Annotated in this window: 106 protein-coding genes, 3 tRNA genes, 1 pseudogene and 1 riboswitch; of the genes and pseudogenes, 65 read left to right on the top strand and 45 right to left on the bottom strand. The window is 71.3% G+C overall.

Features of this window, described 5'->3' with window-relative positions; genetic code table 11:
* Positions 1-259: 259 nt before the first annotated feature.
* The 3 genes from ABD331_RS51650 to map all read left to right on the top strand — a co-directional run bounded on the left by ABD331_RS51650 (position 260) and on the right by map (position 2,517).
* Positions 260-1,228: an NAD(P)-dependent alcohol dehydrogenase gene (locus ABD331_RS51650; protein WP_344493303.1), complete on the top strand. Its 969-nt coding sequence runs from the start codon at positions 260-262 to the stop codon at positions 1,226-1,228.
* 18 nt (positions 1,229-1,246) lie between these two features.
* Entirely contained in the window at positions 1,247-1,540 is a 294-nt protein-coding gene (locus tag ABD331_RS51645; protein WP_344493307.1) for an HIT family protein, read from the top strand.
* 209 nt (positions 1,541-1,749) lie between these two features.
* Positions 1,750-2,517: a type I methionyl aminopeptidase gene (map, locus tag ABD331_RS51640; protein WP_148436895.1), complete on the top strand. Its 768-nt coding sequence runs from the start codon at positions 1,750-1,752 to the stop codon at positions 2,515-2,517.
* Here the strand turns inward: map and ABD331_RS51635 are convergent.
* The gene (locus tag ABD331_RS51635; protein WP_344493300.1) at positions 2,480-3,718 is read right to left on the bottom strand and encodes an acyltransferase family protein; all 1,239 of its coding nucleotides are present in this window, start codon (positions 3,716-3,718) and stop codon (positions 2,480-2,482) included. The two genes, map and ABD331_RS51635, sit on opposite strands and share 38 nt — an antisense overlap.
* 262 nt (positions 3,719-3,980) lie before the next feature.
* Here ABD331_RS51635 and ABD331_RS51630 point away from each other — a divergent pair, with 262 nt between their 5' ends.
* Complete coding sequence (locus ABD331_RS51630) at positions 3,981-4,220, top strand: hypothetical protein (protein ID WP_148436893.1); 240 nt, start codon at positions 3,981-3,983, stop codon at positions 4,218-4,220.
* 52 nt (positions 4,221-4,272) lie between these two features.
* Here the strand turns inward: ABD331_RS51630 and ABD331_RS51625 are convergent, their stop codons facing one another.
* On the bottom strand, positions 4,273-5,202 hold the full coding sequence (locus ABD331_RS51625; RefSeq protein WP_344493298.1) for an adenosine deaminase: 930 nt from the start codon (positions 5,200-5,202) through the stop codon (positions 4,273-4,275).
* 87 nt (positions 5,203-5,289) lie between these two features.
* On the opposite strand from ABD331_RS51625, the gene ABD331_RS51620 reads away from it, so the two are divergent.
* Positions 5,290-6,435, top strand: coding sequence for a PucR family transcriptional regulator (locus ABD331_RS51620; protein WP_344493296.1), 1,146 nt, complete (start codon positions 5,290-5,292; stop codon positions 6,433-6,435).
* On the opposite strand, the gene ABD331_RS51615 is transcribed toward ABD331_RS51620, so the two are convergent.
* Positions 6,400-7,584 carry an amidohydrolase family protein gene (locus ABD331_RS51615; RefSeq protein ID WP_344493294.1) on the bottom strand — a complete coding sequence of 395 codons (1,185 nt, stop codon included), beginning with the start codon at positions 7,582-7,584 and terminating at the stop codon, positions 6,400-6,402. The genes ABD331_RS51620 and ABD331_RS51615 overlap by 36 nt on opposite strands.
* A 219-nt stretch (positions 7,585-7,803) precedes the next feature.
* Between ABD331_RS51615 and ABD331_RS51610 the strand changes: the two genes are divergently transcribed.
* Genes ABD331_RS51610 through ABD331_RS51595 form a run of 4 tightly spaced genes read left to right on the top strand, consistent with a single transcriptional unit; the run spans position 7,804 to position 11,133 of the window.
* Positions 7,804-8,859 (top strand): ABC transporter substrate-binding protein, encoded by a 1,056-nt coding sequence (locus ABD331_RS51610; protein ID WP_344493292.1) that lies wholly within the window; start codon positions 7,804-7,806, stop codon positions 8,857-8,859.
* The gene (locus ABD331_RS51605; protein WP_344493290.1) at positions 8,856-9,608 is read left to right on the top strand and encodes an ABC transporter ATP-binding protein; all 753 of its coding nucleotides are present in this window, start codon (positions 8,856-8,858) and stop codon (positions 9,606-9,608) included. Before ABD331_RS51610 ends, ABD331_RS51605 begins: the two co-directional genes overlap by 4 nt.
* Entirely contained in the window at positions 9,605-10,357 is a 753-nt protein-coding gene (locus ABD331_RS51600; RefSeq protein WP_344493288.1) for an ABC transporter permease, read from the top strand. Before ABD331_RS51605 ends, ABD331_RS51600 begins: the two co-directional genes overlap by 4 nt.
* Positions 10,354-11,133: an ABC transporter permease gene (locus tag ABD331_RS51595; protein WP_344493286.1), complete on the top strand. Its 780-nt coding sequence runs from the start codon at positions 10,354-10,356 to the stop codon at positions 11,131-11,133. Before ABD331_RS51600 ends, ABD331_RS51595 begins: the two co-directional genes overlap by 4 nt.
* A 196-nt stretch (positions 11,134-11,329) precedes the next feature.
* On the opposite strand, the gene ABD331_RS51590 is transcribed toward ABD331_RS51595, so the two are convergent.
* The 3 genes from ABD331_RS51590 to ABD331_RS51580 form a co-directional block, all read right to left on the bottom strand.
* Positions 11,330-12,193, bottom strand: a complete 864-nt coding sequence (locus ABD331_RS51590; RefSeq protein ID WP_344493284.1) for a CAP domain-containing protein — start codon at positions 12,191-12,193, stop codon at positions 11,330-11,332.
* A gap of 186 nt (positions 12,194-12,379) precedes the next feature.
* Positions 12,380-13,924 (bottom strand): D-alanyl-D-alanine carboxypeptidase/D-alanyl-D-alanine endopeptidase, encoded by a 1,545-nt coding sequence (gene dacB, locus ABD331_RS51585; RefSeq protein ID WP_344493282.1) that lies wholly within the window; start codon positions 13,922-13,924, stop codon positions 12,380-12,382.
* A gap of 134 nt (positions 13,925-14,058) precedes the next feature.
* Positions 14,059-14,607: an FHA domain-containing protein gene (locus ABD331_RS51580; RefSeq protein ID WP_344493280.1), complete on the bottom strand. Its 549-nt coding sequence runs from the start codon at positions 14,605-14,607 to the stop codon at positions 14,059-14,061.
* An 89-nt stretch (positions 14,608-14,696) separates the two neighbouring features.
* Here ABD331_RS51580 and ABD331_RS51575 point away from each other — a divergent pair, with 89 nt between their 5' ends.
* From ABD331_RS51575 to ABD331_RS51565, 3 genes are read left to right on the top strand one after another with little or no spacing between them, the layout of a single operon-like run.
* Positions 14,697-15,206: a PadR family transcriptional regulator gene (locus tag ABD331_RS51575; RefSeq protein ID WP_148436882.1), complete on the top strand. Its 510-nt coding sequence runs from the start codon at positions 14,697-14,699 to the stop codon at positions 15,204-15,206.
* Complete coding sequence (locus tag ABD331_RS51570; protein ID WP_344493277.1) at positions 15,203-15,883, top strand: ABC transporter ATP-binding protein; 681 nt, start codon at positions 15,203-15,205, stop codon at positions 15,881-15,883. Before ABD331_RS51575 ends, ABD331_RS51570 begins: the two co-directional genes overlap by 4 nt.
* Positions 15,880-18,513 (top strand): FtsX-like permease family protein, encoded by a 2,634-nt coding sequence (locus ABD331_RS51565; RefSeq protein ID WP_344493275.1) that lies wholly within the window; start codon positions 15,880-15,882, stop codon positions 18,511-18,513. The genes ABD331_RS51570 and ABD331_RS51565 overlap by 4 nt, the downstream gene beginning before the upstream one ends.
* On the opposite strand, the gene ABD331_RS51560 is transcribed toward ABD331_RS51565, so the two are convergent.
* A complete protein-coding gene (locus ABD331_RS51560) occupies positions 18,473-19,834 on the bottom strand; it encodes an MFS transporter (protein WP_344493273.1) in 1,362 nt (453 codons plus the stop codon). The two genes, ABD331_RS51565 and ABD331_RS51560, sit on opposite strands and share 41 nt — an antisense overlap.
* Before the next feature lie 72 nt (positions 19,835-19,906).
* Entirely contained in the window at positions 19,907-20,668 is a 762-nt protein-coding gene (locus tag ABD331_RS51555) for a hypothetical protein (RefSeq protein ID WP_344493271.1), read from the bottom strand.
* A 330-nt stretch (positions 20,669-20,998) separates the two neighbouring features.
* Here ABD331_RS51555 and serA point away from each other — a divergent pair, with 330 nt between their 5' ends.
* Entirely contained in the window at positions 20,999-22,588 is a 1,590-nt protein-coding gene (gene serA / locus ABD331_RS51550) for a phosphoglycerate dehydrogenase (RefSeq protein WP_344493269.1), read from the top strand.
* A gap of 661 nt (positions 22,589-23,249) precedes the next feature.
* Here serA and ABD331_RS51545 read toward each other — a convergent pair.
* Entirely contained in the window at positions 23,250-23,654 is a 405-nt protein-coding gene (locus tag ABD331_RS51545) for a C40 family peptidase (RefSeq protein ID WP_344493267.1), read from the bottom strand.
* 207 nt (positions 23,655-23,861) lie between these two features.
* Positions 23,862-24,007: riboswitch (cyclic di-AMP (ydaO/yuaA leader) on the bottom strand.
* A gap of 98 nt (positions 24,008-24,105) precedes the next feature.
* Here ABD331_RS51545 and ABD331_RS51540 point away from each other — a divergent pair.
* On the top strand, positions 24,106-25,143 hold the full coding sequence (locus ABD331_RS51540; protein ID WP_344493265.1) for a 3-isopropylmalate dehydrogenase: 1,038 nt from the start codon (positions 24,106-24,108) through the stop codon (positions 25,141-25,143).
* Positions 25,144-25,370: 227 nt separating this feature from the next.
* Positions 25,371-26,468, top strand: coding sequence for a branched-chain amino acid aminotransferase (locus ABD331_RS51535; RefSeq protein ID WP_344493263.1), 1,098 nt, complete (start codon positions 25,371-25,373; stop codon positions 26,466-26,468).
* 31 nt (positions 26,469-26,499) lie between these two features.
* Here ABD331_RS51535 and ABD331_RS51530 read toward each other — a convergent pair whose 3' ends face one another.
* The 3 genes from ABD331_RS51530 to ABD331_RS51520 form a co-directional block, all read right to left on the bottom strand.
* The gene (locus tag ABD331_RS51530; protein ID WP_344493261.1) at positions 26,500-27,039 is read right to left on the bottom strand and encodes a Uma2 family endonuclease; all 540 of its coding nucleotides are present in this window, start codon (positions 27,037-27,039) and stop codon (positions 26,500-26,502) included.
* 80 nt (positions 27,040-27,119) lie between these two features.
* Complete coding sequence (locus tag ABD331_RS51525; RefSeq protein WP_344493259.1) at positions 27,120-28,103, bottom strand: aldo/keto reductase; 984 nt, start codon at positions 28,101-28,103, stop codon at positions 27,120-27,122.
* Positions 28,104-28,110: 7 nt separating this feature from the next.
* A complete protein-coding gene (locus tag ABD331_RS51520) occupies positions 28,111-28,755 on the bottom strand; it encodes an O-methyltransferase (protein ID WP_344493257.1) in 645 nt (214 codons plus the stop codon).
* Between the two features lie 59 nt (positions 28,756-28,814).
* On the opposite strand from ABD331_RS51520, the gene ABD331_RS51515 reads away from it, so the two are divergent.
* Positions 28,815-29,462 carry a DsbA family protein gene (locus ABD331_RS51515; protein ID WP_344493255.1) on the top strand — a complete coding sequence of 216 codons (648 nt, stop codon included), beginning with the start codon at positions 28,815-28,817 and terminating at the stop codon, positions 29,460-29,462.
* Between the two features lie 212 nt (positions 29,463-29,674).
* Entirely contained in the window at positions 29,675-31,252 is a 1,578-nt protein-coding gene (gene cimA / locus ABD331_RS51510; RefSeq protein WP_344493253.1) for a citramalate synthase, read from the top strand.
* A gap of 44 nt (positions 31,253-31,296) precedes the next feature.
* Here the strand turns inward: cimA and ABD331_RS51505 are convergent, their stop codons facing one another.
* Positions 31,297-32,898, bottom strand: a complete 1,602-nt coding sequence (locus tag ABD331_RS51505; protein ID WP_344493251.1) for a heparinase II/III family protein — start codon at positions 32,896-32,898, stop codon at positions 31,297-31,299.
* A 144-nt stretch (positions 32,899-33,042) separates the two neighbouring features.
* On the opposite strand from ABD331_RS51505, the gene ABD331_RS51500 reads away from it, so the two are divergent.
* Positions 33,043-33,639 (top strand): HD domain-containing protein, encoded by a 597-nt coding sequence (locus tag ABD331_RS51500; RefSeq protein ID WP_148436863.1) that lies wholly within the window; start codon positions 33,043-33,045, stop codon positions 33,637-33,639.
* A 7-nt stretch (positions 33,640-33,646) separates the two neighbouring features.
* On the opposite strand, the gene ABD331_RS51495 is transcribed toward ABD331_RS51500, so the two are convergent.
* Genes ABD331_RS51495 through ABD331_RS51465 form a run of 7 tightly spaced genes read right to left on the bottom strand, consistent with a single transcriptional unit; the run spans position 33,647 to position 36,723 of the window.
* Entirely contained in the window at positions 33,647-34,000 is a 354-nt protein-coding gene (locus ABD331_RS51495; protein ID WP_344493248.1) for an antibiotic biosynthesis monooxygenase family protein, read from the bottom strand.
* Between the two features lie 17 nt (positions 34,001-34,017).
* Positions 34,018-34,599: an alkaline shock response membrane anchor protein AmaP gene (locus tag ABD331_RS51490; RefSeq protein ID WP_344493246.1), complete on the bottom strand. Its 582-nt coding sequence runs from the start codon at positions 34,597-34,599 to the stop codon at positions 34,018-34,020.
* A gap of 31 nt (positions 34,600-34,630) precedes the next feature.
* Entirely contained in the window at positions 34,631-35,329 is a 699-nt protein-coding gene (locus tag ABD331_RS51485) for a DUF6286 domain-containing protein (protein WP_344493244.1), read from the bottom strand.
* The gene (locus tag ABD331_RS51480; protein ID WP_344493242.1) at positions 35,326-35,679 is read right to left on the bottom strand and encodes an Asp23/Gls24 family envelope stress response protein; all 354 of its coding nucleotides are present in this window, start codon (positions 35,677-35,679) and stop codon (positions 35,326-35,328) included. Before ABD331_RS51480 ends, ABD331_RS51485 begins: the two co-directional genes overlap by 4 nt.
* On the bottom strand, positions 35,676-35,864 hold the full coding sequence (locus tag ABD331_RS51475; protein WP_148436858.1) for a hypothetical protein: 189 nt from the start codon (positions 35,862-35,864) through the stop codon (positions 35,676-35,678). The genes ABD331_RS51480 and ABD331_RS51475 overlap by 4 nt, the downstream gene beginning before the upstream one ends.
* Positions 35,861-36,184 (bottom strand): hypothetical protein, encoded by a 324-nt coding sequence (locus ABD331_RS51470; RefSeq protein WP_344493239.1) that lies wholly within the window; start codon positions 36,182-36,184, stop codon positions 35,861-35,863. Before ABD331_RS51470 ends, ABD331_RS51475 begins: the two co-directional genes overlap by 4 nt.
* A 41-nt stretch (positions 36,185-36,225) precedes the next feature.
* Positions 36,226-36,723 carry an Asp23/Gls24 family envelope stress response protein gene (locus tag ABD331_RS51465; RefSeq protein WP_425566258.1) on the bottom strand — a complete coding sequence of 166 codons (498 nt, stop codon included), beginning with the start codon at positions 36,721-36,723 and terminating at the stop codon, positions 36,226-36,228.
* Positions 36,724-36,905: 182 nt separating this feature from the next.
* Here ABD331_RS51465 and ABD331_RS51460 point away from each other — a divergent pair, with 182 nt between their 5' ends.
* On the top strand, positions 36,906-37,682 hold the full coding sequence (locus ABD331_RS51460; RefSeq protein ID WP_344493235.1) for a fumarylacetoacetate hydrolase family protein: 777 nt from the start codon (positions 36,906-36,908) through the stop codon (positions 37,680-37,682).
* Positions 37,675-39,048 carry a glutamate--tRNA ligase gene (gltX, locus tag ABD331_RS51455; protein WP_344493233.1) on the top strand — a complete coding sequence of 458 codons (1,374 nt, stop codon included), beginning with the start codon at positions 37,675-37,677 and terminating at the stop codon, positions 39,046-39,048. Before ABD331_RS51460 ends, gltX begins: the two co-directional genes overlap by 8 nt.
* Positions 39,049-39,092: 44 nt before the next feature.
* Here the strand turns inward: gltX and ABD331_RS51450 are convergent, their stop codons facing one another.
* On the bottom strand, positions 39,093-40,490 hold the full coding sequence (locus tag ABD331_RS51450) for an MFS transporter (RefSeq protein WP_344493231.1): 1,398 nt from the start codon (positions 40,488-40,490) through the stop codon (positions 39,093-39,095).
* A gap of 66 nt (positions 40,491-40,556) precedes the next feature.
* Here ABD331_RS51450 and ABD331_RS51445 point away from each other — a divergent pair, with 66 nt between their 5' ends.
* Complete coding sequence (locus ABD331_RS51445; protein ID WP_344493229.1) at positions 40,557-41,588, top strand: helix-turn-helix transcriptional regulator; 1,032 nt, start codon at positions 40,557-40,559, stop codon at positions 41,586-41,588.
* Here ABD331_RS51445 and ABD331_RS51440 read toward each other — a convergent pair.
* Positions 41,500-42,687, bottom strand: coding sequence for an MATE family efflux transporter (locus ABD331_RS51440; RefSeq protein WP_344493227.1), 1,188 nt, complete (start codon positions 42,685-42,687; stop codon positions 41,500-41,502). The genes ABD331_RS51445 and ABD331_RS51440 overlap by 89 nt on opposite strands.
* A 58-nt stretch (positions 42,688-42,745) precedes the next feature.
* On the opposite strand from ABD331_RS51440, the gene ABD331_RS51435 reads away from it, so the two are divergent.
* Both ABD331_RS51435 and ABD331_RS51430 read left to right on the top strand, forming a co-directional pair.
* Positions 42,746-43,291 (top strand): PadR family transcriptional regulator, encoded by a 546-nt coding sequence (locus ABD331_RS51435; RefSeq protein WP_344493225.1) that lies wholly within the window; start codon positions 42,746-42,748, stop codon positions 43,289-43,291.
* A 17-nt stretch (positions 43,292-43,308) separates the two neighbouring features.
* Positions 43,309-44,142: an NAD(P)H-binding protein gene (locus ABD331_RS51430; RefSeq protein WP_344493223.1), complete on the top strand. Its 834-nt coding sequence runs from the start codon at positions 43,309-43,311 to the stop codon at positions 44,140-44,142.
* Here the strand turns inward: ABD331_RS51430 and ABD331_RS51425 are convergent.
* Positions 44,120-46,090 (bottom strand): M3 family metallopeptidase, encoded by a 1,971-nt coding sequence (locus tag ABD331_RS51425; RefSeq protein ID WP_344493221.1) that lies wholly within the window; start codon positions 46,088-46,090, stop codon positions 44,120-44,122. The genes ABD331_RS51430 and ABD331_RS51425 overlap by 23 nt on opposite strands.
* A 164-nt stretch (positions 46,091-46,254) precedes the next feature.
* Here ABD331_RS51425 and ABD331_RS51420 point away from each other — a divergent pair.
* A tRNA-Gln gene (locus ABD331_RS51420) sits at positions 46,255-46,329 on the top strand.
* A 36-nt stretch (positions 46,330-46,365) separates the two neighbouring features.
* On the opposite strand, the gene ABD331_RS51415 is transcribed toward ABD331_RS51420, so the two are convergent.
* Positions 46,366-47,289: an alpha/beta fold hydrolase gene (locus tag ABD331_RS51415; RefSeq protein WP_344493219.1), complete on the bottom strand. Its 924-nt coding sequence runs from the start codon at positions 47,287-47,289 to the stop codon at positions 46,366-46,368.
* Positions 47,290-47,399: 110 nt separating this feature from the next.
* Between ABD331_RS51415 and ABD331_RS51410 the strand changes: the two genes are divergently transcribed.
* The 4 genes from ABD331_RS51410 to ABD331_RS51395 all read left to right on the top strand — a co-directional run bounded on the left by ABD331_RS51410 (position 47,400) and on the right by ABD331_RS51395 (position 49,623).
* Entirely contained in the window at positions 47,400-48,704 is a 1,305-nt protein-coding gene (locus ABD331_RS51410) for a sensor histidine kinase (RefSeq protein ID WP_344493217.1), read from the top strand.
* A gap of 46 nt (positions 48,705-48,750) precedes the next feature.
* A complete protein-coding gene (locus ABD331_RS51405) occupies positions 48,751-49,362 on the top strand; it encodes a response regulator (RefSeq protein ID WP_344493215.1) in 612 nt (203 codons plus the stop codon).
* Between the two features lie 94 nt (positions 49,363-49,456).
* Positions 49,457-49,532: transfer RNA gene (locus tag ABD331_RS51400), tRNA-Glu, on the top strand.
* Between the two features lie 18 nt (positions 49,533-49,550).
* A tRNA-Glu gene (locus ABD331_RS51395) sits at positions 49,551-49,623 on the top strand.
* Positions 49,624-49,859: 236 nt separating this feature from the next.
* Here the strand turns inward: ABD331_RS51395 and ABD331_RS51390 are convergent.
* The gene (locus ABD331_RS51390) at positions 49,860-51,569 is read right to left on the bottom strand and encodes a hypothetical protein (RefSeq protein WP_344493213.1); all 1,710 of its coding nucleotides are present in this window, start codon (positions 51,567-51,569) and stop codon (positions 49,860-49,862) included.
* A 58-nt stretch (positions 51,570-51,627) separates the two neighbouring features.
* A complete protein-coding gene (locus ABD331_RS51385) occupies positions 51,628-52,344 on the bottom strand; it encodes an IclR family transcriptional regulator (RefSeq protein ID WP_043618626.1) in 717 nt (238 codons plus the stop codon).
* Positions 52,345-52,406: 62 nt separating this feature from the next.
* On the opposite strand from ABD331_RS51385, the gene leuC reads away from it, so the two are divergent.
* The 4 genes from leuC to ABD331_RS51365 all read left to right on the top strand — a co-directional run bounded on the left by leuC (position 52,407) and on the right by ABD331_RS51365 (position 55,024).
* On the top strand, positions 52,407-53,792 hold the full coding sequence (leuC, locus tag ABD331_RS51380; RefSeq protein ID WP_344493209.1) for a 3-isopropylmalate dehydratase large subunit: 1,386 nt from the start codon (positions 52,407-52,409) through the stop codon (positions 53,790-53,792).
* A gap of 15 nt (positions 53,793-53,807) precedes the next feature.
* A complete protein-coding gene (gene leuD, locus ABD331_RS51375) occupies positions 53,808-54,395 on the top strand; it encodes a 3-isopropylmalate dehydratase small subunit (protein ID WP_344493207.1) in 588 nt (195 codons plus the stop codon).
* On the top strand, positions 54,374-54,625 hold the full coding sequence (locus ABD331_RS51370) for an SCO5555 family protein (RefSeq protein WP_344493205.1): 252 nt from the start codon (positions 54,374-54,376) through the stop codon (positions 54,623-54,625). The genes leuD and ABD331_RS51370 overlap by 22 nt, the downstream gene beginning before the upstream one ends.
* A gap of 99 nt (positions 54,626-54,724) precedes the next feature.
* Entirely contained in the window at positions 54,725-55,024 is a 300-nt protein-coding gene (locus ABD331_RS51365; RefSeq protein WP_344493203.1) for an HU family DNA-binding protein, read from the top strand.
* A gap of 92 nt (positions 55,025-55,116) precedes the next feature.
* On the opposite strand, the gene ABD331_RS51360 is transcribed toward ABD331_RS51365, so the two are convergent.
* Together ABD331_RS51360 and cofC are read right to left on the bottom strand one after the other, a co-directional pair.
* Complete coding sequence (locus ABD331_RS51360; protein WP_344493201.1) at positions 55,117-55,323, bottom strand: hypothetical protein; 207 nt, start codon at positions 55,321-55,323, stop codon at positions 55,117-55,119.
* A 52-nt stretch (positions 55,324-55,375) separates the two neighbouring features.
* The gene (gene cofC, locus ABD331_RS51355; protein ID WP_344493199.1) at positions 55,376-56,026 is read right to left on the bottom strand and encodes a 2-phospho-L-lactate guanylyltransferase; all 651 of its coding nucleotides are present in this window, start codon (positions 56,024-56,026) and stop codon (positions 55,376-55,378) included.
* 79 nt (positions 56,027-56,105) lie between these two features.
* Here cofC and ABD331_RS51350 point away from each other — a divergent pair, with 79 nt between their 5' ends.
* The 3 genes from ABD331_RS51350 (at position 56,106) to ABD331_RS51340 (ending at position 58,990) form a co-directional block, all read left to right on the top strand.
* Complete coding sequence (locus tag ABD331_RS51350) at positions 56,106-56,816, top strand: lysophospholipid acyltransferase family protein (protein ID WP_344493197.1); 711 nt, start codon at positions 56,106-56,108, stop codon at positions 56,814-56,816.
* Between the two features lie 4 nt (positions 56,817-56,820).
* The gene (locus ABD331_RS51345) at positions 56,821-57,831 is read left to right on the top strand and encodes an NAD(P)H-dependent glycerol-3-phosphate dehydrogenase (protein ID WP_344493195.1); all 1,011 of its coding nucleotides are present in this window, start codon (positions 56,821-56,823) and stop codon (positions 57,829-57,831) included.
* Between the two features lie 64 nt (positions 57,832-57,895).
* Entirely contained in the window at positions 57,896-58,990 is a 1,095-nt protein-coding gene (locus ABD331_RS51340; RefSeq protein ID WP_344493193.1) for a D-alanine--D-alanine ligase family protein, read from the top strand.
* A 28-nt stretch (positions 58,991-59,018) separates the two neighbouring features.
* Here ABD331_RS51340 and ABD331_RS51335 read toward each other — a convergent pair whose 3' ends face one another.
* Both ABD331_RS51335 and ABD331_RS51330 read right to left on the bottom strand, forming a co-directional pair.
* A complete protein-coding gene (locus ABD331_RS51335; protein ID WP_344493191.1) occupies positions 59,019-59,450 on the bottom strand; it encodes a DUF3515 family protein in 432 nt (143 codons plus the stop codon).
* A 13-nt stretch (positions 59,451-59,463) separates the two neighbouring features.
* A complete protein-coding gene (locus ABD331_RS51330) occupies positions 59,464-59,697 on the bottom strand; it encodes an Lrp/AsnC family transcriptional regulator (protein ID WP_148436826.1) in 234 nt (77 codons plus the stop codon).
* A gap of 68 nt (positions 59,698-59,765) precedes the next feature.
* Between ABD331_RS51330 and ABD331_RS51325 the strand changes: the two genes are divergently transcribed.
* Together ABD331_RS51325 and ABD331_RS51320 are read left to right on the top strand one after the other, a co-directional pair.
* Positions 59,766-60,713 (top strand): thiamine-phosphate kinase, encoded by a 948-nt coding sequence (locus ABD331_RS51325; protein ID WP_425566257.1) that lies wholly within the window; start codon positions 59,766-59,768, stop codon positions 60,711-60,713.
* A gap of 266 nt (positions 60,714-60,979) precedes the next feature.
* Positions 60,980-62,725 (top strand): hypothetical protein, encoded by a 1,746-nt coding sequence (locus ABD331_RS51320; RefSeq protein ID WP_344493185.1) that lies wholly within the window; start codon positions 60,980-60,982, stop codon positions 62,723-62,725.
* Positions 62,726-63,078: 353 nt separating this feature from the next.
* On the opposite strand, the gene rpmB is transcribed toward ABD331_RS51320, so the two are convergent.
* Complete coding sequence (rpmB, locus tag ABD331_RS51315; RefSeq protein WP_043618345.1) at positions 63,079-63,264, bottom strand: 50S ribosomal protein L28; 186 nt, start codon at positions 63,262-63,264, stop codon at positions 63,079-63,081.
* A 199-nt stretch (positions 63,265-63,463) separates the two neighbouring features.
* On the opposite strand from rpmB, the gene ABD331_RS51310 reads away from it, so the two are divergent.
* The 8 genes from ABD331_RS51310 to mutM all read left to right on the top strand — a co-directional run bounded on the left by ABD331_RS51310 (position 63,464) and on the right by mutM (position 71,329).
* The gene (locus ABD331_RS51310; protein WP_344493182.1) at positions 63,464-65,008 is read left to right on the top strand and encodes a DAK2 domain-containing protein; all 1,545 of its coding nucleotides are present in this window, start codon (positions 63,464-63,466) and stop codon (positions 65,006-65,008) included.
* A 46-nt stretch (positions 65,009-65,054) separates the two neighbouring features.
* Positions 65,055-67,232: an ATP-dependent DNA helicase RecG gene (recG, locus tag ABD331_RS51305; protein ID WP_344493180.1), complete on the top strand. Its 2,178-nt coding sequence runs from the start codon at positions 65,055-65,057 to the stop codon at positions 67,230-67,232.
* A gap of 258 nt (positions 67,233-67,490) precedes the next feature.
* Positions 67,491-68,057 (top strand): 16S rRNA (guanine(966)-N(2))-methyltransferase RsmD, encoded by a 567-nt coding sequence (rsmD, locus tag ABD331_RS51300; RefSeq protein WP_344493178.1) that lies wholly within the window; start codon positions 67,491-67,493, stop codon positions 68,055-68,057.
* 14 nt (positions 68,058-68,071) lie between these two features.
* On the top strand, positions 68,072-68,548 hold the full coding sequence (gene coaD / locus ABD331_RS51295; protein WP_344493176.1) for a pantetheine-phosphate adenylyltransferase: 477 nt from the start codon (positions 68,072-68,074) through the stop codon (positions 68,546-68,548).
* 54 nt (positions 68,549-68,602) lie between these two features.
* Positions 68,603-69,172, top strand: coding sequence for a YceD family protein (locus ABD331_RS51290; protein ID WP_425566256.1), 570 nt, complete (start codon positions 68,603-68,605; stop codon positions 69,170-69,172).
* Position 69,173: 1 nt separating this feature from the next.
* Positions 69,174-69,353 carry a 50S ribosomal protein L32 gene (gene rpmF, locus ABD331_RS51285; RefSeq protein ID WP_033409409.1) on the top strand — a complete coding sequence of 60 codons (180 nt, stop codon included), beginning with the start codon at positions 69,174-69,176 and terminating at the stop codon, positions 69,351-69,353.
* Between the two features lie 216 nt (positions 69,354-69,569).
* Entirely contained in the window at positions 69,570-70,289 is a 720-nt protein-coding gene (gene rnc / locus ABD331_RS51280) for a ribonuclease III (protein ID WP_185111701.1), read from the top strand.
* A gap of 194 nt (positions 70,290-70,483) precedes the next feature.
* Positions 70,484-71,329 carry a bifunctional DNA-formamidopyrimidine glycosylase/DNA-(apurinic or apyrimidinic site) lyase gene (gene mutM, locus ABD331_RS51275; protein WP_344493171.1) on the top strand — a complete coding sequence of 282 codons (846 nt, stop codon included), beginning with the start codon at positions 70,484-70,486 and terminating at the stop codon, positions 71,327-71,329.
* A 168-nt stretch (positions 71,330-71,497) separates the two neighbouring features.
* On the opposite strand, the gene ABD331_RS51270 is transcribed toward mutM, so the two are convergent.
* The gene (locus ABD331_RS51270) at positions 71,498-72,799 is read right to left on the bottom strand and encodes an MFS transporter (RefSeq protein ID WP_344493169.1); all 1,302 of its coding nucleotides are present in this window, start codon (positions 72,797-72,799) and stop codon (positions 71,498-71,500) included.
* Between the two features lie 95 nt (positions 72,800-72,894).
* Between ABD331_RS51270 and ABD331_RS51265 the strand changes: the two genes are divergently transcribed.
* From ABD331_RS51265 to ABD331_RS51240, 6 genes are all read left to right on the top strand, one after another.
* Positions 72,895-73,791 carry a LysR family transcriptional regulator gene (locus ABD331_RS51265; RefSeq protein WP_344493167.1) on the top strand — a complete coding sequence of 299 codons (897 nt, stop codon included), beginning with the start codon at positions 72,895-72,897 and terminating at the stop codon, positions 73,789-73,791.
* Positions 73,792-73,874: 83 nt separating this feature from the next.
* Positions 73,875-74,165 (top strand): acylphosphatase, encoded by a 291-nt coding sequence (locus ABD331_RS51260; RefSeq protein ID WP_344493165.1) that lies wholly within the window; start codon positions 73,875-73,877, stop codon positions 74,163-74,165.
* 190 nt (positions 74,166-74,355) lie between these two features.
* Positions 74,356-74,550, top strand: coding sequence for a hypothetical protein (locus ABD331_RS51255; protein WP_043618321.1), 195 nt, complete (start codon positions 74,356-74,358; stop codon positions 74,548-74,550).
* A gap of 164 nt (positions 74,551-74,714) precedes the next feature.
* The gene (gene smc / locus ABD331_RS51250; protein ID WP_344493162.1) at positions 74,715-78,401 is read left to right on the top strand and encodes a chromosome segregation protein SMC; all 3,687 of its coding nucleotides are present in this window, start codon (positions 74,715-74,717) and stop codon (positions 78,399-78,401) included.
* Positions 78,402-78,612: 211 nt separating this feature from the next.
* A complete protein-coding gene (gene ftsY / locus ABD331_RS51245) occupies positions 78,613-79,791 on the top strand; it encodes a signal recognition particle-docking protein FtsY (RefSeq protein ID WP_344493160.1) in 1,179 nt (392 codons plus the stop codon).
* 471 nt (positions 79,792-80,262) lie between these two features.
* Positions 80,263-81,987: a tetratricopeptide repeat protein gene (locus ABD331_RS51240; RefSeq protein WP_344493158.1), complete on the top strand. Its 1,725-nt coding sequence runs from the start codon at positions 80,263-80,265 to the stop codon at positions 81,985-81,987.
* A 258-nt stretch (positions 81,988-82,245) separates the two neighbouring features.
* Here the strand turns inward: ABD331_RS51240 and ABD331_RS51235 are convergent, their stop codons facing one another.
* The 4 genes from ABD331_RS51235 to ABD331_RS51220 are packed head-to-tail and all read right to left on the bottom strand — an operon-like array spanning position 82,246 to position 86,245.
* Positions 82,246-83,043 (bottom strand): ABC transporter ATP-binding protein, encoded by a 798-nt coding sequence (locus ABD331_RS51235; RefSeq protein WP_344493156.1) that lies wholly within the window; start codon positions 83,041-83,043, stop codon positions 82,246-82,248.
* A complete protein-coding gene (locus tag ABD331_RS51230; RefSeq protein ID WP_344493154.1) occupies positions 83,040-84,077 on the bottom strand; it encodes a FecCD family ABC transporter permease in 1,038 nt (345 codons plus the stop codon). Before ABD331_RS51230 ends, ABD331_RS51235 begins: the two co-directional genes overlap by 4 nt.
* Positions 84,074-85,108 (bottom strand): FecCD family ABC transporter permease, encoded by a 1,035-nt coding sequence (locus tag ABD331_RS51225; protein ID WP_344493152.1) that lies wholly within the window; start codon positions 85,106-85,108, stop codon positions 84,074-84,076. The genes ABD331_RS51230 and ABD331_RS51225 overlap by 4 nt, the downstream gene beginning before the upstream one ends.
* Before the next feature lie 60 nt (positions 85,109-85,168).
* A complete protein-coding gene (locus tag ABD331_RS51220; protein ID WP_344493150.1) occupies positions 85,169-86,245 on the bottom strand; it encodes a PLP-dependent cysteine synthase family protein in 1,077 nt (358 codons plus the stop codon).
* A 248-nt stretch (positions 86,246-86,493) separates the two neighbouring features.
* Here ABD331_RS51220 and ABD331_RS51215 point away from each other — a divergent pair, with 248 nt between their 5' ends.
* On the top strand, positions 86,494-87,078 hold the full coding sequence (locus tag ABD331_RS51215) for a sigma-70 family RNA polymerase sigma factor (protein ID WP_043618296.1): 585 nt from the start codon (positions 86,494-86,496) through the stop codon (positions 87,076-87,078).
* 8 nt (positions 87,079-87,086) lie between these two features.
* On the opposite strand, the gene ABD331_RS51210 is transcribed toward ABD331_RS51215, so the two are convergent.
* A complete protein-coding gene (locus ABD331_RS51210) occupies positions 87,087-88,034 on the bottom strand; it encodes an anti-sigma factor RsbA family regulatory protein (RefSeq protein ID WP_344493146.1) in 948 nt (315 codons plus the stop codon).
* 19 nt (positions 88,035-88,053) lie between these two features.
* A complete protein-coding gene (locus ABD331_RS51205; RefSeq protein WP_344493144.1) occupies positions 88,054-88,893 on the bottom strand; it encodes an EamA family transporter in 840 nt (279 codons plus the stop codon).
* Between the two features lie 91 nt (positions 88,894-88,984).
* Here ABD331_RS51205 and ABD331_RS51200 point away from each other — a divergent pair, with 91 nt between their 5' ends.
* The 4 genes from ABD331_RS51200 (at position 88,985) to ABD331_RS51185 (ending at position 91,558) form a co-directional block, all read left to right on the top strand.
* Positions 88,985-89,596 (top strand): helix-turn-helix domain-containing protein, encoded by a 612-nt coding sequence (locus ABD331_RS51200; RefSeq protein ID WP_344493142.1) that lies wholly within the window; start codon positions 88,985-88,987, stop codon positions 89,594-89,596.
* Between the two features lie 149 nt (positions 89,597-89,745).
* Positions 89,746-90,051: a hypothetical protein gene (locus tag ABD331_RS51195; protein WP_344493140.1), complete on the top strand. Its 306-nt coding sequence runs from the start codon at positions 89,746-89,748 to the stop codon at positions 90,049-90,051.
* Between the two features lie 30 nt (positions 90,052-90,081).
* Positions 90,082-90,876 carry a polysaccharide deacetylase family protein gene (locus ABD331_RS51190; RefSeq protein ID WP_344493138.1) on the top strand — a complete coding sequence of 265 codons (795 nt, stop codon included), beginning with the start codon at positions 90,082-90,084 and terminating at the stop codon, positions 90,874-90,876.
* 31 nt (positions 90,877-90,907) lie between these two features.
* On the top strand, positions 90,908-91,558 hold the full coding sequence (locus ABD331_RS51185) for a DUF2461 domain-containing protein (RefSeq protein ID WP_344493136.1): 651 nt from the start codon (positions 90,908-90,910) through the stop codon (positions 91,556-91,558).
* Positions 91,559-91,606: 48 nt separating this feature from the next.
* On the opposite strand, the gene ABD331_RS51180 is transcribed toward ABD331_RS51185, so the two are convergent.
* The 3 genes from ABD331_RS51180 to ABD331_RS51170 all read right to left on the bottom strand — a co-directional run bounded on the left by ABD331_RS51180 (position 91,607) and on the right by ABD331_RS51170 (position 96,802).
* On the bottom strand, positions 91,607-94,003 hold the full coding sequence (locus ABD331_RS51180) for a hypothetical protein (RefSeq protein WP_344493135.1): 2,397 nt from the start codon (positions 94,001-94,003) through the stop codon (positions 91,607-91,609).
* Between the two features lie 351 nt (positions 94,004-94,354).
* Positions 94,355-96,205, bottom strand: coding sequence for a translational GTPase TypA (gene typA, locus ABD331_RS51175; protein WP_344493133.1), 1,851 nt, complete (start codon positions 96,203-96,205; stop codon positions 94,355-94,357).
* A gap of 57 nt (positions 96,206-96,262) precedes the next feature.
* Positions 96,263-96,802, bottom strand: coding sequence for a TetR/AcrR family transcriptional regulator (locus tag ABD331_RS51170; protein WP_344493131.1), 540 nt, complete (start codon positions 96,800-96,802; stop codon positions 96,263-96,265).
* Between the two features lie 78 nt (positions 96,803-96,880).
* On the opposite strand from ABD331_RS51170, the gene ABD331_RS51165 reads away from it, so the two are divergent.
* The 5 genes from ABD331_RS51165 (at position 96,881) to ABD331_RS51145 (ending at position 103,830) form a co-directional block, all read left to right on the top strand.
* Entirely contained in the window at positions 96,881-97,624 is a 744-nt protein-coding gene (locus ABD331_RS51165) for an AMP-binding protein (RefSeq protein WP_344493129.1), read from the top strand.
* 52 nt (positions 97,625-97,676) lie between these two features.
* Entirely contained in the window at positions 97,677-100,091 is a 2,415-nt protein-coding gene (locus ABD331_RS51160) for a LuxR C-terminal-related transcriptional regulator (RefSeq protein ID WP_344493127.1), read from the top strand.
* A gap of 76 nt (positions 100,092-100,167) precedes the next feature.
* Positions 100,168-100,548 (top strand): AMP-binding protein, encoded by a 381-nt coding sequence (locus ABD331_RS51155; RefSeq protein ID WP_344493125.1) that lies wholly within the window; start codon positions 100,168-100,170, stop codon positions 100,546-100,548.
* A gap of 89 nt (positions 100,549-100,637) precedes the next feature.
* Positions 100,638-103,067 carry a LuxR C-terminal-related transcriptional regulator gene (locus ABD331_RS51150; RefSeq protein WP_344493123.1) on the top strand — a complete coding sequence of 810 codons (2,430 nt, stop codon included), beginning with the start codon at positions 100,638-100,640 and terminating at the stop codon, positions 103,065-103,067.
* Positions 103,068-103,077: 10 nt separating this feature from the next.
* The gene (locus ABD331_RS51145; protein WP_344493121.1) at positions 103,078-103,830 is read left to right on the top strand and encodes an alpha/beta hydrolase; all 753 of its coding nucleotides are present in this window, start codon (positions 103,078-103,080) and stop codon (positions 103,828-103,830) included.
* Between the two features lie 200 nt (positions 103,831-104,030).
* On the opposite strand, the gene ABD331_RS51140 is transcribed toward ABD331_RS51145, so the two are convergent.
* A complete protein-coding gene (locus ABD331_RS51140; protein WP_344493119.1) occupies positions 104,031-105,464 on the bottom strand; it encodes an aldehyde dehydrogenase in 1,434 nt (477 codons plus the stop codon).
* A 225-nt stretch (positions 105,465-105,689) separates the two neighbouring features.
* On the opposite strand from ABD331_RS51140, the gene ABD331_RS51135 reads away from it, so the two are divergent.
* Positions 105,690-106,586, top strand: coding sequence for a coiled-coil domain-containing protein (locus tag ABD331_RS51135; RefSeq protein ID WP_344493117.1), 897 nt, complete (start codon positions 105,690-105,692; stop codon positions 106,584-106,586).
* On the opposite strand, the gene ABD331_RS51130 is transcribed toward ABD331_RS51135, so the two are convergent.
* Positions 106,568-107,881, bottom strand: a complete 1,314-nt coding sequence (locus tag ABD331_RS51130; RefSeq protein WP_344493115.1) for a GH1 family beta-glucosidase — start codon at positions 107,879-107,881, stop codon at positions 106,568-106,570. The genes ABD331_RS51135 and ABD331_RS51130 overlap by 19 nt on opposite strands.
* 85 nt (positions 107,882-107,966) lie before the next feature.
* On the opposite strand from ABD331_RS51130, the gene ABD331_RS51125 reads away from it, so the two are divergent.
* Positions 107,967-108,593 (top strand): TetR/AcrR family transcriptional regulator, encoded by a 627-nt coding sequence (locus ABD331_RS51125; protein ID WP_344493112.1) that lies wholly within the window; start codon positions 107,967-107,969, stop codon positions 108,591-108,593.
* Between the two features lie 3 nt (positions 108,594-108,596).
* On the opposite strand, the gene ABD331_RS51120 is transcribed toward ABD331_RS51125, so the two are convergent.
* The gene (locus tag ABD331_RS51120) at positions 108,597-109,520 is read right to left on the bottom strand and encodes an aldo/keto reductase (RefSeq protein WP_344493110.1); all 924 of its coding nucleotides are present in this window, start codon (positions 109,518-109,520) and stop codon (positions 108,597-108,599) included.
* Positions 109,521-109,608: 88 nt separating this feature from the next.
* Between ABD331_RS51120 and ABD331_RS51115 the strand changes: the two genes are divergently transcribed.
* Together ABD331_RS51115 and ABD331_RS51110 are read left to right on the top strand one after the other, a co-directional pair.
* Positions 109,609-109,962: a MerR family transcriptional regulator gene (locus ABD331_RS51115; RefSeq protein WP_344493108.1), complete on the top strand. Its 354-nt coding sequence runs from the start codon at positions 109,609-109,611 to the stop codon at positions 109,960-109,962.
* A 36-nt stretch (positions 109,963-109,998) separates the two neighbouring features.
* Positions 109,999-111,435: a penicillin-binding transpeptidase domain-containing protein gene (locus ABD331_RS51110; protein WP_344493106.1), complete on the top strand. Its 1,437-nt coding sequence runs from the start codon at positions 109,999-110,001 to the stop codon at positions 111,433-111,435.
* A gap of 6 nt (positions 111,436-111,441) precedes the next feature.
* Here the strand turns inward: ABD331_RS51110 and ABD331_RS51105 are convergent.
* Positions 111,442-111,650, bottom strand: a pseudogene (locus ABD331_RS51105) (ABC transporter ATP-binding protein); the annotation flags it as partial.

Raw genomic sequence — 111,650 nt, 5'->3', positions numbered from 1 at the left:
TCGCCCGGCAGCTCGTCGAGGAGTTCGACAGCGGCCAGAAGGAGTTCACGCGCTTCCGCGAGGAGCTGGCCGAGAACCCGATCGAGAAGACCGGCGCCAAGCTCCGTCCGATGATGAGCTGGCTCAAAGCCTGACGAATCGCTGAGCGGCGGGCGGGAGGATTCACCTCCCGCCCGCCGCTTTTTCGTGCGCGCGCAACCCTTCGGAGAGGTAGCTTTTCACGTGTCAGCTTTTTCTTTCACGTGTAACAGGAGCTGCCATGAAGGCCATCCGCTACCACGCCTACGGCCCGCCCGACGTCATCTCGCTGGAGGAGACCGCCAAGCCCGACCTCGCCGACGACGGCGTGCTCGTCCGCGTGCGGGCGGCCTCCGTCAACCCCGGCGACTGGCACCTGCTCAGAGGCGACCCCTACATCTTCCGCGCCGTGTCCGGCCTGACCAGGCCGAAGGCGCACGGCCTGGGCGCAGACCTCGCCGGGATCGTCGAGGCGGTCGGCAAGGACGTCAGCCGGTTCGCGCCCGGAGACGAGGTGTACGGCTGCGCCCCCGGCTCCTTCGCCGAGTACGTCGCCGTCCCCGAGAGCGGCCCGCTGAGCGGCAAGCCGGCCGGGTTCACGTTCGAGCAGGCCGCGGCCGTGCCCACGTCGGCGCAGACCGCGCTGCAGGCGTTACGCGACAAGGGCCGGCTGGCGCCGGGGCAGCGGGTGCTGGTCAACGGGGCGGCGGGCGGGATCGGCACGTTCGCGGTGCAGCTCGCCAAGGCCTTCGGGGCGGAGGTCACCGGCGTGTGCGGCGGCGGGAACGTGGAGCTGGTGCGGTCCCTCGGGGCCGACCACGTGATCGACTATACCAAGGAGGACTTCACCCGCACCGGCCACCGCTACGACGTCGTCCTCGACAACGTGGGCAACCGCCGGGTGGCCGACTGCCGGCGCATCCTCACCCCGACGGGCACGTACCTGCACAACAGCGGCTCTGGGGGGCGCTGGGTCGGCGTGATCGGGCGCATCGTCGGGCTGAGCGTGCTGAACCTGTTCGTCCGTCACCGCCTGCCCACCTTCGTCACCCACGAGAACGCCGACGACCTGGCCGTGCTGCGGGAACTGGCCGAGGCGGGCAAGCTGACGCCGGTCATCGAGCGTACGCATCCGTTGAGCGAGGTGCCTGAGGCCATCGCGCACGTGGAGCGGGGGCACGCCAAGGGCAAGGTGGTGATCACCGTCTGAGCCGGTCGCGGCCACACGCTGGTGGTTCCTCGTGCTCACCACCGCGACCTGGCCGAGATCCCGGTGGAGACGGCGGCGCACGTCATGCGGGCGGCCGTGGAGGTGTCCAGGCGGCTGACGGGCGCGCTCGGGGCGCCGGGCGTGAACCTGTGGCACGCCAGCGGGGAGGCGGCCTGGCAGAGCGTCTTCCACTTCCACGTGCACGTGGTGCCGCGCTACGACAGCGCCGACCTGACGCCGCCGTGGGCCGAGGTCGAGCAGCCGGTCGAGTCGCTGGCCGGGCTGGCGGGCGAAATCCGGGCCTGGCGTTGAGCGACGGGCCCGGCGTGGCCTGCCTGGCGGGCTAGGCGCGGACGATCCAGGCCGTGCGCCCTCATCTCGTACGGGTGCGCAAGGACGTGCGGTCGAGGCCGTTCTGGACCCCGGGCAGGAGAGGGATGGACTGAGCCGGGGTAGGGGCCCCTCCATGCCCCCGAGATCCGTGATAATAATACCGGTATAGTTATCGGCAAGGAGGGGCTGTGATCGAGTACAAGTCTGCCGGTGAGATCGCCGTGATGCGGGAGTCCGGCAAGGTCGTCGCCGCCGTCCACGCCGCCGTGCGCGAGCAGGCGGCCGTGGGCGTGTCGCTCAAGGAGCTGGACGAGGTGGCCAGGACGGTCATCGAGGAGGCCAGGGCGAAGGCGTCGTTCCTCGGGTACCACCCGTCGTTCGGGGCGATGCCGTACCCCGGTGTGATCTGCACCTCGGTCAACGGCGTCATGCTGCACGGGCTGCCGTCGCCGTACCGGCTGCGGGACGGTGACCTGATCAGCGTGGACTGCGCCGCGTACATCGACGGGTGGCACGCCGACGGCACGGTCAGCTTCACCGTGGGGGAGCCGCTGGCGGAGGACCTCAAGCTGATCAGGGTCGCGGAGGAGACGCTGGCGGCGGGCATCGAGGCGGCCAGGCCCGGCGCGCGGATGGGTGACATCGGGCACGCGATGTCCACCGTCGGGCGCGGCGCCGGATACGGCATGCAGAACGACTTCGGCGGCCACGGCATCGGCCGGGCCATGCACGAGGAGCCGTTCGTGCCGAACGAGGCCCGTGCGGGGCGTGGGCTGCGGCTGCGGCCTGGGCTGGTGATCGCGATCGAGCCCAGCCTGATGGCGGGCGGCGGCGACCGCTACTACATGTCCTCGGACGGCTGGTCGGTGTGCACGGGAGACGGCAGCAGGAGCGTGCACGTCGAGCACACGGTGGCCATCACCGAGGACGGGCCGGTGATCCTGACCCTGCCGTAGGCTCGCGCATGCCGAACAGGAACCTGGTCACCCTGGTACGCCGTACCAGCAGGTCGTAGGCGAGCAGGGTCAGCGCCAGCGAGACCGCCACGATCACCAGGTACTCGACCAGGATGGGCGCCCGCCAGCCGACCACGAAGTAGGCCACGGCCACCACGATCGGCTGGTGCAGGATGTAGAGCGGCAGCACGGCGGGCGCGAGGTAGGCGTACCAGCCGCGCCGCCTGCCCGGGGAGCCGCCGGAGGCGGGGCGCGGGCGGTCGAGGGCGCCGAGTATCGCCACCAGCGCGCACCAGCCGGCCAGGCCGTACAGCGTCCGGACCCCGACCGCGAGCGGGGTCAGGTCCCTGAACGGGTCGGCGCCGGGGTCCTGGCCGACGAGGACGAAGCCGGGCATCCCCACCGCCAGCAGCGCCACGGCCGCCACCGCGGCAGGCACCCGGTCGCGTCGCATCGCCGCGCGGAAGCCGCGATCGGTCACGAGCAGGAAGCCGTACAGGAAGAACACCAGGTACGCCCAGCGGTCCCAGCCGCCGAACTCCTCGGCCAGCCCGATCACCGCGCAGACCGCCGCGACGGGCAGCCCGAGCAGCAGCAGCGCGCCGCGCGGTCGCGAGAGCGCGACCAGTCGCGCGCGGGCGCGCCTGGCCCGCTCGCGCGGCACCCACCGCACCAGCGGCGCCAGCAGCAGCGAGAACGTCAGCAGCAGCACGACGAACCACAGGTGCCCGGTCTCGAAGTGCTCGCCCTCCAGGACGAACGGGAAGTCGCCAAGGTCGAGCCGTACCGTGAAGAAGCGCGGCCAGAACTCCCAGTAGGACTCCGCGTAGCCGGGCGTGCCGCGCGCCCGCAGCCACTGCGGCACCGGCAGCAGCACCGCCAGGGCGAACACGAGCGGCACGCCGAGCCGCAGCAGCCGCTCCACGGCGAACCCGCCGGGGCCCCTGCGCCGCAGCGAGTGCCAGGTGCCCAGCCCGGCGATGAGGAACAGCAGCGGCATCGCCCAGATCACGCAGAGCCCCGCGATGACGAACGTGATGCCGGTGGTCTCGGCGTTCTTGACGTAGAAGTCGTCGCGCGAGTCGAACACCAGCGACGCGTGGAAGAACACCAGCCCGACGACCACGAGGGCGCGCATCGCGTCCAGCTCGGGGCGCCGTTCGGTGACCGTCCCGCCGGACGGACCCGCGTGTGTGGTCATGATTGGCCTCCCCGTGACACGCCCCAGTGTGAAGCCAGGGGCGGCCGGACGCCATAGTCATGGGACGTACAGGAAAAGGTCGGTCGTTGTGCACTCCCGCACATCTATGCGTCAAGTAGCACGATGTGCCTCACTGTTTGGCTAGACGCGGCATTTTTGCAGGTCAACAGCGAAAATGTCGGTGTTTGTCTATCTGGGACGAGGGGGAGATTTCCCACCGATAGCTACGGAGAGTAGTCGAGAGGTATCAGGGAGAAACACAATGTACAGAAACGGACTCGTCCTCGCCGGGCTCGTCGGCGGGATGGTCATGTTCGGTGGCACCGCCCTCGCCGCGGCGCCCAGTGTCACCGCCGAGTCGCACATCCTGCCCGGCCCCAACCACGGCAAGGACGACGAGACGAAGTGGGACTTCGGCGAGTGGAACAACTTCGGTGAGGACAACGACATTCTCGACCTGGACCTCCTGAACGAGCTGCTCAGCAGCGTCCTGAGCGGCTGACGAGACGCCCTGATGGGGCCCGCCCGGCAAGGGGCGGGCCCCATCCGCGCGTTCAGAGCCGGGCCGGCACGAAGGACGCCTCGAAGGAGTTGCGGGCGATCCGGTCGAGCTGGTCGTCGGTCATGCCCAGCTCCCGCCGCAGCGCCTCGTAGTTGTCGTCCACGTAGCCGCCGAAGTAGGCGGGGTCGTCGGAGTTGACGGTCACGAGCAGGCCCTCGTCCAGCATCGCGGGCAGGATGTGGTCACGCAGTGACGGCACCGCGCGCAGCCGCACGTTCGACAGCGGGCACACGGTCAGCGGAATGCGCTCCGCCCGCAGCCTGGCCACGAGCTGCGGGTCCTCCATCGCCCTGATGCCGTGGTCCACCCGCTCGACGCGCAGGATGTCCAGCGCCTCCCACACGTAGTCGGGCCCGCCCTCCTCGCCGGCGTGCGCCACCCGATGCAGCCCCTCGGCGGCGGCGATGTCGAAGACCTTGCGGAACAGCGACGGCGGGTATCCCACCTCCGCCGAGTCCAGCCCCACCCCGATGAAGTGCTCCCGGTACGGCAGCGCCGCCCGCAGCACCTGCTCGGCCTCCTCCGCGCCCCGGTCCCGCAGGAAGCACAGGATCAGCGCGGCCGACAGCTCGCTCTCCTTCAGCGCCGCCGACAGCCCGTCGAACACCACGTTCAGCGGCACGCCCCTGCTCAGATGCGCCTGCGGGTCGAAGAAGATCTCCGCGTGCCTGACTCCCTGCCCGGCGGCCCGCCGCAGGTAGGCGGCGGCCAGGTCGTGGAAGTCGGCCTCGGTGCGCAGGACGGCCATGTTCTCGTAGTACACGTCCAGGAACGACTGCAGGTTCGCGAAGGAGTAACGCGCGCGGATGGCCTCCACGTCGAAGGTGGGCAGGTCGATCCGGTTACGCCGGGCCAGCTCGACGACGAGCTCGGGCTCCAGGGTGCCCTCGATGTGCAGGTGGAGTTCCGCTTTGGGACGCATGCATGCAGTAAACCGGACCCCGGGGAGTGAAGGTATCGTGCGAACCTCTGAACTCTCCCGCTCTGAGCTGGCATAACATCAGATTTCATGAGGCTGTCGGATCTGCTCGCCCGCGAGGACCTACGGCTGACGCTGGTGACGGGCGCCGACGCCGTCGAGCGGGAGGTGCTGCGCGCGTACCCGACGGACCTGCCGGATCCCCGCCGCTACCTGCGCTCCGGCGACCTCGTGCTGACCAGCGGCGTCTGGTACGCCCAGCCGTCCGACTGCGAGCGCTTCGCCGACGCGCTGTGGGCGGCCGACGTCGCGGGCCTGGTCGTCGGCCTGATCGTGCTCGGCGAGCTGCCGGAGGAGCTGGTCGCGGCGTGCGAGCGCAGGCGGCTGCCGCTCCTGCTGGCCGCGCCCGACCAGGCGTTCGGCGCGATCAGCGAGGTGGTGACGGCCGACGGCTTCGCCGCCGAGCAGCGCAGGGCCGAGCGGGTCAGGGCGCAGACGCTGCTCGACGTGCTCGGTCACATCCCGCCTGGCGAGGTGTCGGCGCACCTGCGGCTGCTCGGCGCCGACCCCGGCCTGCCCACCGCCGCCATGGTGGTCACCCAGACCGGCGGGCCCGAGCTGGACCTGCCCGAGCTGCTGCACGAGGGCCTGGCGCGCAAGGGCCGCCACCTGGTCGTGGGCGGCACGCCGCGCGAGGCGGTCGTGCTGGTCAACGGCCGCGCCTCCCGCAAGAGCCTGGCGGACGAGCTGCGCGCCCTGATCCAGGAGGTGGGGGGTGCGGTGAGCATCGCGGCCGGGGTCAGCGAGATGGTGGCCAGCGTGTCGCAGCTAGGCGAGGCCCTGGAGACGGCCAGGCGCGGCATGGAGTCGGCACGCGGCGGCCCCGGACCCGTGTCGATCATGTCGGTGGCCGACATCGACAGCTTCGACCTGCTGCTGGCCTCGCTCCCGACGAGCATGCGCCGCTCGTTCCGCGACCATCTGCTCGGCCCCGTCGAGGAGTACGACGCCCGGCACGGCTCCGAGCTGCTGCGCACGCTCGACACCTTCCTGGAGACGTGCGGCTCCTGGCAGCGCACCGCCGACGAGCTGTACGTGCACGTCAACACGCTGCGCTACCGGATGCAGCGGATCGAGGAGCTCACCGGGCGGCGGATGTCGTCGATGCGCGACCGTACGGACCTCTACCTGGCGCTCAGGTCAGGGCAGGCGGCCCGCGACGACCAGGCCCCGTGACACGACGGCCACGATGTTCTCCGTGGCCAGGTCCTCGATGCGCTCCCACGGCCGGCCGCGCAGTACGATCAGGTCGGCGCCCAGCCCCTGCGCGACCCGTCCGACGGGCATGCCGATCGAGTCGGCCGCGTCGGAGGTGGCGGCGCGCAGCGCCGACTCCGCGTCGATGCCGAGGATCCTCGTCATGTGCACGACCTCGGCGAGCTGGTCGCCGAACTGCACGTGGTGGCCGTTGGCGTCGGTGCCCAGCACGAACCGCACGCCCAGCGCCGCGGCCTGGGCCAGCAGCACGTCGCGGGTGGCGACCAGCTCGGCGGCCTTGGCCATCGCCTCGGCCGTGACGGGCACCCGGCCCTGCGCGATGGCCTCGTTGATCAGCAGCGTGGGCGCCACCGGCGTGCGGCGGGCGGCCAGCGTCTCGGCCAGGTCGCGGCTCATCAGCGTGCCGTGCTCGATGGAGTCGACGCCCTCCTCGACGGCGACGCGGATGCCGTCCTCGGAGTGCGCGTGCGAGGCGACGAGCATGCCGAGCGCGTGCGCCTCGTCCACCACGGCCCTGATCTCGTCGCCGGTGTAGTTGCGCCAGACGTTCTTGTCGCCGATGGACAGCACGCCGCCGCTGGTCGTGAGCTTGATGCCGTCCATGCCTGCCCTGGCCCAGGTCCGTACGAGCTTGCGGCACTCGTCGGGCCCGTCGGCCGTCGGCTTGCGCATCGGGAACGCGGGCGGCACGAACAGGTCGTTGTGCCCGGCCGTCATCCCCACCACGCCGTGCACCTGGATGCGCGGCCCCGGCAGCACCCCGGCGTCGAAGACCCTGCGCAGCGCGATCTGCGCCTCGTCGCCGGCCAGGTCGCGCAGCGTCGTGACGCCGTGCCGCATGGCCCGCTGGGCGTGCGCGGCGCCGTGCAGCACCTGCTCGTCGCGGGTGGTGGTCAGCGGCCAGGTCGCGAAGTCGGGCGGCTCGCCGGGGCCCGCGTGGCCGACGAGGTGGACGTGCGTGTCCACCAGGCCGGGCAGCACGCACAGGTCGCCGTGGCGCGGCGCGGCGGCGGGGCCGACGCCGGTGATCCGGTCGGGCTCCCAGGTCAGATCGACCGGGCCGCGGTATTCGGTACCGTCCCAAAGGGGGATTCCGTCGAGTCTCATCTCCCGCTCGACGCTACCGGAGCCCCCAGGCGGCTGGAGGGATCTACGGTCCTCGCGCGGCGCTCTCGTAGGGACCTACAGGGGTCGCCAGCGGTTTTCCCGGGATCCAGGGCCAGGCCCCTTCCCTGGGCTGTGCTGTCCGAAACCACCGTCACACGATGGTAATAATCGATAGATACCGTCCTGACCTGCACGTTCTCGGCCGTTCAAGGAGAATTAATGGCTACCTTCGACCGTCGCGCGTTCCTGCGGACGACCGGTCTGGCCGGTCTGGCGCTCGGTCTGGCCGCTTGCGGGGAGTCCACCACCCCCTCCGGCGGCGGAAGCGCGAGCGGCGGCGGACTCGGGTCGGTCAAGCTCCAGCTCTCCTGGAAGAAGAACGTCGAGTTCGCCGGCGAGTACTTCGCCGACACCAACGGGTACTTCAAGGCCGCCGGGTTCTCCCAGGTCGAGCTGCTGTCCGGCGGCGGCTCCGGCACCTCGGTCGAGTCCGGCCTGGCCACCGGCCGCTGCTGGGCGGGCCTGTCGGCGCCGACCATCACCGCGCCCGCCGTGCTCCAGGGCGCGCCGCTGAAGATCGTCGGCGCGACGTTCCAGAAGAACCCGTTCGCCGTCATCTCGCTGAGCAAGAACCCGATCGAGAAGGCCGAGGACCTCGTCGGCAAGAGGATCGGCGTCCAGGACTCCAACGAGCTGGTCTGGAACGCGCTGCTCAAGGCCAACGGCATCGACGCCGCCAAGGTGACCAGGGTGCCGTTCCAGTCGGACCCGTCGATGCTCACCTCCGGCCAGCTCGACGGGTACGTGGGCTTCGTCACCAGCGGCCCGGTCAACCTGCGGATGAAGGGCCACGACCCGGCGTACCTGCTGCTCGCCGACGCCGGCCTGCCGCTGGTCGCCGAGACGTTCACCGTCACGCAGGAGACCATCGACAACGAGCGCGACAAGCTCAAGGCGTTCCTCACCGCCGAGATCAAGGGCTGGAAGGACGCCGTCGCCGACCCGGCCAAGGCCGCCGAACTGGCCGCCACCGTCTACGGCAAGGACCAGAACCTCGACGTCAAGGAGCAGACCGAGGAGGCCAAGATGCAGAACGAGCTCGTCGTCACCGACGACGCCAAGGCCAACGGCCTGTTCACGATGACGCCCGAGCTCATCGAGCAGAACATCGAGTCGCTGGCCAAGGCCGGCCTGACCATCAAGGCCGAGCAGCTCTTCGACCTGTCGATCCTGAACGAGATCTACCAGGCCGACCCGAGCCTGAAGCTCTCATGAGCGGCATCAGCATCTCCGGGCTGAACAAGACCTTCGGCAAGGGCGTGACCGCCGTCGAGGGGGTGGACCTCCGGACGCCGAAGGGCTCCTTCCTGTCGCTGCTCGGGCCGTCCGGCTGCGGCAAGTCCACCGTGCTGCGCATCCTCGCCGGCCTGGAGGAGCCCACGGCGGGCGAGATCCGCGTCAACGGCGAGACGCCGCAGGAGCTGCGCAGGAGCCACCACCTCGGCATCGCCTTCCAGGACTCCGCGCTGCTCGCCTGGCGCAGCGTCGCGGCCAACATCCGGCTGCCGCTGGAGGTGGCCGGCCTCAAGCCGGAGCCCGGCGTGATCGAGGACCTGATCAAGCTGGTCGGCCTGGAGGGCTTCGAGAAGGCCCGCCCTGCCGAGCTGTCCGGCGGCATGCGCCAGCGCGTCTCCATCGCCCGCGCGCTCGTGGTCAAGCCCAGCGTGCTGCTGCTCGACGAGCCCTTCGGCGCCCTGGACGACATGACCCGCCAGCGGCTCAACCTGGAGCTGCTGCGCATCTGGACGGAGAAGCCCGCCACCACGCTCATGGTCACCCACGGCATCGGCGAGGCGATCTTCCTGTCCGACCTGGTGGCCGTCATGAGCCCGCGCCCCGGCCGGGTCGTGGAGATGGTGGAGATCGACCTGCCCCGCCCGCGCACGCCGGAGATGATGCGCACCCCCGAGTTCCACGCCTTCCACGACCACCTCAGCGACCTGCTGTTCGGGCACGGCTCATGAGACGAGTCCAGGGGCTCGCCGGGGTCGTCGCCCTCGTCGCGATCTGGTGGCTGCTGGCGGCGACCGTGTTCGCCGACGGCGGCGCGGTGCCCACCCCTGTCGCGGTGCTGACGTCCATGGGCGCCGACGGCTGGGCCTTCTACGGCCCGAACGCCACCGCCACGCTGTCCGCCGCCGTCCAGGGCTTCCTGTGGGGCAACGGGCTGGCCATCGGGGTGGCGCTGCTGGTGCTGCTCGTGCCCAGGCTCGAAGCCGTCGCCACGCAGCTCGCGGTGATCAGCTACTGCGTCCCGCTGCTGGCCATCGGGCCGATCGTGCTGGTCGTCTTCGGCGGCGACGCGACCGTGGTGTTCCTCGCGGCCATCTCCGTCTTCTTCACCACGCTCATCGGCGCCCTGCTCGGGCTGCGCTCCGCCGACCGCACCAGCCTCGACCTCGTCACCGTGTACGGCGGCGGCCGCCTGGCCAGGCTCCGCTACGTCCAGGTCATCTCCGCCCTGCCCAGCACGTTCGCCGGCCTGAAGATCTCCGCCCCGTCAGCGCTGCTCGGCGCCATCATCGGCGAATACCTCGGCAGCAACGACCAGGGGCTCGGCGTCTCCCTGATGATCTCCCAGCAGCAGTTCCAGGTGCCCCGCACCTGGGGGCTCGCGCTGGTCGCCGGCCTGATCGCGGGCCTCGGGTACGCGCTCGTGGCGCTCGTCGCCCGCGTGGTCACCCCCTGGTCGAGAGGGGAGGCAGCGTCATGATCGGCCGTACCGTGCTGCGCATCGTCGGGCCGCTGGCGCCGTCGGTCGTCATCGTCGTGGCCGCCTGGTGGCTGGCGCTGGAGGCGTTCGGGATCAGCCCGCTCGTGGGCAAACGCCCGCCTCAGGTCTGGGAGTACCTGACGTCCTCGCAGGCCCACCGGGAGGCCGTGTTCGGCGCGCTGGGCATCACCATCAGGGACGCGGCCATCGGCTTCGTCGCCGGCATGGTCGCCGCGATCGCCGTCGCCGTCGCGTTCGTGCTGTTCAGGACTGTCGAGCAGACGTTCATGCCGGTCGCCATGCTGCTGCGCTCGGTGCCGCTCGTGGTGATGACGCCGCTGATCACGCTGATCTTCGGCCGCGACCTGCTCGGCGTGGCCGTCATCGGGGGCATCGTGGTGTTCTTCCCCGCGCTGGTGAACATCGCCTTCGGGCTGCGCTCCGCCTCGCCGCAGGCCACCGACCTGATCATGGCGTACGGCGGCAACCGCCTCACCGTCCTGCGCAAGGTGGCGGTACCCACCGCCATGCCGTCGGTGTTCGCCTCGGCCAGGATCTCCGTGCCCGCCTCCATCATCGGCGCGCTGATCGCCGAGTGGCTGGCCACCGGGGAGGGCATCGGGGCCGAGATCCTGCGCGCGATCGGCGGGTTCCGCTACGACGAGGTGTGGGCGGACATCGTGGTCGTCACCGGGGTGTCGATTCTGGCGTACGCGGTCGTCGGGGTCGTCGAGTCGCTGGTCCTGGCCCGCTTCTCGGACCGTCGCCCGGAGTGACCGTCGCCCGGCCGTGATCCCAGGAGTGCCGCGGTCTCGCAGTGCGCTGGTTGTGCGGACCCGGCCGCGGTCCTGTGTGCGGGGGAGGCGCGGCCGGGTCCGCCCGGAGGGGAGCGCATGGGCGTGCGGTGGGAACCGGCTCGGGGTGGGGCCGGCGAAAGCCCGTCGCTCCCTTGGTCGGGGGAGTGGTTGCTGCTTAGGGCGTGCCGAAGTCCTGCGTCCAGGTCGGGCCCTTGGCGTTGTGGCCGACCCCGATGCGGGTGAACGCGCAGTTCATGATGTTGGCCCGGTGCCCCGGGCTGTTGAGCCAGGCCTTGACCACGGCGGCGGCGGAGGGCTGGCCCTTGGCGATGTTCTCGCCGGCCTGGCGGAAGACGAAGCCGGTCGCCTTGATCCGCTGGTCGAAGGTGCGGCCGTCGCGCGAGGTGTGCGAGAAGTAGTTGTTGCGCGCCATGTCCGCCGAGTGGCGCTCGGCGGCCAGGTGCAGCTTGGCGTCGTGGACGAGGGGGCGGCAGCCGTTCTTGGCCCTGGCGGCGTTGGTGAGGGCGACGACCGCCGTCTCGGGCGCCGAGGCGAAGCCCCCGCCGGCGGCCGGGCGCCCGCACGACAGCTTGACCGAGCGCGACTGGCTGGTGCGCCCCTGCGAGTCGAGCGCGACCGCGTAGAAGCGGCGCGGGGTGGCGGCGCAGGCCACCTTGGCGGTGATCCGGCCGTTGCCGATGATCTGGGAGCCGCTCTTGACGACCCGGTCGGGGCCGGAGACGGCGACCTTGACGCGTACCCTCAGCCGGGCCTGGTCGGCGCAGCCGGACCGCACGGCGGTCGCACGCACCTTGCCCTGGACGACGGACGGCTTGAGCGCGAGCACGCGGCACGCCTGCTGCCGGGCCTGAGATGCGGCGTTCCGCGTGCTGGAGCCTTGCGCGGCGGTGGTCTGCGCGGCGGTGGCCTGCGTGCTGGTGGCCTGCGCGGCGGAGGTCTGCGCGGCGGAGGCGGAGGTGGGGAGGCTCAGTGCCGCCAGACAACCGGCACAGGCCACGGCCTGGAGCTCTCTACGCATTCCGTCCTCCGGATGAGGGATTCGACTGTGCGTCGAACCCGCATTCTGGTCCCCCCAAGTCGGCTATGTACGGAAATCACCGAGCGAACTTGGAGCTCCAAGTAGCTGAATCGTAATGTCACCTACTCTGATCTCGGTAAACCACAGCGGCCCCCTGCGCGTCAGGGGGCCGCTGAATTATTTACGTCAGCACTGCGCCGGCTTGAGCCACGAGCACTCCAGGTCGCCCGTCGCGCCCCCGGTGGCGCTGCGGAGCCCGGCGGTGTCATCCGCCGCCGCCGACCGCGAGAACTGGGCGAGCCGGACGGCGATCTTGTCCTCGATGTCCTTCGGCGAGGCCGAAAGGTACTGGTTGAGCATGATCGAGAAGATCAGCGGCTCGCCGTCGGCGCTCGTCACGTAGCCGGACAGCGAGGTGACGCCGGTGAGCGAGCCGGTCTTGGCGTGCACGTTGTTCTCGGCGGGCGTGCCGCGCATCCGGCTGCGCAGGGTGCCGCCGGTGAACCGGTCGGCGTTGCCCGCGATGGGCAGGGACTCGTACCAGGTGGAGAACCACGGCTTGGCGCGTACCGCCGACAGGAGCTGCACGATCGAGCCCGGCGAGAAGCCGTCGCGGCGCGACAGGCCCGAGCCGTCCCGCATGTTGATCACCTGGACGCCGTTCGCCTTGGCGAAGTCGGTGCTGACCTTCAGGCCCGCCGACCAGGTGCCCTGGTTCGACACCTTGCGGCCCATGGCCTTGGTGAGGATCTCGGCGTGGATGTTGTTGCTCAGCTTCATGAACGGCACGAGCAGCTCGCCCAGCGTCATCGACTCGTGCTTGGCCAGCTCCTTGGCCCCCGAGGGCGCGGCGCCGGCGGTCGTCGGCCCGAGCACCTTGACGCCGTGCTTGGCCAGCGACTTGCGGAACAGCGAGGAGACGTACGTCGTGGGGTCGTCCACCGCCACCCACTCCTGGTACGGGTCCGCGACCGTGCCGGTGATCACCACCGTGCGGGTGCCGTGCTGCCGCTCGATGAGCACGTCCGTCTCGGCGCCCGCCGTGGCCTTGTTGACGATCTTCAGGTAGTCGGTCTCCGGCGTGGTGGACACCTTGACCTGGTCGCCGTCGGCGGCCACGGACACGATCACCGAGCCCGCGTCGTAGTCCCTGTCGGGCGAGGCCGTCAGTGCCGAGATCGGCGCCGCGTAGTAGGCGGTCTCGTCGTCCCAGGACCAGTCGTTGCCGAGCCGCTGGGAGTCGAACCAGGTGTCGTCGGCCACCAGCTTGCCGGTGACGACCGTGATGCCCGCCTTGGCGACCTCGGCCGCCAGCGCGTCGTAGTCGTCGGCCAGCATGGTCGGGTCGCCGGTGCCGCGCAGCACCAGGTCACCGGTCAGCAGCGAGCCCGCCTTGCGGCCGGTGCTCAGCACGGTGGTCGGGAAGCGGTAGTCCAGGCCGAGCGTCTCCGCCGCCGCGGCCGAGGTGAACAGCTTGGTGTTGGAGGCCGGGGTCAGGAGCTTGCCGGCGTCGGTGGCGTACAGCTCCTCGCCGGTCTGGGCGCTCTTGACCACGACGCCCGCCCTGGCGATCGTGAGCCGCGAGTCGCTGAGGATCTGGTTGATGTCCTGGGTCAGGTCCGCCACGCCCGCGGAGGGGTCGAGCGCGACGGCCGGGGTGGAGGGTCCTGACGCCCACGCGAGGGCCGCGACGAGCGCGCCCGCGACGAGGGAGGCTGAGGTGCGCCGCATGGGGTCTCCAAGTGACTGGGGAAACGCATGGAAGCATGGATCAGCACGATCAGCCTGTAATCCGCAAATATCCGTATTTGTGGGGCTCGTCGGGCACGCCGCTCCGCCGTCTGAGGCCGCCGCCACGGCGTCGTCTACGTCGGCTGCTCCGACGTCACCATGAACCCGCAGTCGCCGAACGAGACCTCGTCGCCCGACTTCACCCGAGCCGGCCCCACCAGCCGCCACCCGTTGAGCCGGGTGCCGTTCAGCGAGCCGAGATCCACCAGCATCCACCCGCCGTCACCCTCGCGCCGCAGCTCGGCGTGCACCCGGGAGACCGTCAGGTCCGACAGCACGAGATCGCAGGCCGACCCGCGGCCCACCACGTAACGCAGGCGCTCGTCGTCCGGCAGCGCCAGCCGGGGCAGCCGCGGCCGGCGCCAGGCGGACTGCAGCTTGGTGGTGAACTCGGAGACCGAGGAGACGGCGTCGGTCAGCCGCTGCCGGAGCGTGGCCCGCCGCGGCAGGTCGGCGACCAGCTCGTCGAGCTCGACCTGGTGACGCGCCCGCAGGGCCTGGTCGACCCGGCCCACGAAGGTGTCGTGCGAGATGCGACCCTCCACGGCGCGTTCCTTGAGCTCGTCGATCGCACGGTCACGTTCCCCATCTGAGGCGCGAAAGGGCGGATGCGTGGAGCTCATAGAGCGAGTATCGGCCTCAACCTCGGCCCCTGTCCAGAATACGCGGATCCGGTTGCCATAGGCATACTCAGTATGCATACTCAGTATCTATGTCGATCAGGCACGGGCTGCTCTCTCTGCTGAGCAGCGGACCAAGATACGGCTACCAGCTGCGGGTGGAGTTCGAGGCGTCCACGGGGGCGACCTGGCCGCTGAACATCGGCCAGGTCTACACGACGCTCTCCCGCCTGGAGCGCGACGGGCTCGTCGCGCCCGGTGGCGCCGACGAGCAGGGCCGCGCGGTCTACACGATCACCGAGGCCGGTCGGGAGGAGCTGGCGCGATGGTTCAGCACCCCCGTCGCGCAGACCGACCGGCCTCGGGACGAGCTCGCGATCAAGATCGCGATGGCCGTGGCGGGCGACGTGGACGTCGCCGAGGTCATCCACACCCAGCGCACCGCCACCATGCGCGCGCTGCAGGAGCTCACGAGGGCCAAGCGAGCCGCCGGCGGCGGGCTCGCGCAGCGGCTGGTGCTGGATTCGTTGATCTTCAAGGCCGAGGCGGAGCAGCGCTGGCTGGACCACTGCGAGGCCGTTTCCAAGGAGAAGAACCGATGAGTGTGGTCGAGTTGCGGGACGTCACCCGCGAGCACGGTCAGGTGCACGCGTTGAGGGGAGTGAGCCTGGAGGTCGCGGCGGGCGAGCTGGTCGCGGTCATGGGGCCGTCCGGGTCGGGCAAGTCCACCCTGCTCAACCTGGCGGGCGGCCTCGACCGCCCCACCACGGGGACGGTGGTGGTCGAGGGCGAGGACCTGGCCGAGGTCAAGGACCTGGCGGCGCTCAGGCGCGGCCACGTCGGCTACGTCTTCCAGGACCTGAACCTCATCCCCTCCCTGACCGCCGCCGAGAACGTCATGCTGCCGAGGGAGCTCGACGGCGTGCGCGCCGGCCAGGCCCGCGCCGAGGCGCTGGCCGTGCTGGCGGAGGCGGGCGCCGAGGAGATCGCCGACCGCTTCCCTGAGGAGCTGTCCGGCGGCCAGCGCCAGCGCGTGGCCATCGCCAGGGCGCTGGTCGGAGAGCGGCGGCTGCTGCTGGCCGACGAGCCGACCGGCGCGCTCGACACCGCCACCGGCGACGAGATCCTGGAGCTGCTGCGGGCGCGCTGCGACGCGGGCGCGGCGGTGCTGCTCGTCACGCACGAGCCGCGCTACGCCGCCTGGGCCGACCGGGTGATCTACCTGCGTGACGGGCTGGTCGCCGAGTCGAGCGCCGTGCGGCTGGAGAGCTCCAGATGAGCGCCTCCCGCCAAAGCGCCTCCCGTCAGAGTGCCTCCCGTCAGGGCGCCTCCCGTCAGGGCGCCTTCCGGCTGAGTGCCCTGCGCGCCGCCCTGCGCATCTCCCGCAGGGACGCCGTGCGCGCCAGGGGCCGCACCGCCCTCGTCATGGTCATGATCGGCCTGCCCGTCCTGGTCATCACGGCGCTGCTGACCCTGTCGAACACCACGGACCTGACGGTGCGCGAGGAGCTGCCGTCCCGCCTGGGCCCGACCGCCGACGCGGCCGTCTACTCCCAGTCGAACAGGATCCCGATCACCCAGGACCCCGCCGGCCGCCTCACCCACCAGGCCATCGACGAGGTGAACCGCCCGCCCAAGTGGACGGACGCCGAGGTGGCGGGCCTGATCGGCGGCCGGGTCATCCCGTTCTACCTGTACACGGTCGAGGCCCGCCTCCAGGACGGCTTCGACAGCGTGGATCTGCTGGAGGTGGACCTGCGCGACAGGCTCGGCGCCGGGCTCAGAACCCTGGCCGACGGCAGGCTCCCGGCCACCCCGCAGGAGATCGCGGTCACCCCCGCGCTGCTCGACCGTGGCGTGCGCGTCGGCGGCGACCTCCAGCTCACCAGGCGCGGCGAGCCGAAGCGCGTGGTCGGCGTCGTGGAACACCCGACCAGGCCCGGCGTCCTGGAGGTCGTCGGCCTGTACGGGTCGGTGCTGCCCACGAAGACGGACCCGCAGGGCAACGGCTGGCTCGCCGACACCCCGGCGCCGGTCACCTGGCAGAAGGTGGGCGAGCTGAACCAGGCGGGCCTGCGCGTGGCCTCCCGCGCGGTGATCGAGAGCCCGCGCGCGGAGCAGTACGACTACACGCACAGCAGCCCGGATACGGCGTTGTGGCTGGCCATCGGCGTGCTGCTGGTCGTCACCGAGACGGTCCTGCTGGCCGGTCCCGCGTTCGCCGTCGGGCTGCGGCGGCGCAGGCGGGAGCTGGCGACCATCGCCGCGCAGGGCGGTTCGCCGGGTCACCTGCGGGCGATCGTGCTGGCCGACGGCCTGGTGCTGGGCGGCGTGGCCGCGCTGGCGGGCGTCGTGCTGGGCATCGGCGCGGGGGCGCTGGCGGAGTCGATCGCGGCGCGCTGGCTCGACTGGCGCAGCGGCCCGATCGACGTGCCGTGGGCGCAGGTGCTCGGTGTGGCCGCGCTCGGCCTGGTCAGCGCGTTGGTCGCGGCCATGGCCCCGGCCGTGCGGGCGGCGCGGCAGAGCCCCGCGCGAGTGCTCGCCGGCCGCCCTGACGAGGTGCGCGAACGCGCGGCCCGCCCGCTGGCCGGCGTCGTGCTGCTGGTGCTCGGGGTGGCTGCGACGATCTTCGTCTCGTCCCGGCGGGAGCTGCTGGTGGTGGCGGCGTCCACGGTCGTCCTGTTCGCGCTGATCATGTTGACGCCCTGGCTCGTCCGCCGCAGCGCGCGGCCGGCGGCGCGCCTGCCGCTGCCCGCGCGCCTGTCGATCAGGGACGCCACCCGGCACCGGGCCCGCACCGTCTCGGCGGTGGCCGCCGTCATGGCCGCCACGATGGCCGCCGTCACCGTCAGCCTCGCCTACACCAGCTACTACGCCACGCAGCGGGAGCGCTTCCTGCTCGACGCCCCCGAGGGCACGCTGACCGTGAGCGCCTACGACATCGACGAGCCGACCTGGTCGAGGCTGCGTGCCGTGACCGGGGAGAAGCTGCGCGGCGCGAGCCTGGTCACCGGGCTGGAGGCCGTGGACGGCGGCGGACACAGCATGACGCCGATGATCCAGCATGTCTCCGGATCCTGCGCCGGCGAGTGCCCCGTCTACTACGACGTGCCGATCGGCGACGACCGGCTGCTCGCCCTGTTGCAGGGGCGGCGCGATCCGCAGGCGGCGGCGGCGCTCGCGGCGGGCAGGGCCGTGGTGTTCGACCCGCGCCTGATCAGCGGCGGCACGATCAGTGTGTCCTGGTCGCGGATGGGCGAGGAGCGCTCAGGCAAGGGCCCCTTCCGGGTGCCCGCCGTGGTGGCGAGGCCGGCACATGACGGCCAGGGCGGCCTGATCCTGCCCCCTTCGGCTGTCACGTCGGCCGGGCTCAAGACGGCCGAGCGGCGCGTCTACGTCCGGAGCGTCTCGGCGGGCCTCCTGCGCGACCAGGAGGAGGTGGAGCGCTTCAACCGCGACCTCCAGGCGGTCGCCCGCACCGCGTTCGTGAACCTGACCTCCGACTACACCGAGGAGAAGATCGCGACCGTGCTCGCGGTGGCGCTGGCCGGGTCGGTGGTCCTGGTGCTCGGCGGCACGTTCGCCGCGACCGGGCTGGCCGTCGCCGACATGCGCCGCGACCTCGACACCCTGTCCGCCGTGGGCGGCCGGCCGATGACGCGCAGGCTGGTGGTCGCGGCCCAGGCGGGCTACCTCGCCGGGCTCGGCGCGGCCGTGGGCCTGGTGGCGGGGGCGGTCACGGGAGGCGCGCTGTCCTGGTCGATGACGGCCGAGTGGCTCGGCGGCGGCACGATCGTGGTGCCGTGGACGTTCCTGGCGGTGCTCGTGCTCGGCCTGCCCCTGCTCGCGGCGCTGCTGTCGGGCCTGTTCACTCGGACGCGGATGGAGCAGGCACGGCGGGTGGCGTGAGCCGGTACTTCAGCGTGATCAGCGCGGAAGCGAAGATGATCAGCGCGGGGATCAGGGTCTGACCGATGAGGACCGCGGTCACCGCGCTGTCCGGCTGCTGCACGGGGTTGCTCGGCTCGGACGGGATGAAGCCGCCGAGCGACAGGATGATGCCGAAGGCCAGCGCGCCGAACGCGCTGACGCCGCTCTCGATCGCCGTCCACAGCCCGGTCAGCACCCCGGCCCGCCGCTTGCCCGTCTCGGCCGCGTCCACCGCGATCACGTCCGCGAGCATCGAGAACTGCATGAGCTGGAGCCCCGCGTACCCGACGCCGACCAGCAGGATCGTGACGTGCGCCCACACCGGGCCGAGCAGCGGCGTGGCCATGGCCGCGATCGTGCCGCCGCCGAACAGCAGCACCGCCAGGAGCATTGCGCCGCGCTTGTCGAAGCGCCTGGCCACCCGCACCCACAGCGGCATCGTCAGCAGGATCGGGCCGACCAGCGCGGCGAAGAGCGTCTGGGTGGCGCTCGCCGAGCCGAGCGTGTACGTGGCGAAGTAGGGGGCGGCGGCCAGCATCATGCTGACGGCGAACATCTGCACGCAGGCCAGCACGGTCAGCCAGAGGAACGGCGAGTTCCCCTTGATCGCGGCGAGCTGCTCGCGCCACCCGCCGCCGTCGGGCTCGGGGGCGCCGGTCATGGGGGCGCGGGCGGTGCCGAAGAACGAGCCGAGCATGGACAGGAGCAGGATGGCCGAGATCGTGATCGCCATCGTCCGGTAGCTGCCCAGCGTGCCCTCGCCGCCCCCGCTGGTCACGATGGCCGGCGCCAGCACGCCGCTGATGGCGGTGGCCACGCCGACGAACACCATCCGCCACTGCAGCAGCGACGTGCGCTCGTGGTAGTCGTTCGTCATCTCGCCGGGCATCGCCTTGTACGGCACCTCGAACAGCGCGTACGCCGTCGCCGCGGCCAGGAAGCAGACCCCCACGTACAGCGCGGCGGGCACCCCGGTCAGCGGCGGCCCCGCGAAGACCAGGTAGAACATGATCGGCAGCGTGCACGCCCCGGCCAGCAGCCACGGCCTGCGCGGCCCCCAGCGGGTGACGGTCCGGTCGGACCAGCGCCCCACCAGGGGGTTGATGAGCAGGTCCCAGACCTTCGGCGCGCTGACGACGACGCCGGCCAGCCACGGCGGCACGGCCAGGAAGTTCGTCATGTAGAACAGCAGCAGCAGCCCCGGCACGCCGTTGAAGGTGGCCGTGCAGAACGAGCCGACGCCGTAACCGAGGCGCACGCCCTTCGGGACGGAGGCCGTGCCCACCGCCGGTGCGATCATCCCCTCATTACAACGGAGCGAGGGCTTGTTTGGGAGGGCCCAGTTTTCCCGGGCCCTCCACAGAAGCCTGGCTCAGTCGGAGACGTTGGCACAGACGACGTGCGCGCCGATCTCGATCATGCGGCGCTCGCTGCGCGCGTCCGCCACCCTGGCCATGAGGATCGGCGCCCCCGACGCGGCGAACTGCGGCAGCCTGGCGCGCACCAGGCGGTGCAGGTCGCGCACCACGTCCTCGGCGGCCGACATGTGCACCTTGACGTGCAGCATGATGCCGGTCGCCCCGGACGCCGTGCCCGCCTCGGAGATCCACACGTGGTGCACGAGCGGGAAGTCCATGAGCAGGTACGCGATCGCCTGCCGGAGCGCGGGCAGTATCGGATGCGTGCACCTGCGGTAGCCAGGATCCACCTGCTGCATCGGCCCCGACAGGTGCGGCCGGGGCGCGGGCACCCACGGCAGCGACGGGGCGTGCGGGCTGGGCGGAGCCACCTGGGCCAGCGCGGCACCTCGCGACACGGTGGCCATCGCGCCCGTCGCGTAGGCGGCCGGAACGGCCCCCGACAGGACAGGCGTGGGCCCGCTGCGTGTCGTGGTCATGAAGTGCTGGAGATCGTCGATCGGCACGGCCGCGGCGGCTGGTCCGGCCGCGTCGATCACGATCTCGCGCACCCCGGTGACGCGCTGGATGTCCAGGATGGTGTCGGCGTCGCAGGCCGACAGGGAATGGCTGCCGCGGTGTCTGGCATAGGTCGCGGGGCTGGTGTACCCGAGCAGAACCCGGTCACCGGCCTGAGTCGTCCCCAGGACGACGGAACGATCTGGTCGCACTGCCACCAGGACTCCACCGTCGGCAAGAGCGCCCAGCAGGCGATGGGGCGTGCCATGCTGTGCGAGCACGTCGGCAAGCGCAGGATTCCCGATGCTCATATGACGAACCATAGGTAGTCGGCCACGGCTTATCAGGCTAATGGCGAATAAATCTCCCGATCAAGACAAAGATGGGCACGGAGTGGATGAGTTTGCCGCGGGACGGGTACGCCGGAACCCGTCTCACATGCTGACCCCTCGTGAATACGTTCACAAGCTGCGGATACACTCTGTGGGACCGCCGGGGGGTTCCGTGGACGGTGACCCCCCTCCGCCGTGCCTTAAGGATGCACAGACGTGAACAAGCCCGTCGTTCTGGTCGCAGAGGAGCTGTCCGAGGCTGGCCTCGCCGTACTCGGCGCTGATTTCGAGGTCCGCCACACCGACGGCGCCGACCGTTCCCAGTTCCTGCCCGCTCTCGCCGACGTGGACGCGCTCATCGTGCGCTCCGCCACCCAGGTCGACGCCGAGGCCATCGCCGCGGCGCCCAAGCTGCGCGTGGTCGCCCGCGCCGGCGTCGGTCTCGACAACGTCGACGTCGAGGCGGCCACCAAGGCCGGTGTCATGGTCGTGAACGCCCCGACCTCCAACATCACCAGCGCCGCCGAGCAGACCGTCGCGCTCATCCTGGCCAGCGCCCGCAACACGGCCCAGGCCCACGCCGCGCTCAAGAACGGCGAGTGGAAGCGCTCCAAGTACACCGGTGTCGAGCTGGACGAGAAGGTCGTCGGCATCCTCGGGCTCGGCAAGATCGGCCAGCTCGTGGCCCAGCGCCTGGCGCCGTTCGGCGTCGAGCTGATCGCCTACGACCCCTACCTGCCGCCGGCCAGGGCCGCGCAGATGGGCGTCAAGCTGCTCAGCCTCGAAGAGGTGCTCAAGCAGGCCGACTTCATCACCGTGCACCTGCCCAAGTCCAAGGAGACGCTGGGCCTCATCGGTGACAGGGAGCTGCACCAGGTCAAGCCGAGCGTGCGCATCGTCAACGTGGCCCGCGGCGGCATCGTGGACGAGGGCGCGCTCTACTCCGCGATCAAGGAGGGGCGGGTCGCCGGAGCCGGCCTCGACGTCTTCTCCAAGGAGCCGTGCACCGACAGCCCGCTGTTCGAGCTGGACCAGGTCGTCGTCACGCCGCACCTCGGCGCCTCCACGCACGAGGCCCAGGAGAAGGCCGGCACCCAGGTCGCGCGGAGCGTGAAGCTGGCGCTGGCGGGCGAGTTCGTGCCGGACGCGGTCAACGTCCAGGGCGGCGCCGTGGCCGAGGACGTCAAGCCGGGCCTGCCGCTGGCCGAGAAGCTCGGCCGGGTCTTCACCGCGCTGGCCGGCGAGGTGGCCACCAAGCTCGACGTCGAGGTGCGCGGCGAGATCGCCGCCCAGGACGTGCGGGTGATCGAGCTGGCCGCGCTCAAGGGCGTCTTCGCCGACGTGGTCGAGGAGCAGGTCACCTACGTCAACGCGCCGCTGCTGGCCAAGGACCGCGGCATCACCGTCGAGCTGGTCACCAGCTCCGAGAGCCCCGACTGGCGCAACGTCGTGACCGTGCGCGGCGTGCTCGCCGACGGCCGCACCGTCTCGGTGTCCGGCACGCTGTCGGGCCCGCGCCAGATCACCAAGATCGTCGAGGTCAACGGCTACGAGATGGAGATCGAGCCGACGGCCCACCTGTGCTTCTACACCTACGCCGACCGCCCCGGCATCGTCGGCGTGGTGGGCAGGCTCCTCGGCGAGCACGGCATCAACATCGCCTCGATGCAGGTGGCCCGTGACGCCAAGGGCGGCAAGGCGCTCATCGCGCTGACCGTCGACTCCGCCATCCCCGCCGAGGTCGTCGAGCAGATCGGGGCCGAGATCGGCGCCGAGAGCGGCCGCTCGGTGGACCTGGAGGACTGATCCGCAGGACCCTTTGAGAAGGGCCGTCACCCGTCCGGGTGGCGGCCCTTCTTGTCTCAGCATGCAAGATAGTAGGACTTCCGAGCAGATACTCGGGTAGTCTGCTGCTGATGCGCCAGGTGTTCGTACTCATTGCCTGCCGCGGCGGGGCCTGTTAGGGCAGGTCGGCTACCCGTCGCGGAGAGCGGCGTTGTGTCGGCCAGTAAGTCCCATTCGTCCGGTCCGTGACCCGGACCAACGAGATCAGGCCCGGTCGGATTCGCGACCGGAGTCCGGCTTCCCCACTGGAAACGCGTCCGCGAAATGAGCTGAGTGACATGTACGACATGTATGCCTGGAACCGTACGGAAGAGCAGCAGGACGAGGCCGCCGAGGCCCTGCAGACCGCACTCGACCGCCGCGACAACGGCGGCGCCCCTCAGAACTCCAGCCGGTAGGACACGGCCGTCCTCTTCAGCGCGGGCACGAGCAGGCAGCGCATGGTTTGTAGCGCGCCGGGGCCGTCGATCGCCCAGTGCATCGTGGCCCCGGCCTTTGCGCACCGGCCTGTCGAGCCGCTGGAGCCGCAGCGCCGGTCTTCGTGCAGTCGTGGTCGCACTCGTGCGGCGGACAGGTGTGAGTAGGGCGGCTCCGCGGGGGAAGGCGGGACCGCCCGGGTTTCTCAGAGCGTCGCGGTGAGCGAGGCCGGGATGGGCTCGCGCCGCTGTTCGAGCCGCTCGGCCCACTGGCGGACGCCCTTGCGGTCAGGGCGGACGGCGCCGACGAAGGCCTGCCTGCGCCAGCTCGACAGCTTCTCCTCCTTCACCACGTCGCCGGAGTGCGGCGCGTGCACCATGTAGCCGGGCTTGGAGATCATTCCGACGTGACCCAGGTTGCTGAAGAACACCAGGTCACCGGGTTCGAGATCCTTCCAGGAGATCTTTCTGGAGAACGCCCCGTACTGTTCGCGGGCGGTGCGGGGCAGGTCGATCCCCGCCTTCTCGTACGCCCGGAGCATCAGCCCCGAGCAGTCGTACCCCCGGTCGCTGGTGCCGCCCCACACGTAGGGGATGCCGCGCTTGTTCATGGCGAAGTCGAGTGCGACCTTCCAGGCGGGCTTGGGGGTCTGTGCCAGCCTGATGCGCTTGATCTCGGCGCCGGTGAGGGTGGTGGTGTCCTTGTCGGTGACGGACCGGGCGGCGACGTCGTCGCCGGTGGCCGCCTGTGCTGCCGGGGTGGCCAGGATGAGTCCGGCAGACGCCGCTGCCAGGACGATGGCGATGCGAGACAGAAGACTGTCCTTCCATACGGCCGACCGGGTTAGCTGACGGGCTCGGGCCTGGAAGACAGCCCTACGGCGATGACCGCCGATTCGCCCCTGGGGGGAAAGTGGGTCCCCGGCTCCACGCAGCGGCTGCGTGGATTAGGCCCGACGGACTCTAACGAAACGGTCAAAAGGTCGCAAACCCCTCAAACCGGACGTCCGCGAAATGAGATGGTGTGTTCGTCAGGCGAGACGAGCCGGTATGGTTGCCGTCATGGAGTCGCGTAACATCCGCCTGGCCGTCATCCCTGGGGATGGCATCGGCACCGAGGTCGTCGCCGAAGGGCTCAAGGTCCTGGAGGCAGTGGGCACGAAGATCGAGCCCACGCACTACGACCTGGGCGCCGCCCGCTACCACCGTACCGGCGAGACGCTCCCCGACGCGGTCCTCGACGAGTTGCGCGGCTACGACGCGATCCTGCTCGGCGCCATCGGCGACCCGAGCGTGCCGCCCGGCATCCTCGAGCGCGACCTGCTGCTGCGCCTGCGCTTCGCCTTCGACCACTACGTCAACCTGCGGCCGGTCAAGCTGTTCCCCGGCGTGACGACCCCGCTGGCCGACACGCCGACCGAGAACATCGACATGATCGTGGTCCGCGAGGGCACCGAGGGCCTCTACGCCGGCACCGGCGGCGTCATGCGGCGCGGCACCCCCCACGAGATCGCCACCCAGGAGTCGCTCAACACCGCCCACGGTGTCGAGCGCGTGGTGCGTTACGCGTTCGAGAAGGCCAAGGCCCGCCCGCGCAGGAAGCTGACGCTCGTCCACAAGACCAACGTGCTCACCTTCGCCGGCGACCTGTGGCAGCGCACGGTCAACCGCGTGGCCGAGGAGTACCCCGAGGTCGCCACCGACTACTGCCACATCGACGCGGCCTCGATGTTCTTCGTGACCCAGCCCGAGCGCTTCGACGTGGTCGTCACCGACAACCTGTTCGGCGACATCATCACCGACCTCGGCGCGGCCATCGCCGGCGGCATCGGCCTGGCGGCCTCCGGCAACATCAACCCGGAGCGCTCGGCGCCCAGCATGTTCGAGCCGGTGCACGGCAGCGCCCCCGACATCGCCGGTCAGGGCAAGGCCGACCCCACCGCGACCATCCTGTCGGTCTCCATGCTCCTCGACCACCTCGGCCTGCACGACGAGGCGGCCAAGGTCGAGCAGGCGGTCGCCGCCGACATCGCCGAGGGCCGCACGGGCCGAAGCACCAGCGAGATCGGCGACGACATCACCGCGCGAGTATCCGGCTAGGGCCGCCTAGCACCGTACGCGCCTGGCGGTCCGAAGAGGACCTGCCGGGCGCGTTTTCGTGTCCCCAGGTAGCGGCGGCAATCGGGGCCAAGCACCCATCAACCGCTTGCCATCCCATATAGCGAGACAATAGGAAGTACGGACCACCCCGTGGGCGCGCATCGCTCCCGGACAGGTGACCGGATTCCGGTAGATTTCGGTAGACCGTAGAGAGAAGGACCGCCGTCATGACCATCGCTCCGAAGCTCAGCTTCGACGTGCAGCTATCCGACCACGCTCGCACCGCGGCCGAGCGGGAGCAGGTACTGGCGAACCCGGGGTTCGGGCAGACGTTCACCGATCACATGATCTCGATCGACTACACCGAGGGCGAGGGCTGGCACGACGCCCGGCTCATGCCGTACGGGCCGCTCTCGCTCGACCCCGCCACCTCGGTCTTCCACTACGCGCAGGAGCTGTTCGAGGGCCTCAAGGCCTACCGGCAGATCGGCGGCTCGATCGTCGCCTTCCGGCCGTACGCCAACGCCGCCCGCTTCAATCGCTCGGCCGCCCGCATGGCCATGCCGGAGCTGCCGGAGGAGACGTTCGTCGAGTCGCTGGAGCTGCTCGTCCAGACCGACAAGGAGTGGGTGCCCACCACCGAGGGTCACAGCCTCTACCTGCGTCCCTTCATGATCGCCACCCAGGCGGGGCTCGGCGTGAACTACCCGTCCAGGACCTACAAGTACATGGTCATCGCCTCGCCGGCGGCCTCGTACTTCACCGGCGGCATCAAGCCCGTCTCCGTGTGGCTGTCCACCGAGTACACGCGGGCCGCCCCCGGCGGCACCGGCTTCGCCAAGTGCGGCGGCAACTACGCCGCGGCGTTCGTGGCGCAGCGGCAGGCGGTGGAGAACGGCTGCGACCAGGTGGTCTGGCTGGACGCCCAGGAGCACCGCTACGTCGAGGAGATGGGCGGGATGAACCTGTTCTTCGTCTTCGGCGACAAGCTCGTCACGCCCGCGCTCACCGGCACCCTGCTGCCCGGCATCACCCGCGAGTCGATCCTGGAGCTCGCCGGCGACCTGGGGCTGGAGACGGAGGAGCGGCTCATCACGGTGGACGAGTGGCAGGAGGCGAGCGCGTCCGGCGACCTCACCGAGGTGTTCGCGTGCGGCACCGCGGCCGTGGTGACGCCGGTCGGCACCGTCAAGGGCGCCGACCGCTCGTGGACCGTGGCCGACGGCACGCCTGGCCCGGTGACGATGCGGGTGCGCGAGGAGCTCGTCGGCATCCAGTACGGCGCCCGCCCCGACACCCACAACTGGGTGCACAAGATCGGCTGACCCCTTCTGGTGAGCCCTTCACGCGGAGGGCTCACCAGAACGCGGCGACATTCAGCGGCAATTCCCACGGGGCCGGCAGGAACAGCGGCTCGGCGACGCTCGCGATCGTTTCCCGGCCATAGGCGAGGCCGCCCGGCTCGCTGTGCAGCCGCACCGTCCGTTGCGCCGGATCGACCACCAGATAAAGCGGCACCCCGGCCGGCGAGTAACCCCGCGGTTTGACGTAGTAATCGTCGTAGGCGCTGCCCGAGGAAACGACGTCCACGATGAGCAGCGTCGAATCCCCGTGCACCGCGTACTCCTTGTGCAACCGCGGCGACCGCGGCACCACCGTCAGGTCGGGCACGTACCGGTCGGACTGAAGGCCCAGGTGAATGGTGATGTTCGGCCAGATCTGCCAGCCGCGCTCGACGGTCGGGGCGAACAGCGCGCGCATCACCCGGAAAAGCGAGGTGTTGTGCTGCCAGGTGCCCGCCTCGTTGACCACGATCCGGCCCTGCACCGTTTCCACCCGATATTCGGGATGCAATTCACGGATGGTTCTGAATCGCTCTTCGAGGGGCGCGGCCATGGCCTTGCATCCTTTCTTCCGGCGGAGTGACCGAGCGTATGCCGGGCCGGGGGTGTGAATACAGGGCGTGCGGTCTTGATTTACCGGTCGATCCTGCTCAGGTAACCCTCGTCCCCCTGCTCGCCCGCCACCGCCTCCGGCGGCACCAGCGCCTCCAGCCGCAGCAGGGTCGCCTCGTCCAGCTCCACGCCGGCGGCTGCCGCGTTGGCGCGCACGTTCGCCGCCCTGCGCGTGCCGGGGATCGGCACCGTGCCCCGGTGCACGAGCCAGGCCAGCGCGAGCTGGGCCACCGACAGGTCGTTCTCGGCCGCCAGGGCCGCCACCGCGTCCGTCAGGGCCAGGTTGCGCTCGATGTTGCCCTCCTGGAAGCGCGGGTTGCCCCGCCGCCAGTCGCCGGCCCCCAGGTCGGACCGGTCGCGCAGCGCGCCGCCGAGCAGGCCGCGGCCGAGCGGGCTGTAGGCGACGAAGCCGACCCCCAGCTCCTCGCAGGCCGGCAGCACCTCCTTCTCCGGCGCCCGGTTGAACAGCGAGTACTCGGTCTGCAGGGCGGCCACCGGGTGCACGGCGCAGGCCCGCCTGAGGGTGGCGGGGGAGACCTCCGACAGCCCGACGTGGCGCACCTTGCCCTCCTGGACCAGCTCGGCCAGGGCGCCCATGGTCTCCTCGATCGGCGTCGTCGGGTCGAGGCGGTGCAGGTAGTACAGGTCCACATGGTCGCTCTGGAGGCGGCCGAGGCTGGCCTCCAGCGCCGTGCGCACGTATTCGGGACGGCCGAGCCCCGGCCGCAGCCGGCCCCGTTCGTCCGCGTTGCCGCCGAATTTGGTGGCCACCACCACCTCGTCGCGCCGATCGCGCAGCACCCGCCCGATCAGGGACTCGCTGTACCCGGCGCCGTAGATGTCGGCGGTGTCGATCAGCGTGACGCCCGCCTCCACCGCGGCCAGCAGGGCCTCGGTGGCCTCCTGCTCGCTGACGTCGGCGTAGACCCGGGGCGCCAGCGTCATCGCGCCGAAGCCCAGCGCCGAGACGGTCGGGCCGTTCCGTCCGAGTGTGTGGGATCTCATGGCTCTCCTAACTCTTCCTGATCATCGTCATCCCGTCGGCGACGGGCAGGGTCAGGACCGTCACCCGAGGGTCCTCCATCACCAGGTCGTTGAACTGCCGCATCTGCACGGTCGTGGGCTCGTCGTGCGCGGGATCGGCCACCCAGCCCCTGCGCAGCGTGTTGTCGGCCAGGATCAGCCCGCCGGGCCGCAGCCGGTCCATCAGCAGCTCGTAGTAGACCGGGTAGTTCTGCTTGTCGGCGTCCAGGAATGCCAGGTCGATCGGCTGGTCGAAGGCGGCGAGCGTGTCGGCGGCCGGCCCGATCGTGAGCGTCACCCGGTCGGCCACCCCGGCCTCCTGCCAGTAGCGGCGGGCCACGGACGTCCACTTCTCGCTCACGTCGAAGCAGTGCAGCGTGCCGCCGGACAGGCCGCGCGCGATGCAGACGGACGAATATCCGGTGAACGTTCCCACCTCCACGGCCACCTGGGGAGCCATGAGCTGGGTGATCATCGTCAGGAACCGGCCCTGGTCGAAGGAGATCTGCATGGTCGCGTCGTCGCCCGCGACCTCGGCCGTCTCCCTCTCCAGGGCGTCCAGCAGGGCGTCGGGCGCGGTGGTGTGCTCGGACACATAACGCGCTACGGCAGAGTCGAGGAGGTATGCCTTCATGCGGCCATTGTTTCCGTTTCAGGTAGGGTCTGCGCGATCAATGAGGTGAGAGTGGGCTGATGAAGAAGCGGTTCATGGCGGTCGCGCTGGCGTGCGCGGCGATCGTCGTACTCGGGGTGCTGGCGTTCTCCCGGCCGGGCGTGTCGTCGTCAGGCGAGGTGACCCTGACCCGGCAGGCGGACGGCTCGATGGTCCTGGCCGACCTGGGGAGCGACGCCCCCGTGCTCGACGTGTACGAGGACTTCGACTGCCCCGTCTGCAAGGACATGCACACCAAGGTAGACGCGACGATCAGGAAGCTCGCGCAGGCAGGCAAGGTCAAGGTCGTCTTCCACACCGTGACGATCTTCCGGGACGAGCCCTCGCGCTCCAACTCCGTCCGCGCCGCCGCGGCCGCGCGCTGCGTCCCCGCGGAGAACTGGCTGGCCTTCAGGGACGAGGTGTACGCCATGCAGCCCGCGCCGCACGGCGTGGCGTCCGGGTACAGCGTCGAGGAGCTGATCGGGGCGGCGCGCAAGGCGGGCGCGTCGGTGGACTCGTGCGTCACGTCGCAGACGTACGCGCAGGCGCACCTGGCGGAGACGGCCAAGATCCCGCTTGAGGGCACGCCCACCGTGGTACTCGACGGGCAGTTGCTGGGCAACGAGGCGTTCGACCCGGCGGCGCTGGAACGCCTCATCACCGGGGGCGTCGGCGTGCAGGTGTGAGCCCGTGGTGTCCCAAGCAGCGAGACCGGTGTGCCAAATGGTGAATGCGTATGGCAGACTGGGCGGCACCATGTTCTACGGTCTGCTCATTATCGGCAGGCGCGCTGGCTAACGCAGGGACACCGCCAGCGCGCAGACCTCTCACGTCCGTGAGGGGTCTTTTTGTTTTCCCGCACCGTACGGACCTCCTACTCCGGAGAGAAGAGAGACTCATGGCCGACGACCGCTTCCACGTATACGACACGACGCTACGAGACGGCGCACAGCAGGAGGGGCTCAACCTCACCGTCGCCGACAAGCTCGCCGTCGCGCGGCACCTGGACGGCCTGGGCGTCGGTTTCATCGAAGGGGGCTGGCCGGGCGCCAACCCCAAGGACACGGAATTCTTCAGGCGCGCTCAAACAGAGCTCGACCTGAAGCACGCGCAACTGGCCGCGTTCGGCGCGACCCGCCGGGCCGGTGTGAAGGCCGCCGACGACCCACTGGTGGCCGCCTTGCGCGAATCCGGCGCGCCGGTCGTGACCCTTGTCGCCAAGAGTCACGACCGGCACGTGGAGCTGGCCCTCCGCACGACTCTCCAGGAGAACCTCGCGATGATCCGCGACACGGTCTCTCACCTTCGTGCGGAGGGACAGCGAGTCTTCCTCGACGCCGAGCACTTCTTCGACGGCTACAAGTCCAACCCAGCCTACGCGCTGGAGGTCCTCAGGACCGCCGCGGAAGCCGGCGCCGACGTCATCGCCCTGTGCGACACCAACGGCGGCATGCTCCCCGACGAGCTCGCCGAGATCGTCCAGGACGCCGTACGCACCAGCGCCCGCGTCGGCATCCACTGCCACGACGACACCGGCTGCGCCGTCGCCAACACCCTGGCGGCCGTCAAGGCGGGCGCCACCCACGTCCAGGGCTGCGCCAACGGCTACGGCGAGCGCTCAGGCAACGCCAACCTCTTCACGGTCGTCGCCAACCTCCAGCTCAAGCGCGGCTTCGACCTCGTCCCGCAGGAGTCGCTGGCCGAGATGACCCGCATCGCCCACGCGATCACCGAGGTCACCAACGTCACCCCCAACTCCCACGCCCCCTACGTCGGCACCTCCGCCTTCGCCCACAAGGCCGGCCTGCACGCCAGCGCCATCAAGGTCGACCCCAACCTCTACCAGCACATCGACCCCGCCCAGGTCGGCAACGACATGCGCATGCTCGTCTCCGACATGGCGGGCCGCGCCTCCGTCGAGCTGAAGGGCCGCGAGCTGGGCTACGAGCTGACCCCCGAGCACACCAGGACCCTGGTCGAGCGGGTCAAGGACCTGGAGTCCAGAGGCTTCACCTTCGAGGCCGCCGACGCCTCCTTCGAGCTGCTGCTGCGCGACACCGTCCACGGCGAGCGCAGGCGCCACTTCGAGGTCGAGTCCTGGCGCGTCATCGTCGAGCGCACCAAGGGCGGCGAGCTGGTCAGCGAGGCCACCGTCAAGCTGCACGCCAAGGGCGAGCGCATCGTGGCCACCGGCGAGGGCAACGGCCCCGTCAACGCCCTCGACAAGGCCGTCCGGCTGGCGCTGGAGAAGCTCTACCCCGAGCTGGCCAAGCTGGAGCTGGTCGACTACAAGGTGCGCATACTCGAAGGCACCCACGGCACCGACGCCATCACCCGCGTGCTGATCACCTCCAGCGACGAAACGGCCGAGTGGGCCACGGTGGGGGTCGCGGAGAACATCATCGACGCGTCGTGGCAGGCGCTGGAGCAGGCGGTCACGTACGGGCTGCTGCGCGCGGGCCGCGACTGCGGATAGCTCTCCCCGGGAACGGGCCCGGCCGCGGACGGGAAGCGGCCGGGCTAGATCAGCCCCGGCGAGAACGACACGCCGTCCACGGTGACCTTCCCGCCCGAGCACGACACCTTGGGCGAGTCCGTGCCCGGCACGATCACCGTCAGCAGCGACTTCGCCGCCGGCGACACCACCACGTTCGTGGCCTGCTTCGACAGGTACGTGGGCGAGACCCAGCCCAGCTTCCCGCCCCGCTCCACCCGCTGCCCGCCGACCTTGTCGCAGGACGAGAACTGCAGCAGGGTGACCTTGAACTTGCCGTCGCCCAGCACCACCTTGCCGCCCCCGCTGGAGACGACCTTGAGTGACGGGGCGAAGCGCCAGATGTTGCGCACCTTCTTGCCGCCCGACGCGGTGTCCAGCACGGCCATCAGGTCCTGGCCGTGGTTGACCAGCACCGACCTGGTGCGGCTGACCCCGTACGCCTTGTCGGTCACCTTGAAGGCCTGCCGGTCCTTGCCGTACGAGCTGTCCACGAGCTTGCTGGCCGTCCGGGGCCGGAACTTCGCGCCCACCACGGTCGGCACGTTATGCGCCTCGGGGGAGAGCGTCCAGTAGCGGTAGGAGCTCTTCTCGTAGGAGTGGAACCCGCCGTCCATGAGGATGTCGCGGCCCTGCGCGTAGTAGGTGACGCCCAGGTGGTCCTCGTGGCCGTGGAACTTCATGCCGGGCCCGAACCTGATCGAGTAGTACGCCGACTCCGGCTTGCCCCAGGCGGTGCGGCCGAAGACGTAGCCGGCCCGGTAGGCCTTGACCTCCTGCTTCGGCGTGCCCGTCTCCATCTTGGGCTCGGTCTCGGCGCTGCCGTCGCCGATGGGCACCATGTAGCCGTTGGGCATGGTGGAGTGGGCGATGAAGTCCTTCATGGCCTCGGCGCGCCTGGCGATCTCGCCGGGCACCTTGCGTCCGCACGCCTTCATGTTGGTCATGGCGACCTGGAGGCGGCCGTACACGTAGACGGCGTACCTGGGCGCCTGCTCCATGAGCGCGCCCTGCGAGTCGACGTCCAGCTTCACCGTGCCCGTCAGACGGCTGGAGGCCAGGTTCGCCCAGTCCTTGCGGCCGTACCTGCAGCCAATGCCCATGAGCGCGATGTCCTGGTCGATACCGTGGTTGTGGCCCTTCTTGTACAGGCTCGCGTTCGACAGCAGCTTGGCGTGCGTGGCCAGGCTGTCCTTCAGCCAGCTCGCGTTGACGTGCCTGCTGAGGCAGAGCAGCGGCTGGGTGCGCAGCGAGACCGGGTGGTCCTTCCAGGCGTAGGACGGGGTGCCCCTGGCGCCGTACTTGTTGTCGGCCACCCAGTCCTGGGCGATCTCGGTGGCGCGGTCCAGGTAGCGGCGCTCGCCGGTGTTCTCGTACTCGACGACGAGGGTGCCCATCCAGCGCAGCGACTGGAAGACGAACTCCCACGACCGGTTCCTGTACGGGCTGGCGTCCCAGTTGACGTTCTTGCCCAGCTTGTACGCGGGCAGCCCCACCAGCGCGATCTCGCCCTGCATGACGTCCTCGGCCGTCGGCGTGCCGGGCAGCCAGTCGCCCTGGCACTCCGCGGTGCGCGTCACCTTGTCGGCCGCCTGTGCCGGGACCGCGACGCCACCGGTTGCGAGCATGAGGGCAAGAGGGATCGCGAGGCGGCGCACGCCGGGGTTCCTTTCGGGACAAAAAGGTGAAGGCGCGACATGCTTTCGGAATCTCGATCAACTGGTCAAGTCGCGTGCCCGATTCGTTAGCCGCCCGATGAGATGCTGGTGTGCGTGAGATACGACGACCTGGTGATCCCCGACACGCCCGCCGCCCGAGGCGCGCTGGAGGTGGCGGCCCGGTACCACACGCCTTCGCTGCTCAACCACTCGATCCGCGCCTACCTGTGGGCCGCCGCCCACGCGCGCGGCAACGGCATCGCCTTCGACGCGGAGCTGCTCTACGTGTCGGCCATGCTGCACGACATCGGGCTGGCCGCCGAGTTCGACAGCCACACCGTGCCGTACGAGGAGGCCGGCGGGCACGTGGCGTGGGCCTTCTGCGCCGGGGCCGGCTGGTCGCCCGAGCGGCGCGAACGCGCGTGCGAGGTCATCATCCGGCACATGTGGCAGGAGGTGCCCCTGGAGGAGGACCCCGAGGGGCACCTGCTGGAGCTCTCGACCGGCATGGACATCTCAGGCCGCCGCACCGATGAGATCCCCGCCGAGGTGCGGCGGGAGGTGCTGGAGCGGCACCCGCGGCTGGAGATCGCCAAGGAGTTCAGCGTCTGCGTCGCCGATCAGGGCGCGCGCAAGCCGTCGAGCTTCGCGGCGCGGTTCGTGCGCGACGGCATCGTCGACCGCATCATCCGCAACCCGCTCGACGGCTGAGCCTGGCTCAGCCCTTGGGGCCGGTGCTCTCGGCGACCTCGAACGACCACACCTCGGACCCCGTCGCCGCGGGCCCCTGGCCGTGACCATGCCCGTGCCCCTGCCCCTGCCCCGCCTGGGCGGCCGCCTGCGCGTGGCCGCGCTGGAACGCCTCGCCCTGCTGCCACTTCTGGAAGTCCTCCTCCGAGCGCCAGCGCGTGTAGACGAGGTACCGCTCCGTGCCCTCCACCGGCCGCAGCAGCTCGAACCACTCGAACCCGTCGGCCGACTCCACCATCCCGGCACGGTTGGCGAAGCGCTTCTCCAGCTCTTCCCGCATCCCGGCGGGCACGGTCAGCACGTTGATCTTCACGACGGACACCAGAGGAACCCCTCTCGTCAGCGCACCACGCGGTGCGGCGAAGGTGAGGGCTCCAGGCTAACGCGGGCCACCGCCGGCACCCGATCCCGGTCCAGCGCGTCGCGCACGTGCGGCAACGCCACCGTCGCCAGGTGACGGCTCAGCTCCTCCATGGGGGCGGACTCGTCGGCGACCACCTTCAGCCGCACCTCGGGACGCGGCCCCACCAGGTGCGCGGCGGCGTGGAACACCGCGGGGCTCGACTCCACGTCGGCCGCCACCGCCTGCGCCATGCCCGACTCCGACACCTCCGTGACGCCCGTCGGGCCGTCCTCGATGCGCAGCACGCGCCGCGCCTGCCTGCGTCCCTGCACGAGCAGCCAGCGCAGCGCCAGCACCGCCACGACCAGCGCGGCCAGCGCCAGCAGCCACCAGATCCACGGGCTGTTGCGGGCGAAGAAGGCGACCACGTTGGCGTCCACGACCGTCGTGCGCGCGGCGGCCCAGTTCTGCGGGAACGCGCCCAGCCCGCGGGCCAGCGCCGACCCGCCGAGGATCACCAGCGCCAGCCCCACCAGCGCCAGCCCCCAGCGGTTGCCCCGCCCGGTCTTCCTGCTCACCGCCGCCACCTCCGTCCGTCGCTCCGGCTGCTCACCGCTGCTCCTTGATGTTCACCGACACCCGGTACGGCTCCACCAGGTCGAGCGCCGCCAGCCTGGACAGCACGGCGCCCCGCACGTCCTGGCCGAACCCGTCCACGCCCCGCCCGCACGTCGTCGGCGTGACCGCGACCGTCCGGCCGCGCAGGGTGGCACGGGCCGAGCGCACGCCCGGCACCTGCTCGGCCGCGTGTGCCAGCGCCCTGGCGACGCTCCTGGGCCGCAGGCCGATGATCAGATCGGGGTCGCCGCTGCGGACGGGCACCATCCGCGGACGTCCCGGCACCAGCGCGATGGCCAGCAGCAACAGCCCGAGCAGCGCCGCGACCGCCGCGCCGAGCAGCACCCGCGGGTCCGACCACAGCGTGGTGGTCGCCCAGCCCAGCATGCGGTCGTACGGGATCCAGCGCAGCGGACGCCCGGCCAGCGCCGAGACCGTCTCGGCGAGCACGAGCAGGCTCAGCAGGGCGAGCAGCGTGGCGACGATCACGGCAGGGATCCGCCGGTACGGACGGAACGCCCGCACCGCGGCCCTGTCGGCGGCCCTCTCGGCGGCTCTGTCGCGCGGCGGCGGAACCGGTGCCCGGTGGGCGCCCGACTGCTCCTCCGTGGTGGCCGCGTGCCGTGTCTCGTTCGTCGTCTCGTGTGTCGCCGTGTGTGTCGTCGTGTTCGTCGTCTCGGGTGTGGTCATGGCAGGTCACCGCCCACGTCCGTCATCGTGATGTCCAGGCGCGTGACGTGCAGGCCCGTCTGGGCCGCGACCCGGGCGATCACGTGCTCCCTGAGCCGCGCCGCCACGGCGTGCAGCGGCGCGGGGTAGGCCACGCTCACGTTCAGCCGCACCACGGCCTGGTCGCCGTGCACCTCGCCCGCGGACGGCGTCCACGGCAGGCCGCGCGGCTGCACGTCGCGCACCTCCGGCACCTCCGCGGCGGCCACGCAGGCGATCTTGCTGACCACCCGGTCGGCGACCTCCGTGCGCCCGCGCCACTCGGGCGCGGGCAGGGGAGCGCGCCGCTGGGCGGGCACCGTCATGGTCATTTACGCCTCGCGGACAGCCCGGACAGGTTGATCTCCCCTGTCTCGGCGATCCGCCCGACCAGGAAGCCGACCGCGCCCAGGACCAGCACGAGCAGGAACGCGCCCAGCCCGCCGAACGCCCCGGCCAGGCCGAGCACGATGCCGACGGCCATGCCGACGAGCGGCATCCACTGGATGTTGTTCATGATCCCTCCACGATGATGTCGTCGATGCGGACGTGCACCGGGCGGTCCCCGGCCAGGTCCGCCACGGCCCCGCGCACCTCGTCGGCCGTCTGCGGCAGCGGGCGGTCCAGGGTGGCGACGATGGCGATCTCCACCGCGCGCTCGTCCGCGTGCACGCCGGTGAGGCGCTCGCCGGGCAGGTACGTGGCCACGGTGCCGAACGGCCCGCCGGACAGCCGCACCACACCGTCACAGGCCAGCGCCCGATCGGCGATCAGCCGCGTCTCGGTACCGGCGCCGGAACGGTCGTCACCGGCGCTCACCGGGCCACTGGCGTTCACCGGGCCTCCGGTGCTTGCCGGGCCGGTCGGTGCGGCGGCCGTCATTGGACCCGGGGCTCCTGCTCCCCGTCGCGGCTCTGGCCGTCCTGTCCCCGGTCACGGTCGCGGTCCTGATCGGGCAGGTGCACGTCGTCCACCCGGATGTTGACCTCGGTCACCTCCAGGCCGCACATCCGCTCCACCGCGCCGATCACGTTCTTCCTGACGGCGGCGGCCAGGTCGGGGATGGCGGTGCCGTACTCGGCCACCAGGTCGAGGTCCACGGCCGCCTGCCGCTCTCCGACCTCGACCGACACGCCCTGGGAGACGTTCCTGTCCCCGCCGACGATGCCGCGCATGCTCCCGAGTGCCCGTGCCGCGCCCCCGCCCATGGCGTGCACCCCGGACACCTCCCGGGCCGCCAGGCCGGCGATCTTGGCGACGACCCCGTCGTCGATGCTCGTGGTGCCCTTCTCCGTGACCAGCGAGGTCGTGCTCTCCTGGGTCCTGGCCCGTGGCACGGTCCCCGTCGCGCCGGCCCCACCGGGCCGATTGGACATCGTGTCCGACACGATCCGTCACCTCCCTAGGTGTCTTCTCCATGGGCAGAGATAACCGCTGCAACACTCCCGAAGCGCCCCAAAACGGACTTGGGGCCTAAAAATGGACAGCTCCTGACCTGTGCGGGGTGGCGCGCGAAAAAGGTGACGGACCCCTCCGGCGGCGGCGATAGCCTTGTCAGGTGCGTATAGCGAGGTTCTCCACAGGTGAAGGCGTCTCGTTCGGCGTGGTCGAGGGCGGCCCGGGCGAGGAGTTCATCTCCGCGATCTCCGGCCACCCCTTCGGCCAGGTGCAGTTCACCGGCGAGCGCCTCCCGCTGTCCCAGGTGAAGCTGCTGGCCCCGATGCTGCCCAGCAAGGTGGTCGCCATCGGCAGGAACTACGCGGAGCACGCCGCCGAGATGGGCAACGAGGTTCCGGAAGAGCCCCTCATCTTCATGAAGCCGTCCACCACCGTGATCGGCCACGGCGAGAGCATCGCCTACCCCACGTCGCTGTCCGACCGCGTCGACTACGAGGGCGAGCTGGCCGTGGTGATCGGCAGGCTCTGCCGCGAGGTGCCGGTCGAGCGGGTCAAGGACGTCATCTTCGGCTACACCTGCGCCAACGACGTGACCGCACGCGACCTGCAGAAGAAGGACGTGCAGTTCACGCGGGCCAAGGGCTTCGACACGTTCTGCCCGCTCGGCCCGTGGATCCAGACCGATCTCGACGCGAGCGACCTGGCGCTGACGACCACGGTCAACGGCGAGATCCGGCAGAGCGGGCGCACCAGCCAGCTCATCAACGACATCCCCGCGCTGGTGGCCTACGTCAGCGCGGTCATGACGCTGATCCCCGGCGACGTCATCCTGACCGGCACGCCGGCGGGCGTCGGCCCGCTCGAGATCGGTGACGAGGTCAGCGTCGGCATCGAAGGCATCGGCACACTCACGAACAAGGTGGTCTCCCGTGACTGACGTACGGGTGCGGTTCGCACCGTCCCCAACCGGCATGTTCCACGTCGGCGGCGCTCGCACGGCGCTGTTCAACTGGGCGCTGGCCGAGCAGTCGGGCGGCCGCTTCGTGCTGCGCATCGAGGACACCGACGCCTCCAGGAACCGGCCGGAGTGGACCGAGGGCATCATCTCCGCCCTCGACTGGATCGGCATCAACGGCACCAACCCGGTCTTCGAGGGCCCCTACTTCCAGTCGGCCTACGAGCCGCAGCACCGCGAGGCCGTGGCCAAGCTGCTGGCCGACGGCCGGGCGTACTACTGCGACTGCACCCGCGAGGCCCTCGTGGCCCGCACCGGCTCCGAGCACAAGGGCTACGACGGCCACTGCCGCGACCGCGGCCTGACCGAGGGCGCCGTCCGCTTCCGCACGCCCGACGAGGGCGTCACCGTCGTGAACGACCTGGTGCGCGGCAGCGTCGAGTTCCCCAACGCGGCGCAGGAGGACTTCGTCATCGCCCGCACCGACGGCTCGCCGCTGTACGTGCTGGCCAACGCGGTCGACGACATCACCCAGAACATCACCCACGTCGTACGCGGCGAGGAGCACCTGGGCAACGCCGCCAAGCAGATGCTGCTCTGGCCCGCCCTCGGCGCGAACCCGCCGGTGTGGGCGCACCTGCCGGTGATCGTCAACGAGCAGCGCAAGAAGCTGTCCAAGCGCCGCGACAAGGTGGCGCTGGAGGACTACCGCGCCGACGGCTACCTGGCCGAGGCCATGGTCAACTACCTCATGCTGCTCGGCTGGGGCCCCGGCGACGACCGCGAGATCATGCCGTGGTCGGAGATGGTGCCGCTGTTCAAGCTGGAGGACGTCAACTCCGCCAGCGCGTTCTTCGACGAGAAGAAGCTGCGGGCCTTCAACGGCGAGTACATCAGGGCGCTGCCGCTGGAGACGTTCGAGGAGCGCTGCGCGCCCTACCTCGACGAGTCCTGGGACCGCGAGCTGTTCAGCAAGGTCGCGGCGCTGGCGCAGACGCGCATCGCGGTGCTGTCGGAGATCCGGCAGAACGTCGACTTCCTCTTCCTGGAGGAGCCGGTCTTCGACCAGGCGTCGTGGGACAAGGCGATGAAGAACGCGCCCGAGGAGATTCTCGGCGGTTACCTCGACCGGCTGGAGACCGTGAGCTGGGACCCAGAGTCGCTCAAGCAGGCGCTGGAGGAGGTCGGCACCGCCCACGGGCTCAAGCTCGGCAAGGCCCAGGCGCCGGTGCGGGTCGCGATCACCGGCCGCACGGTGGGGCTGCCGCTGTTCGAGTCGATCGAGGTGCTGGGGCGGGAGCGCGCCCAGGAGCGGCTGCGGGCCGCCCTGGCGCGGCTGAAGGACTGACATGACGCGTCCGCGGGCTCGGCGGCTCGCGGACGCGTCCCGTCTTACTCGGCTGTGCTTCTCGGAAGTGCGAGCATCACGAGCGCCGTGATCAGGTAGAGCACCGCGGAGATCACCAGCACGATGCCGAGCGCGTGACCGTAGTCCGGTTCTCCGGCGACGGCGTTGAAGAAGACCGTGCCGAGCACGGCGATGCCGACGGCCCCGCCGATCTGGTTGACGGTGGAGAGCACCCCGCCCGCGGCGCCCGCGTTGCGTCCGGGGACGCCCGCGAGGACGACGCTGACCAGAATGGGCGCCGCGAGACCGAGCCCCAGGCCGCCGATGAAGAGGGCGAGGGCGAGCGGCCAATATCCGGGATCGCCGCCGTCCGTGACGACGGACCACAGGACGACCTGGGACGCCGCGATGGTGAGCGAGCCGGTGACCAGGAGCGTCCTGCCCGCCTTGGCGGCGAGGGCGACGCCGAGGCCCGAGGTGACGATCGAGCCGAGCGCGTACGGCAGGATCACCAGGCCGGTCTCCCACGCGGTCCGGCCGGTGCCGCTCTGGAGGTAGATCGAGAGGGTGAGGAAGTACGGCCCGATGCCGCCGAAGAAGAGCACGGAAGCGCTCAGGCCGACGGTGAAGGCGCGGATTCTCAGCAGGGCCGGGTCGAAGACGGGTTCGTCCCCGCGTGCGGTGAGGCGGCGCTCGTGGCCGAGGAAGATCACGAGCACGACGACTCCTGCTGCCAGGAGGGCGTAGCCGCCCCAGGTCCATCCCCCTGTCATCGGTAGCAGGAGGAGAAGGACGCCCGTGGCCGCGAGGAGCGCGCCCAGGAGGTCCAGCCGGGCGGTCGAGGCGGAGCGGGACTCGGGCAGGACCTTCACGCCGACGGCGAGCGCCAGGATCGAGACCGGCACGTTGATCCAGAAGATCGTCCGCCAGCCCAGGCCGAACAGGTCGATGTCGACGAGCAGCCCGCCCAGCAGCGGGCCGGCGACCGAGGCGAGGCCCTGGACCGCTCCGTAGGCGCCGAACGCCTTGGCGCGCTCGCCGGGAGCGAAGGACGCCCGGATGATCCCGAACACCTGCGGCACCATGATCCCGGCGGTCAGTCCCTGCCCGGCCCGCATGCCGATGAGCGTCGCCGGGTCGGCGGCCAGCGCGCACAGCGCCGAGGTGACCATGAACCCGGCCAGCCCGATCAGGAACAGCCGCTTGCGGCCGTACTGGTCGCCGAGCCGTCCGCCGGTGATCAGGCCCGCGCCCAGAGCGAGGGTGTAGGCGGCGATCGTCCACTGGATCTGAGCGTCGGAGGCGCCCAGGTCCTGGGCCATCGCCGGGGCCGCGACGGTGACGATCGTCGCGTCGAGAAGGTCCATGAAGGAGCCGAAGAGCACCACCAGCAGCGCCATGGTCGCGCCGGTGCCCTCCCTGAGGCTCGGTGAGTCGGTCATGGCGGTCACCATCGCGGGCATGGTTGCCACCGAGTGACCGCTTTCGGTGAGAACATCGGGGCCATCATGGCTGCTACCTCCGCGCGGGCGCTCAAACTGCTGTCGATCTTCGGGGTCGGCGCGACCCTGACCGCCGGGGAACTCGCCTCCCGGCTCGGCACGTCGGTGCGGACCGTGCGCCGCGACATCGACACGCTCAGGGACCTCGGGTACGAGATCGAAGCCGTCCGCGGAGCGGGCGGCGGATACCGGCTCGGTCGCGCCACCCGGCTGCCGCCGGTCGTCTTCGACGAGGACCAGGCCGTCGCCACGGCCGTTGCGCTCCAGACCGTGCCGGCGGTCCTGTCCGGCATCCGTGAGAACGCGGCCCGTGCTCTGGCCACGCTGCACCAGGCGATGCCCGCGCGCGGCCGCCTGCACGCCGAGGCGTTCACCGTCTCCTCGGCCCGCAACTACTGGGAGTTCCCCGCGCCCCCGATCGACGCCGAAGCCGTCCGCGCCGTGGGCAGCGCGATCAACCGGCGGCACCTCGTGCGCCTGGACTACACCGGCGACCGCGAGCCCGTAACGCTCACGCTGGAGCCGCACGACCTCGTGGTCTGGGCCGCACGCTGGTACCTGGTCGCCTTCGACCCGGACGCGGGCCGGTGGCGCGCGATGCGCGTGGACCGCGTCAGACCGCACCCGCCCACCCACACCCCGTTCGACCGGCGCGACCTCCCGCACGGCGATCCCGTCGCCTTCGTCATGACCGCGCACGACCGCGGAGACGCCGCCGCCGAGTGGCCGTGCCGCGGCTCGGCCGTCCTCGCCCTGCCCGCCTCCACCGTCGCCCGGTTCGCGCCCGGCGGTTCGACGGTCGAGTACGACACCGAGACCACGTGCCGGCTCACCCTCGGCGCCTGGTCGTGGCCAGGGGTGGCGGGCCTGCTCCTCACCTTCGACGCCGACATGACCGACATCGAACCGGCCGGGCTCAGGCAGGCCCTGCACTCCCTGCGCGCCCGCATCAGCAGGGGACTCGAGCCCGTCTCCTCTCCAACGACAGGCCGAGGCTGGTCGCCGCCCCTGCGGCCATCGACAGCCACACCCCGGTGACGCCCAGCCAGGCGCTCAGCCCGTACGCGAGGGGCAGTTGCACGGCGAACCCCGCCAGCGTGGCGGCGAGCAACCGGCTGCCCCGCCCGCTCGCCTGCAGCACCCCGCCCACGGCGATCAGCCCGCCGAACGGCACCAGGTAGAGCGTCATCCACCGCAGGAACTCCACGGCTGGGGCGGGGTCGCCGGTGAAGAGCCCGGCGACGGGCGTGGCGAGCACGTTCAGCACGACCGCGACCACCGCGCCGGAGGCGAGCCCGAGCAGCAGCGGCGACCTGACGGCCTCGCCCCGGGCGGTGCGGATCATCGCCGCCTGCCGCAGCGCGTAGAAGACCATCACACCGGCCAGCATGATCTTCTGTCCGATCCCGTAACCGGCCACCGCCGCCGTGCCGAACCCGGCGACGATCTCCACCAGGGCCATCCCCACGAGCGCACGTGCCAGGAAATCTCCGGACATGGGCAGCCCGGTACGCACCACCTCCCATCCACGGGTGCGGCCGTCGTCGCGCAGGCGCGGAACCGATCCGAGCGCGACCGCCAACGTGATCCCCCGCGCCACCACCGTGGCCACCGCCGCCCCCTGCACCCCCATCCCGAGCCCGTAGATGAACACCGGATCCAGCACCACCACGAGCACGTTGCAGATGATCGCGTGCCGCATGGGCCGCCGGGTGTCCCCCCGCCCCTTCAAGACCCCGTCCACCAGCGTCTGAGCGAAGTACACCGGCAACCCGCCCAGCGAGACCAGCAGGAACCCGGCCGTCAGCTCAGCAGAGCCGCCGAACAGAGCCGCCAGCGGCTCCCGCAGCACCACCCCCGGCACCGCGACCGCCACCGAGAAGGCCGCCCACAGCACCCACCCCGTCCTGATCACCGGCCCGAGCGGCGCCCGCCCGTCGCGCCGCCCGACCAGCACCGTCACCCCCGTCGGCACGGCCAGGAACAGCCCGTAGGCCAGGTACTCGACCGTCGTGCCGACGGTGACGGCCGCGATCGCCGCCTCGCCCAGCCCCGCCACCCAGAGCAGGTCGATCACGCCGACCGCGACGACGGCGGTGAGCAACTCCACGTAGATGGGCAGCGCCAACCTGATCATCCTGTAATACCTCGTTTCGATGTATATCGTTTAGAGGTATAGCGTTACGATGCACCGCATGGCAAGCGGCGGCGACCTCGCTCTCACGATCCTGGGCTTCCTCAACGAGCACCCCATGCACGGCTACGAGCTGAAGTCCCGCCTCACCGCCCTGGCCGGCCACCTGCGCCCGGTCAGCGACGGCGCGCTCTACCCGGCGATCGCCAGGCTGGAGTCCAAGGGCCTGGTCGAGCGGCACGAGGAGGCCGGCGCGGCGGCGGCGCGCAGGCAGGTGCTGACGATCACCGAGGCGGGCCGGGAAGAGCTGCTGCGGCGGCTGCGCGAGCCCGCCGACCTCGACATCAGCGACCAGACCAGGTTCTTCGCGCTGCTGACGTTCCTGTCGGCGCTGCCCGGCCCTGCCGACCAGGCGCGGGTGCTGAGCCGCAGGCTGGCCTTCCTGGAGGCGCCCGCCAGCTTCTTCTACGAGGGCGGCGCTCCGGTCAGGGCGCGCGACGAGCCCGACCCGTACCGCCGCGGCATGCTGCTGATCGCCCGCGCCTCCAGCCAGGCCGAGAAAGAGTGGCTCCGCCAGCGAATCGCGGAACTGAACGTGCCGCAATAGCTCGTAACGTCGCAGGCATGACCTACTTGGTGACCGGAGCCACGGGCTCCGTAGGCAGGCACGTCGTCGCCCACCTCCTCGACGCGGGCCACCGCGTCCGCGCGCTCACGCGCGACCCGGCCAGGGCCCGGCTGCCCGAAGGGGCCGAGGTCGTGCAGGGTGACCTCAGCCGCGTCGAGACGCTCGTGCCCGCGCTGAAGGGCGTCGAGGGCGTGCACCTCATCGACGCCGCGGACTCCGGCTACACGCCGCTGCCGAACGGCGCGGAGATCGTCGAGGCGGTGCGCGCGGCGGGGGCGGGCAAGGTGACGCTGCTCAGCAGCTGGGCGCCCGGCACCCTGGAGGCCGCCGTGACCGGCAGCGACCTGGCCTGGACGTACGTGCAGCCGACCGAGTTCATGGCCAACGCGCTGGCGTGGGCCGAGCCCGTACGCACGAAGAACCTGATCGAGGAGCCGTTCGCGGCGACGAAGACAGCAATGGTGCACGAGGCCGACATCGGCGCCGTGATCGCCACCGCGCTCACCGAGGACGGCCACGCGGGACAGTCGTACGGCCTCACCGGGCCCGAGCTGCTCGACGTGCCCACGAAGGTGCGGATCCTGTCGGAGGCGATCGGCCGCGAGATCGCCTTCCGCGAGCTGACCGTGGACGAGATGCGCGCACGCTACCGGGCCCAGGGCGTGCCCGAGCACATGATCGAGTTCCAGATCGAGGTGTTCGGCAACACGCCGGAGGGCGCCTACCAGGTCACGCCCACGGTCGCGCAGGTGACAGGGCGGCCACCGCGCACGTTCGCGCAGTGGGCCGCCGAGAACGTCAGGGCGTTCAGTCCAGACCGCGGCGCTTGAGCAGCGGCTGGATGCTGGGCTCGCGCCCTCTGAAGTTGCGGAACGCGGTGAGCGGGTCGAGGCTGCCGCCCCTGGACAGCAGCTCGCGGCGGAAGTGGTCGCCGTTCGCCCGGGTGAGCCCGCCGTTCTCCTTGAACCACTCCACGCTCTCCGCGTCGAGCACCTCGCTCCAGATGTAGGAGTAGTAGCCCGCGCTGTAGCCGCCGGAGAAGACGTGCGCGAAGTAGTTGGTCCGGTAACGCGGCCTGACCAGCGGGAACGCGATCCCGGCGGCCTCCAGCGCGGCCTGCTCGAACGCCTCGGGGTCGGCCACGGTCTCGCCGGCGGCCAGCTTGTGCCAGGCCCAGTCGAGCAGCGTGGCCGCGAGGTACTCGACCGTCTTGAAGCCCTGGTTGAACGTCTCGGCCGCCTGCAGCTTCTCCACCAGCTCCGACGGCATCGGCTCGCCCGTCTCGTGGTGCTTGGCGTAGTTGGCCAGCACCTCGGGCCAGGTCACCCACATCTCGTTGACCTGCGACGGGTACTCGACGAAGTCGCGGGGCACGCTGGTGCCCGAGACGCGCGGGAAGCGCACCTGCGAGAAGAGCCCGTGCAGCGCGTGCCCGAACTCGTGGAAGGCCGTGTTCACCTCGTCGTAGGTCAGCAGCGTCGGCCCGGAGGCCGGCTTGGTGACGTTGAGGTTGTTCATCACCACCGGCCGCTGCCCGAACAGGAACGACTGGTCGACCAGGTTGTTCATCCACGCGCCGCCGCGCTTGGTGGGCCTGGCGTACGGGTCGAGCACGAACAGCCCCAGCGGGCTCCCGTCCTCGTCGGACACCTCGAACACCGTCACGTCGGGGTGGTAGCCGCCCAGCTCGGGCCGCTCGGCGAAGGTGATCCCGTACAGCTTGGTGGCCGCGAAGAACACGCCGTCGCGGTAGACGCGGTTCAGCTCGAAGTACGGGCGCATCGCCGCGCCGTCGAACTCGTAGCGGGCCTGGCGCACCTTCTCGGAGTAGTACGACCAGTCCCACGGCTCGATCGCGAACCCGGCCTGCTCGGCCAGCGCCTCGGCCTCCTTGCCCGCGTTGCGCACGGCCGGCCCGACGAGCTGGCCGAGCATCTCCTCGACCGCCTCGACGGTCTTGGCCGTCTGGTCGGCCACCGTGTAGGCCGCGTGGCTGGGGAACCCGAGCAGCGCCGCCCGCTCGGCCCGCAGCGCCGCCATCGTGGCCGCCACCTCGAAGTTGCCCGGCGCCCTGCCGACGCTCAGCTCGTACAGGCGGCGGCGCACGTCGCGGTCGGTGAGCTGGGCCAGGCCGGGCTGGCTGGTGAAGTTGAGCAGCGGCAGGACGTAGCTGCCGTCGTCCTTGCGCAGCGACTCGATCTTGGCCTCGTCGAACCCGTCGAGCTCCTTCGGGTCCGTCACCACCAGCGCCGACTCCGTGGACGCCTTGAGCAGGCTCTGCGCGAACCGCGTGGAGAGCTTCGACAGCTCCTCGTTGAGGGCGCGCAGGCGGTCCTGCTCGGGCTCGGACAGGTCGGCCCCGGCCCTGATGAAGTCGTCGCGGTACTTCTCCAGCAGCCAGGACTCCTCGGCGTCCGCGGTGCTGACCTGCTTGATCCTGGCCCACAGCGCCCGGTTCAGCCGGATCGCGTCGCTGTGGCGGGTGAGCTGCGGGGAGATCTCCTTCTCGATCTCCATGATGCCGTCCGTGGTGTTGGACGCGGCGATGCTGAAGAAGACGGTGGCCGTGCGGTCGAGGATCCGCCCCGACCGTTCGAGCGCGGCGATCGTGTTCTCGAACGTCGGGGTCTCGGTGCTGCTCGCGATCGCCTCGACCTCGGCGAGCTGCTCCGCCATGCCGCGCTCGAACGCCGGCAGGTAGTGCTCCTCACGGATGTCCGCGAAGGGCGGCAGCTCGTACGGCAGGTCGCTTGGGGCGAAGAACGGATTCTCGGCCAACGCTCGGGCTCCTCCACGTGGTGTTTTGTCCCCTTCAGCTTGGCACGATCGGGCCCGTGGTGTGGGCCGCGGAGGACGGGTCGGCTAATCGTTTTGGTCTTAGCCCCGGAGCTGGGCTATTCTTTCGGACGTCGCCAAAGCGCTCCGCGAGGAGATCGCAGCGGTGGGGTATGGTGTAATTGGCAGCACGACTGATTCTGGTTCAGTTAGTCTAGGTTCGAGTCCTGGTACCCCAGCCATTCTCAACGGATGTCTCCTTCGGAGATGTCCGTTTTTTATTTCGCCAGCCCGTCGAGGATTTTCGTGATCTGCCGAAACGCGTCGCGGGTCGGCGCGTGCGGCGTCCGCACCGTGAAGACCTCGAACCTGTTGCCCGGCGTCGCCTCGTCCGCCTCCCTGATCATGCGGTCCTGCAAGGCGGGCGGGATCACCCGATCCAGCGACTGCCGCACGTAGACGCGCGGCACCCGCCCCCAGGCGTCCCGGCGGCCCCGGGCGTCGGCGCTCGACACCGCCAGGCTCTCGTCCGGCAGCGACGCGTTGAGCAGCGCCAGGAACTCGCCCTCCGTCCCCTCGGCCATGAACGCCGCCTTCGCCGCGTCCAGGAACTTCGCGTCGTTCGTGCGCCAGTTCACCCTGATCGCCTTCAGCACCCTCGGGTCGCCGACCACGCCCGGCAGGATGCTCGCCGCCAGGCTCGTCCTGCCCTCCGGCGTCTCCAGGTACTCGGCCGGCGAGCGCAGCTTCGTGCAGCAGTAGGCGCCGACGTAGACCAGGCGGTCGATCAGATCGGGCACCTCGTCGGCCGCCTTCGTGATCGTCGAGCCGCCCAGGCTGCCGCCCACGAGGATCACCGGGCCGTACCGGGAGACGCGGCGGACGGCGTCCACCGTGGCCTCGACGTAGTCGTCCAGCGTCACGCCCGCCATGGGGGAGGGGAGGGTGGCCAGCTTCGCCAGGTCCTGCGGGGCCTGGTAGGCGCGGTGGAGCTGGTCCTCGGGGCCGTGCCCCGGCAGGCCCACGCCGACGGTGCGGTGGCCGCGCAGGGTCAGCTCGGCGTCGGCGGTGGCCGTGCCGTTCGAGCCGGTCACGAAGACGAACGTGGTCACCTCCTTACGCTTGGCGGCCGACGTGGCGGTGGCTCCGGCGCCTGCCGCGGCGGCGAGCTGGAAGGCGGTTCTGCGGGTGAGTGCGTTCATGCCTTCGATGCTCGCCTCGGCGGGGTGCCTGGCACATCGACCGTCGGGGCGGAGAAGCGGTTGACGGCGGCCATCCACCGATCGATTGACGGCGTGCCAGGCTTGGGGGCATGAGCTGGGTCGATGGGCGTGAGAGATGGGTTTACGCGGGGGTGGCGTACGGGCTGCTCGCGATCTCGACGATCATGGCGGCGGCCCAGGACGCGGGCGCCTGGCCGGGCACCACCCTGCTCGGCGGCGCACCGGACGGCATCAGCGCGGACGGCGGCGGCGCGGACGGCGGCGGCGGTGTGGCAGACGGCGGCGGCGGTGCGGCGGGCGGTGGGTGGGTGGCGGGTGTCGTCGCTCTGTGGGCGGGGGTGCCGTGGCCGCCGGTGGCGCTGGCGGCGGCCGTGTGGCTCGGTGCCATCCCCTGGCTCCACCCCCGCCGCGACACCCGCAGAGCGCTCGTCGTCACCCACTACGTCGTCCTCCTGGCCCTGACCGCCGCCCTGGCCACCAGGAGCCAGGCCTTCGTGGTGTTCGCCTCGACCGGCTACCCCCTGGCCATCGCGATGCTCCCCGGCCGCCTGGTCATGGCGGGCGTCACGCTCACCGCCCTGATCAACGTCACCACCCAGGCGGGCCCGGAGGCGGGCCAGACCCTGCTCACCGTGATCGCCGGCGTGGCCGTGCCGCTGATCCTGGCCGGCTGGTACGTCTCCGCCGAGCACGACAGACGCCGCCGCCTGGTCGATCGCCTGCGCGCCGCCATGGACGAGAACGCCGACCTCAACGCCAGGCTCCTCGACCAGGCCAGGCGCGCGGGCGTGCTGGACGAGCGGCACCGGGTGGCGGGCGAGATCCACGACACGCTCGCGCAGGACCTCGTCGCCCTGATCGGCCAGCTCACCGCCGCCGACCGCGCGGCCGGGGAGGAGTCCCGCCGCCGTCACCTCGGCAGGGCGGCCGAGCTGGCCCGCCGCGGCCTGTCCGAGACCCGCAGGTCCGTACGGGCGCTGCGGCCCGAGCCGCTGGAGGACGCGGAGCTGCCGGACGCGATCGGCCACATGGCCAGGTCGTGGGCGGAGGCGGCGGGCGTGGACCTGCGGTTCGAGGTCACAGGAACGCCGGTCGCGCTGGCCGCCGACGTGGCGGCGGCGCTGTTCCGGGTGGCGCAGGAGGCGCTGGCGAACGTGGCGAAGCACGCCGATGCCACCAGGACGGGCCTCACCCTGTCGTACACGGACGAAATGGTCCTCCTCGACGTCCGAGACGACGGGGCGGGCTTCGACCCGCAGCGGCCCTCTGACGGCTTCGGATTGGATGGCATGCGGCAGCGGGTCCGCGGCGTGGGCGGCACCCTGGACGTCGAGTCGGAGCCCGGCGGGGGCACGGCCGTCGCCGCCGCCGTCCCGGCCATCCCAGGACGATGAGGTGCCGCCGCCCCGGCCGCCCCAGGACAGATGAGAGGCTGGAGCGATGCCACTGCGGTTGCTGATCGCCGATGACCATCCGATCGTGCGTGACGGCCTGCGGGCGGCGCTCGGCGGCGAGCCCGACCTGGAGATCGTCGGCGAGGCGGCCGATGGCGAGGAGGCCGTGCGCCTGGCCGGGCAGCTCGCCCCTGACATCGTCCTCATGGACCTGCGCATGCCCGGCCTCGACGGGGTCGGCGCCATCCGGCGGCTCAGCGGCACGGGGCCGAGGGTGCTGGTGCTGACCACGTTCGACACCGACGTCCTGCCCGCGCTGGAGGCGGGCGCCAGCGGCTACCTGCTCAAGGACGCCCCGCCGGAGGAACTGATCCGGGCGGTGCGCGCCGTCCACCGCGGCGAGACCGTGCTCGCCCCGGCCGTGGCGGGGCGGCTGGCCGAGCACCTGCGCAGGCCGGCCAGAGGGCGGCTGAGCAAGCGGGAGCTGGAGGTGCTGCGGCTGGTGGCCGGCGGGGCGACGAACAAGGAGGCGGCGGCCGGCCTGTTCATCAGCGAGGCCAGCGTGAAGACGCACCTGCTGCACGTCTACGCCAAGCTCGATGTGCGCGACCGCGCGTCCGCCGTCGCCGAGGCCTACCGCAGGGGGCTGCTGGGCTGATCTGGTGGGCGGATAAGCGGTTTGGTGTGGTCTTGCGGGTGCGGTAGAGTTACCTGCGTTGCCGGGGAGGCCCGGCAGAGCAGCTTGTGGGCAGGGTCCCGTCGTCTAGTGGCCCAGGACGCCGCCCTCTCAAGGCGGTAGCGCCGGTTCGAATCCGGTCGGGACTACCACTGCCACAAGCCCGCGAAGGTCCCGTCGTCTAGTGGCCCAGGACGCCGCCCTCTCAAGGCGGTAGCGCCGGTTCGAATCCGGTCGGGACTACGCCTTCTTCCTTTTGGGAAGAAGGTCTTTTTGTTTTTACGGCAAGCGGTGGGCGACGCCACCCGCCGCTCGTGGCCGGTCCCCGTCCAGGGGAACGCTCCTCCGGTTCCCGAGCTGACCGCCGTTACGTGCGCATTCTTGGCCGTGTAAGCGAAATATGCCGGCCGTCGTCCTCTCGAAGCCTTCACGAACGAACGCGCCCCCGCCGTCCAACGGCGGGGGCGCGTTCTTGTGGGTCAGACCGAGCGGGCCTTGAACAGGGCGCGGCGGGCCGCCTTGGCGACCTGCTTGTCCGGGTGGACCTGGGAGATGAGGTCCAGCAGCTCCTCCACGTGGGCGTGCGGGATCTTCCAGATCACCTCGAGCAGCTCGTTGACCATCTCGGGGCCGATGTCCCGCAGGCTGCTCACGAACTCCGACCGGCCCAGGCCGGCCGAGATCGTCCACATGTCGAGGATGAGCCAGTGCGTGTCGTCCTGTGTGGGCTCGGGCGCGCCCTCCACTTCGAGCTGGCTCAGGTGGGTGGCCGCGTAGGGGCGCAGCGACGGCTGCTTGAGCGCCGCCTGCCAGGCGGGGACGGCGGCCTCGCCCAGGGTGCCGACGACGCTGGCCGCCTGCACCCTGATCAGCGCGTCGCTGTCGTCCTCCGCCGCGGCCTCCAGCAGCTCCTCGGCGGCCTTGGCGGGCTCCCTGAGGCGCATCCAGGCGGCGAACTCGGCGTCGGCCTCCTCCTCGGGCAGCTCGGCGCTCAGCGCGAGCAGCTCGTGGGCGCTCATGGACTCGATGGCGGGCCGCGCGTCGACCTCGATGTCGGCGTCGTCGATGAGGTGGACGACGCCCTCGGTGCCGAGCGGCGTGAGGCGCACGGTGTCGCCGTCGAGCTCGACCATGCCGTAGCCGGTCAGCCAGTCGATCGCGGGCGCGAGCGGGTCGCCCGCCGCCTCCCACGCGTCGGAGCCCAGCTCGTCGAGGTCGGCGGCGGCCTCCGACAGCTCGCGCGCCAGGTCGGCGCGCTCGCGGGAGCCGCCCGCCAGCAGCAGCCGGACGAGCAGCCCCCTGGTCAGGCCCGCCAGGGCCATGGTGAGGTCGTCGTCCTCCAGCTCGGGGTCGCCGTAGTCGACGGAGTGGAGCCCGAGCATCCAGGCGTCGAGCACGTCCTCGTCCTCGTCGAACGGCCACTCGGCCGTGTCGTCCTGGACGGCCACCGTGCCCGCCTCGCCCGGCTCCAGGAACTCCAGGTCGACGGCGAGGTTCCAGATGTTCCAGAGCTGGGGGACCGCCTCGGCGACGGGGCCGTCGGTCTCCGGCCTGGGCAGGCCGACGGCGGCCAGCGCCTCCTCGACCTCGGCGTCGGTGAGGAGGGTGTCCTCGCCGACCTTGCGGCCGGAGCCCACCCAGACGGCCAGATCGCGGGCCTTGGCGACCAGCGGGGCCTGGCGGGCCGCCTCTGCCAGCTCGGTGTCGGGCCGCAGCCTGATCGTGTCGAGCTCGGCCAGCTCGTCGGCGAACGGCTCGAAGTCGCCCAGGTCGCCTGTCTCGCCCTCCTCGTCGTCGCCTTCACTGTCGTCGAGCATCTCCTCCATGAGGTCGACGAACTCGTCCTCGACGTCGTCCAGCTCGGCCTGCAGATCGGCGAGGCTGTCGGAGCCCTTGGCGAGCCGGCCGGTCTGGGAGAGGAACGTCAGGTACGCGTCGACGGCGGGAAGCATCCCGTCGGCGGCGGCGTCCGGATCCTCCACGACCTTGGGCATGCGGTCGAGCAGCAGGTTACGCAGGTCGGCGCGCTTCCACGTGCCGAGGTCCTGCGAGAAGGCGAGACGGTGCCACAGAGCGGCGGGCCCCACGAGCTCGGGGTCGCTCCCAGGGGCGTTCGCACGCGCCCACATGATGAACTCTTCGAGCAGGGGTCGCAGCTCAGTGGCGGCTACCTCGATGCGATCTGTCACGCACTCAGGCTAGTGCGCCGGGGAGGCAGTCGGCTCCCCAAATACATCCTTTTCCCGATCATGACGTGCGGCGCATCGCCTCGGTGATGCGTTCGGCGGCCGCCATGACGGGCACGGCGTGGAGCCTTCCAGGCGCTCGCGTGAGCCGTTCGATGGGCCCGGAGACGGACACGGCCGCGATCACCTTGCCTCCGCTGCCCCTTATCGGCGCTGAGACGCTCGCCACACCCTGCTCCCGCTCGCCCACGCTGTGGGCCCACCCCCTGCGGCGGACGGAGGCGAGCGTGGCGGCGGTGAACTTGGCGCCGCGCAACCCGCGGTGCAGCCGGTCGGGCTCCTCCCAGGCCAGCAGTATCTGCGCTGCGGAACCCGCCGTCATGGGCAGCGCGGACCCCACGGGGACGGTGTCGCGCAGGCCGCTGGCCCGTTCGGCGGCGGCCACGCAGACCCGTTCGTCACCCTGGCGGCGGTAGAGTTGCGCACTCTCCCCGGTCAGGTCTCTGAGCTGCATCAACACGGGGGCGGCCACCGCCAGCAGCCGGTCCTCGCCGGCCGCCGTGGACAACTCGGAGAGCCGCGGGCCCAGCACGAACCGGCCCTGCGTGTCACGGCTCACGATGCGGTGGTGCTCCAGTGCGACGGCCAGCCGGTGGGCAGTGGGTCGGGCCAGGCCGGTGGCCTGGACGAGCTGCGCCAGTGAAGCGGGTCCCGCTTCCAGGGCATTGAGTACAAGAACTGCCTTGTCGAGTACTCCGACTCCGCTAGAGTTGTCCATACACCGATACTGCAGTCTCGACATATGAGAAAGCAAGTCGGAGGATTCTCAAGGAGGAGATCATGGGCCGCACACTGGCCGAGAAGGTCTGGGAGCAACACGTAGTCCGTCGCGCGGAGGGCGAACCGGACCTGCTCTATATCGACCTGCACCTCATTCACGAGGTCACCAGCCCGCAGGCGTTCGACGGGCTCCGTCTCGCCGGCCGGAAGGTGCGGCGGCCCGATCTCACCATCGCCACCGAGGACCACAACGTCCCGACCGTGCTCGGCCCGATCGCCGACCCGGTGTCGAAGACCCAGGTCGAGACGCTGCGCAAGAACGCCGCCGAGTTCGGCATCCGCCTGCATCCGATGGGCGACGCCGGTCAGGGCGTGGTGCACATCATCGGCCCGCAGTTCGGCCTGACCCAGCCCGGCATGACGATCGTGTGTGGCGACTCTCACACCTCCACGCACGGCGCGTTCGGCGGCATCGCGTTCGGCATCGGCACCTCCGAGGTCGAGCACGTGCTGGCCACCCAGACGCTGCCCGCCTACCGGCCCAAGACGATGGCCATCGAGGTCTCGGGCGAGCTGCCCGTCGGCGTCACCGCGAAAGACCTGATCCTGGCCATCATCGCCAAGATCGGCACCGGCGGCGGCCAGGGCTACATCGTCGAGTACCGCGGCGAGGCCGTGCGCAAGCTCTCCATGGAGGGCCGCATGACCGTCTGCAACATGTCGATCGAGGCCGGCGCCCGCGCGGGCATGATCGCGCCGGACGAGACCACGTTCGCCTACCTCAAGGGCCGCAAGCACGCCCCGGAGGGCGAGGCCTGGGACCAGGCGGTCGCGTACTGGAAGTCGCTGCGCACCGACGACGACGCCGTGTTCGACAAGGTCGTGGAGATCGACGCCTCGACGCTGACCCCGTTCGTCACGTGGGGCACCAACCCGGGCCAGGGCCTGCCGCTGGGCGAGTCCGTCCCCAGCCCCGAGTCCTTCGACGACCCGGTCGCGCGCTCGGCCGCCGAGCGGGCGCTGGAGTACATGGGCCTGACCGCCGGCACGCCGCTGCGCGAGATCGAGGTCGACACGGTGTTCGTCGGCTCGTGCACCAACGGCCGCATCGAGGACCTCCGCTCCGCCGCCGAGATCCTGCGCGGGCGCCAGGTCACCACGCGCACGCTCATCGTGCCCGGCTCGATGATGGTCAAGAAACAGGCCGAGGAGGAGGGCCTGGACGAGGTGTTCAAGGCCGCCGGCGCCGAGTGGCGCGAGGCCGGCTGCTCGATGTGCCTGGGCATGAACCCCGACACGCTCAAGCCGGGCGAGCGCAGCGCCTCCACCTCCAACCGCAACTTCGAGGGCCGCCAGGGCAAGGGTGGCCGCACCCACCTGGTGTCGCCGCAGGTCGCCGCCGCGACCGCCGTCACCGGCCGCCTGACCGCGCCCGCCGACCTGTAAGGGAGAGCACGTTCCATGGAAGCCTTCACCACCCACACCGGTACGGCGGTGCCGCTGCGCCGCAGCAACGTCGACACCGACCAGATCATCCCGGCCGTCTGGCTCAAGCAGGTCAGCCGCACCGGGTTCGAGAAGGGCCTGTTCGCCGCCTGGCGCGAGGACCCGACGTTCGTCCTCAACGACCCCTCCTACGAGGGCGGCTCCATCCTGGTCTCAGGCCCCGACTTCGGCACCGGCTCCTCCCGCGAGCACGCCGTGTGGGCGCTGCAGCAGTACGGGTTCCGCGTCGTGATCGCCGCCCGCTTCGGCGACATCTTCCGCAACAACTCCACCAAGATGGGCCTGCTGCCGGTCATCCTGCCCGGCGACAGGGTCGAGGAGCTGCAGGCCGCCGTCGAGGCGGACCCGAAGCTCGAAGTCACCGTTGACCTGGCCGAACGCCAGGTCAGGTGGGGCGGCGAGGTCGTGCCGTTCGAGATCGACGACTACACCCGCTGGCGGCTGATGGAGGGGCTCGACGACATCGGGCTGACCCTGCGTCACGCCGAGGACGTGGCGTCGTACGAGAATGGTCGGCAGCCATGGCTGCCGACGACCGTCTAGAAGACGACGAACTGGCGCGGCGGTTGCGCGATGCGCACCGCCGCGTCCGCATGCTGCCCACCGACGACAAAGCGCGCAGTGCGCGCCGTTATCTCGCGATTTGCGACCTGGCAAAACGCGATCCGGAGAGGGCGCTGGCGCGTCTCGACGCGTTTCTGGCGGTGCTCGACGAGGCTTTTCCGGCGACGTCCGACACGCCACGCGATGAAGAAAACACGCTGGGTGATTGAGTTCCCCCGCGATCCCGCCTACTTTCGAGCGCGTAAGGGGTTTCTACGTCGAAGTCGTGAGCTGGAACCCCGAGCCGTAACTGGGGGAGCAGGACTTTCATGAACAAGCGAGAACTCGTCGAGGCCATCGCGGATCGGGTGGGCGACAGGAAGACGGCCACGGAGTCCGTCAACGCGGTCATCGACGCCATCCAGAAGGCCGTGGCCAGCGGCGACAAGGTCTCGATCACGGGCTTCGGCGCGTTCGAGATGGTGCACAAGCCCGCTCGCACGGCACGTAACCCGTCGACCGGCGCGGAAATCAACGTCGCGGAGAGCTGGGCGCCGAAGTTCCGTCCCGGATCCGACTTCAAAGAGCTCGTGAACGAGGGCGGCAAGAAGAGCGGCAAGAAGAAGTAGATCGGCTTACCAGCACGCCCGGGCCACGGCCCGGGCGTGACGTTTTTCGCGGCCCCGCACGCTTCACCGGTCCTTCACGCTTCGCCGGCCCCTCACACTTCGGGAACCGGGAACGTGGACAGCGTGACGTAGGCGATCTCGCCGCCGGACATCCCGAGGTTGACCCGCTGCCCCGTGCGCAGCAGCAGGAGAGGGCCCGCGTCGAACGCGGGGGCGCCGAACTCCAGCACGGTCCCGTCGTCGAGGAACACCGTGCCCGAGCGGGCGGTCTCGTCGAAACTCCGTACGGTCGCCTGCACGCGTCCAGCGTAATCCGTCGCCCGCGCGCGGACGAGCACCCTTCCCGCGCGCTCAGGCCGGCGGCTGAGCGGCGCCTGGCCACAGCTCGGCGACCACCGCCGCCGTGTGCCGCCCCAGCCCCAGCGCGACGGCCGCGCGCAGGTCGTCCGGCGTGTCCACGTCGCGCCTGACCGAGTCGATCCCCGGCACGCACAGCTCCTTGGCCCCACCGGCCAGATGCTTGGCCCTGGACTCCCCGCCGAACCGGGGCGCGAACGGCCGCCCGGGGCGTACGCCGTAGAAGGTCGTCCCGACGTCCAGCGCGTCGGGCACGAACGACTGGTCGAACTCGGCCGCCGCCTCCAGCGCCACCGCCAGCTCGGCCGGCCGCAGCGCGGGCAGGTCGGCCTGGAGCGCGCCCACCGCGTCGTCCGGCGCGACGCGCACGGCGTGCGCGGCACCCGTGCGCAGCGCCGTGTTCAGCCCCCGGTCGGGGTCGGGCACCACGTCGGCGCCGAGCGCCGCGAGCGGCCCCGCGGCGGCGGGATCGGCGGTCACGACGATCACCCGCGCGACGGGCGGGCAGGACAGCGCCGCCGCCACGGTGTCGCTGGCCACGGCCACGGCCAGCCGGGTGCGGTGCGGGCCCGTCGCCGCCGCGAGCCGGGTCTTCGCCGCGACCAGCGTCTTCACCGGAATGACCAGGGACCAGCGGATGCTCATAGGCTTAAGCATCGCGCCTCGACATCCCGCGTGGCCAACCGGGAGACTTGGGCGCATCCCGTACGTGTTGGAGGAGAGCATGAGCCGCCCCACGCGACCATCGCGGCCTTGGGAGACCTTCGCCGTCACCGTGGTCAAGCCACTGTCGCGGCTCCTGGTCAAGCGCGACTGGCGCAAGGGTGAGCGCATCCCGCGGACCGGCGGCGTGATCATCGCGGCCAACCACCTGTCGTGGACCGACCCCGTCCTGCTGTCGCATTTCCTCTACAACAACGGCCGCTGGCCGGTGATTCTCGCGAAGTCGGGATTGTTCAAGGTGCCGTTCCTGGGCCGGGCCGTGACCGCGCTGCTGGCCATCCCGGTCGAACGGGGCAGCAGCGAGGCCGCCAGGTCGCTGCGCCTGTCCGCCGAGCGGCTCGCCGACGGGTGCGCGATCCTGTTCTACCCGGAGGGCACCTGCACCCGCGATCCCGACCTGTGGCCCATGGTGGGCAAGACGGGCGCGGCCCGGCTGGCGCTGGAGAGCGGCGCGCCGGTCATCCCGGTGGCCCACTGGGGCGCACAGGAGCTGCTGCCGTACGGTGAGAAGAGGCCCAGGCTGTTCCCGCGCAAGACGTTCCGCGTGAGCGTGGGGCCGGCGGTGGACCTGTCGAAGTACATGGGCAAGCCGGCGCACGCCGACGTGCTGCGCGACGCCACGGCCGACATCATGGCCGCGATCACCGCGCAGCTCGCCGAGCTGCGCGGCGAGCAGGCCCCGGCGACTCCCTACGACCCGGCCGGACGGTGACGGAATGACGAAGGTGGCCGTTTTCGGCGCGGGCTCGTGGGGCACCACGTTCGCGATGGTCCTGGCGGAGGCCGGCAGCCGGACGACGTTGTGGGGCCGCAGGCAGGAGGTGGCCGACGCGATCAACCGCGACCACGCCAACGCCGACTACCTGCCCGGCGTGACGCTGCCCGACGCCCTGCGGGCCACGACCGACCCGGCGGAAGCCCTGGACGGGGCCGACTTCGTGGTGCTCGCCGTGCCGTCCCAGACGTTGCGCGCCAACCTGACGGGCTGGCGCGAGCTGATCCCGCCGGACGCGGTGCTCGTCAGCCTGATGAAGGGCGTCGAGGTCGGCACCACCAAGCGGATGAGCGAGGTCATCCGCGAGGTGGCGGAGGTGCCTGAGGAGCGGGTGGCGGTCGTCTCCGGGCCGAACCTGGTGCCCGAGATCGCCGCGCGCCAGCCCGCCGCCACCGTCGTGGCCTGCACCGACCTGTCGGTGGCCGAACGGCTGCAGGCGATCTGTCACCTGCCGCCGTGGTTCCGCCCGTACACCAACCCCGACGTGATCGGGGTCGAGCTGGGCGGGGCGGTGAAGAACGTGATCGCCCTGGCCGTCGGCGTCTCCGCCGGCATGGGCATGGGCGACAACGTCAGCGCCATGCTCATCACCAGAGGGCTGGCCGAGATCTCGCGCCTGGGCGCCGCGCTCGGGGCCGACGCGCACACGTTCGCCGGTCTGGCCGGGATGGGCGACCTCGTGGCGACGTGCACCTCACCGCTGTCGCGCAACCGCACGTTCGGCGAGAACCTGGGCCGGGGCATGACGCTGGCCGAGGTCGTCGCCGCCACCAAGCAGACCGCGGAGGGCGTCAAGTCCTGCGAGTCCGTGCTGGAGCTGGCCAGGAAGCACGACGTCGAGATGCCGATCACCGAAGTCGTCGTCGGAGTGGTCCACGACGGCATGTCACCGTCGGAGGCAGGCATGCTGCTCATGTCCCGCTCACCCAAGCCGGAGCGCTACGGGGTGTGAGAAACACCTGAATACGGCGTGCTCGACTCGCTGTGACAGGGACACCCCGGTAGATTCGGACACCATGAGCAAGCCACGCGTCGCCGTCGTTTTCGGAGGCCGCAATTCCGAGCACGCCGTTTCCCTGATGGGGGCGGGCAGCGTGCTGGATGCGATCGACAGGAGCAAGTACGAAGTGATCCCGATCGGGATCGCCCAGGACGGCAGGTGGGTGCTGGCCGCTTCCGACCAGCGGTTCGCCATCGAGGCCGGCGAGCTGCCGGTCGTCGACACCACCGGCGCGGCGCTGGCGCTGCCCTCGGGCTCCGGCTCGCTGGTCGCCTACGACCCCGGTGCCATCCCCGTCGAGCTGGGCTCGGTGGACGTGGTGTTCCCCGTCATGCACGGGCCGTTCGCCGAGGACGGCACCATTCAGGGGCTGCTGGAGATGGCGGGGGTGCGTTACGTCGGCTCCGGCGTGCTGGCCAGCGCCGTCGGCATGGACAAGGCGTACATGAAGACGGTGATCGCCGCCGCCGGGCTGCCGACCGGCCCCTACGTCGTCATCCGCGACCGCGACTGGCGGCTCAACCGCGAGCAGGTGCTCAAGGAGGCCGAGGAGCTCGGCTACCCGGTCTTCGTCAAGCCGGCCAGGGCAGGCTCCTCGCAGGGCATCTCCAAGGCCTCCGACAGGGCCGAGCTGGAGTCGGCCGTCGAGTTCGCCAGGCAGCACGACCCCAAGGTGCTGGTCGAGGCCGCGATCGCCGGCCGCGAGATCGAGTGCGCGGTGCTGCAGTCGCCCGGCGACGAGCGGGCCGCCGCGTCGCTGCCCGGAGAGGTGCGGGTCGAGGGCGGGCAGGAGTTCTTCGACTTCGAGGCGAAGTACTACCCGGACCAGATGTCGCTGACGGTGCCCGCCGACATCCCGCAGGAGACGGCCGAGGAGCTGCGGGGGATGGCCGTGAGCGCGTTCGAGGCGCTCGAGTGCGAGGGGCTCGCGCGGGTGGACTTCTTCTACACGCCCGACGGGAAGCTGGTCTTCAACGAGATCAACACCATGCCGGGGTTCACGTCGCTGTCGGTGGCGCCGCAGCTCTGGGCGGCCTCGGGGCTGTCGTACCCGGCGCTGGTGGACCGGCTCATCCAGCTCGCCCTGTCCCGCTCACCCGGCCTGCGCTGAGCCGTTCAGCTTGCTTGGGGTGAGCTGTTCAGCCTGTCTGGGGTGAGATCTGGGCGACCGGCTTCGACAGGTCGGCCAGCACCTCGGCGGCCACGTGCTCGCCGCCGACCGTGACCTCCACGTAGGCGAGGTCGGTCACGGCCGTGAACAGCGCGGGCCTGACGGGGTCGGCGAACCAGCCGACGCCCCCGATCTCCTGGAGCGTGTCGGTCGGCGCCATCCTGGCGGGCCGGGGCACGCCGCAGCGCAGCGCGATGGCGCCCGAGCCCCACACGGCCACGTACGGCGACTCGGGCGTGGACGCGCCGCGCTCGTCGCCGTCGAGGGTCTTGGGAAGCAGAGTGGCCAGTTTGTCGCAGGCCGCGACCGCCTCGCCCTGAGGGGCGGGCGGTTCGACCTGTACGGTGCCGCCGCAACCGGCGAGTGCTAGGAGAACGAGCAGGACGGCGGCGGCACGCATGCGACGACTACCTTCAGATGTGGACGATCGGACACGTAAGCGTACGCGTGATCCCCGTCACCGCCTGAATCTGTGCCACGACGAGCTTGCCCAGCTCATCGACGTTTCTCGCTTCCGCACGAACGATCACGTCGTAGGGCCCCGTCACGTCCTCCGCTTGAGTGACCCCCGGAATCCCGGAGATCTCGCGGGCCACGGCGGCGGCCTTTCCGACCTCGGTCTGGATAAGGATGTAGGCCTGCACCATCACGTCCTCCCGGGCGATTCGATCACGCCGAACGCCCACCGTACCCTGTGTCCGTCAGGAGGTGCGTCATCACAGTCGGAGATCTCGGCGAATTCGGTGTGGTAAATCGCATTACCACTCGTCTGCCCCAGGGTGAGGCGGTAATGCTTGGCCCGGGCGACGACGCCGCCATCGTCCGCGTGCCCGACGGGCGCGTGGTCGTCTCGACCGATCTGCTGCTCGAAGGCCGGCACTTCCGGCGCGACTGGTCCTCGGGCTACGACGTGGGCCGCAAGGCCGCCGCCCAGAACCTCGCCGACGTGGCCGCCATGGGCGCCACCCCGACCTCGCTGGTGATCGGCCTCGGCCTGCCCGCCGACCTGCCGGTGAGCTGGCTGGACGCGCTGACCGACGGGTTCGCCGACGAGTGCGCGACGGTCGGCGCGGGCGTGGCCGGCGGCGACGTGACCCGGTGCGACCTGGTCGTACTAGGGGTGACGGCGCTGGGCGACCTGGGCGGTAGGACCGCCGTGCTGCGCTCGGGGGCGCGCCCCGGGCACGTGGTGGCGGTGGCGGGGCGGCTCGGGTACGCCGCGGCCGGATGGGCGCTGCTGGAGGCGGGCGTCCCGGCCGACAGCGGCTTGCTGGCGGAGGCCGTGGCCGGGCATCGCAGGCCGTGCCCGCCGTACGCGATGGGGCCGCAGGCGGCCGGGCTGGGGGCCACCGCGATGCTGGACGTCAGCGACGGGCTGCTGCAGGACCTCGGGCACGTCGCCCAGGCCAGCGGCGTACGGGTGGAGCTGGATCCCGAGGCGTTCCCCGTGGGGGAGGCGGTCGCGGCGGCGGCCAAGGAGCTGGGGGCCGACCCGCTGGAGTGGGTGCTCGCGGGTGGCGAAGATCACGCTCTGGCCGCGGTCTTCCCGGCCGAGGTGCGGCTGCCGGACGGGTGGCACGTGGTCGGCCGGGTGGCACGTGGGGAAGGCGTGCTGGTCAGGGGCCGTGACATCGCGCATCGCGGCTGGGATCACTTTGGGTGATGCTCTGTCCCGATTTACGTGAAAATCTCCGTATTTGGGGTACGACTAGTGGGATTGCTGTGACAACGGCGTAGTAAAGGTGTTATGAAGATTGGCGGCCACTGTAACCGGAAGAAAGGGCAGCCATGGGCCGCCACGGCACAGGTGGATCCGACGACGGGGATGAACGGGGGGACAGCGCTTTTTGGGGTCCTGACGAGCAGGCCGAGCCGCCAGGCTGGCCATCGCTGCCGGACCGACCGGAGGTGACGGGGCAGTGGGCCCCCATGCCGCGGCGCACGGACGCGCCGCCACCGCGTGGGCCACAGCCGGAACCGTTCGAGACCACCGGGGCCTTCGCGCTGCCCAACGACCCTGCCGGCGGCTTCCCCCCTGCCAGCGACCCCGCGGGCGCCTTCCAGCCGCCGCACAGAGGCCCCAGGGAGGACGAGGCGGGCCCGTTCGAGACGACGGGCGCCTTCGCGCGCCCGGCGGAGTGGGACCAGCCCACGGGACGCGGCGACTTCCCCGGCCCCTCGACCGGCGACTTCCCCCCGGGCCCTGTCGACCGGCCGACCTCCGGCCCCTTCGACCGGCCGGCGGGCGGCCCTGTCTCTGGCCCCTTTGATCGGCAGAGCGGCGCACCGACCTCCGGCCCCTTCGACAGGCAGACCGGCGGCCCTGCCTCTGGCCCCTTCGACCGGCCGACGGGCGGACCGGGCACCGGCCCCTTCGACCGGCCGACCCCTCTCGACGCCGCCGCCGAGCGCACCGGCTTCTTCGACGCGCCCGCCGAACGCACCGCGTTCTTCGACGGCCCCGCCGACCCCATGGGCGCGCCGGGGAACGGCCCTCGACCGGGTGACGCGCCCGGCCCGTACGGCGGCCCCTGGCCAGCCGGCGACGGCGACCGCAACTTCGACGACCCCGAGCGCACCGCCAGGTTCGACTCGCCCTCGGGCCCCGTCTACACCGACTCGCCCTCAGGCCCCGTCTACGGCGCCCCGCCCGAGCCGGGCGACGTCAAGGTGGCCGGAGAGCCGACGACCGCGATGGCCCCGGCCTGGGCGAACGCCGAGACGGGCTTCCTCGGCTCCGGCTGGTCCAACGACGACGAGCCACCCGCCGACGAGCCCAGAAGCCGCCGAGGCCGCCGCAAGCAGGGACGCGGCGGCGGAGACGACGTCCTGGCCGCCCCCGCAGGCGCGGGCAAGGGCCGGGTGGCCCTGCTGTCCGTCGCGGCCGTGGCCGTCGTGCTCGGCGGCACCGTGGCCGGCGTCAAGTTCATGAGCTCAGGCGACCCGGCCAAGTGCGAGGGCACCACCTGCGCGGCCGTACAGGCCACCAGCAGCCAGCCGGGCCCCGCCGCCTCCGCGCCCACCGAGGAGGACTCCGAGACGCCCGTCGAGGACGAGCCCGCGGAGGACGCCGCCGAGGAGAGCGGCCCCGCCGAGACCCCGACGCCGACCGTCTCCTCCAACGTCCGCACGCCGCCCCGCGCGACCAGCACCCCGACGCCCAAGCCGACCAAGAGCAAGACGAAGAAGCCGGCGGAGCCCGACGACAACGAGACGGAGAACCCGCCGGTCGAGGAGAGCGTCTCGGAGACGCCGACCGAGGAGGCCTCCACCCTGGACGACTCCAGCACCGACACCGGTGCGGGCTCGCCCGGCGGCAGCACCCCCGTACCCACCTCGTCGGACACGTTCGGCTCGTCGGGCGGCGGCAGCGCGGGCAGCTCGGTCAACATGCGGCAGACGATCAAGCAGCGCATCACCACCTACTCGGCCGACCTGACGCTGTCGAACACCTCCCCGCAGACGCTCCAGAACCCCACCGTCTCCGTCCCCGTGGACGGTCGCGTGATGAACGTCAACGGCGCCGAGTGGACGCAGGACGGCGATCTGCTGATTCTGGACCTGAAGGCGTCGATCGCGGCGGGGGGCTCGGTCGAGGTCACGTTCACGGCCACGGGCAGGGGCTCGGAGGCGCAGAACTGCGGCCTGGTCGAAGGGGAGTGCGTCGTCAGCTAGGACACGCCCCGTGGGGTGCCCACCGCACCCCTGGGCCGCTGACGGCTGCCCACACGCGTGCCCTCGGGCGCTGGCGGTCGCCTGCCCGCCCGTGCTCAGCGCGCCGACGGCCGCCCCGCCCGCACGCCTCGGGCGTTGCCCGCACCCGCCTGGGCGCGCTACCCGCACCTGCCGCCTCGCTGCCCGCACCCTGCCCCGTGCGCTGCGGGAGGAAGGCGCTGAGGTGCGTTCGCCAGCGTGACGGCGGGGTCGTGGGCGATGAGGCCGTACGCCCGCCCCCACGAACCCGCACCAGGGCACGACGAAGGCCCGCCCCTCGAAAAGAGAGGCGGGCCTTCGTGAAGACGTATGAACTAGCGGGTGACCTTGCCCGCCTTGATGCACGACGTGCACACGTTCAGCTTCTTCGGCGTGCCGCCCACGACCGCGCGAACCGTCTGGATGTTGGGGTTCCAACGACGGCGGGTGCGGCGGTGCGAGTGGGACACGTTGTTGCCGAAGGTCGGCCCCTTGCGGCAGACATCGCAGACGGAAGCCACGGTATCGCTCCTTAAAACAGTCGATGTAGCCCTGTCCGCTGATGCTTTCCGGGCGGAGGGCATGCCGGGACAACCGGCCAGCCAGACGAGAATATCTGATCCACGCCGATGGGCGCGAACCAGAGCATCTGGTTCAGGCCCGGGGCGGCGATATTCTCCTCGGACAACGGTAGCGCATCCTGGCCGGGCAGGAGGTCGTATGAAGATCCTCGACCCGCCCGCCGTGCGGCGCTGGGCCCGGCTGGCGGCCGACGCGCTCGGTCAGGCCAGGACGGAGATCGACGCGCTCAACGTGTTCCCCGTGGCCGACGGCGACACGGGCACCAATCTGCACCTGACGATGCTGTCCGCCGCCGAGGCCGTGGAGTCGCTGCCCGACGACGTGGACGCGGCCGTGGTGTGGCAGACGCTCTCGTACGGGGCGCTGGTGGGGGCGCGCGGCAACTCGGGGGTGATCGTCAGCCAGGCGCTGCGCGGGCTCGCGGAGGTGCTGAAGGACGGCGCCGACCTGCGGGCCGGGCTGCTCAGGGCGTCCGTGCTGGCCAGGGAGGCGGTGGCCAGGCCGGTGGAGGGCACGGTGCTGAGCGTGCTGGAGTCGGCGGCGCGCGCCGTACAGGAGCTTGAGGGAGATCTGGCCGAGGTGGCCAGGCAGGCGGCGGGGGAGGCGCGGGCGGCGCTGCGCCGCACGCCCGAGCAGCTCGACGTGCTGGCCCGCAGCGGTGTCGTGGACGCGGGCGGCGCCGGGGCGGCCATCGTGCTGGAGACGCTCGCCGAGGTGATCTGCGGCGACTCGGCCGGACATCACGAGGTGCCCGCGCCGACCCACCGGGTCTCGCCGATGACGGAGGTGGGGGCGGGGTACGAGGTGATGTACCTGCTGGAGGCCGACGACGGGGCGGTGGCGGGGCTGCGCGAGGAGCTCGACGCGATGGGCGAGTCGCTGGTCGTGATCGGCGGCGACGGGCTGTGGAACGTGCACGTGCACGTCCCGGAGGCGGGCCCGGCGGTCGAGGCGGGGATCAGGGCGGGCAGGCCGCACCGGATCCGGATCACGTACCTGGCGGAGAGCACCCATCGCGGCGGCGCGGGGCGCGGCGTGGTGGCGGTCGCGGCGGGCGACGGGATCGCGGCGCTGTTCGAGGAGAGCGGCGCTGTAGTGGTGCGGCGCGCGCCGGGCACCAGGCCCGCGCTGCCCGCCGTGCTGGCCGCGATCAGGCAGGCGGGCAGCGAGGTGGCGGTCCTGCCGAACGACGACGGCGTGCGCTCCGTGGCCGCCGCGGCGGCGCAGATCGCCCGTGAGGACGGCGTGACGGTCAGCGTGCTGCCGACGAAGGCGACCGTGCAGGGGCTGGCGGCGCTGGCCGTGCACGACCCGCTGCGCCGCTTCGACGACGACGTGGTGGCGATGACGGACGCGGCCGGGCACACCCGCTACGGGCACGTGACGGTGGCCGACAGGGCGGCGTTCACCAGCGCGGGGGTGTGCAGGCCGGGCGACGTGCTCGGGATGATCGACGGCGACGTGGCGGTGATCGGCGACTCGGTCGAGGGGGTGGCCGGTGTGGTCGTGGATCGCATGCTGGCGGGCGGCGGCGAGCTGGTCACGCTGGTGACGGGGGCGCAGGCGCCGGAGGGGCTGGCGGGCCGTCTGGAGGGCCGTCTCGGGCGGACGCGGCCGGACGTGGACCTGGTGGTGTACGACGGCGAACAGGGCGGCTACCCGCTCCTGATCGGCGTGGAATGAGCTGGGCGGGGATTCCTGTCGGCCTCAAGCGGTAGAACTTATTGCCGTGAGCCGTTTCGACGAGCCTCTGACGAAGGCGCTCGACCCGAAGACCGCAAAGCTGCTGCACAGCGTGCTGGGCCTGGAGACGGTCGGCGACCTGCTGCGCCACTACCCGCGCCGCTACGCCGAGCGCGGCGAGCTGACCTCGCTGGACGCGCTGGAGGTCGACGAGCACGTCACCGTGGTCGGCGAGGTGACCAGGCTGATGCGCAAACCGATGCGCAACAGGGGCGGCACCTGGCTGGAGGCCGAGGTGGTCGACGGCAACGGCGCCCGGATCTACCTGTCGTTCTTCGGCAAGGGCTCGCACGTGGCGGAGTCGCGGCTCAAGCCGGGCCGGCGCGGCATGTTCGCCGGGAAGGTGGGGCTGTTCGGGTCGCGGACGAACCCGCGCTGGCAGCTCTCGCACCCCGAGTTCGAGCTGTTCGAGGAGGGCGAGGCGAACGCGGAGGAGTTCGCGGCGGCGCCGGTGCCGATCTACCCGGCGGGCAAGGATCTGACGCCGTGGGCGATCAGGCGCGCGATCGGCATGGTGCTCGACACGCTCGGCCCGCTCGACGACCCGCTGCCCGCGAGCCTGCGGGCCCGCCACCGGTTGCAGGACCTGGGGGAGGCGCTGGTGTCCATCCACAGGCCGAAGGACTTCGCGGAGGTGGGGCGGGCGCGTGACAGGCTGAAGTTCGACGAGGCGTTCGTGCTGCAGTCCGTGCTGCTGCAGCGCCGTCAGGCCGCCACCGCCTGGCCCGCCAAGCCGAGGCCGCGGCGCGCCGACGGGATGCTGGCCGACTTCGACGGGCGGCTGCCGTTCTCGCTGACGGAGGGGCAGGCGCAGGTGGGCGAGGAGATCGCCGCCGACCTGGCGCGCGAGCACCCGATGCACCGGCTGCTGCAGGGCGAGGTCGGCGCGGGCAAGACGGTGGTGGCGCTGCGGGCGATGCTCCAGGTCGTGGACGCGGGCGGCCAGGCGGCCCTGCTGGCGCCCACGGAGGTGCTGGCCCAGCAGCACCACCGCTCGATCACCAACATGCTGGGCGACCTGGCGCAGGGCGGCATGTTCGGCGGCACCGCGGTCACGCTGCTGACCGGCTCGATGGGCGCAGCCGCCCGCCGCTCGGCGCTGCTCGACGCGGCCTCGGGCACGGCGGGCATCGTCGTCGGCACGCACGCGCTGCTGCAGGAGCACGTGCAGTTCGCCGATCTGGGGCTGGTCGTGGTGGACGAGCAGCACCGGTTCGGGGTGGAGCAGCGTGACGCGCTGCGCGAGAAGGCGGGCGGCGGCCGGCCGCACGTGCTGGTCATGACGGCCACCCCGATCCCGCGCACGGTCGCCATGACGGTCTTCGGCGACCTGGAGGTCTCCACGCTCTCCCAGCTCCCGTCGGGCCGGGCGCCGATCACCACGCACGTGGTGCCCGCCGCCGAGAAGCCCCACTACCTGGAGCGCACCTGGCAGCGGGTCAGGGAGGAGGTGGCGCTGGGGCGGCAGGCGTACATCGTGTGCCCGCGCATCGGCGATCTGGAGGGCGACGAGGGCGACCTGGCGGGCGCGGCCTCAGGCGACGAGCGCCGACCGCCGCTGGCCGTGCTGGACGTGGCCGAGCTGCTCACCGAGGGCCCCTTCCACGACCTGCGCGTGGCCACCCTGCACGGCAAGCTGCCGCCGGAGGAGAAGGACGCGATCATGCGCTCGTTCACCCGGGGCGAGCTCGACGTCCTGGTGGCCACGACCGTCATCGAGGTCGGCGTGGACGTGCCCAACTCCTCGGTCATGATCATCATGGACGCCGACCGCTTCGGCGTCTCCCAGCTCCACCAGCTCCGCGGCCGGGTCGGCCGTGGCGGCCTGCCCGGCCTGTGCCTCCTGGTCTCCGACTTCCCCGAGGGCACCCCGGCGCGGGCCCGTCTCGATGCGGTGGCGGCCACGCTGGACGGCTTCGAGCTGTCGCGGGTGGACCTGGAGCAGCGCCGGGAGGGCGACGTGCTGGGCGCGGCGCAGTCGGGCAAGCGCTCGTCGCTGAAGCTGCTGCAACTGCTGCGCGACGAGGACGTGATCGCCACGGCCCGTGACGAGGCGGCGGCGCTGCTGGAGGAGGACCCGGAGCTGGCGCGGCACGAGGGGCTGCGGGCGGAGATCGACCGGCTGCTGGCCGACGAGCGGGCCGAGTACCTGGAGAAGACCTGAGCTGATCCTCGAACCCAGCCGCGGGGACGGCCTCCCCCCGAATGCCGTCCCCGGCTGGGCCCACCCTCGGGTCAGGTGCCGAGGGAACCGGCGTGCGGAAGGGCTCACGATCACGCCGGTCGGCCTTCACGTGGGTCACCTTGAAGGCCGCAGTCATCATCTTGCGGGCCAGGCCCCCCGATGCCAATCACCCTTGCGCATCCGAGGCAGACACTTGTCCACTCTTGACCTGCGCGAACATGCGGAACAATGGGTCACATGACGCGGATCATCGCAGGCGTGGCGGGTGGGCGGCGGTTGGCCGTGCCGCCGGGGCGCGGTACGAGGCCGACCAGCGACAGGGCTCGGGAAGGGATCCTCTTGACGCTCGACTCCCTGTACGGGCTCCGCGACGCCCGCGTCCTCGACCTGTACGCGGGCTCCGGCGCGATCGGCCTGGAGTCCCTGTCGCGCGGGGCGGCCGAGGCGGTGCTGGTGGAGTCCGACCCCAAGGCGGTGCGCACGATCAAGGCGAACGTCGCCTCGCTCGGCCTGCCGGGCGCCCGGGTGGTGGCCGACAAGGTGGAGCGGCTGCTGGGCAAGCCGCCGGAGGCGCCGTTCGAGATCGTGTTCGCCGATCCGCCGTACGCGGTGACGGACGAGGAGGTGCAGACGGTGCTGGCGCTGCTGCGGGACAACGGCTGGCTGGCGGATGAGGCTTTGGTGGCGTTCGAGAGGGAAAGCAGGGGAAAGCCCTTGATGTGGCCGGAAGGTTACGTTGAGGAGAGGGTCCGTCGTTATGGCGAAGCGTCCGTTTGGTACGGTCGCGCCGCCGGGAACCCGTAGACCTGGGAGGCGTTTTGCGCCGCGTAGTCTGCCCGGGGTCGTTCGACCCCATCACCAATGGTCATCTCGACATCATCGGCCGTTCCGCACGGCTGTACGACGAGGTGACCGTGGCAGTCCTCATCAACGTCGAGAAGAGCAGCCTGTTCACGGTTGACGAACGGATCGAGATCCTGCAGACCGTGACCAAGGAGTACCCGAACGTCAAGGTGCAGAAGTTCCACGGCCTGCTCGTGGACTTCTGCAGGCAGAACGACATCCCCGCCATCGTCAAGGGCATCAGGGTGGTCAGCGACTTCGACTACGAGCTGCAGATGGCGCAGCTCAACTACCGCCTGTCGGGGGTCGAGACCCTTTTCATGCCCACCAACCCCGAGTACTCGTTCCTGTCGTCCTCCCGGGTGAAGGAGATCGCCCGATATGGCGGGGACGTGTCGGGTCTGGTGCCGGATCTCGTGCACAAGCTGCTCATCGAGCGGCTCAGGGGCTGACCGCGAGCTGCTATCCTTTCATTTCGGCCTTGTACGACGGCGATTGTTTTCGCCATGCCTAGCGAGAGCAGGATGACTCAGCACCTCGACCCCCGCTCCCCGTGGGTGATCTCCACTCATGACCTGGGTAAGCGGCCGGGGACGATGAGGCAGATGACCCTGACGCTCCCGGCACCGGCAGACCTCGGCGTCGACATGATCGGTGTCCCCAAGGACGCCGAAGTCGAGCTGGATCTCCGGCTCGAAGCAGTGATGGAAGGCGTGCTCGTCTCAGGCACGGCGCAGGCCCCGCTCGCCGGGGAGTGCGCGCGGTGCCTCGACCCGATCTCCTTGGAGATCGACGTCGATCTGCAGGAGCTCTTCTTCTACTCCGACGAGGACGCCTCGGAGGATGACTCACTGCTCGACGGAGAGCTGTTCGACCTCGAGCCGACGTTCCGCGACGCGGTGGTGCTCGCACTGCCGTTGAGCCCTGTGTGCCGCGAGGACTGCGCGGGGCTCTGCACGGAATGCGGGGTCAAGCTGGCCGAGGCCGGCGACGATCACCGGCACGAGAAGATCGACGCCCGGTGGGCGTCGCTGCAAGGTCTGATTTCCGACAAAGATAACGATCAGGAGAAGTGACGTGGCCGTCCCGAAGCGAAAGATGTCGCGGAGCAACACCCGCGCCCGTCGCTCCCAGTGGAAGACGACTGCTGTCGCCCTGGTGAGCTGCCCGCAGTGCCGTTCGCCCAAGCAGCCGCACATCGCGTGCCCCACCTGCGGCACCTACAACCGTCGTCAGGTCATCGAGCCGTCCGCCTGATTCTGTATCAGTTGACGTGATGCCGACCGGGTGCCAAAGTGCCTCGGTCGGCGTTACCGTCTCAGATGCGTGCGGCGGCGGTTCGCCCGCGGCCGTGGTGGACGCCGGGGCTAACGCGTTACCCCGACGCCCACCACGTTTTCGGGCATCTTCCGCAGCCGGCGCGCCATAGGAAGATGTCCGAGGAGGAAGCACGTGGGCGCAGGTCCTAAGCCGGTGGCCGTGGAGGTCGCCAGAGACGAGCTGGAGCGGGTCCTGTCGGTCGGCCTGGACCCCGACATTCTGGAGCGCGCGCTGACGCACCGCTCCTACGCGTACGAGAACGGCGGCCTGCCCACCAACGAGCGCCTGGAGTTCCTCGGCGACTCGGTGCTGGGCCTGGTGGTCACCGACACCCTCTACCGCAACCACCCCGACCTGCCGGAAGGCCAGCTCGCGAAGCTGCGCGCCGCCGTGGTCAACATGCGGGCGCTGGCCGACGTCGCCAGAGGCCTCGGGCTGGGCCGGTTCCTGCGGCTCGGCCGCGGCGAGGAGGGCACCGGCGGGCGCGACAAGTCCTCCATCCTGGCCGACACCCTTGAGGCGCTGATCGGCGCGATCTACGTCGACAAGGGCCTCGACGAGGCGTTCCGGGTCGTCCACCTGCTGTTCGACCCGCTGATCGTGCGCTCGGCCTCGCTCGGCGCAGGGCTCGACTGGAAGACCTCGCTGCAGGAGCTGACCGCGTCCGAGGCGCTCGGGGTGCCCGAGTACCACGTCGAGGAGAGCGGCCCCGACCACGCCAAGTCGTTCACGGCCATGGTCCGCGTCGGCGGCGAGTCGTACGGCTCCGGCACCGGGCGCAGCAAGAAGGAGGCCGAGCAGCAGGCGGCCGAGGCGGCGTGGACCCGCATCAGGGCCCGCCGCGACCAGCGCGAGAGCCAGCCCGCCGGCTGACCGCCCCGGAAGGGCTGCGGGGCCGCCGGGCGTTGGCCACAAGCCTGCCGGGCTGATCGCCCCGGGAAGGGCCGCGGGGCCGCCGGGCGTTGGCCACAAGCCTGCCGGGCTGATCGCCCCGGGAAGGGCTGCGGGGCCGCCGGACGTTGGCCACAGGGTGAGAGTTGTGTACCCCCAGTCGGAAGAGGTCCGAGGTGCCCGAGCTTCCTGAGGTCGAGGTCGTCAGGCGCGGCCTGGCGCAGTGGGTGATCGGGCGCGAGATCGCCTCCGCGGAGGTGCTGCACCCCCGCGCGATCAGGCGGCACGTGCCCGGCGCCGACGAGTTCACCGCGCGGCTCAAGGGCCGCGCGGTGCTGTCCGCCGAACGCCGCGGCAAGTACCTGTGGCTGCCGCTCTCCGGCGCAGGCGAGGCGCTCATGGCCCACCTGGGGATGAGCGGCCAGCTCCTGGTCGTGGAGCCGGACTCACCGCTGGAGAAGCACCTCCGGGTACGGCTCCGCTTCGAGGACGGCGGGCCCGACCTGCGCTTCGTGGACCAGCGCACCTTCGGCCACGTCATGCTCAGCCCGCTCGTGGGCGGCGTGCCCGAGCCGATCTCGCACATCGCTCCCGACCCGTTCGAGGCGGCGTTCGACGAGGGCGAGTTCACCCGCAGGCTGAGGGCTCGCCGCACCGAGATCAAGCGGGCGCTGCTCGACCAGTCGCTGATCAGCGGGGTGGGCAACATCTACGCCGATGAGGCGCTGTGGATGGCCAGGCTCCACTGGGCCCGGCCCACGGAGACGCTGACCAGGCCCAAGGTGGGCGAGCTGGTGACGGCGGTGCGGGCGGTCATGGGGGCCGCGCTCGAACAGGGCGGCACGTCGTTCGACAGCCTGTACGTGAACGTCAACGGGGAGAGCGGGTACTTCGAACGGTCGCTGGAGGTGTACGGGCGGCGCGACCTGCCCTGCTCCCGTTGCGGCACCGCCATCAGGCGTGAGGCGTTCATGAACCGGTCGTCGTACTCCTGCCCCCGGTGCCAGCGCAGACCCCGCTGACCCTGACCCGCGCCTCGGGCCGCGGTCGCTACCTCCGGCCCCGCGCCTTGGCGGCATGATGCCGCTTCCTGCCCCTGCCTTGCGCGGCGGTGATGCTGTTTCCTGTCCCCGTGCCTTGGACGGCGGGACGCTGCCGTCGGCCCCGTGGTTGCCCCCCGACCTGCGCCGTCAGCCAGCGTCGGGTCGGCCTTGGCGGGTGAAGGCGGCGACGATCGCGGCGGTTGCGGCGAGGGCCGCGCCCGCCCACATCACCGCCGGGACCGACAGCCCGTCCGCGATCCGGCCGCCGGCGAACGAGCCCAGCGCGATGGAGACGTTGAAGGCGCCGACGAAGAGCGCCGTCCCCCACTCGCCGCCACCGGACCGCATGATCCACAACTGCAGCGTCACCCCGACGCCGCCGTAGCCGAGCCCCCAGACCACCAGCGCGACCAGGGCGGGCACGCCGGTCAGCACGAGGGCCACCATGGCCGCGGCCATCAGCACGGCCAGCGTGATCAGGGTCAGCCGGGGGTTCCTGGCCGCCCGGGCGCCCGCGGCGAAGTTGCCCGCCACGCCCGCGAGCCCGTACAGCAGGAGCGCGGCGCTCACGAGGGCGGGGCCGGCCTGGGCGATCTCCTCCAGGAACGGGCGGACGTAGGTGTAGGCCACGAAATGGCCGGAGACGGTCAGGGCCGTCAGGACCAGGACCAGCTTGAGCGGCCCTGAGAGCCACGAGGAGCGCTTTTCCGGCACGGGTGACGATTCGGGCCCCGAGCCCGATGGTGAAAGCCTCTCAGGACCGGAGAGCGGCGCAGCCCCGGACGGCGGCTCGGCCCCTGGCGACGGCACAGGTTCCGGGGAGGGCAGAGGTTCCGGGGAGGGCAGAGGTTCCGGCGACGGCTCAGGCTCCGGCTTCAGGGGCGGCAGTGACGCGGCCAGCAGCGCGAGGAGCGCCAGGGCCAGCACGCCCGCCGCGGCGAACGCGCTGCGCCACCCCGCGAACGACGAGACGAACGTCGCCGCGGGCACCCCCAGCACCGACGCCACCGACACCCCGCCCAAGATGATCGACGTGGCCCGGCCGACGGCGGGTTCAGGCACCAGCCGCGTCCCGAGCGCCGCGGCGAAGGCCCAGAAGCCGCCGATGCTCACCCCGGTCAGCACCCTGGCGGCCAGCATCACGGGATGGGAAGGCGCCGCCGCTGCCGCCAGGTTGGCCACCGCCAGCAGGCCCATCAGCCCGAGCAGGACGAGCCGCCGGTCGGCCCGGCGCGCGGCGACGGCCAGCACGGGCGCGGCGACCGCGGCCACCAGCCCGGGCGCCGACATGGCCAGGCCGGCCGTGCCGGGGGAGACGCCCAGGTCGGCGGCCATCGAGGTCAGCAGGCCGACGGGCAGCATCTCGCTGGTCACCACGGTGAACGTGCCGACCGCGACCGAGGTCACGGCGAGCCAGCGCGCCCGTACGGAAACATCTGTCACAGTCATGCGGCCCAGCCTCTTGCCGGCCCCGCGCGGGAACAATGACGAACCCCGAAGGCTTGCTTTAGGTGAGCTAAACGATCGAGCCGGAGGGCGGCGTCATGGAGTTCAGGGAGCTGGAGTGCTTCATCGTGCTCAGCGAGGAGCTGCACTTCGCGCGTACGGCGGAGCGGCTCTACCTGTCGCCGGGCCGGGTGAGCCAGCTCCTGCGCTCCCTGGAGACCAGGATCGGCGGCCGGCTCTTCGACCGGACGAGCAGGCGGGTGCGGCTGACCCCGCTGGGCGAGCGGTTCCTGGCCGACCTGCGGCCCGCCTACGACGGCATGGCGCAGGCCGTGACCAGCGCGAAGGCGGCGGCACGCGAGGTGACAGGGGTGATCAGGGTCGGGTTCCTGGCCACGCCGACGGACGTGGTGACGGGCAGCGTGCGGGCCTTCGAGCGGCGCAACCCGGGCTGCGTGGTGGAGCTGGTGGAGATCCCGCTGTCCGACCCCTTCAGCAAGCTGCGGGCGGGGCTGGTGGACGTGGCGTTCACGCTGCTGCCGGTGGACGAGCCCGACCTGGTGACGGGCGAGGGGCTGAACCGCGTCTCGCACCTGCTGGGCGTCTCCGTCCGGCATCCGCTGGCGGGCCGGGCGGGCATCGGGGTGGAGGAGCTGGCCGAGGTGCCGCTGATCGGTCTCGAAGGCCCGGCTCCGCGTGCGTGGCATGAGCGGATCGCACCCTCCGTAACTCCTTCCGGACGTCCGATTCCGCGCGCCGGTAAGGTGGCCACCACGCAGGAGGGCTTGACTCAGGTGGCGCTCAACCGGGGTGGCATGTTGTTCTGCACGCCCACGGCGCTGCAGCTCGCCCGCCCTGATCTCAGCTTCGTGCCCGTCACCGGGCTGCCTCCGTCGATCCTGGGCCTGGCCTGGGTTCGGGCCAGGGAGACGGCCGCGATCAGGGCGTTCGACGAGGCGGCGGTGCGCGAGTCCGCCATGGCCCTGGTCGCGTGAAGACGTGGCGTCGGTCACGTGAAGCCATGGCGCTGGTCGCGTGAAGGCGTGGTGTGCGGGTCGGTGGTGTGAGAGGGGATGGGATGGCGCGGGAGGGTGGCGAGCAGGTCCGGCTGACGGCCTGGGCGCGGGGCAGGGTCCAGGGGGTGGGCTTCCGGTGGTGGACGCGGGCGCGGGCGCTGGAGCTCGGCCTGGTGGGCTGGGCGCGCAACACCGATGACGGCCGGGTCGAGGTCGTCGCGGAGGGGGAGCGCGAGGCCTGCGTCAAACTCCTGGAGCTGCTCAGAGGTTGCGACACGCCGGGCAGAGTGGATGGAGTAGTGGAACGCTGGAGCGAACCCCGAGGTAGTTTGGGCGGATTCATGGAGAGGTAGCCCGTTTCGTCAAACCGCCCAAATAGGGTATAGTTGTATGTCGGGAGTGCCCATTAGTGGGGCTCAGCGGTTCGTTCGACTTGACCGCCCACACTGCCGGTGCGACTCTTGTTAGGTACCACGCGCACCCCTCCCGCGGAATAGAAGTGCGCGAACCAGTCTGGTCACTCAGCGTGGAGGACCCTTTACCATGGCGAAGGCTCTACTCGGCCACGTCGGCGGTCCTGACCCTCGGATGGTCTCGGAGATGCGCCGCCTGCAGCAGCGTATCCGGGATCTGGAGGCAGAACTCATCCGACTTCAGGCCACGAATGACGCTCTTGCAGCGCAAACCCGCGACGAGGCGCTAAGCCGCGTGCAGGAGCGCGAGCCGGCACTCACCTGAGAGTGATCGGAGCGCAAGACCCAGGGACGTCTCGGAGAGGCGTCCCTTGTTATTTTCCCCTGAATCTCCTGGCCCGAGTGCGGATGCCCGCGTGGGGCAGTCAAGACCAGTAGGCTTTTCCGAGGTCTATTCGAGGTCGGTTGTAGGAGAGAAGGGGGTCGCGCTTGTACCTGAAGACCCTCACCCTGCGCGGCTTCAAGTCCTTCGCCTCGGCCACCGCGCTGCGCTTCGAGCCCGGCATCACCTGCGTCGTCGGCCCCAACGGCTCCGGCAAGTCCAACGTCGTCGACGCCCTGGCCTGGGTCATGGGCGAGCACAGCGCCAAGTCGCTGCGCGGCGGCAAGATGGAGGACGTCATCTTCGCCGGCACCTCCTCCCGGCCCCCGCTGGGCCGCGCCGAGGTGACCCTGACGATCGACAACTCCGACGGCGCGCTGCCGATCGACTACACCGAGGTGACGATCAGCCGGCTGATGTTCAGGTCGGGGCAGAGCGAGTACGCGATCAACGGCGACACCTGCCGCCTGCTCGACATCCAGGAGCTGCTGTCCGACTCGGGCATCGGCCGCGAGATGCACGTGATCGTCGGGCAGGGCCAGCTCGACGCCGTGCTGCACGCCGGGCCTGAAGACCGGCGGGCCTTCATCGAGGAGGCCGCCGGCGTACTGAAGCATCGCAAGCGCAAGGAGAAGGCGCTGCGCAAGCTCGACGCGATGCAGGCCAACCTGACCCGCGTCCAGGACCTCGCCACCGAGCTGCGCCGCCAGCTCAAGCCGCTGGGCCGCCAGGCCGAGATCGCCCGCAAGGCCGCCGTCATCCAGGCCGACCTGCGCGACGCGCGGCTGCGCCTGCTGGCCGACGACGTGTGCATCCTGCGCGCCACGCTGGAGCGCGAGGCCGCCGACGAGGCCGCGATCACGGCCAGGCGGCAGCAGGTGGAGACCGAGCTGACGCAGGCGCAGGAGCGTGAGGGCGCGCTGGAGACCGCGGAGGCCGAGGCCCAGCCGCGGCTGGCCGCCGCCCAGGAGACCTACTTCAGGCTGTCCTCGCTGCGCGAGCGCATCACCGGCCTGGAGCAGCTCGCCGCCGAGCGCCACCGCCACGCCGTCGACGCCGCCGCCATCGAGCGCCGTGGCCGCGATCCCGAAGACCTCGAACGCGAGGCCGCCGAGGTGCGGGAGCAGGAGCTCATCCTCAGGGCCGAGCTGGAGCAGGCCCAGGAGCTGCTGGAGGAGGCCGTCCAGCGGCGCGCCGAGGCCGACGCCGAGCTGAGCGCCGAGGAGCAGCGGCTCGCGATGGCCGCCAGGGCCGCCGCCGACCGCCGCGAGGGCCTGGCCAAGCTGCGCGGCCAGGTCGATTCCGTACGCAGCCGCGCCCGCGCCGCCGGCGAGGAGATCGGCCGGCTCCAGCAGGCCGTGGCCGACGCAGGCGCCCGCGAGAGCCAGGCCAGGGAAGACCTGGAGGCGCAGCGCCTGGAGGAGCCCGCCGTGGACCCGGGGCTGGCCGAGGAGCTGGCCACCGCGCAGGCCGCGGTCGAGGAGGCCAGGCAGGTCGCCGACGAGGCGCGAGCGGCGGCCGAGGAGGCCAAGTCCGGCCTCGACGCGCCGCGCGCCGCGCTGCAGGCCGCCAAGTCGGGCGTGAGCACCGCCCGCGCCGCCGACCAGGAGGCGCAGCGCTCGGTCGCCGCCCTCGCCGCCCGCCGCGACGCCCTGGAGCTGGGCCTGGCCAAGGGCGACGGCGGCGCCGCCGTGCTGGCCGCCGACCTGGCGGGCATGCTGGGGCCCCTGGCGGCCTCGATGCAGGTGACGCCCGGTGCCGAGCCCGCGGTCGCTGCCGTTCTGGGGCCGGTCGCCGAGGCCATCGCCGTCAAGACTCTCGACACCGCCGTCGAGGCGCTGGAGCTGCTGCGCTCCGAGGGGTCCGGCCAGGCGACGCTGCTGGTGGCGGGCAACGGGTACGGCGGCGACGACGCGGCCGGGCGGGCACCGGCCCCCGGCGGCGGCCGGTGGGTGGCCGACCTGGTGACGGTGGCCGACCACCTGCGTCCCGCGCTGGAGCACGTGCTGGCCGACGTCGTGCTCGTACCCGATCTGGAGACCGCCAGGGCCGTCGCCGAGCGCCACCCCCACCTGAGGGCGGTCACCGAGGCGGGCGACCTGGTCGGCGCCCACCTCGCCGTCGGCGGCGCGGAGGGCGGCACGTCGGTGCTCCAGGTGCGGGCCGCGCTCGACGAGGCCGTCAGCGATCTGGAGGAGGCCGAGGCCAGGGCGGAGGCGAGCGCCACGGCCCTGGACGCGGCGATCGAGGCCGAGCACGCCGCCCAGTCGGCGCTGGAGGCAGCCCAGGCGCACGTCAGCGAGGCGCAGACCGCCGTCACCACCGCCCAGGCGGGAGTGAGCGCGGCGCAGGGCGCACTCGACCAGATCAGGGGCCGCCAGCGCGAGGCCGACCAGCGCAACGCCGCCGCGGCCAAGCGGCTGGCCCAGATCGAGGCCGCCGCCAACGCCGCCCGCGACGAGGCCGAGCGCCTGGCCAGAAGCGTGGCCAGGGCGGAGGAGGCCCGTACGGAACGCCAGGAGGAGCTGGCGGAGCTGGAGATCCGCCTGGCCGAGGCCGAGTACGCCCAGGAGCTGGAGTCCGAGCCCACCACCGACGTGCGCGACGACCTGGCGAGCGCCGTGGAGGCCGCCAGGCAGCGCGAGATGGACACCCGGCTGCAGGTCCGCACCGCCGAGGAGCGGGTCAAAGGCATCGAGGGCCGCGCCGACGGCCTGCTGCGCGCGGCCAGGCGGGAGCGCGAGGAACGCGCCCAAGCAGCCGCTCAGCGCGCCAGGCGCAGGCGGCAGGCCGCGCTGGCCGAGGCCGTCAGCAAGGGCGCCAAGCAGGTGCTCCAGGCACTCGTGGCCTCCGTCCAGCTCGCCTCCAGGGAACGCGACGAGGCCGACCTGACCAGGGTGGCCGTGGACGCCGAGCTGAAGCAGGTGCGCCTGCGCGTCCGCGAGCTGGGCCAGGAGCTCGACAAGCTGGTCAACCGGGTGCACGGCAACGAGGTGGCGCGCACCGAGCAGCGGCTGCGGCTGGAGCAGATGGAGCAGCGGGCGCTGGAGGAGTACGGCGTCGAGGCCGAGTCGCTGATCGCCGAGTACGGCCCCGAGGTGCCCGTCCCCGGCGAGCCGCCCGTGCCGTTCGTGCGCGAGGAGCAGGAGAAGCGCGCCAGGGCGGCCGAGCGGCAGATGAACCAGCTCGGCAAGGTCAACCCGCTGGCGCTGGAGGAGTTCGCGGCCCTGGAGGAGCGGCACTCCTTCCTCAACTCCCAGCTCGAAGACCTCAAGAAGACCCGGCGCGACCTGATGACCGTGGTCAAGGAGGTCGACGACCGGGTCGAGCAGATGTTCGCCTCGGCGTACGAGGACGTGGCCCGCGAGTTCGAGCAGATCTTCGGCCGGGTCTTCCCCGGGGGTGACGGCCGGCTGGTGCTGACCGAGCCCGGCGACATGCTGACCACCGGCATCGAGGTCGAGGCCAGGCCGCCGGGCAAGAAGGTCAAGCGGCTGTCGCTGCTGTCCGGCGGTGAGCGGTCGCTGACGGCGGTGGCGTTCCTGATCTCGATCTTCAAGGCGCGGCCGTCGCCGTTCTACGTGATGGACGAGGTCGAGGCGGCTCTCGACGACACCAACACGCAGCGGCTGCTCATGCTGTTCGAGGAGCTGAGACAGAGTTCACAGCTCATCGTGATCACGCACAACAAGCGCACGATGGAGATCGCGGACGCGCTGTACGGCGTGTCGATGCGCGGCGACGGCGTGACGCAGGTCGTCAGCCAGCGGCTCAGGGAACGCGAGACCGCCTGACCGGCGGGCGGCGGATCGCCTGACCGGCGCGGTGGAGTCCGCCTGATCGCCGCCTGCGGAACGTCCGATCGCCGCCTGCGGAACGTCCGATCGCCGCCTGCGGAGCGTCCGATCGGCGGGCAAGGGATCGCCCGATCGGCGGGCGGGAGTTCGTCTGATCGGTGTGGCCTTGGGCGTGACCATGGTGGTCGATCTGGAAAACTGACATCTTGTGGATGGTTACCTCGGCGTCATCGTGATCGTGGCCGTCGTCGCCCTGCTGGCGGCCGGCGGTCTCTTCCTGCTGTTCAGGCCGGGTCGCAAGGCGGCCCCGCCGGTCAAGCCGCCAGAGGCCCCCGTGCTTCCCGAGGAGGAGAAGCGGCCCGCAGGAGCGGGCGAGGAGGCCGAGGGCGCGACCACCACGCTGCCGCCTCCGCCGGTCAAGCCCGCCGAGCCGATGGTCGTCGAGCCCGAGGTCGAGGTTCCGCCGCCGTCCGCGGGCCGGATGGTGCGGCTGCGCTCGCGGCTGGCCCGCTCGCAGAACGCGCTCGGGCGCGGGCTGCTGGAGCTGCTGTCCCGCGACCGCCTCGACGACGAGGTGTGGGACGAGATCGAGGAGAGCCTGATCACCGCCGACGTGGGCGTCGCGCCGACCCGCGTCATGGTGGAGGAGCTGCGCACCAAGGTGAAGGTGCTGGGCAGCCGCACCCCGCAGGAGGTGCGCGCCCTGCTCAAGGAGCAGCTCCTGGCCCAGGTCAACCCCGACCTCGACCGTACGCTGCACGTGCAGAAGCACGGTGAGCGGCCCGCGGTGGTCCTCGTCGTGGGCGTGAACGGCACCGGCAAGACCACCACCACGGGCAAGCTGGCCCGCGTCCTGATCGGCGACGGCAAGAAGGTGGTGCTCGGCGCGGCCGACACCTTCCGCGCCGCCGCCGCCGACCAGCTCCAGACGTGGGGCGAGCGGGTGGGCGCCGACACGGTGCGCGGGCCCGAGGGCGGCGACCCGGCGTCCGTGGCGTTCGACGCGGTGGCCAAGGGCATCGAGGAGAAGGCCGACACCGTCATCGTCGACACCGCCGGTCGGCTGCACACCAAGACCGGGCTCATGGACGAGCTGGGCAAGGTCAAGCGGGTCATCGAGAAGAAGGCCACGGTCGACGAGGTGCTGCTGGTCCTCGACGCCACCACCGGGCAGAACGGCATGCGGCAGGCGCAGGTGTTCGCCGAGGTGGTCAACATCACGGGCATCGCGCTGACCAAGCTCGACGGCACCGCCAAGGGCGGCATCGTCATCTCGGTGCAGCGGGAGCTGGGGGTGCCCGTGAAGCTGGTGGGGCTGGGCGAGGGGCCCGACGATCTGGCGCCGTTCGATCCCGAGGTGTTCGTGGACGCGATCCTCGGCGACTGAGCTGTTTTTGGCTCGTACAAAATTCGGGTGAAAGAGGCGTTACCAGATGAAACCTTGATCGGCGACTTTTTCATGTGTTGACATGTATCGGTCACTGATCGTTCGGTCCCCTTTGGAACGTGAAAGGCCGCACATGAAGAAGATCGTCGTGCACAAGCCCGGCACCGTGAAGCCGACCGCCGGAGCCGCTCCCAGGCACAACGCCTAGCCCGCCGGATTCCGTACGGGCACGTGCCTGGCGAGGGCCGCGGTGGCGGCACGTGCGGAAACGGGACTGGCCCGCAGGCCGGCGTTCCACGACGGTGCGTCGGCCCCGCCGGATCACGGCGCCTGGGCCGGGTGCGGGGGTAAGACATGGGCTCGCACCGCGCGGGTTGACGGCGCGGGGAACGGCAGGTTCGCTTCGCGTGGGGTGACGGCGCCGGGGCGGGCGAGCCAGAATGGTGTGCGCGCTGTGGGGAGAGGGGCCGCGTGGACACGATCTTCATCGACGCGGATCGCCGGATCGGCGGGCCGTACACGCTGGCCGCGGCGCTGCTCGGGCACCTGGTTCCTGAGGAGCTGGGACGCCGCCCCGAGCTGGTGGCCGCGCACGACATCGAGATCAGGACGGCGGCGCCGGAGTTACGTGACCTGGTGCCACTCCGGCGGCGATCGCTGGCCGACGACCTGCCCAGGGAACAGCGGGTGCTGGTGCCCGGCGCCCGCCGCAGCCTGCGAATAGCGAACGGGCTGGCGGAGTTCGTCCGCGACAGCCTGAGCGGCACGGGGCCGCTCACCGTGCGGGTGGCGAACCTCGGCGAGGCCGACCACACCGACGCCGAGCTGGTGGCCGTGCTGCGGCGCAGGGTCGATCCCGGCCTGCTGACCATCGAGGAGGGGCCGTCCCGCCAGAGCGCGGGGCCGCTGCCCGGCGACTTCGACCGCTACCGCGACGAGGGCTTCCACCACGCCATGGCCGAGTCGGGCCTGGAGGTGCTGCGCGGGCTGGCGTTCGAGGACGACCCCGAGCGCTGGCAGCGGCTGCTGCAGCGGGTCGCCGCGTCGCTGGAGGCCATCGGACGCGAGGACGAGGCCCGCGAGCTGTACGACCGCGTCAGGCGGCTGAGCACCGACCCCAAGCACCGAGCCACCGCGGCCTACGCCACCGCCATGATCCTCGTCCGCCACCACGACGCCGCCCTGCGCGACCCGGAGCAGGCGCTGGCCTGGATCAACGAGGCGGTCACGATCACCTCGCTGCTGCCCGACCCGCGCGAGCGCGCCTTCCACCTGGGCTTCGACCTCAACGGCAAGGCCCTGGTGGAGCTGCGCAGAGGCCGCCGCGACGTCGCCATGGAGCTGGTGGGGCAGGCCATCGAGCTGGCCGAGACGCATCTGCCGCGGGAGCACCCGATCCACCGGCTCGTCCTGCACGCCAACCGGGCCCAGCTCCTGGCCATGGCAGGGCTGCGGGAGGCGGCGCTGGCCGACTACACGCGGGCCATCGAGGCCGACCCCGGCTACCCCGACTACTACCTCGACCGGGGCAACCTGCTGCACGAGCTGGGCCGCGACGAGGAGGCGCTGGCCGACTACGAGGCGGTCATGCGGATCAGCCCGCCCTTCCCCGAGGCGTACTACAACCGGTCAGAGGTGCGTTACGCCGCCGGCGACCTGGAGGGGGCGCACGCCGACCTGGACCACACGCTGGAGCTGGACCCGGAGTTCGCCCCCGCGTACGTGAACCGCTGCGGGCTGCACGTGGCGGCGGGCGACTACCCGAGCGCCAGGCGGGACGTGGAGCGCGGCCTGGCACTGGCGCCCGGCGACTCCTACCTGCTGTGCGTGCTGGGGCAGGTGGAGCTGGCCGAGGAGCGTTACCCGGAGGCTCGCATGGCCTTCGACCAGGCGCTGGAGCTGGACCCCGAGCTAGTGGCGGCCTGGGCGGGGCGGGCGGAGCTGGCGTTCGAGCGGGGCGACCACGAGGCGGCGCTGGCGGACCTGACGCAGGGGCTGAAGCTGGTGGAGACGGCTGAGCTGCTGTACAACCGGTCGCTGGTGTACCGGGCGGTGGGGCTGGAGGCGCAGGAGCGTGAGGATCTGCTGAGGGCCGCCGAGCTGGCTCCCGAGGACGAGGACGTTCAGCGGGCCCTGCACCGGGCCCCCCAGGGCAAGCCGCTGTCCAGGCCACCCGACGGCGGACCCCTCACCTAGGCTCGCGCGCGCGTGCGACGCCAGGGACTGGCCCGCGCAAAGCGCTTCGGCTTGGCGCGTGCAAGGCGCTTCGGCTTGGCGCGTGCAAGGCGCTTGGGCCTGGCTCGCGCAGGGCGCCTGGGCCTGGCCCACGCGAGGCACTTGGGCCTGGCTCGCGCGAGGCGCGTTGGCCTGGCCCACGGGAGGCGCGTCGGCCTGGCCTCGCGCGTGGCGTCCTGGCCTGGGGCTGCGCGAGAAGCGCCGTGGTAGAGCCGTGGTCTAGCCGTTCTTGCGGTGGGCGAGCGGGCCGATCGGGACGACCAGCGGAGTCCCGGCCACGGGGTCGGCGATGATTTTGGCGTCCAGCTCGAACACCTCCCGCAGCAGCTCCTCCGTCAGCACCTCGTGCGGCGTGCCGGACGCGATCACCCGCCCGGCGCGCATGGCGACCAGGCGGTCGGCGTAGCGGGCGGCCAGGTTGAGGTCGTGCAGGACCATGACCACCGTGCGCCCGGCCTCCTCGTGCAGGTGCCGGACGAGCTCCAGCACCTCCACCTGATGCGCCAGGTCCAGGAACGTGGTCGGCTCGTCGAGGAGCAGCAGGTCTGTGCCCTGGGCCAGCGCCATGGAGATCCAGGCCCGCTGCCGCTGCCCGCCCGACAGCTCCTCCAGCGGCCGTTCCGCCAGGTCGGCCAGGCCCGTCATGTCGAGGGCCGCCGCGACCGCGCCCTCGTCGTCGGAGGACCACTGCCGGTACCACGTCTGGTGCGGGTGCCGCCCGCGCGCCACCAGGTCGGCCACGGTCAGGCCCTCGGGGGCGGAGGGCGCCTGCGGGAGCACGCCGAGGACCTTGGCGACCTCGCGGGTGGGGATTCGGTCGATGCGCTTGCCGTCCAGCAGCACCTCGCCGCCCTGCGGCTTGAGCAGCCTGCCGAGCGCGCGCAGCAGCGTGGACTTGCCGCAGCCGTTCGGGCCGATGATGGTGGTCACCGTGCCGGCCTCGATGCCGAGGTCGAGGCCGTCCACGATGACGCGGTCGCCGTACCCGAGCTTGACGCCGGCTGCCTGCAGTCTCACTTTCGCGACCTCCAGATCAGGTGGATCAGGTACGGGGCGCCCAGCACGGCGGTGACGATGCCGACGGGCAGCTCGATGGGGGAGAACACGGTCCTGGCGATCAGGTCGGCGGCCGTGGTGAGGACGGCGCCGACGACCGCGGAGCAGAGCAGCGGCGGCCGGTCCGAGCGGACCAGGCGCAGCGCGATCTGCGGCGAGGCCAGGGCGACGAACGCGATCGGCCCGGCCGAGGCGGTGGCGACGGCGGCCAGCAGGACGGCGGCCAGGATGAGCAGGGCGCGGGCCAGGTTCATGCGGACGCCGAGGCCGGTGACGGTGTCGTCGCCGAAGCGCAGGGCGTCGAGTGAGCGGGTGCCGAGCAGGGTCAGCGGCACCAGTACGGCCAGGGCCAGCGCCGTGGGCGTCACGTGCTCCCAGCCGCGCCCGTTGAGCGAGCCGCTGATCCAGACCATGGCGCGGGCGGTGTCGTTGACGTCGCCGACGGTCAGCAGCCAGAACTTGACGTTGGTGAACACGGCGGCCACGCCGATGCCGACCAGCACCAGGCGGTAGCCGTCCAGGCCGCGCCGCCACGCCAGGCCGTACACGACGGCGGCGCCGAGCAGGCCGCCGAGCAGGGCGAGCAGCGGGACGCCGAGGGTGGCGAGCAGGCCGGTGACGGTGCCGTACGCGGTGCCGCCCGCCACGAGTCCGGCGACCACGGTGACGGAGGCGCCGGTGGTGACGCCGAGGATCTCGGGGCTGGCCAGCGGGTTGCGGGCGATCGACTGGATGATCGCGCCAGACAGCGCGAGCGCGGCCCCGACCAGGGCGCCGGTGAGCGCGCGGGGCAGGCGCAACTCCATGATGACGAAGTGGGCGGCGCTGTTGACGTCGAAGGTGCCGGAGATCACCTCGGGGAGCGTCAGTGCGAGGTCGCCGATGCGCATGTTCAGCGTCATGAGCAGGGCGAGCAGGACGAGTCCCGTCAGGGTGAGCGTGACACCGCGTGGCCGTACCCGCCAGGACACGGCGTGGATCCGTAGGGTCGTCACAGGCGCACGGGCTTTCTGCGGCGGACCAGGGCGACGAAGAACGGGGCGCCGAGCAGCGCGAGCACCACGCCCACCTCCAGCTCTCCTGGTGGGGCGACGACGCGGCCGACGACGTCGGCGGTCAGCAGCAGCGCCGCGCCGATCAGCCCGGAGAACGGCAGCAGCCACCGGTGGTCGGTGCCCGACAGGGGGCGGGCCAGGTGCGGCACGATGAGCCCGACGAACGCCAGTGAGCCGCAGGCGGCGACGGCCGCGCCGGACAGCAGCGTGACGGCGGCCACGCCGACGGCCCTGGTCCTGGAGACGTTCTGGCCGAGGCCGCGGGCCACGTCCTCGCCGAGGGAGAGCGCGTTCAGGCCGGGGGCGTTCACCAGCGCGAGCACCAGCCCGGCGAGCACGAACGGGAGCACCTGCCAGACCACGTCGCCGCCCCTGGAGGCGATCGAGCCGGCCTGCCAGAAGCGGAAGACGTCCATCGCCTGCTCGTCGAGCAGGACGACGGTGGAGGTCAGGGCGTAGAGCAGGGCGCTGACGGCGGTGCCGGCGAGCGCCAGGGTGACCGGGGTGGGGCCGCCTCTGCCGCCGGTCATGCCGAGCGCGAAGACGGCCACGCTGGCGACCAGCGCGCCCGCCAGGCCGTACCAGATGTAGGCCAGCAGGCTGGAGGCGCCGAGCAGGACGATCGAGGACACCATCGCGAACGCCGCCCCCTGCGTGACGCCGAGCAGGCCGGGGTCGGCGAGCGGGTTGCGCGTGTGGCCCTGCATGAGCGCGCCGGCCACGCCTAACGCGACCCCGGCCAGGACGCCGAGCGCGGTCCTGGGCAGGCGCAGGGAGCGGATGACGATGTCGTTCTCCGTGCCGGTCGGGGCGGTGAGCCCGTGCCAGGCGTCGGCGAGCGGCACGGGCTTGGAGCCGATCGTGATGCTCAGCACCACCGCGACCGCCACGGAGGCGAGCAGGGCGAGCAGGACGGTGACGCGGCGACGGCGGAGGCCGTGGAGGCGGGGGGCGACGGCGACTGCGCTCACCCAGGTCCTCCTCAGCTCTCACACGTTCGGCTGAAGTATGACAGCTTAGGCTCGCCTTACCTAATTCGGAGTCAGGAAAGTGCGCAGGTCCGCCAGGTGGGGATCGACGTCCAGGCCCTGGTCCGCCAGCCAGCGCGGGTTGCCGTAGGTGCCCTTGTACCGGTCGCCGCTGTCGCACACCAGGGTCACGATGCTGCCCTGCTCGCCCGCCTCGCGCATCTCCTGGATGAGGTCCACGCAGGCCGCCATGTTGGTGCCGGTGGAGCCGCCGACGTCCAGGCCGGTCACCTCGCGGGTCCAGTGCATGGCGGCGATCGAGCGGGCGTCCGGGACGGCGATCATGCGGTCGATGACCGTGGGCTGGAACGAGGGCTCCACGCGGGGGCGGCCGATGCCCTCGATGCGCGAGCCGGGCGCGGTGACGGAGTAGTCGCCGGAGTCCCAGCCCGGGTAGAAGGCCGAGCCCTCCGGGTCCACGACGGCCAGGCGGGTGGCGTGGCGGCGGTAGCGGATGTAGCGGCCGATGGTGGAGGAGGTGCCGCCGGTGCCCGCGCCCACCACGATCCAGGCCGGTTCCGGATGGGGCTCCAGGGAGAGCTGGGAGAAGATGGACTCGGCGATGTTGTTGTTGCCGCGCCAGTCGGTGGCCCGCTCGGCGTAGGTGAACTGGTCCATGAAGTGGCCGCCGGTCTCGGCGGCCAGGCGGTGCGACTCGTCGTAGATGGCGCCGGGGTCGTCGACAAGGTGACACTTGCCGCCGTAGAACTCGATCAGGTGGATCTTCTCCGGCGACGTGGCCGCCGGCATGACCGCGATGAACGGCAGGCCGAGCAGGCGGGCGAAGTACGCCTCGCTGACGGCCGTGGAGCCGCTGGAGGCCTCCACGATCGTCGTGGACGGCCCGATCCAGCCGTTGGCCAGGCCGTACAGGAACAGGGACCGGGCCAGGCGGTGTTTGAGTGAACCCGTGGGGTGCACCGACTCGTCTTTCAAGTAGAGGTTTACTCCCCAGTGCGAGGGCAGCGGAAAGACGTGCAGATGTGTGTCGCAACTTCGGTTGGCGTCGGCCTCGACCTTGCGTATGGCCTCCGCCACCCAGCGGCGTGTACCCGAATGGTGCCGGTCCACGAATCTCATCCTCATACGCTATCCCATGTGACTCTCGCCACTATTCCTGCAATATTGGGTGGGTAGTGTTATGATAATGAGACTTGTCCGGCCGTGGACGTGACCACGCACGCCGCGAGCAGATGGACGATCAACCCCTTCTGACCAAGGCGAGTTCCCTAACGCGTCCCTTAACTGGGACTTGCGAAGATGGAGACGCTGTCAGGCGGCTTGTGCCGAAACGGGGGATAGCGCAAGGGGGAAATGAATTGATCACTATGACCGATGAGCAGCGTCAGGACTGGTTCGAGCGCGATGTCGTGCCCGTGACGTCGCAGCTTTTCGCTTCCGCCATGCGCCTGACCCGTAACACAGCCGACGCGGAGGACCTGGTGCAGGAGACGGTGGCCAAGGCCTACACGTCCTACCACCAGTTCCGTGAGGGCACCAACCTCAAGGCGTGGCTCCACCGGATCCTGACCAACAACTTCATCAACGACTACCGCAAGAAGCAGCGCTCGCCGAAGCTGTCCGCCGCAGAGGACATCGAGGACTGGCAGCTGCACGCCGCCGAGTCGCACAGCTCGACCGGCCTGCGGTCCGCCGAGACCGAGGCGCTCGACCGGCTGCCCGACAGCGTCGTGATGAACGCGCTCCGCTCCCTGCCGGAGGACTTCCGCGTGGCCGTCTACCTGGCCGACGTCGAGGGGTTCGCCTACAAGGAGATCGCCGAGCGCATGGGTACGCCCATCGGCACCGTGATGTCGCGGCTGCACCGTGGCCGCCGCCAGCTCAGGGGCATGCTGGAGGAGTACGCCCGCGAGGAGGGCGCCGTGCGCCTGCCCGCGCAGCGCGCCGCCTAGCCCGTGCCTCAGGAGCTCATGCTCAGGTGCAGGCGGACGCGTAGCAGACCGTCCTCCGCACGCAACTCCACCAGGTCGCAGAGCTGCCTGCTGATCCAGAGCCCGTATCCCCGTGGGGATTCGGGCTCTGGCGGTATGTAGCCGGGTAACGGGTCGTCGAGCGCGCCTCCCGGGTCGGCGATCTCGCAGACCAGCTCGCCGTCGCCGACCCACATCGTGATCGTGCCGTACCCGGCCCCGTGCTCGACGCTGTTCGCGGCGATCTCCGACACGCTGATCACCAGCGAGGTGATGAGGTTGCGGTCCATGCCGGCCGTGCGCGCATAGTCGCCGACGCTCTGGCGCAGCCGCTTCAGCTCCCTGGCGGTGAAGCGGAAGGTGTCGGCGCCGCCCGGCGGGTCCGTGAGCGGGGCCGTGTCGTCGTGCAGGACCAGCTCGTGCGGCTCGACGAACCTGCTGCTGCTCCTCTCGCCGTCGGAGCCGAGCAGCACAGGGTGGTTGACCGGGCCGTAGTGGAGCACGCTGTCGGGGACGCGGCGCAGGTCGTACAGGCAGAGCATGATGACCGCCGTCGCGCGCAGCGCGGCGTTGATCACGGACTCGCAGCGGATCAGCTCCCTGACCTGGCGCCGGCTCCTGCCCGCCCAGCTCGGCTCGCCGATCACGAAGGTGCGCCTGCCGCGGGTGTACTCGTGGTAGGCGGCCAGCATCCGGTACGGGTGCTCGTACCAGGCGGCGGGCGTGCGGCTGTCGATGCGCTCGGCGTCACGCCCGAGCGCCTCGCGCAACTGGGTCAGCTTGGCCGGGGCGGTGATCACCAGCACCCGCCTGCCCTCGTCCAGGGCGGCGCGCACGCGCGGCACGGTCAGCCCCAGAAAGGACTCATCCGAGTCGTACGGCACAGCCACGTGCTTGAACGACTCGCCATCGGAGGGTGGTGCCCGCTCAGGGCGCACGGGCGAAACGTAGCAAGCGCTAGAGGTGCTGCGCAACGGCTATGAGCGCCACTGCGGCGAGCGCGCATACCACGCCGGCCACCTGTACGGCCCGCAGCCGCTCCCCGAGCACGCGGTTGGCCAGCAGCAGGGTGCTGGCCGGGTAGAGCGAGACCAGCACGGCGACCAGGCTGAGCAGGCCGTCGCGCTGGGCCAGGAGGTAGAGCACGTTGGCCGCCATGTCGAGCACGCCGGCGGCGAAGATGACGGGCAGCGCGCCGGGGCCGGCCTTGAGCGCGCGCCGCGTGAGCAGCGCCAGCAGCGCCACGGCGGACACCGACGACAGCCGCGCGCCGACCAGCGGCCACAGCCCCGCGTCGTGCGGCGCCATGGCGAGCAGGATGAAGAAGCCGCCGAACCCGGCGCCCGCGGCCAGCGCGGTCAGCACCGAGGACAGCGAGCCGTGGCCGCCGCTGGAGGAGTCCTGGCTGACGAGCAGCACGGAGCCGAGCGCGAGCACCACGCCCACCAGCGCCCAGACCTGCGGCCGGTCGCCCGTCGCCAGCCCGAACACGACGGGCAGCGCGGCCGAGGTGACGGCGGTCGTCGGCGCCACCACCGACATGACGCCGGTGGCCAGCGACCGGTAGAACAGCACCATTCCCGCCGCTCCGGACAGCCCGGCGGCCAGGCCCCAGGCCAGCGCCGTGCCGCTGTAGGCGCCGGGCAGCAGCGGCAGCAGCGCGAGGATGAAGGCCAGGCCGGCGAGCTGGGAGAGCACGACGACGGAGAAGACCTGGGTGCGTCGCGTGGCCAGGCCGCCGAAGAAGTCCGCCGTGCCGTACACGATCGCGCAGGCGGTCGCCAGGATCACCGTCACCGTGAGCCTCCCTTGGTTCAATGGACTGCACTGTCAGTACAACACAGAGGGTACGTTCCACTGCAAATCCTTTTCACTAGACTGCACTGCCATGGAAGATCCGGAGCTGATCACGCAGGCCATCGCGAACAACGTCCGCGCCCAGCGCGCGCACCGCGGGCTGACGCTCGACGCGCTGGCCGCCAGGTCGGGCGTGAGCAGAGGCATGCTGGTGCAGGTCGAGCAGGGGCGCACCAACCCCAGCGTCTCCACGCTGACCCGGATCGCCTCCGCGCTGGGCGTCACCGTGGCCCGGCTGGTCGAGGTGGCCGACGTGCCGATGGTGCGGATCGTGGACAAGGCGGACGTCGTCGCGTTCCGCCAGGGCGGCTCCGAGGCGCGGCTGCTGGTGGGCGCCGACATGCCGATGATCCTCGAACTGTGGGACTGGCGGCTGCCGCCCGGCGAGCACCACGACGGCGACGCCCACCCGGCGGGCACCCGCGAGATGCTCACGGTGCTGGAGGGAGAGCTGTCGCTGACGGTGTACGGGAAGACTCACGTGATAGGGAAAGATGATGCCGTGCTCTTCACCGCCGACCGCCCCCACCGCTACGCGAACAGGGGCGAGACGGAGCTGAGGTTCGTGATGGTGGTCGCCGAGCCCCGCGAGCCCCACGACTCCCGCTATCCTCTGGACTCGCAGGACTCGCGTGACGAATAAGCGCGAAAGCCCCCCGGCTCACCCCCCGGAGTTTCATGATTACTCCATGTCTTGGACGGCTGATGCCCGTTGTTGGGTACATCCCTTGTATGCGGTGAACGCCTTCGGCGATCACCGCATGGCTTCCGAACGTCGGCAGGGGGTGGCGTGTGAGTGAGGCCCGAGCGGCAACCGAGAAGCTCCACGCGGAGCTGCACGGTCTCGGCGTCAGCAGCGCCTACGAATTGGGCGACGACGAGACCGTCTCGGTGTGGATCGGCCTGGTCGTCCGTTACAGGGATGGTTTTTACCGGTGGCAGGAAGGGCCGGTGAAACGTCGGCATCTGGGTACGGATCCGGTCGGATGTGCTATGCGCGTGGCGCGCCGCTACCAGGAATTGCAGGCGGATGTCCCACTCTGGTGGGATGACCTGGCCAGGGAGCTGCGGGGGGCACCGGTCCAGGATTATCCGTAGGCCCCCGCATGCGGCGTTTCGGGGGGAAGCATGCGCGTATGGGCCTTGCCGCTGGCCCTTGTCGCCCTGGTGAGCTGCGTGACGCAGTCGGTGCCGCGTCGCCAGCCGCAGACCAGGGTGCAGACCATGCCGTCGAGACCGGTCGTCGTCGATCCCGCGGTGCTCGCCAAGCGGCTGCGCTCGATGCAGCCGGGCTGGCCGGCCAGCCGTAAGTTCGACTGCGCCCGGCTCAGATGCGTGGCCCTGACCTTCGACGACGGGCCTGGCGAGCACACCGTCCGGCTGCTCGACCTGCTGCGCCAGCGCGGCGTGCGGGCCACGTTCTTCGTCATCGGGCAGATGGTGGCCGCCGACAAGGGCGGCCTGACCACCCGGCGCATCGTGGACGACGGCCACGAGATCGGCAACCACTCATGGAGCCACCCGCCGCTGGCCGAGCTGCCGGACGAGGCGGTGAAGAAGGAGCTCAAGCACACCGAGAACATCGTGCAGCGGCTCACCGGGGTGCGGATGCGGGTGATGCGGCCGCCGTACGGGTCCACCGACGACGACGTCGCGGCCGAGACCCGCCGCGAGGGGCTCGCCCAGATCCTGTGGAACGTCGACACCCTCGACTGGCAGGACCGGGTCGCCACCACCGTGGCCAAGCGGGCGGGCGCCGCGCAACCCGGCTCGATCGTGCTGCTGCACGACATCCACCGCAGCACGGTGGACGCCGTCCCGGCGATGCTCGACACCCTCGGCAAGAAGGGGTACACGTTCGTCACCGTCTCGGAGCTGTACGGCAGGACGCCCGCGCCGGGCCGGACCTACACCGCGCGCTGACCTGTCGGTGGCGCGTGGCACTCTGGACGGCATGGGTTTCAGCGGCTTTCCCGACGAGGCGTTCCTCTTCTACGAAGGGCTCGAGGCGGACAACTCCAAGACCTACTTCGCCCAGCACAAGCACCTCTACGAGGAGGCGGTGCGTGCGCCCATGCTGGCGCTCACCGAGGAGCTGGCCGCCGAGTTCGGGCCGGCGCACCTCTTCCGGCCCTACCGCGACGTGCGCTTCGCCAAGGACAAGACGCCCTACAAGACGCACCAAGGGGCGTTCGTCGAGGTCATGCCCGCGATCGGGCTCTACGTGGAGATCAGCGCCGCGGGGCTGTCCACCGCGGGCGGCGTCTACTCCACGGCCGCCGACCAGGTGGCCCGCTACCGCGCGGCCGTCGACGAAGACGTGTCGGGCAAGCCGCTGGAGTCCATCACGGGCGCGCTGACCGGCGAGGGGTACGAGCTGCGCGGCGACCGGCTGAAGACGCGGCCCCGGGGGTTCGAGGAGGACCATCCGCGCATCGAGCTGCTGCGGCACAGGTCGCTCTACGCCGGGATGCGATTCGAGCCGCAGGAGTGGGTGCACACGGCGCGGGTGCGCGAGCGGGTGGAGCGCACCTGGCGGGCGTACGGGCCGCTGGTGGAGTGGCTGTGCGCGCACGTACGGGGGAGCGAGCTGCCCCGCAGATGACCGGGCTCGTCAGCGGGGAGCGAGCTGCCCCGCCGATGGCCGGGCTCGTCAGCGTGGCGTCTGGATCGTCACGATCTGGTCGCCCTTGAGTATGCGGTCCACGGTCTGCCCGGCGGCCGAGGACGCCGCCGTGGTGCCCGCCGCCAGCACCAGCGCGAGCGTGGGCGCCGCCAGGCTGCGGATGCTGCGCAGGTTGCGCACCCTGGCCCACGGCTCCCCTGCCAGGTGCATGGTGCGCCACTCCCAGAACAGCCCGAGCCCGACGCACACCATCATGACCTGCCCCACCACGATGGCCACGACCTGCGCCTTGTCGAAGGCCCCGATGTCCGGCTCGGCGAGCGTGGACAGGTAGCCGGACAGCTCGGTGAGCAGGGCGGCGGCCGTCAGGTGCAGGGCCTTGGTCATCGGCTGGGTGCCGCGCACGCGCGGGTAGAAGTAGCCGAACAGGAAGCCGAAGGCGGGCAGCGTGATCAGGTAGCGCCCGTCGAAGATGAAGCTGGTCAGGTCCACCCCCTCGGGCCAGCCGTAGACGAGGGCGAAGGGCAGGCTCAGCAGCAGGCTGACGGTGAAGGCGTGCACGCCGTTGTACCAGGGCGTGCAGCCGGAGGAGGTGGCGAAGGCGGTCTCGGGGTGGCGGCCGTGCAGGTTCATGGCCGCTTCTAGGGTGTTGCGCTGCTGGTCGAAGTCCGACATGGTCAGCTCGCCCGCGCCGATCCTGGCCCGTCCTATCCGGTAGAGCTCCTGCTCGGAGACGAGCAGCAGCCGCTTGTGCAGGGCGGCCCTGACCAGGGCGCGGTGCTCCTCCAGGTCCATCGGCTCGGGGATGGCCACGCGCGGGCCCGTGAGCAGCCACTGGGCGCTTCCCCAGGCCACCAGGGAGGTGATGGCCAGCAGGGGCAGCGGCACGTCGATGTCGGCCAGCGTGGTGCTGCCGCTGGGCGTGATGTAGAGCACCATCAGCACGCAGATCATGGTGGACTCGGCCACCGGGTTGTCCACGGCGGAGAGCTGCCCGCCGAGCCGGCGCAGCCGCAGCACCAGCATCACGAAGCCGAGCAGCAGCAGCCCCAGCACGCCGCGCACGATCGGGGTCAGCTCCAGGCTGCCGATCCGCGGCTCGTCCTGGGGGACTGCCAGGCTCCACGACCCGGCGTCCAGCCACTCGGTGGGCCAGCCCTGCACGAGCAGGCTGATCAGCACGGCGCCCACGACGGCGGAGCGTTTCCACTGCTTGGTCGCCACGGCCATCGCGGCGATCGGGATCAGCGCCCAGCTCAGCGCGAGCACCAGCCGGGTGCTGTCGGGCGGGTACACCCCGCCGGCCAGCGCGCGCAGCCACAGCGCCAGCGCCAGCAGCCCGAGCGCGGCCTCGGCCGACAGGACGGCCAGCCGCACGACGACCGGCCGCACGCCGAGGTCCACGCTGAACGCGACGGCCGCGGCCGCCGCCGCGACGGCGGCCACCGCCCCGCCCAGCAGCAGGGCCTGCCCCGACAACTGGCCGTGCAGCCACGACCAGCTCAGCATGCCGAGCCCGACCAGCACGCCCGCGCCGGTGACGATGAGCAGGTCGCGGGTGTCCCACGGCGGGCTGGTGGGCAGCACCCGGCCGGCGTGCCGCAGCGCGAGGAGGGGCACGGCGATGAACAGGATCACGTACGCGACGGCCGACCAGTCCTCCGCGAACAGCGGGATCAGCAGGGCGGGCGCGGCCAGGGCGAGCCCGACGAACAGCTCCCTGTTGGCCAGCCTGGCCCACCAGCCCGCGCCGAGCGCGCGTACCAGGAAGACGAGCAGCGCGATCGCGGTGAGCACGCCGAGCGCGGTGGCCCAGGAGAAGTCCTCCTCCACGACCACGTCGGGGAAGCCGAAGGAGTCGGGGGCCAGCGTCATGCTGACCGGGTACGCCCCGACGGTGAACCCCAGCCGCTCCTGCTCCTCCCGCTCGGGCGTGATGCCCTCCAGGCGCAGCACGCTCCACTCGCCGGGCAGCACGGAGATGGTCCTGCCGGTCACGATGAGGGGGAAGGCCTTGGGCTCCTCGAAGTTCAGCTTGAGCAGCTGGTCGGGCCTGAGCTGGCGGAGCACCGTCACCGTGAACTGGGCGGTGGTCATGTCGCCGGTGGAGGTCAGGACGGGCGCCAGGCGCGTGGTGGGCGCCAGCCCTGGGCCGTCCACCTTGATGGCGCCGAACGCGGCGTCGGTGACCTGCTGGAGCGTTCCTGGGAAGCCGCTGCCCTGGCGCAGCGCCTCGATGAGGGTGTCCCTGCGGGCCAGGTGCAGGCGGTGCTCGATGGTCACCTTGACGTGGCGTTGCCGGGGATCGAGCCGGCCGTCAGGGACGGGTTCCAGGTCGGCCCGGCCCGCCCTGGAGATCATCACCTTGGTCTCGGCCCTGCGGGCCCATTGGACGTCGGGATCGGCGCGGGTGGCCGCGGCCACCCACGGGTTGGGTCCTGCGGTGCCTTTCGGCTGCGCAGGCTCCGCTACCGGTCTGGCTGCAACGGTGCACCAAACGATCGCCCCCAACGACACCAGCGCCAGCCCGAACGCGATTGCCATCCGGAGCTTTCCCACAATTTGGATGATTCTCCGGCATACGCGATTGTTCTATCTCGCAGGGTCACGGTGTGATTACAGCTGCTCCCATGACAACTTTTCTTTACGACCTGACCCGGGAGAGTTCATCCATCGCACGTGGCGGAGCCGGGACACTTACTTCCCGCACTTACCGCGAAGCCGCGTTTTGTTCGCGAAAAGCGAGCAAAACGCGGCTTCGGGTGAAACTTTTCGTCAGGCGCGCTTGGCGCGGGCGGCGGCGCGGCCACGGGTGGCGGCGTCGAGCACGACCTTGCGGATGCGCACGTTCTCCGGCGTGATCTCCACGCACTCGTCCTCGCGGATGAACTCCAGCGCCTGCTCCAGCGACAGGATGCGCGGCGGGATCACCTTCTCCGTCTCCTCGCTGGTGGAGGAGCGCATGTTGGTGAGCTTCTTCTCCTTGGTGATGTTCACGTCCATGTCGTCGGAGCGGGAGTTCTCGCCGATGATCATGCCCTCGTAGACCTCGGTCGTCGGGGAGACGAACAGCGTGCCGCGCTCCTGGAGGTTGAGCATGGCGAACGCGGTCACCGGGCCCGAGCGGTCGGCCACCAGGGAGCCGTTGTTGCGGGTGCGCAGCTCGCCGAACCACGGCTCGTAGGAGTCGAACACGTGGTGCACCAGGCCCGTGCCGCGGGTCTCGGTGAGGAACTCGGTGCGGAAGCCGATCAGGCCGCGCGCCGGCACCACGAACTCCATCCGGATCCAGCCGGTGCCGTGGTTGGTCATGTGCTCCATGCGGCCCTTGCGCACGGCCAGGAGCTGGGTGACCGCGCCGAGGTACTCCTCCGGGCAGTCGACCGTCAGCCGCTCGACCGGCTCGTGCACCTTGCCGTCGATGACCTTGGTGACCACCTGCGGCTTGCCGACCGTCAGCTCGTAGCCCTCGCGGCGCATCTGCTCCACCAGGATGGCCAGCGCCAGCTCACCGCGGCCCTGCACCTCCCAGGCGTCGGGCCTGTCGGTGGGCAGCACCCGCAGCGAGACGTTGCCGACCAGCTCCTTGTCCAGGCGGTCCTTCACCATGCGGGCGGTCACCTTCGAGCCCTTGACCTTGCCGACCAGGGGCGAGGTGTTGGTGCCGATGGTCATCGAGATGGCCGGCTCGTCGACCGTGATGAGCGGCAGCGGGCGCGGGTCGTCAGGGTCGGCCAGCGTCTCGCCGATCATGATGTCGGGGATGCCGGCGATGGCGATGATGTCGCCGGGCCCGGCCTCCTCGGCGGGCTTGCGCTCCAGCGCCTCCGTCATGAGCAGCTCAGTGATCTTGACGCGCTGGATCGAGCCGTCGGTGCGGCACCAGGCCACCTGCTGGCCCTTGCGCAGCACGCCCTGGTGCACCCGGCACAGCGCGATGCGGCCCAGGTAGGAGGAGGCGTCGAGGTTGGTGACGTGGGCCTGCAGCGGGGCGCTGGGGTCGTAGGTGGGCGCCGGGATCGTCGACTTGATGATGTCGAAGAGCGGCTCCAGGTCCTCCGAGTCGGGCATGCCGCCGTCGGCGGGGCGCTCCAGGGAGGCCCGGCCCGCCTTCGCCGAGGCGTACACGATCGGGAAGTCGATCTGCTCCTCGGTGGCGTCGAGGTCCATGAAGAGCTCGTAGACCTCGTCCACGACCTCCTTGATGCGGGCGTCGGGCCGGTCGACCTTGTTGATGCACAGGATGACCGGCATCTTGGCCGCGAACGCCTTGCGCAGCACGAACCGCGTCTGCGGCAGCGGCCCCTCCGAGGCGTCCACCAGCAGCACGACGCCGTCGACCATCGACAGGCCGCGCTCGACCTCGCCGCCGAAGTCGGCGTGGCCCGGGGTGTCGATGATGTTGAGAGTCATGCCGCCGTGCTGGACGGCGGTGTTCTTCGCGAGAATGGTGATGCCCTTCTCGCGCTCCAGGTCGTTGGAGTCCATGACGCGGTCGTCGACGTCCTGGTTGGCGCGGAATGCCCCGGACTGCCAGAGCATGGCGTCGACCAGCGTGGTCTTGCCATGGTCGACGTGCGCGATGATCGCGATGTTCCGCAGGTCGTCGCGGCTGTTCAAAGGCATGATGACGTCTCGCTCTGTGTCGTGGGGGCCGCCGCGCGAAGTCGCGACCTCCTAAGTCTAGTTGATCCCCTCTGATGGCAGGAGCGGGACGAGGTGGCGGCGAGCGTACGCGCGGGCGTCGTCATCGTTACGCAGCGGGATCGCGCTGGCGGGCACCAGCACGAACGACAGCGAGATCCGGACGAACGTCTCGGCCACCTCCGCGTCGCCCACGTGCGCCGTGAGGTAGTCGCGCGCCATCGCCAGGTACGGCCCCGCCTCCAGCGTCAGCAGCGGCAGGATCGTCTCGGGCTCGGTGGCCAGCAGCCTGCTCAGCAGCCGGTGGTCGCGCACCAGCCGCAAGGTGATCGCGAACCCCTCCGCCACCTGGTCGGCGAGCGACGGCAGGGGCGCGAGCGCCTGCTCGAACGCGTGCAGGAAACGCCTCAGCTCGCGGGTGATCACCGCCTGGATGAGGTCGTTCTTGCGGGCGAAACGCCGGTAGACGGTGATGCGGGCCAGGCCCGCGCGCCGCGCGACGTCGTCCATTGTCAGCTTTCGCAGCCCCTGCTCCAGCATCCCCGCGTAGGCCGCGTCCAAAATGCGGTCTTCCCCCATGGGACAAGCCTCTACATACATAGGGGGTTGCACAATTGTGCGCATGGCAATCTTGGTCCCGGTACCTAGATTGTGCTCATGACCTGGACAGAGCTCGTGATGGCGGCGGCACCGATGCAGGGCGAGCAGCCGGCGGTGAGCGACGTCAGGACCGGCGAGGTGCTGTCCTACACCGCCTTCGCCCGGCGGGTCACCCGCGCCGCCGCCGGGCTGCGGGCGCAGGGCCTGCGCTACGGCGACCACGTGCTCATCAACGTGCCGCTCGGCGCGAACCTGCCCGTGGCCGTGCACGCCGTCGCCTGGGCCGGCGGCGTGGCGGTGCTCTCGGCCACCGGCAGCGCCCGCCTGATGATCGCCCAGGACCACTACGACCCCGCCGCCGTGAAAGTGGACCAGGTCTTCGCGTTCCGGCCGACGCCGGGCGCCAGAGCGTTCACGGAGCTGCTGACCGCGGGCATGGTCGAGTTCGGGCCGCTGGCCGGGCCCGCGCTCACCCTCGACGGCACGCGCCTGTTCGACAACACCGAGCTGGCGACCGACCTGCGCAGGCTGGCCACCCGGCTGGTGGTCGGCAAGGACGACGTCGTCATCAGCGCGGTGAGCGAGCCGTTCCGCGGGCTGCGGGTGATCGATTTAGCGATGACGGCCGGCGCCCACGTCGTGGTCGCCCACGAACCGAGCCTCGTCGGCTGCCGCGTGCTGGCCCAGGAGCGCCGGGCCACCATGGTCGTGGCGCCGTACGACCTGGCCAGGAGGCTGCTCGGCGACCCCATCCTGCGCGTCGTGGACGAAAGGGCGGTCGTGAGCTCGCTTGGCCTGTGAAAAGTGCGACACTGTGGGAGAGTGTGATCCTTCCGCGACGCAGGGTGAGCACATGCCAGATACCCCCCGGCACAACCTTCCGGCAGAGCCCAACCGGTTCGTCGGCCGCGAGCGCGACCTCGACGATCTGCACGCCCTGTTCGGCGAGACCCGGGTGGTGACGCTGTGCGGGGTCGGCGGCATCGGGAAGACCCGGCTGGCCCTCCAGGTGGCGGCCGGGATGGTGCGGTCGTACCCGGACGGGCTGTGGCTGGTGGAGCTGGCCAGGCTGAGCCGGGCCGAGCTGGTCGAGCAGGAGGTGGCCCGCGTGCTCGGCCTGTGCGAGGAGAGCGCCAGGCCGCTGCTCGACACCATGACGGCGCGGCTGCGCGACCAGCGCTGCCTGCTGCTGCTCGACAACTGCGAGCACCTGGTCGACAAGTGCGCGGAGCTGGCCGCCGCGCTGGTCTCGGCCTGCCCGTGGCTGCGCATCCTGGCCACCAGCCGCGAGCCGCTGCGCATCGCCAGCGAGCTGATCTGGCGGGTGCCGCCGCTCGACCTGCCCGACCCGGCCACGCCCGACGCCGAGTCCGTGCAGCTGTTCATGGACCGCGCGGCGGCGGCGGGCACCAGGCTGGGGCCGGAGAGCCTGTCCGACGTGGTGCGGCTGTGCCGGGCGCTCGACGGGCTGCCGCTGGCGCTGGAGCTGGCCGCGGCCCGTACGAGCCTGCTGAGCCCCGGCCAGATAGCCGACCGCATCGACGACAGGTTCTCGCTGCTGACCACCGGCGGCCGTACCGCTCCGCCCCGCCAGCGCACGCTGCTGGCGGCCGTCGAGTGGAGCTACGACCTGCTCTCGGCCAAGGAGCAGGTGCTGCTGCGGCGGCTGTCGGTGTTCGCCGGTGATTTCGACCTCGACCTGGCCGAGCAGGTGTGCGCCGAGCGGCCCATCCCCGAGGGCGAGATCGTCGATCTGCTCGGCGGGCTGGTCGACAAGTCGCTCGTGCTGTGCGACGAGAGCCGCAGGCGCTACTGGCTGCTGGAGACCATCAAGCGGTACGCCGTCGAGCGGCTCGAACAGGCGGGCGAGCGGGAGGTGCTGCGCCAGCGGCACCTCGACGTGCTGTGCGAGCTGCAGGAGCGGCACTTCACCGCCGAGATGGTGGCGCCCGGCGTGCCGTGGCAGGCGCGGCTGGACGCGCTGACCGCCAGCCGCGGCCTGCTCGACGACCAGCGGGTCGCGCTGGAGTGGGCGGTGGAGTCCGGCAACGTGCCTGCGGGCCTGCGGCTGTGCAGGACCAGCACGGGCCTGCTGCCGCTGGGCGGCAACGTGACGGAGATCGTCGGCTGGATCGAGCGGCTGCTCGCGCTCGGCTCCGGCGGGGTGCCCGCCGACCAGGTGGCGCACGCCAGGGCGTACCTCGCGTACGGGCTGGAGGCGCGCGACGAGCTGAGCAGGTCGCTGGAGGTGGCCGAGGACAGCCTGGCCGCGATGGCGCCGGGCGACCTGTTCCCGCGCTGCGTCATGCACAGCCTCGTCGTCATGGTGCTGCTGCGGATGGGCCGCACCGACGACGCGCTGCACCACGCGGAGGACGGCCTGGCCCTGGCCACCCGCGCGGGCGACACCTGGAACCAGGCGACGGGGATGCTCGGCCTGTCGGCGGTGGCGCTGGTGCGCGGCCGGCTGCGGGAGGCGCAGCGGCACGGCGAGGAGGCGCTGGCGCGGGCGCGCGAGCACGGCCACCGCTGGCTGATGGGCAGGACGGCGGTGCAGCTCGGCTCGGTGGCCGAGGCGCGCGGCGACCTGGTGACCGCCAGGTCCCAGTACGAGATGGCGGTGCCCTGGCTGAGCGAGCTGGGCGCCGACCCCGAGCTGACCCGGTGCCTGGCGCGGATCGGCAGGGTGGCGGCGATGCTGCACGAGTTCGGCGCCGCCCGCGAGCAACTGGCCGCCAGCCTGGAGCTGGCGCGGGCCACCGGGCAGCGGCAGGGCGTGGCCCGCTGCCTGGTCGGGCTGTCGGTGCTGGCCGAGTGCGAGGGCGACCTGGAGGGCGCGGTGCTGACCGCCGCGGCGGCGGCAGGGCTGCGCGAGTCGATCGGGCAGCATTCGGCCACGACCAGGATCGAGGAGCTGCTCGTACGGGCCCGCACCAAGCTGGGCGAGGGGCGCACGACCTCGTTGTGGTCGCGCGGCCGGGCGATGAGCCCGGACGACGCCGCCCGGCACGTGCTGGCGGGCGAGCGGCTCACGCCGAAGGCACCGGTGCCGGCCGAGCCGGTCAAGCACTCGCTGCTGACCGCGCGCGAGCAGGAGATCGCCGGGCTGCTCACGCGCGGGCTGTCCAACCGGGCGATCGCCGAGGAGCTGGTGATCAGCCCGGCGACGGTGGCCCGGCACATCGCCAACATCATGGAGAAGCTCGGCTACACCTCACGGGCGCAGATCGCGGTGTGGGCCACCGAACACCAGCAGAACCCCCCTTGAGCACGCCGAGTTCTGCATAGGGATCTGCATATTCCGCCCCATGTGTGCATGAGACGCCCTCCCTACGGTGGGCGACATGGATGAGCGCATCGTGATGGTGGACTCGGGCACGGGCCTGAAGCTCACCGAGGAGCAACTGGACGAGAGGTCCGCGGTCGCGACCGTCCAGTTGCGACGCAGGGGAGTGCGCGCTGGAGACACCGTGCTCATCTGCCTGAGCGTGGGGCCCGACCTGCTGGTGTCGACCAACGCGGTGATCGCGGCGGGCGGCGTCGTCTGGCCGCTGCCGCCCGATCTCGACACCGCCACGCTGCGGGACCGCATCCAGGAGAGCGGCGCGCGGGTGATGATCTCCAACGTGCGCCAGGCCCTCGACGCGGCCGAGGAGTCCCGCGTGCGGATCGTCATGAGCGTCGCAGACCTGAGCGACTCACATTCGTATCCGACGGGTTGCTGACTCTGCACGCAAAGTGATCGCACAGAGGGCCGGTGAGAGGGAGACTTGGCTCGTAGCAGAGCCTCCCGCGACCAACCTGGGCCCCGATCATGACTGTGCAAGCCCCGCACAACCTTCCTGTAGAGCCCAACCGCTTCATCGGCCGCGAACGTGACGTCTCGGAGCTGAGCGCGCTGGTCCGCGCGGAACGCGTGATCACGCTGAGCGGTGTGGGCGGCATCGGCAAGACCCGGCTGGCGCTGCGCGTGGCGGCGCAGGCGCGGCCCTGGTTCGCCGACGGCGTGTGGCTGGTGGAGCTGGCCCGCATCGGCGATCCCGCCCTGGTGGAGAGCGAATTGGCGGGCGTGCTGGGCGTCCGCGACGAGATCCCGGGGCGGCTGCTCGACGGCCTGCGGCTGCGCCTGCGCGACTCCGGCACGCTGATCGTCCTGGACAACTGCGAGCATCTGGTGGAGCGCTGCGCCGAGGTGGTGGCCGCGCTCGTCGCCGAGTGCCCCGGCGTGCGCTTCCTGCTCACCAGCCGGGAGCCGCTGCGCATCCAGGGGGAGCTGGTCTGGCGGGTGCCGCCGCTGGAGCTGCCCGACGAGCGGCATCCCGACGCCGAGTCGGTGCTGCTGTTCGTGGAGCGGGCGCTGGCGGTCGGGGCGCGCGGGGTGACGGAACGCATGCCCGACGTCGTACGCCTGTGCCGGGCGCTCGACGGCCTGCCGCTGGCCCTGGAGCTGGCGGCGGCCCGTACGAGCCTGCTGAGCCCCGGCCGCATCGCCGACCGGATCGGCGACCGGTTCACGCTGCTCACCAAGGGCCCCCGCACGGCTCCCGCCCGGCAGCGCACGCTGCTGGCCACGGTGGAGTGGAGCCACGACCTGCTCAGGCCCAAGGAGCGGGTGCTGCTGCGGCGGCTGTCGGTGTTCGCGGGGCTGTTCGACCTGGGGCTGGCCGAGCGGGTGTGCGCCGACGGCGGGATCGTGCGCAGGGTGGAGCTGCTCGACCTGCTCGGCGGGCTGGTGGACAAGTCGCTGGTGCTGCACCAGGGCGGCTCGGGCCGTTACCGCCTGCTGGAGACGATCCGCCAGTACGCCGCCGACCGCCTGGAGGAGGTGGGCGAGGGCGTCCGGCTGCGTGACAAGCACCTGCTGGTGATGTGCGAGGAGCTGGAACGCTGCTACGAGGGCGGCTCGCTGGAGCCCCGGATGCCGTGGCCGCAGCGGTTCGCGTACTTCAGCAGGGGGGGCACGCTGCTCGACGACTGCAGGGTCGCCATCGACTGGGCGGTGGAGTCGCGGCAGCCGGTGGCCGGGCTGCGGCTGGCGCGGGCGGCGCTGGCGATCCTGGCCGTCCGGGGCGATCTGGGCGAGAGCGTCGGCTGGCACGAGCGGCTGCTGGCGCTGGACCTGGCCGAGGTGCCCGACCACGTCGTCGCGGTGGCGGCGGGCGGGCTGGCGTACGGGCTGGAGCTGGCCGACGAGCTGACGCGGGCCGAGGAGCTGATCGTGCAGGGGGTGGAGGAGCAGAAGCGGCATCCGTACACGCACTGGCTGGGCATCACCTACAGCGTGGCGCTGACCGTGTTCTTCCGCACGGGGCAGACCGAGCGGGCGCTGCGGTACCTGGAGGAGCTGGAGGCGGCGGCGACCGCGCACGACGACCCGTTCAACCTGGCCACGGTGCGGATCGCCCAGCTCAACCTGGCGCTGTTCCAGGGGCGGCTGCGGCAGGCGCAGCGCTACGGCGAGGAGGCGCTCGCGCTGGGCAGGGAGGCGAGCCACCACTGGACACAGGCCAGGGCGCTGACCCATCTCGGCGCGGTGGCCGAGGCGGCGGGCGACCTGGAGGCGGCCGTGTCGCACCACGCAGGGGCGCTGCCGCTGCTGGAGGGCATGGACAACCAGGTCGAGCTGGCGCGCTGCCACGCCCAGCTCGGCCGGGTGGCCGCGCGGCTGGGCGACCACGTCGCGGCCAAGAAGCACGTGGCCGCGGGCCTGGAGCTGAGCAGGAGGGCCGGGCAGCGCAGGGGCATCGTGCGGGCGCTGTCCGCGCTGTCGGCGCTGGCGCAGGCGCAGGGCGACCTGGAGGGCGCGGTGCTGGCCAGTGCGGCGGCCACCGCACTGCGCGAGTCGATCGGGCAGTTCGGCACGCCGAAGCGGGTGCAGGAGCTGCTGGCGCTGGCCCGCGCCGAGCTGGGCGAGGGCCGGGTGACGCTGCTGTGGGCCAGGGGCATGGAGTGGCCGCCCGACGAGGTGGCCAGGCGGGTGCTCGACAGCGAGGCGGGGCAGGGGCCGCTGCCCTCGGGCCTGGGAACGGGCCCGCGCTACGCCGGGCTGACGCCGAGGGAGCGCGAGATCGCCGTGCTGCTCACCAAGGGCCTGAGCAACCGGGCGATCGCCGGGGAGCTGGTGATCAGCTCGGCCACCGTGGCCCGGCACATCGCCAACATCATGGACAAGCTGGGCTTCGACGCCCGCTCGCAGATCGCGGTGTGGGCGACCGAGCGCGGGAGCGACGCGCAGCGGACATAACCTCATGTTCATGCCTCTCGCGCCGAACTTCCCCGTCATGCTCAGGACCGAGGACGGGGTCCGCATCGATGCCGCGCACACGCCCTCCGCCCGTACGGACGTGGGGATCGTGATGGCGCACGGCTTCACCGGGTCCTGGCGGGACCGCACCGCCCGCCGCATCGCGCACGTGCTGAGCGGGTACGGCGGCGTGATCGCGTTCGACTTCCGCGGCCACGGCAGGTCCGGCGGCGAGACCACGGTGGGCGACCTGGAGATCCTCGACGTGGAGGCGGCGGTCAGGCACGCCCGCGTGATCGGCTATCCCAAGGTGGCCGTCGTGGGGTTCTCGATGGGCGCGGCGGTCGCCGTACGGCACGCGGGGCTGCGCGGCGGGGTGGACGCGGTGGTGGCCGTGAGCGGGCCCGCCCGCTGGTACTACCGGGGCACCAAGCCCATGCGGCAGGTGCACTGGGCCATCGAGCAGCCGTTCGGGCGGTGGGTGGCGCGGGTGGCCAAGCGCACGCGGATCGCGCGCGGGCAGTGGGACCCGATCCCGGTGCCGCCGCACGAGGCCGCCGGGCTCATCTCGCCGGCGCCGCTGCTGATCGTGCACGGGGACGCGGACACGTTCTTCCCCCTTGATCACGCGCGGCAGCTCCACGAAGGCGCCAGGGAGCCGAAGGAGCTCTGGGTCGAACCGGGTTTCGGGCATGCGGAGTCGGCGGCGACCCCGGAATTGGTCCGCCGGATCGGCAAATGGATCTCCTCGAACTTTTCCTGAGTGAAACACGTCTACCTAGGGCGGATGGAAGGAAACCGCCGGGAGAAAGTCCCTGGGGAAGGAAACCGCCTAGGTGGTGGACGTGGGACATACTGCTGTAGTCGGGCGGTAGCCCAGCGTCGCGGGGGCGCGCTGGGTAACCATCCGCGAAGAGGGCCCCGCCATGGGTGGCGGGGCCCTCTGCTTTCGCGGGAGTGGGATCAGCCGAGGCGGCTGATCGTCTTGTACTCCAGGTAGCTGTTGAGGCCCTCGGGCCCCAGCTCGCGGCCGATGCCGCTGGCCTTGTAGCCGCCGAAGGGCGCGTTGGTCTCCAGCATGAAGCAGTTGACGCCGTACGTGCCGGTGCGCACCTGGCGGGCCACCTCCATGCCGTGGTCGGTGTCGGCCGTCCAGACCGTGCCCGCCAGGCCGTAGTCGCTGTCGTTGGCGATGCGGACGGCGTCGGCCTCGTCCTCGTACGGGATCACGGCCAGGACCGGGCCGAAGATCTCCTCGCGGGCGATGCGCATGTCGTTGCTGACGCCGGAGAAGACGGTGGGCGCGACGTACCAGCCCCTGTCGTAGGGCCGGTCGAGGCCGCCTACCACGATCTTGGCGCCCTCGTCCATGCCGAGCTTGATGTAGCTCTCCACCCGCTCCTGCTGGCGCTTGGCCACCAGCGGGCCGATGCCGGTCGTGGCGTCGGCGGGGTCGCCGACGGGCTGCGAGCTGACCATGCCGGCGATGGCGTCCACGACCTCGTCGTAGCGGCTGCGCGAGGCCAGGATGCGGGTCTGCGCCACGCACGCCTGCCCGTTGTTCATCAGGGAGGCCATGGACAGGAAGCCCATGCTGGCGGCCAGGTCGGCGTCGTCCAGGATGATCGCGGCCGACTTGCCGCCCAGCTCCAGGCTGACCCGCTTGAGCTGCTCGCCGCAGACGGCGGCGATGCGGCGGCCGGCCGCGGTCGAGCCGGTGAAGGCGACCTTGTCGACGCCCTGGTGCGAGATCAGGTGCTCGCCCACCTCGCGGCCCGCGACGACGATGTTGAGCACGCCCGCGGGCACGCCGGCCTCGGCCGCCCACTCGGCCAGCAGGTACGCGTCCAGCGGCGTCTCAGGAGCCGGCTTGAGCACGATCGTGCAGCCCGCCAGCAGCGCGGGCGCGACCTTGGTCATGGTGACGAACTGGGGGACGTTCCACGGCACCACGGCCGCCACGACGCCCACCGGCTCCCTGCGTACGGTGATCGGGCCGAACAGGCCCGGCCGCTGCTCCTCCTGCACGAACGTCTGGCCCAGCTCGGCGTAGTACTGCAGCATGCCGAGCGGCTGCGGCGCCTGCGCGAGGTTGGAGAAGGTGATCGGCGAGCCCATCTCCTCGGTGATGAGCTGGGCCATCTCGCCCTGCCGCTCGTTGTAGATGGCGGCCAGCCGGCCGATCACTTCGGCCCGCTCGGCGAACGTCATCCGCGGCCACGGCCCGTGGTCGAAGGCCTGCCTGGCGGCGGCGACCGCGCGCTCCATGTCCTCGGCCGTGCCGTCCGGCACCCGGCCGACGATCTCCTCCGTGTGGGGGGAGATGACGTCGATCGTCCCGGTGCCCGCGGGGGTCACCCATTCGCCCCCGATGAACAGCTTGTCATGCTGGCGCATGTCGTGAGCCTCCTGCTTGACCGAATGCTTGCTTGTCTTCGGCATGTCCCAAGGCGACCGAATCATGTTCTGTCCGCGCACGCAAGAGGGCCGCGCCGCGCCGCTCACCGGATCGGACAAAGCTGTATAAATTTCACCAAAGGTGCAGCAGTTCGGTCGTTCGGATGACAGAAATCAAGATCATCTTCTATAGTTTCGGTCCGTCTATGAGGGGAGGGGACGGGTGTGAGAATCTGGCGGCTCGCCGTTCTCGTCGCCGTACTCTCCGGGCTGCTCGGGCTGCCGGCCCCCTCGCCGGCCATGGCCGACCCCAGCCCCGCCGAGCTGCGCAAGCTCACCAAGCAGGCCGCCCGGCTGAACGAGCTCTACCGGGGCCAGATCCAGAGCCTGGAGGAGATCAGGATCCAGGCCAAGAAGGCCACCGACACCTCCGGTGACCTGGAGGCCCAGCTCGCGGCGGCCCAGGCCGAGGTGAGCAGGATCGCCCAGACCTCCTACATGGTCGGGCCGCTCGACGGCACCCGCCTCCTGACGCCCAGCGGCGACCCGTACGCGATGCTCGGCGGCGCCGCCAACCTGGCCTACATGGCCAACGAGCGGACCCAGCGCGTCGAGAGCATCAAGAAGCTGATCGCCAAGTCCGACGACGCCAAGGTCAACGCGAGCGAGAAGATCGAGAAGCTCCGCAAGGAGATCAAGGCGCTCCAGAACAAGAAGGACGACATCCAGAAGCTGCTGCAGAAGTACGGCTTCCAGCAGCCCGGCGGCGCCGAGGGCCTGACCCCGCGCATGATCAACGTGCGCGCGGAGATCATGGCCAACTTCCCCATGAAGTACGGCGTCGGCTGCCTGCGCCCCGGCGACCCCGGCGAGCACGGCAAGGGCCGGGCCTGCGACTTCATGATGTCGAGCGGCGGCAGGATGGCCGGCGGCTCCGACGCGGCCAACGGCGACGCGCTGGCCGCCTGGCTGATCGCGAACGGCTCCCGGCTGGGCGTCATGTACATCATCTGGAAGCAGCGCTACTACGACATCCGCTCAGGCGGCGGCTGGGACCCGATGTCTGATCGCGGCGGGGTGACCGCCAACCACTACGACCACGTTCACGTGTCGGTGTTCTGATCCTTCAGGAACCGCGCGAACCAGTGGTAGGAGCGCTTCGGCGTGCGGCGCTGCGTCTCGAAGTCGACGTGCACCAGGCCGAAGCGCTGGTCGTAGCCCTCGGCCCACTCGAAGTTGTCCAGCAGCGACCAGACGAAGTAGCCGCGCACGTCCACACCCTCGGCCATGGCCCGGCGCATGGCCGCGATGTGCCGGTCGAGGAAGTCGACGCGGGCGGCGTCGTCGATCGTGCCGTCGGCGGCCGGGGTGTCCTCCTGTGAGCAGCCGTTCTCGGTGATCATGATCGGTGGGAGGGCGGCGCCGTACCTGGCCTTGAGGCCCGTGAGCAGCTCGCGCAGGCCGTCGGGCACCACCGGCCAGCCGAAGGCCGTGGTGGGGAAGCCGGTGACGCCCGCGTCGTCGAACGGGAGCCCGTCGCCGGTCGGGGCGGCGATGCGGGTGGGGTTGTAGTAGTTGACGCCGAGGGCGTCCAGCGGGGCGGCGATGGTCTTCAGGTCGCCGTCGCGGACGAAGCCGAGGTCTGGCGTGTACGCCGACAGGTCCGGATACTCGCCGAGCAGCACGGGGTCGTTGAACAGGCGGTTGTGCAGCACGTCGTAGGCGTCGGCGGCGCGCACGTCCGCCTCCTCCCGCGAGGCGGGCCAGACGGGCGTGCAGTTGTTCGTGAGCGCCACCTGGCGGGCGCCGGCCGCCCTGAGCGCCTGGACGGCGAGCCCGTGGGCGAGGAGCTGGTGGTGGGCGGCGGGCAGGGCGCCGGTCATGAGCGTCCGGCCGGGCGCGTGCAGGCCCATGGCGTAGCCGTAGGCCATGTGCACGAACGGCTCGTTCAGCGTGATCCACAGCGGGACGCGGTCGGCCAGCCGCCCGGCGACCACGGCGGCGTAGTCGGCGAAGAGCGCGCAGACGTCGCGGTCCAGCCAGCCGCCGCGCTCCTCCAGCGCCTGGGGCAGGTCCCAGTGGAACAGCGTCGGCACCGGCTGGATGCCTTCCGCCAGCAGCGCGTCCACCAGCCGGTCGTAGAAGTCCAGGCCGGGCGCGTTCACCTGCCCCGAGCCCTGGGGCAGCACGCGGGGCCAGGCGATCGAGAAGCGGTAGGCGTTCACGCCGAGCCCCGCCATCAGGGCGACGTCCTCCGGCCAGCGGTGGTAGTGGTCGCAGGCCACGTCCCCGGTCTGCCCGCCCCTGGTGCGGCCCGGCTCGTGGGAGAAGGTGTCCCAGACGGACGCGCCCCTGCCGTCCTCGCCGGTGGCGCCCTCGATCTGGTAGGCCGCCGTCGCCGTGCCCCACAAGAACATTCCCGCCTCCTACGCGAGGGTGGCTCATGTTATCTGAGGTCAAAGACTCTGACTCATGACGGCGGTCATGCGCAAGGATGGAGGCATGACCAGTACCCTGCGCCGCCGACCCGCACAGCGCCGGAGCGTCGAGCGCGTGGAGCGGATGCTCGACGAGTGCGCGCTCCTGCTCGACGAGGTCGGCTACGAGGCGCTGACCACGAAGGAGGTCGCGCGCCGGGCCGAGGTGCCCATCGGCACCTTCTACCAGTTCTTCCACGACAAGCAGGGGCTGGTGCGGGCGCTGGCGCGGCGCAACCTGGAGGCGTTCCTGCAGCGGATCATCGAGCTGATCCCCGCCGCCGACCTCACCCACTGGACCGACCTGGCCGATCTGGCCATCGACGAGTTCGTGGACATGAAGCGCACCACCCCCGGCTTCGCCGTCGTGGACTTCGGCGAGGTGCTCGGCGCCCCCGGCGACGACGGCAAGCGGGCGCTCGACGAGACGCAGGAGAACAACGTCGTCGTGGCCGAGCGCCTGCGCGCCCTGTCGATGGAGCTGCTCGACGCCCCCGTCGGCCCGGGGCTCGACCGGGCGCTGCTGGTGGCGGTGGAGGCCACCGACGCCGTGCTCAAGCTGGCCTTCCGCGCCGACCCCGACGGCGACCCTCAACTGATCGCCGAGTGCAAGCAACTGGTCCGCCGCTACCTGGCCGACCACCTGCCCTGACGGTCAGGCGGCGGCGTCCATGCGCTCGCGCAGCTCGGCGTCCAGCTTCAGGTCCGCCGCCCCGATCGCCTCTTCGAGCTGCTCCAGCGTGGAGACGCCGACGATCGGCACGATCCCGCCCGCCATCAGCCAGGCCAGCACGACCTGGTTCGGCGTCGCGCCCAGCTCGCCGGCGACCTCGTGCAGGACGGCCAGGCGGCGCGTGGTGCCCGGGTGGTCGTAGATCTCGGGGAGCGGCCGGTCCGCCCGCGTGTAGGCGCCGAACATCAGCGTGTTGTACGCCCACAGCGTCAGGTCCGGCTCGGCGGCCAGGTAGCCGAGCAGGTCGTCCGACACCAGCCGGTGCCCCGACTCGGGCAGCTTCGTGTCCGGGCGCGGACGCAGGTAGGTGTGGCGCTGCTGGACGTGGGTGTAGGGGATCCAGCCGCGCGCCGCCGAGACGTTCCTGGCCCGCTCCAGCCGCCAGGCGGGCATGTTGCTGGCGCCGACGGCCCGGACCTTGCCGGCCTGCGCCAGCTCCTCGAACGCCCCCAGAGTCTCCTCGATCGGGACGGAACGATCCTCGATGTGCGACCAATACACATCGATGTAGTCCGTCCGCAACCTCGTGAGGCTGCCTTCCGCGCCCTTGGCGACGGCCGCGGCCGACAGGCCCTCCGCCGAGTCGAGGGTGAGGTCGCCCGGCACGGTGGGGCGGGCGCCGACCTTCGTGCTGATCACGACCTCGTCCCGGTTGCCCCGGGCGGCCAGCCACGCCCCGACGGCCAGCTCGCTCTCGTCACCCGTGCGGCCCTCCACCCAGAACGGGTAGTTGTTGGCCGTGTCGATCCTGGTGCCGCCGGCCTCCGCGAACCGGTCCAGGATGGCGAAGGTCGTGTCCAGGTCCACGGCGGTGCCGAACGGGATCGTGCCCAGTGCGATGTCCATGGCCGGAACTCTGAGACCTGGAGCGCACTCCATGTCAAACCGGTTGACCTGGAGTGCACTCCAGGTGAGATTCTTGACCCTTGTGAGCGTGTACACACCGGCGGAGGTCGTCGAGGAGACCGGCTTCAGCATCGACACCCTGCGCTACTACGAGAAGATCGGCCTGCTGGAGCGCGTCGACCGCAACGCGGCCGGGCAGCGCAGGTTCAGCCAGGAGGACATCGGCTGGCTCGGCATGGTCCGCTGCCTGCGCGACACGGGCATGCCCATCGCCACCATGCTGCGCTTCGCCGAGCTGGTCCGCGCGGGCGACCACACCGTCCCCGACCGCATCAAGCTCCTGGAGGAGCACGACCGGCAGGTCCAGGCCCAGATCGCGAACCTCGCCGAGCGCCAGAGCTACATCCATCACAAGATTTCCTACTACCGCAGCCTCCTCTAGCCCGGCCTTTGCGGCCCGGTTGCTACATCTCGATCCATGGCTGGATCGAGGGGGAGGTGGCTCGACGTCCCGCTGAGCCGGGTCGCGAAGCTGTGCGCCGTGCTGCTGTTCGCCCTGCTCGCGCACGTCACGCTCATCCAGGCGTTCGGCTCGCACGCGCTCAACGCCGACCGCAGGAACGAGCGGACGCTGATCGACAGGTACGGCCGGCCGCGCGGCGACATCCGCACCTACGACGGCACCCCCATCGCGGTGAGCAGGCTCAACGCCGGCGGCCCCTACCGGTACCGGCGCGCCTACCCGAGGGGCGAGGAGTACGCCGCCCTCACCGGCCACGTCTCGCTGCACCGCTCGACCGGCATCGAGCAGGCGCAGGAGGCCGTGCTGTCGGGCGAGGACCCCAAGGTCAAGGTCAGGTCGCTGGTCGGGGACGGCGCCGTCGAGGGCGCCGACGTGCGGCTGACGATCCGCGACCGGGTGCAGCGGGCGGCACACCAGGGGCTGCGGGCGGCGGGCATCCCGGGGGCGGTGGTGGCCCTCGATCCGGCGACCGGGGCCGTGCTGGGGCTGGCCACGTACCCGACGTACGACCCGAACACGCTGACCACCTTCGACCGGGGGCTGCTGGCGCGGACGGCGCGGCAGCTCAGGCAGGCGCCCGCCCAGCCGCTGCTCAACCGGGCGCTCAACCAGCTCTATCCGCCCGGGTCCACGTTCAAGCTGGTCACCGCGGCGGCGGCGCTGGCCTCCGGCGAGTACACGCCCTCCGGGGCCGTGCACGCGCCCGCCCGGCTGCGGCTGCCGGGGGCGCCCGCGTACCTGGAGGCCGGGCGGTGCGGGAACGGGCGGCCGACGCTCGCCTACGCCTTCCAGGCGTCCTGCGACACGGCCTTCGCGGCCATCGGGCTGGCGCTCGGGCAGGACCTGCTGCGGGACCAGGCGGAGGCGTTCGGGTTCAACGCCGGGCAGTTGCGGATCCCGCTGCTCGCCACGCCGAGCCGGTACCCGTCCGTCGTGGACAGGACGCAGATGGCGCTGGCGGCCGTCGGGCACCACGACAACCGGGTGACGCCGCTGATGGTGGCGATGTTGTCGGCGGCCGTGGCCAACAACGGGGTGTTGATGCGGCCCTACCTGGTGGAGGAGGTGCGGCTGCCGGACGGGGCGGTGATGAGCCGGGCCGCGCCCGTGCCCTACAGGACCGCCGTGCCGCCGATGCTGGCGCGGTACCTGGCGGCCATGATGACGGCCGTCTCGCCCGCCTCGGGGACGGGGGCCGTGCTGCCCGGGGTGCGGATGGCGGCCAAGACCGCCGCGTCGGAGGCGGTGCCGGGGGAGAACGCCGTGATCACGGCGTTCGCGCCCGCGGAGGCGCCCGAGGTGGCCGTCGGGGTGGTGCTGGAGCGGCCCGGGCGGCGGGTGAACGCGGTGGCCACCATCGCGCGGGCCGTCATCGAGGCCGCGCTGCGCTGACGATCCTCAGCGGTAGGCGGTGGCCTGGAGGGTGTAGAGGTCGGCGTAGAGGCCGTCGAGGGCCATCAGGGTGGCGTGGTCGCCCTGTTCGGTGACCTTGCCGTGGTCGAGGACGTAGATGCGGTCGGCGTAGCGGACGCTGGCCAGGCGGTGGGTGATGAGCAGGACGGTGCGGCCGTCGGCGTGGTGGCGGATGCGTTCGAACAGGGCGTGTT

Origin of the sequence: Nonomuraea monospora, from assembly GCF_039531895.1 — a bacterium.
GTDB classification, from domain to species: Bacteria; Actinomycetota; Actinomycetes; order Streptosporangiales; family Streptosporangiaceae; genus Nonomuraea; species Nonomuraea monospora.
The sequence above is the reverse complement of the archived record's forward strand: the minus strand, read 5'-3'. Positions and strand labels throughout refer to the sequence as shown.

What these genes read in the sequence shown, in the direction of transcription:
- ABD331_RS51650 (WP_344493303.1), top strand. Translation starts at nt 260, where the DNA reads ATGAAGGCCATCCGCTACCACGCCTACGGCCCGCCCGACGTCATCTCG.
- ABD331_RS51635 (WP_344493300.1), bottom strand. Translation starts at nt 3,718, where the DNA reads ATGACCACACACGCGGGTCCGTCCGGCGGGACGGTCACCGAACGGCGC.
- ABD331_RS51630 (WP_148436893.1), top strand. Translation starts at nt 3,981, where the DNA reads ATGTACAGAAACGGACTCGTCCTCGCCGGGCTCGTCGGCGGGATGGTC.
- ABD331_RS51625 (WP_344493298.1), bottom strand. Translation starts at nt 5,202, where the DNA reads ATGCGTCCCAAAGCGGAACTCCACCTGCACATCGAGGGCACCCTGGAG.
- ABD331_RS51620 (WP_344493296.1), top strand. Translation starts at nt 5,290, where the DNA reads ATGAGGCTGTCGGATCTGCTCGCCCGCGAGGACCTACGGCTGACGCTG.
- ABD331_RS51615 (WP_344493294.1), bottom strand. Translation starts at nt 7,584, where the DNA reads ATGAGACTCGACGGAATCCCCCTTTGGGACGGTACCGAATACCGCGGC.
- ABD331_RS51610 (WP_344493292.1), top strand. Translation starts at nt 7,804, where the DNA reads ATGGCTACCTTCGACCGTCGCGCGTTCCTGCGGACGACCGGTCTGGCC.
- ABD331_RS51605 (WP_344493290.1), top strand. Translation starts at nt 8,856, where the DNA reads ATGAGCGGCATCAGCATCTCCGGGCTGAACAAGACCTTCGGCAAGGGC.
- ABD331_RS51600 (WP_344493288.1), top strand. Translation starts at nt 9,605, where the DNA reads ATGAGACGAGTCCAGGGGCTCGCCGGGGTCGTCGCCCTCGTCGCGATC.
- ABD331_RS51595 (WP_344493286.1), top strand. Translation starts at nt 10,354, where the DNA reads ATGATCGGCCGTACCGTGCTGCGCATCGTCGGGCCGCTGGCGCCGTCG.
- ABD331_RS51590 (WP_344493284.1), bottom strand. Translation starts at nt 12,193, where the DNA reads ATGCGTAGAGAGCTCCAGGCCGTGGCCTGTGCCGGTTGTCTGGCGGCA.
- dacB (WP_344493282.1), bottom strand. Translation starts at nt 13,924, where the DNA reads ATGCGGCGCACCTCAGCCTCCCTCGTCGCGGGCGCGCTCGTCGCGGCC.
- ABD331_RS51580 (WP_344493280.1), bottom strand. Translation starts at nt 14,607, where the DNA reads ATGAGCTCCACGCATCCGCCCTTTCGCGCCTCAGATGGGGAACGTGAC.
- ABD331_RS51575 (WP_148436882.1), top strand. Translation starts at nt 14,697, where the DNA reads ATGTCGATCAGGCACGGGCTGCTCTCTCTGCTGAGCAGCGGACCAAGA.
- ABD331_RS51570 (WP_344493277.1), top strand. Translation starts at nt 15,203, where the DNA reads ATGAGTGTGGTCGAGTTGCGGGACGTCACCCGCGAGCACGGTCAGGTG.
- ABD331_RS51565 (WP_344493275.1), top strand. Translation starts at nt 15,880, where the DNA reads ATGAGCGCCTCCCGCCAAAGCGCCTCCCGTCAGAGTGCCTCCCGTCAG.
- ABD331_RS51560 (WP_344493273.1), bottom strand. Translation starts at nt 19,834, where the DNA reads ATGATCGCACCGGCGGTGGGCACGGCCTCCGTCCCGAAGGGCGTGCGC.
- ABD331_RS51545 (WP_344493267.1), bottom strand. Translation starts at nt 23,654, where the DNA reads ATGAACAAGCGCGGCATCCCCTACGTGTGGGGCGGCACCAGCGACCGG.
- ABD331_RS51540 (WP_344493265.1), top strand. Translation starts at nt 24,106, where the DNA reads ATGGAGTCGCGTAACATCCGCCTGGCCGTCATCCCTGGGGATGGCATC.
- ABD331_RS51535 (WP_344493263.1), top strand. Translation starts at nt 25,371, where the DNA reads ATGACCATCGCTCCGAAGCTCAGCTTCGACGTGCAGCTATCCGACCAC.
- ABD331_RS51530 (WP_344493261.1), bottom strand. Translation starts at nt 27,039, where the DNA reads ATGGCCGCGCCCCTCGAAGAGCGATTCAGAACCATCCGTGAATTGCAT.
- ABD331_RS51525 (WP_344493259.1), bottom strand. Translation starts at nt 28,103, where the DNA reads ATGAGATCCCACACACTCGGACGGAACGGCCCGACCGTCTCGGCGCTG.
- ABD331_RS51520 (WP_344493257.1), bottom strand. Translation starts at nt 28,755, where the DNA reads ATGAAGGCATACCTCCTCGACTCTGCCGTAGCGCGTTATGTGTCCGAG.
- ABD331_RS51515 (WP_344493255.1), top strand. Translation starts at nt 28,815, where the DNA reads ATGAAGAAGCGGTTCATGGCGGTCGCGCTGGCGTGCGCGGCGATCGTC.
- cimA (WP_344493253.1), top strand. Translation starts at nt 29,675, where the DNA reads ATGGCCGACGACCGCTTCCACGTATACGACACGACGCTACGAGACGGC.
- ABD331_RS51505 (WP_344493251.1), bottom strand. Translation starts at nt 32,898, where the DNA reads ATGCTCGCAACCGGTGGCGTCGCGGTCCCGGCACAGGCGGCCGACAAG.
- ABD331_RS51485 (WP_344493244.1), bottom strand. Translation starts at nt 35,329, where the DNA reads ATGACCACACCCGAGACGACGAACACGACGACACACACGGCGACACAC.
- ABD331_RS51480 (WP_344493242.1), bottom strand. Translation starts at nt 35,679, where the DNA reads ATGACCATGACGGTGCCCGCCCAGCGGCGCGCTCCCCTGCCCGCGCCC.
- ABD331_RS51475 (WP_148436858.1), bottom strand. Translation starts at nt 35,864, where the DNA reads ATGAACAACATCCAGTGGATGCCGCTCGTCGGCATGGCCGTCGGCATC.
- ABD331_RS51465 (WP_425566258.1), bottom strand. Translation starts at nt 36,723, where the DNA reads ATGTCCAATCGGCCCGGTGGGGCCGGCGCGACGGGGACCGTGCCACGG.
- ABD331_RS51450 (WP_344493231.1), bottom strand. Translation starts at nt 40,490, where the DNA reads ATGACCGACTCACCGAGCCTCAGGGAGGGCACCGGCGCGACCATGGCG.
- ABD331_RS51445 (WP_344493229.1), top strand. Translation starts at nt 40,557, where the DNA reads ATGGCTGCTACCTCCGCGCGGGCGCTCAAACTGCTGTCGATCTTCGGG.
- ABD331_RS51440 (WP_344493227.1), bottom strand. Translation starts at nt 42,687, where the DNA reads ATGATCAGGTTGGCGCTGCCCATCTACGTGGAGTTGCTCACCGCCGTC.
- ABD331_RS51435 (WP_344493225.1), top strand. Translation starts at nt 42,746, where the DNA reads ATGGCAAGCGGCGGCGACCTCGCTCTCACGATCCTGGGCTTCCTCAAC.
- ABD331_RS51430 (WP_344493223.1), top strand. Translation starts at nt 43,309, where the DNA reads ATGACCTACTTGGTGACCGGAGCCACGGGCTCCGTAGGCAGGCACGTC.
- ABD331_RS51415 (WP_344493219.1), bottom strand. Translation starts at nt 47,289, where the DNA reads ATGAACGCACTCACCCGCAGAACCGCCTTCCAGCTCGCCGCCGCGGCA.
- ABD331_RS51410 (WP_344493217.1), top strand. Translation starts at nt 47,400, where the DNA reads ATGAGCTGGGTCGATGGGCGTGAGAGATGGGTTTACGCGGGGGTGGCG.
- ABD331_RS51405 (WP_344493215.1), top strand. Translation starts at nt 48,751, where the DNA reads ATGCCACTGCGGTTGCTGATCGCCGATGACCATCCGATCGTGCGTGAC.
- ABD331_RS51385 (WP_043618626.1), bottom strand. Translation starts at nt 52,344, where the DNA reads ATGGACAACTCTAGCGGAGTCGGAGTACTCGACAAGGCAGTTCTTGTA.
- leuC (WP_344493209.1), top strand. Translation starts at nt 52,407, where the DNA reads ATGGGCCGCACACTGGCCGAGAAGGTCTGGGAGCAACACGTAGTCCGT.
- leuD (WP_344493207.1), top strand. Translation starts at nt 53,808, where the DNA reads ATGGAAGCCTTCACCACCCACACCGGTACGGCGGTGCCGCTGCGCCGC.
- ABD331_RS51370 (WP_344493205.1), top strand. Translation starts at nt 54,374, where the DNA reads ATGGCTGCCGACGACCGTCTAGAAGACGACGAACTGGCGCGGCGGTTG.
- ABD331_RS51365 (WP_344493203.1), top strand. Translation starts at nt 54,725, where the DNA reads ATGAACAAGCGAGAACTCGTCGAGGCCATCGCGGATCGGGTGGGCGAC.
- cofC (WP_344493199.1), bottom strand. Translation starts at nt 56,026, where the DNA reads ATGAGCATCCGCTGGTCCCTGGTCATTCCGGTGAAGACGCTGGTCGCG.
- ABD331_RS51350 (WP_344493197.1), top strand. Translation starts at nt 56,106, where the DNA reads ATGAGCCGCCCCACGCGACCATCGCGGCCTTGGGAGACCTTCGCCGTC.
- ABD331_RS51345 (WP_344493195.1), top strand. Translation starts at nt 56,821, where the DNA reads ATGACGAAGGTGGCCGTTTTCGGCGCGGGCTCGTGGGGCACCACGTTC.
- ABD331_RS51340 (WP_344493193.1), top strand. Translation starts at nt 57,896, where the DNA reads ATGAGCAAGCCACGCGTCGCCGTCGTTTTCGGAGGCCGCAATTCCGAG.
- ABD331_RS51335 (WP_344493191.1), bottom strand. Translation starts at nt 59,450, where the DNA reads ATGCGTGCCGCCGCCGTCCTGCTCGTTCTCCTAGCACTCGCCGGTTGC.
- ABD331_RS51330 (WP_148436826.1), bottom strand. Translation starts at nt 59,697, where the DNA reads ATGGTGCAGGCCTACATCCTTATCCAGACCGAGGTCGGAAAGGCCGCC.
- ABD331_RS51320 (WP_344493185.1), top strand. Translation starts at nt 60,980, where the DNA reads ATGCCGCGGCGCACGGACGCGCCGCCACCGCGTGGGCCACAGCCGGAA.
- ABD331_RS51310 (WP_344493182.1), top strand. Translation starts at nt 63,464, where the DNA reads ATGAAGATCCTCGACCCGCCCGCCGTGCGGCGCTGGGCCCGGCTGGCG.
- rsmD (WP_344493178.1), top strand. Translation starts at nt 67,491, where the DNA reads ATGACGCGGATCATCGCAGGCGTGGCGGGTGGGCGGCGGTTGGCCGTG.
- ABD331_RS51290 (WP_425566256.1), top strand. Translation starts at nt 68,603, where the DNA reads ATGCCTAGCGAGAGCAGGATGACTCAGCACCTCGACCCCCGCTCCCCG.
- ABD331_RS51270 (WP_344493169.1), bottom strand. Translation starts at nt 72,799, where the DNA reads ATGACTGTGACAGATGTTTCCGTACGGGCGCGCTGGCTCGCCGTGACC.
- ABD331_RS51265 (WP_344493167.1), top strand. Translation starts at nt 72,895, where the DNA reads ATGGAGTTCAGGGAGCTGGAGTGCTTCATCGTGCTCAGCGAGGAGCTG.
- ABD331_RS51260 (WP_344493165.1), top strand. Translation starts at nt 73,875, where the DNA reads ATGGCGCGGGAGGGTGGCGAGCAGGTCCGGCTGACGGCCTGGGCGCGG.
- ABD331_RS51255 (WP_043618321.1), top strand. Translation starts at nt 74,356, where the DNA reads ATGGCGAAGGCTCTACTCGGCCACGTCGGCGGTCCTGACCCTCGGATG.
- ABD331_RS51220 (WP_344493150.1), bottom strand. Translation starts at nt 86,245, where the DNA reads ATGAGATTCGTGGACCGGCACCATTCGGGTACACGCCGCTGGGTGGCG.
- ABD331_RS51215 (WP_043618296.1), top strand. Translation starts at nt 86,494, where the DNA reads ATGACCGATGAGCAGCGTCAGGACTGGTTCGAGCGCGATGTCGTGCCC.
- ABD331_RS51200 (WP_344493142.1), top strand. Translation starts at nt 88,985, where the DNA reads ATGGAAGATCCGGAGCTGATCACGCAGGCCATCGCGAACAACGTCCGC.
- ABD331_RS51190 (WP_344493138.1), top strand. Translation starts at nt 90,082, where the DNA reads ATGCGCGTATGGGCCTTGCCGCTGGCCCTTGTCGCCCTGGTGAGCTGC.
- ABD331_RS51185 (WP_344493136.1), top strand. Translation starts at nt 90,908, where the DNA reads ATGGGTTTCAGCGGCTTTCCCGACGAGGCGTTCCTCTTCTACGAAGGG.
- typA (WP_344493133.1), bottom strand. Translation starts at nt 96,205, where the DNA reads ATGCCTTTGAACAGCCGCGACGACCTGCGGAACATCGCGATCATCGCG.
- ABD331_RS51170 (WP_344493131.1), bottom strand. Translation starts at nt 96,802, where the DNA reads ATGGGGGAAGACCGCATTTTGGACGCGGCCTACGCGGGGATGCTGGAG.
- ABD331_RS51165 (WP_344493129.1), top strand. Translation starts at nt 96,881, where the DNA reads ATGACCTGGACAGAGCTCGTGATGGCGGCGGCACCGATGCAGGGCGAG.
- ABD331_RS51160 (WP_344493127.1), top strand. Translation starts at nt 97,677, where the DNA reads ATGCCAGATACCCCCCGGCACAACCTTCCGGCAGAGCCCAACCGGTTC.
- ABD331_RS51155 (WP_344493125.1), top strand. Translation starts at nt 100,168, where the DNA reads ATGGATGAGCGCATCGTGATGGTGGACTCGGGCACGGGCCTGAAGCTC.
- ABD331_RS51150 (WP_344493123.1), top strand. Translation starts at nt 100,638, where the DNA reads ATGACTGTGCAAGCCCCGCACAACCTTCCTGTAGAGCCCAACCGCTTC.
- ABD331_RS51145 (WP_344493121.1), top strand. Translation starts at nt 103,078, where the DNA reads ATGCCTCTCGCGCCGAACTTCCCCGTCATGCTCAGGACCGAGGACGGG.
- ABD331_RS51140 (WP_344493119.1), bottom strand. Translation starts at nt 105,464, where the DNA reads ATGCGCCAGCATGACAAGCTGTTCATCGGGGGCGAATGGGTGACCCCC.
- ABD331_RS51130 (WP_344493115.1), bottom strand. Translation starts at nt 107,881, where the DNA reads ATGTTCTTGTGGGGCACGGCGACGGCGGCCTACCAGATCGAGGGCGCC.
- ABD331_RS51125 (WP_344493112.1), top strand. Translation starts at nt 107,967, where the DNA reads ATGACCAGTACCCTGCGCCGCCGACCCGCACAGCGCCGGAGCGTCGAG.
- ABD331_RS51120 (WP_344493110.1), bottom strand. Translation starts at nt 109,520, where the DNA reads ATGGACATCGCACTGGGCACGATCCCGTTCGGCACCGCCGTGGACCTG.
- ABD331_RS51110 (WP_344493106.1), top strand. Translation starts at nt 109,999, where the DNA reads ATGGCTGGATCGAGGGGGAGGTGGCTCGACGTCCCGCTGAGCCGGGTC.